Below are 115,343 nucleotides of genomic sequence, written 5' to 3' on the forward strand. Positions count from 1 at the left end.
CCTTACAGCGCCGATGGTACTGCAGGGGGGACCCTGTGGGAGAGTAGGACGCCGCCGAACAATCTTTAGAAGGGTTGGACCCCGAACTTCGGTTCCGGGTCCAACCCTTTTTTGTTGCCCGTTACTTGAAGTTCACGTTGCGCTACGAGCATCGGCCGTATGGGTACCGCAGCAATGCTCAGGGCCGCCGGCGTTGGAGTCGGCGACGAGGTCGTCGTACCTGCCTTCGGGAATGTGGAAGTCGCCGAGGCCGTCGCCCTGGTCGGCGCTCTGCCGGTCTTCGCCGACATAGATCCCGCCACGTACTGCCTGGACGCCTCGGCGGTGGACGCGGCGCTGACCCCCCGTACCGCCGCCGTGGTCGTGGTGCACCGATTCGGACGGCCGGCGGACATGGCGCCGCTGCACGCGGTCGGTCAGCGGCACGGGCTGCTGGTGCTGGAGCAGGGCGAGTCCGAGGCGCCGTACGACGAGATAGCGCAGCGTCGGCAGCGGGCGGCCTATCTGGACGGAAAGTTGAAGGGGGTGCGCACGCCGGACTGGGGGGACGGGCACACCTATCAGCAGTACGTGGTGCGGGTGCCGGGCAACGGACGGCCGGACCGCGACGCTTTCGCCCGTGCCGTGCGGGGGCGCGGAGTCGAGTGCCGAGTGCCGGTGAAGACGCCCGTGCACCGGATGCCCGGCTTCCGTCGGTGCGTGTCGCTGCCGGAGACCGAGCGGGCCGCCGACGAGACGCTCGGCCTGCCGGTCGACGCCGCATTGACCAAGCGGGACATGCAGCGGATCGTGTCCGCCTGCAATGCCTTGGGTGGGCTGCTGCAGCCGGCCTTCTGAAAGGCGTGGTTGGGAGCACCGGTCTGTTCGGGGTATGATCTATTCCGTTGCCGCGAGGGAAACCTCGAAAGCGACAGGCCCCTATAGCTCAGTCGGCAGAGCGTCTCCATGGTAAGGAGAAGGTCAACGGTTCGATTCCGTTTGGGGGCTCCGTAGTTGAAGGCCCCGCCCAATCGGGCGGGGCCTTTTCGCATGCCCGGGGACGGGAGAGTCAGTCCGCGTGCGGCTCGGGGACCCGCATCGCCAGAATCGCCATGTCGTCGGACGGAGCGTCCGACGCGAAGCGTTCCACCGCGCGCATGATGCGGGCAGCCACCGCGCCCGCCGTCAGCCCCGTGCAGGTGGTGAGGACATCGGCGAGACCGTCGTCGCCCAGCATGCGCGTGCCCTCCCGCCGTTCGGTGACACCGTCCGTGACGCAGAGCAGGACGTCGCCCGGGTCGAGGGTGACCGTCTGCTCGTAGAGTTCCAGGTCCTCGATCACGCCGAGGAGCGGCTGGGGCTCGGCGGCGGGCTCCACCGTGCCGTCCTGGCGCAGGCGGAGGGGGAGGGGGTGGCCGGCGCAGACCACCTTCAGCTCGGCGCCGCCGTCCTCCTGCGGGCGCATCTCGCCGTACAGGAGGGTGAGGAACCGGCTGCGGGCGCCCTCGTCGAGGATGGCGGAGTTGAGGCGCTCCAGGACCGCCGGGCCGCTCAGGCCCTCACGGGCGAGCAGGCGCAGCGCGTGCCGGGCCAGGCCCGTGACGGCCGCCGCGTTCGGGCCAGTGCCGCACACGTCGCCGATGGCGAAGCCGTACGCGTCGTCGCTGATGGGGAAGAGGTCGTAGAAGTCGCCGCCGACCTCGTTGCCCTCGCCGGCCGCACGGTAGATGACCTCGACCTCGACGCCGTCGATGACGGGGAGCTCCGGGGGCAGCAGACTGCGCTGGAGGGACTGGCTGATGGCCGTGCGCTCCGAGTACAGGCGGGCGTTGTCCAGGGCCAGGGCCGCCCTGCGGGACAGGTCCTCGGCGAGTTCCAAAATCTCCTGGCGGAAGTGCTCGTCGGTCGGCTTGCCGAGTGTGAGCATGCCGATGACGCGGTTGCGGGCGACGAGGGGGAGGACCACGGTCTCGCCGCCCACCGCGGCCGCCGTGACCAGCGTCGGGCCGATGCCGGTGTTCAGTTGGGGCGTCGTACCGCTGTTCAGGCCCAGGTCGCGCATGGAGGTGCGCAGCGCGGCCTGGTGGGCCAGCTCGCCGGGTGCCAACCAGACACGGGCGCCGGGGGTGGGCACCGGGTCAGGCGGGGCGATCTTGGACAGCAGGGACTTGATGCCGTCGATGAGTTCCTCGTCCTCGTGCAGGACGTAGGACAGGTACGGCTCCGAGGCCTGGTCGGCGATGGTGTAGACGGCGCACCAGGTGGCCAGGGTCGGGACCGTCATCTGAGCCATGAGGGCCAGGGTCTGGTCGCGGTCCAGGGTGCCGGCGAGGAGGTCGGAGGCTTCGACCAGGAAGCTCAGCGAGCCCCGGCGCAGGCGCTCCAGTTCGCCCAGGCGGGCGGACTCGACGGCCAGGGCGATGCGGTCGGCGGCGAACTGGAGGCGCAGCGCCTCCTCGTTGGAGTACCGGTCGGCGGCCTCCGCGGCGACGCCCAGGGAGCCGGTGAGGCGGCCCTCGACCTTCAGCGGGACGGTGACGACCGAGCGCATGCCGGTGCCGTTGAGCAGCGGGACGGCGCCGGGGACCGCGGCCAGGTCGTCGTGGACGGCGGGCATGCGCGCGGAGCCGTAGCGGCCCGGGCCGGCCTCGACGGGGACGCGGGCGAAGCGCTGGCGGGCGGAGGGCAGGCCGGTGGACGCGCGGACCTCCAACTCCGTCTCGTCGTCGGTCGCCAGGAGCAGGAAGGCGGCGTCGGCGTCGAGCATGTCGCGGGCGCGCTCGACCGTGCGCTGGAGGAGGCCGTCGAGGTCGTCCGGGGCGGGGGAGCCGATGAACACCTCGAAGGGATCGGTGCTCTGGCCCTCGGAGGAGGCTCCGGGATCGGAGGCCGGTACGCGCAACGGTGTCTGCAGGACGGCGCGTTCGTGGTCGCGCACGAGCAGGCAGACCGTGGAGGGCTCGCCGCCTGCGTCGCGGACGCGGAGGTGGGAGGCGTAGACCGGGGTGACGCGGCCGTTGGCGCCCCTTATGCCGTAGCTGCCCTCCCAGCGGGACAGCTGGAGTGCCTCGGCGATGCCGGTGCTGGTGCCCGGAGTGTGCGGCCAGGCGGCGAGGTCGGTCAGCGGCTTGCCCACGACCTGCTCGGCGGCGTAGCCGAACAACTCCTCGGCGTCCTCGTTCCAGGACGTGACGGCGCCGGTGCGGTCGATCTGGACGACGGCGACGCGGACGCGGCCGTCGGCGAGCGGGAGCAGGTCGGCGGGGAGGGAGGGCCCGGCGGCGCGGGTGCCGACCGGGCGCTCGGGCAGGTGGAGATGGAACCAGACGTTCTTCAGCGTGGGCGTGTACTCGACGCCCCAGCGGTCGGCCAGGGCCGCGCACAGCTGGAGGCCGCGGCCGCCCTCGCGGTCGAGGCTGCCCATGGTGGCGGGGGAGCCCTGGAGCGGGACCTCGCGCTCGGGGTAGTGGTCGGCCACCTCGATCCGGACGCCGTCGTCGCTGCGCAGGCACACGACGTCGGCGGTGGTGCCGGCGTGCACCACGGCGTTGGTCACCAGCTCGCTGGTGAGCACCACGGCGTCGTCGACGATGTCGGCATGGCCCCAGCCCTGCAGGGTGTCGCGGACGAAGGACCGGGCGCTCGCCACCGATCGTCCCACGGGCTCGAAGCTGGCGGCCGCGCGCGCGGTGATCACAGAATTCCTCGACCCTTTCTCCCCGTGCACGGCCTCATGGCCGACCGGCTCGCGCCGCTGCTGCGGCAGTCCACCCGTCGGCCCGGGATCCGGGGGCTGCTCCCCCGGGATCAGTCCGGTGGTCATTCCGGCCGCCCCTCCGATGCCCGCTCGTATCCGTGCCACCGCCCAGGCCGGACGGACCGGCGTGGCTGGACAGCCGCATGCAAGGTTACTTACCTTCGCCGTCCACGCGGATGCCGGTCTGCAGTGTTTCCGCCCAGAGGGTGTGCGGACGATGTGCGAAGCTGCCGAACTGTTATGGCCTGGTTCAGCCGGGGTGAAACACTGGGCAAGCTTCCAGTGAAGGTCTGGGCAGGTTGAATGCGCACCCGATGCGGCGGGCAGCAGCCTCGGAGCGGTCCGGCGAATCCGTGCGGGCCGTGCCCAGCAGCAAAGGAAGTACGCGGCAGTAACCGGCCCGCCGAGCGGTGGCGGCCGGGCACAGCAGTAACGGTCGACCCCTGCGGGAGGGACACAGTGGAGTCTGGCGCAGCGACGCGGGGCACTAAGGCGCGCGCGAAAGGCGGACAGTCCCTGAGTAACCAGGGCAAATCGCGGGGCGGCAGTACGACGGTGGACACGGCCGCGCTGAACCGGTTGCTGGCGGCCCTGGTGGCGATGCGGGAGGGCAACTTCCGCAAGCGGCTCACGGTGTCCGGCGACGGCGTGATGTCGGAGATCGCGGCGGTCTTCAACGAGGTGGCCGACCGCAATCTGCACCTCACGGGGGAGCTGGCCCGAGTGCGGCGCGTGGTCGGGCGTGAGGGAAAACTCACGGAGCGGCTCGAGACGGGCGCTTGTGAGGGGTCCTGGGCGGCCGCGATCGACAACTCGAACGCCCTGGTCGACGACCTCGTACGACCGGTCTCCGAGGTCAGCCGGGTGCTGTCGGCGGTGGCGGACGGTGATCTGTCGCCGCGGATGGATCTGCGGACGCAGACGGCGGAGGGCACCGGGCAGCCGCTGCGCGGTGAGTTCCTGAAGGTCGGCCGGACCGTGAACAACCTGGTCGACCAGTTGTCGACGTTCACGGACGAGGTCACGCGGGTCGCCAGCGAGGTCGGCACCGAGGGCAAGCTCGGCGGGCAGGCCAGGGTGCGCGGTATGTCCGGTTCCTGGAAGGACCTCACGGACTCCGTCAACACGATGGCGTACCGGCTCACCGCTCAGGTGCGTGACATCGCCCTGGTGACGACGGCGGTGGCCAAGGGTGATCTGTCCCGGAAGGTCACGGTGCACGTGGCCGGCGAGATGCTGGAGCTGAAGAACACCGTCAACACGATGGTGGACCAGCTCTCCGCGTTCTCCTCCGAGGTGACGCGCGTCGCCCGGGAGGTGGGCACCGAGGGCGCCCTGGGCGGTCAGGCGCAGGTGCCGGGCGTGGCCGGGGTGTGGAAGGAGCTGACCGACTCCGTCAACACCATGGCCGGGAACCTGACGGCACAGGTGCGGGAGATCTCCCACGTGACGACGGCGGTCGCCAACGGCGACCTGTCGAAGAAGGTGACTGTTCCGGCGCGCGGTGAGGTCGCGCAGCTCGCCGAGACGATCAACCAGATGACCGAGACGCTGCGGATCTTCGCGGACGAGGTCACGCGGGTGGCCAACGAGACCGGTGGCGAGGGGCAGCTGGGCGGTCAGGCCAATGTGCCGGGTGCGGCGGGTATCTGGAAGGACCTGACTGATTCCGTCAACACGGTTTTCCGGAACCTGACCACCCAGGTGCGCGACATCGCCGCGGTGACGACGGCGGTGGCCAGCGGTGACCTGTCGCAGAAGGTCACCGTGGACGTGGCCGGCGAGATGCTGGAGCTGAAGAACACCGTCAACACGATGGTGGATCAGCTGTCCGCCTTCGGTGCCGAGGTCACGCGGGTGGCCCGTGAGGTGGGTGTCGAGGGTGAGCTGGGCGGTCAGGCGCAGGTGCCTGGGGCGGCGGGGACGTGGAAGGACCTGACGGACTCGGTCAACACGGCGTTCCGTAACCTCACCGGTCAGGTGAGGAACATCGCCCAGGTGACGACGGCGGTGGCCAACGGCGACCTGTCGCAGAAGGTCACCGTGGACGTCTCCGGCGAGATGCTGCAGCTGAAGAACACCGTGAACACGATGGTGGACCAGCTCTCCAGCTTCGCCGACCAGGTCACACGGATGGCCCGGGACGTGGGTACGGAGGGCCGCCTCGGCGGTCAGGCACGGGTCGACGGGGTGTCGGGCACGTGGAAGGAGCTGACGGACTCCGTCAACTCGATGGCGTCCAACCTGACCGGTCAGGTGAGGAACATCGCCCAGGTGACGACGGCGGTGGCGCGCGGTGACCTGTCCCAGAAGATCGACGTCGACGCGCGCGGCGAGATCCTGGAGCTCAAGAACACCATCAACACGATGGTCGACCAGCTGTCGTCCTTCGCCGAGCAGGTCACCAGGGTCGCCCGAGAGGTGGGCACGGAGGGCCGCCTCGGCGGTCAGGCGCAGGTGCCCGGTGTGGCCGGTGTGTGGCGCGACCTGACCGACTCGGTGAACGGCATGGCCGGGAACCTGACCGCGCAGGTGCGCAACATCGCGCAGGTCGCGACGGCGGTGGCCCGTGGTGACCTGTCCCAGAAGATCACCGTGGACGCGCGCGGGGAGATCCTGGAGCTCAAGAACACCTTGAACACGATGGTCGACCAGCTGTCGTCGTTCGCTCAGGAGGTCACGCGCGTCGCGCGCGAGGTGGGCACCGAGGGCATTCTCGGCGGCCAGGCGGAGGTGCAGGGGGTCTCCGGCACCTGGAAGGACCTCACGCAGTCCGTGAACGGCATGGCCAACAACCTGACCATGCAGGTGCGGAACATCGCCGAGGTGACGACGGCCGTCGCCAAGGGCGACCTGTCGAAGAAGATCACCGTCGACGCCAAGGGCGAGATCCTCGAGCTGGTCACGACCGTCAACACCATGGTGGACCAGCTGTCGTCGTTCGCCGAGCAGGTCACGCGGGTGGCCCGCGAGGTGGGTACGGAGGGCATCCTCGGCGGCCAGGCCCACGTGCCCGGCGTGGTGGGCATCTGGAAGGACCTCAGCGACAACGTCAATCTGATGGCGAAGAACCTCACCGTTCAAGTGAGGAACATTTCCCAGGTTGCCGCGGCCGTCGCCAACGGCGACCTGACGCGGACGGTGACGATCGAGGCGCGCGGTGAGGTCGCGCAGCTCGCCGACACCTTCAACACCATGGTCAAGACCCTGAGTTCGTTCGCCGACCAGGTCACCAAGGTGGCCCGCGAGGTGGGCACGGACGGCATCCTGGGCGGTCAGGCGCACGTGCCGGGCGTGGCGGGCACCTGGAAGGACCTCACCGAGTCGGTGAACCAGATGGCGTCCAACCTGACCGGTCAGGTGCGCAACATCGCCATGGTGACGACCGCCATCGCCAAGGGCGATCTCACCAAGAAGATCGACATCGACGCGCGCGGCGAGATCCTGGAGCTGAAGACGACCATCAACACGATGGTGGACCAGCTGTCGTCGTTCGCCGAGGAGGTCACCCGCGTGGCCCGCGAGGTGGGCACCGAGGGGCAGCTCGGCGGTCAGGCACGCGTGCGTGACGTCGACGGCACCTGGCGGGACCTGACGGAGTCCGTGAACGAGATGGCCGGGAATTTGACCCGGCAGGTGCGTGCCATCGCGCGCGTGGCGACCGCGGTGACCCGCGGCGACCTGAACCTGAAGATCGACGTGGACGCGTCCGGGGAGATCCAGGAACTGCAGGACTACATCAACAAGATGATCGCCAACCTGCGCGACACCACGATCGCCAACAAGGAGCAGGACTGGCTCAAGGGCAATCTGGCCCGCATCTCCGGCCTGATGCAGGGCCGCCGGGACCTCCAGGACGTGGCCTCGTTGATCATGAGCGAGCTGACCCCGGTGGTCTCAGCGCAGCACGGCGCGTTCTTCCTCGCCATGCCGCACGCCGAGGGCCAGGAGCACGCCGGCGCCGACGGCGACCAGTACGAACTGCGCATGCTCGGGTCGTACGGCTATTCGATGGGCTCCATGCCCACCTCGTTCCGGCCGGGTGAGGCGCTGGTCGGTACGGCCGCCCAGGAGAAGCGCACGATCCTCGTGGAGAACGCGCCGAGCGGCTACCTGAAGATCTCCTCCGGGCTCGGAGAGGCCCCGCCCGCCCAGGTGATCGTCCTGCCGGTGCTGTTCGAGGGGCAGGTGCTCGGCGTCATCGAGCTGGCCTCCTTCACCCCGTTCACGCAGATCCAGAAGGACTTCCTCAACCAGATCGCCGAGATGATCGCCACCAGCGTCAACACCATCTCCGTCAACACCAAGACGGAGGTGCTGCTGAAGCAGTCGCAGGAGTTGACCGAGCAACTGCGCGAGCGTTCCGAGGAGCTGGAGCAGCGGCAGAAGGCGCTGCAGTCGTCCAACGCCGAACTGGAGGAGAAGGCCGAGCTGCTGGCGCAGCAGAACCGCGACATCGAGGTGAAGAACACCGAGATCGAGGAGGCGCGGCAGGTCCTGGAAGAGCGCGCGGAGCAACTCGCCGTCTCCATGCGCTACAAGAGCGAGTTCCTGGCCAACATGTCGCACGAGCTGCGCACGCCGCTCAACTCGCTGCTGATCCTGGCCAAGCTGCTCGCCGACAACGCGGACGCCAACCTCTCGCCCAAGCAGGTCGAGTTCGCCGAGACGATCCACGGCGCCGGCTCCGACCTGCTCCAGCTCATCAACGACATCCTGGACCTGTCGAAGGTCGAGGCGGGCAAGATGGACGTCTCCCCGACGCGCATCGCGCTCGTCCAGCTCGTCGACTACGTGGAGGCCACCTTCCGGCCGCTGACCGCGGAAAAGGGTCTCGACCTGTCGGTGCGGGTGTCGCCGGAGCTGCCCGCCACGCTGCACACCGACGAGCAGCGGCTGCTCCAGGTGCTGCGCAACCTGCTGTCCAACGCGGTGAAGTTCACCGACTCGGGAGCGGTCGAGCTGGTCATCCGGCCGGCCCGGGACGACGTTCCGCAGGCCATCCGGGAGCAGTTGCTGGAGGCCGGTTCGATGACCGGACCCGACGCGGAGTTGATCGCGTTCTCGGTGAGCGACACCGGCATCGGCATCGCGGCCAGCAAGATGCGGGTGATCTTCGAGGCGTTCAAGCAGGCCGACGGCACCACCAGCCGCAAGTACGGCGGTACGGGCCTCGGGCTGTCCATCTCGCGGGAGATCGCGCAGCTGCTGGGCGGTGAGATCCACGCGCAGAGCGAGCCGGGCCGAGGATCGACGTTCACGCTGTACCTGCCGCTGCACCCGAGCGAGTTGCCCGCGCACGGCTACCAGCAGCCCCTTCCGGCGCTGGAGCCCGGCGGGGTGCTCGCCACGCCGGGCGCCGGCATCGCGCTGCCGGGCGCGCAGACCGAGCGCCCCGCCGAAGTGGAGTCGTACCACGACTCCCGGAGCGGTGCCGCCGCCCTGTTCCGGCGCCGTCGCCGCGCCGCGTCGGAGGCCGAGGGGGGGGCCGGCTCGCAGCCGGAGCAGCAGCCGCCCGCCGAGCGGGACGCGTCGCCGCAGTCGAGCCGCGGCATCCGGTTCGGCGGGCAGAAGGTGCTGATCGTCGACGACGACATCCGGAACGTCTTCGCGCTCACGAGCGTCCTGGAGCAGCACGGCCTGTCCGTGCTGTACGCCGAGAACGGGCGCGAGGGTATCGAGGTGCTGGAGCAGCACGAGGACGTGGCGGTCGTCCTGATGGACATCATGATGCCCGAGATGGACGGGTACGCGACGACCACGGCGATCCGCCGGATGCCCCAGTTCGCCGGTCTGCCGATCATCGCGCTGACCGCGAAGGCGATGAAGGGCGACCGGGAGAAGGCCATCGAGTCGGGCGCGTCCGACTACGTGACGAAGCCGGTCGACCCCGATCACCTGCTGACGGTGATGCAGCAGTGGATGCGGGAGGCGTGAGGGCCGGGTCCCCGCGGGCACGGAGCGGTGCGTTCGGGCACCGTGCCCGCGGTACGTTCGGGCACTGTTCCGGCGTCTGCCGGAGTACTGCCTCTCGGAGGCGTGTCGCAGGACGGTCGGCGGCGTGAACGGGTACCGTCCGCACGGCGCGTTCGGACGGTGTGCGAACGTGGGTGTACGCGTGGCGGGAAGCACCGGTGTTCGCGCCGAGTCGCTGACTCAGTGTGCCCGGAGCCGTGTAGAAGCGCGGGATGCGGGGAACCTTCTGGTCCCCAGCCGCGTTTCTGCTACGTGCACAGTGACATCGCGGTGACAGGGTGTGGCGACAGGCGGGGTGCGGCTACGATGACCGGCACAAGGACGGGCGGCGCAAGGGAGTCGTCCCCTGGGGTGGCCCCCGGCGGCGCTGCCCCAAGTCCTGCGGACAGGGGAGGCCCCACGCCGGGGCGAGGAGGGCGGGCCATGGTGCAGAAGGCCAAGATCCTCCTGGTCGATGACCGGCCGGAGAATCTGCTGGCGCTGGAGGCGATCCTCTCGGCGCTCGATCAGACGCTGGTGCGGGCATCGTCCGGGGAGGAAGCGCTCAAAGCACTGCTCACGGACGACTTCGCGGTCATTCTGCTGGACGTCCAGATGCCGGGCATGGACGGTTTCGAGACCGCCGCCCACATCAAGCGACGGGAGCGGACTCGGGACATCCCGATCATCTTCCTCACCGCGATCAACCACGGTCCGCACCACACCTTCCGCGGGTACGCGGCGGGGGCGGTGGACTACATCTCCAAGCCGTTCGACCCGTGGGTGCTGCGTGCGAAGGTCTCCGTCTTCGTCGAGCTCTACATGAAGAACTGCCAGCTGCGCGAGCAGGCGGCGCTGCTGCGGCTCCAGTTGGAGGGCGGCGGCAAGGAGCCGGCGGGCGAGGCCAAGGAGCCGGCGGGGCTGCTCGCCGAGCTGTCGGCGCGGCTGGCGGCCGTCGAGGAGCAGGCCGAGGCGCTCTCCAAGCAGCTGGGTGACGAGTCGACGGACGCGGCGGCGGTGGCGACGGCGGCTCATCTGGAGCGCAAGCTCACCGGACTGCGGCGGGCGCTGGACGCCCTGGAGCCGGGCTCGTCCGGAGGGCAGGCCGCGGTCAACTGAGCGCGGCCGGTGGCGCCCTCGGCGGAGCACGAGCGATGAGGGCGCGTCAGGGGCAGTACCGGAGGCGTCAGTTCCGTTCTCACGCGGAGGCGACACGAACGGGTGAAGCGGTGGGCACACGTGTCGACCGCCGTCTCCCCCGGTAACCTCACACCTATGGCCTCACGTCCCTCCGCAGCCAAGAAGCAGCCCGCGAAGAAGGCGGCCGCTCCCGCGAAGGGTCCGGTGAAGAAGGCCCCCGCCAAGAAGGCTCCGGCGAAGAGGGCCCCCGCCAAGAAGGCCGCCGCGAAGAAGCCCGCGCCCAAGCCGGCGCCCAGTCCGACGGGAGGCGTCTACCGGGTCGCACGCGCCCTCTGGCTGGGCGTCGCGCACGCCGTCGGTGCCGTCTTCCGCGGCGTAGGGCAGGGCGCGAAGAACCTCGACCCGGCGCATCGCAAGGACGGCGTCGCCCTGCTGCTGCTCGGCGTCTGTCTGATCGTGGCCGCGGGCACCTGGGCCGACCTCAAGGGGCCCGTCGGCGACCTCGTCGAGATCCTCGTCACCGGCGCCTTCGGCCGACTGGACCTGCTGGTCCCGCTCCTGCTCGGCGCCATCGCCGTACGCCTGATCCGGCACCCGGAGAAACCCGAGGCCAACGGCCGGATCGTGATCGGCCTGTCCGCGCTCGTCGTCGGCGTCCTCGGCCAGGTGCACATCGCCTGCGGCTCACCGGCCCGCGGCGACGGCATGCACGCCATAAGGGACGCCGGCGGCCTCATCGGCTGGGGTGCGGCGACGCCGCTGTCGTACACGATGACGGACGTTCTGGCCGTGCCGCTGCTCGTGCTGCTCACCGTCTTCGGGCTGCTGGTCGTCACGGCCACCCCGGTCAACGCCGTTCCGCAGCGGCTGCGGCAGCTCGGCGTGCGGCTCGGCCTCGTACGCGACCCGGAGGCCGACGAGTTCTCGGAGGACGACGAGCGGTACGACGAGCAGTGGCGCGAGGCGCTGCCCGCGCGGTCACGCAAGCGGGGCGGACCGGCCGCCGAGCCGTACGACCCCGTCGGGGAGGAGCAGGAGGCGCTCGCCCGGCGCCGCACCAGGCCCCGGCGGTCCGCCGTGCCGCATCCCGACAACAAGAACCGTCCGATGGACGCCGTGGACGTCGCCGCCGCCGCGGCTGCCGCCCTCGACGGTGCCGTACTGCACGGGATGCCGCCGTCGCCGCTGGTCGCCGACCTCACCCAGGGCGTGAGCACGGGGGAGCGGGAGTCGTCGGCACCGACTCCGACGCCGGTTCCGGCGGCGCGCCCGCAGCCGGGGAAGCTCAAGAAGGACGGCCCCGAAGAGAAGGCGGGCGTCCCGGACCTCACCAAGACGCCGGCCCCGCAGGAGCGGGAGCTTCCGCCGCGCGCCGAGCAGCTCCAGCTCTCCGGCGACATCACCTACTCGCTGCCGGCCCTCGGCCTCCTCACGCGCGGCGGTCCCGGCAAGGCGCGCAGCGCCGCCAACGACGCCATAGTCGCCTCGCTGACCACCGTCTTCACCGAGTTCAAGGTCGACGCCGCCGTCACCGGATTCACCCGCGGCCCGACGGTCACGCGCTACGAGGTCGAGCTCGGGCCCGCCGTGAAGGTCGAGCGGATCACCGCGCTGGCCAAGAACATCGCCTACGCCGTCGCCAGCCCCGACGTGCGGATCATCAGCCCCATCCCCGGCAAGTCCGCGGTCGGCATCGAGATCCCCAACACCGACCGGGAGATGGTCAACCTGGGCGACGTGCTGCGCCTCGCGGAGTCCGCCGAGGACGACGACCCGATGCTGGTCGCCTTCGGGAAGGACGTCGAGGGCGGCTACGTCATGCACTCGCTGGCGAAGATGCCGCACATGCTGGTCGCGGGCGCCACCGGCTCCGGCAAGTCGTCCTGCATCAACTGCCTGATCACCTCGATCATGATGCGGGCGACGCCGGAGGACGTCCGGATGATCCTGGTCGACCCCAAGCGCGTCGAGCTGACCGCCTACGAGGGCATCCCGCACCTGATCACGCCGATCATCACCAACCCGAAGCGGGCCGCCGAGGCGCTCCAGTGGGTCGTACGGGAGATGGACCTCCGCTACGACGACCTCGCGGCCTACGGCTACCGGCACATCGACGACTTCAACCGCGCGGTGCGCGAGGGCAAGGTCAAGCCGCCCGAGGGCAGCGAGCGCGAGCTCCAGCCGTACCCGTACCTGCTGGTGATCGTCGACGAGCTGGCCGACCTGATGATGGTGGCGCCGCGCGACGTCGAGGACGCCATCGTGCGCATCACGCAGCTCGCGCGCGCGGCCGGCATCCACCTGGTGCTCGCCACCCAGCGGCCGTCCGTCGACGTCGTCACCGGCCTGATCAAGGCGAACGTGCCCTCGCGGCTCGCGTTCGCCACGTCCTCGCTCGCCGACTCGCGGGTCATCCTCGACCAGCCCGGCGCCGAGAAGCTGATCGGCAAGGGCGACGGCCTCTTCCTGCCGATGGGCGCCAACAAGCCGACCCGTATGCAGGGCGCGTTCGTGACCGAGGAGGAGGTCCAGGCGGTCGTCCGGCACTGCAAGGAGCAGATGGCGCCCGTCTTCCGGGACGACGTCACCGTCGGCACCAAGCAGAAGAAGGAGATCGACGAGGACATCGGCGACGACCTCGACCTGCTCTGCCAGGCCGCCGAACTGGTCGTCTCCACGCAGTTCGGATCGACCTCCATGCTCCAGCGCAAGCTGCGCGTCGGCTTCGCCAAGGCGGGGCGGCTGATGGACCTGATGGAGTCGCGCAGCATCGTCGGACCGAGCGAAGGATCGAAGGCTCGTGACGTTCTTGTGAAGCCTGATGAGCTGGACGGCGTGCTCGCCGTGATCCGGGGGGAGTCTGAGGGCTAGGGAGCGGTACGCGACGTGTCTCCCCGGCGGAGGGTCACGGTCACCGTCCGATCGTGACTCACCCGTTAGGGATCATTGAGCAACCGTTCCCCCTTGGGGTACGTCAAGTTGAGGGAAGTGACAAACAGATAGTCCACCATCGGATGTCGGGCCATACCGATGGCGTACAAAGTCGTACCGCCCGGTTGCCCCACCCGTTTGTACCCCCCCTAGACTGAACGTCCAGCACAGGCGGCTAAACGCTCGAAAGGCGCCCCCGTGTCCATCGGCAACTCCCCTGAAGACGAGCGTCCGATCGCAGACGTGTCCCCAGACGTTCCTGACGAGGCCTCCGGCGACGCCCCTCGGGAATCCCGCCCCTCCGTCGGCCGCGCCCTGCAGCAGGCGCGGATCGCCGCCGGGCTGACCGTCGACGACATCACCACCGCCACCCGGGTCCGGATCGCCATCGTGCACGCCATCGAGGCGGACGACTTCGCTCCCTGCGGCGGAGACGTCTACGCGCGCGGTCACATCCGGACCCTCGCCAAGGCCGTCGGGCTCGATCCGGCCGATCTGCTCGCGCAGTTCGACGGCGAACACGGCGGGCGTCCGGCACCGACCCCGGCCGCGCCCCTGTTCGAGGCGGAACGCATCCGTCCCGAGCGGCGCGGACCCAACTGGACCGCCGCCATGGTCGCCGCGATCGTCGCCGTGATCGGCTTCGTCGGCTTCACGTTCGTCAAGGGGGGCGACGACGGCGGCAACGAGGCGAGCGTCGCCGAGGGCTCCCAGCCGACGGCCGGTGAGTCGGCCTCGCCGAGCGCCGAGCCGAAGAAGCCCGCGAACCCCGAACCCGACCCGACCGACAGCGCCATCGCCGCCGCGCCCCGGGACAAGGTGACCGTCAAGGTCACCGCCGCCGACGGACGCAGCTGGATCTCCGCCCAGGACCACAACGGCCGACTGCTCTTCGACGACATCCTCGAGCGGGGCGACTCGAAGACCTTCCAGGACGACGAGAAGGTCAAGCTGGTCCTCGGCGACGCCGGCGCCATCGAGCTCTACGTCAACGGCAAGAGGATCGAAGACGACTTCCAGCCGGGCGCCGTGGAGCGCCTGACGTATACGAAGGGCGACCCGCAGGTCGGATAAGGGGACCGAGGGGACGAGTCACCACGGGGTTGGCCGGGATCGGCCAACCCCGTCGACGTGGGCTGTCGGCGGGACGAAGTACTCTAGAGCCCATGCCTGAAAGCCGTACCGTCGCACTCGTCACCCTTGGCTGCGCCCGTAACGAGGTGGACTCGGAGGAGCTCGCAGGCCGTCTGGAGGCGGACGGCTGGAAGCTCGTCGACGACGCCGAGGAAGCGGACGTCGCCGTCGTGAACACGTGCGGCTTCGTCGAGGCCGCCAAGAAGGACTCCGTGGACGCCCTCCTGGAGGCCAACGACCTCAAGGGCCACGGAAGAACGCAGGCCGTCGTGGCGGTGGGCTGCATGGCCGAGCGGTACGGCAAGGAGCTGGCCGAGGCCCTTCCGGAGGCCGACGGCGTCCTCGGCTTCGACGACTACGCCGACATCTCCGACCGCCTGCAGACCATCCTGAACGGCGGCATCCACGCCGCCCACACCCCGCGCGACCGGCGCAAGCTGCTGCCGATCAGCCCCGCCGAGCGCCAGGAGGCCGGCGCCTCCGTCGCCCTGCCGGGGCACGGCCCGACCGACCTCCCCGAAGGCGTCGCCCCGGCCTCCGGGCCCCGCGCGCCCCTGCGCCGCCGCCTGGACGGCTCGCCGGTCGCCTCGGTGAAGCTGGCCTCCGGCTGCGACCGGCGCTGCTCCTTCTGCGCCATCCCGTCCTTCCGCGGCTCCTTCATCTCCCGCCGCCCCAGCGACGTGCTGAACGAGACACGGTGGCTGGCCGAGCAGGGCGTCAAGGAGATCATGCTGGTCTCCGAGAACAACACCTCCTACGGCAAGGACCTCGGCGACATCCGCCTGCTGGAGTCACTGCTGCCCGATCTCGCCGAGGTCGACGGCATCGAGCGGGTGCGCGTCAGCTACCTCCAGCCGGCCGAGATGCGCCCCGGCCTGATCGACGTACTGACCTCCACGCCGAAGGTCGTGCCCTACTTCGACCTCTCCTTCCAGCACTCCGCTCCGAACGTGCTCCGCGCGATGCGCCGCTTCGGCGACACCGACCGGTTCCTGGAGCTGCTGGACACCATCCGGAGCAAGGCACCCGAGGCCGGTGTGCGCTCCAACTTCATCGTGGGCTTCCCCGGCGAGTCCGCCTCCGACCTCGCCGAGCTGGAGCGGTTCCTGAACCACGGGCGGCTCGACGCCATCGGCGTCTTCGGCTACTCAGACGAGGAGGGCACCGAGGCGGCGACGTACGACGACAAGCTGGACGAGGACGTCGTCGCCGAGCGGCTGGCACGTGTGTCCCGCCTTGCCGAGGAACTGGTCTCGCAGCGGGCCGAGGAGCGGGTCGGCGCGACCGTGCGGGTCCTCGTGGAGTCCGCCGACTCCGCCGACGAGGGGGACGGCGTCCGCGGGCGTGCGGAGCACCAGGCGCCCGAGACCGACGGCCAAGTGCTGCTCACGAGCGGCGAAGGCCTGCGGGTCGGAAGTATGGTCGAGGCGAAGGTGGTCGGTACGGAGGGTGTCGACCTGGTGGCCGAGCCGCTGCCTGAGTCGTCCGCGTGGAGTGAGGAGGCCGGCAGATGACGGGAGTCCCGGCGTCCGCGGCGGGCGGATCCTCCGGTGCGCGCAGGACCGGGGGTGCGACCGAGGGCGGTGCCGCCGGGCGCGGCGGCAAGATCGCTGCCGCCGCCGTCAACCAGGCGAGCGTGTGGAACGTCGCCAATCTGCTGACGATGCTCCGGCTGCTCCTCGTGCCGGCCTTCGTCGCCCTGATGCTCGGCAACGGCGGGTACGACCCGGCCTGGCGCTCGTTCGCCTGGGCCGCCTTCGCCATCGCCATGATCACCGATCTGTTCGACGGCCATCTCGCACGCACCTACAACCTCGTCACCGACTTCGGGAAGATCGCCGATCCCATCGCCGACAAGGCGATCATGGGAGCGGCGCTCATCTGTCTGTCCGCCCTGGGTGATCTGCCGTGGTGGGTGACGGCCGTGATCCTCGGTCGGGAACTCGGGATCACCGTCCTGCGTTTCGTGGTCATCCGGTACGGAGTCATCCCCGCGAGCCGGGGCGGCAAGCTCAAGACCCTCACCCAGGGCGTGGCCGTCGGTATGTACGTCCTGGCGCTGACGGGTCCCCTGGCGACGCTGAGGTTCTGGGTGATGGCGGCGGCGGTCGTCCTGACCGTGGCGACCGGACTGGACTACGTGAAACAGGCCATTGTGCTGCGCCGCCGGGGAATCGCCGAGCGCAGAGCGGCGTTGAAGGAGACGGAAGTTTGAGTTCCACAGCCGCCGACGTGGTGCGGCTACTCACGGTCAGGGGCGAGACCCTCGCGGTCGCCGAGTCACTGACCGGCGGACTGGTGGCGGCCGGGATCACTTCGGTCCCAGGGGCCTCCAGGGCCTTCCGGGGGTCGGTCACCGCGTACGCGACGGAGCTCAAGCGGGACCTGCTCGGCGTCGATGGCACCCTGCTCGAGGCCCGCGGAGCGGTTGACCCCCAGGTCGCCGCCCAGATGGCGGCAGGTGTGCGCAGGGCGCTGGGCGCCGACTGGGGTATCGCGACCACGGGCGTGGCGGGCCCGGGCCCGCAGGACGGACAGCCTGTCGGCACGGTATTCGTGGCCGTCGACGGGCCTGCCGTGGGAGACGGTGGTTCCACCCGTGGCGGAAAAGTGGAGGCGCTGCGGTTGAACGGCGATCGCGCGGAAATTCGTATGGAGAGTGTACGGAGCGTACTCGCACTCCTCTTGAGAGGACTTGCGGGCGAACAGACCGGGAATGAGCGGGCACAGGATACGGAACGAAACGGGGGGTTTTGATGTTTGCAGCCCTGAGTGAACACGACATCGCTCCCCGCACGGCCGCGGCGCGAGGCGGTACGGTGGGGCGTGAAGGATGCGGTTACACGGTCCGAGGAGGGAGCCACCGATGATTCTGCTCCGTCGCCTGCTGGGTGACGTGCTGCGTCGGCAGCGCCAACGCCAGGGCCGTACTCTGCGCGAAGTCTCCTCGTCCGCCCGAGTCTCACTCGGCTATCTCTCCGAGGTGGAGCGGGGGCAGAAGGAGGCCTCTTCCGAACTGCTCTCCGCCATCTGCGACGCGCTGGACGTACGGATGTCCGAACTCATGCGGGAAGTGAGCGACGAGCTCGCGCTCGCCGAGCTGGCCCAGTCCGCTGCGGCCACGCCCAGCGAGACCGTTCCCGCCCCGGTTCGCCCGATGCTTGGTTCCGTGTCGGTGACCGGTGTGCCACCGGAACGGGTGACCATCAAGGCGCCCGCGGAGGCGGTGGACGTCGTCGCCGCCTGAGCGCTGCCAACGTGTGCGTGTGAGGCCCCGGCCGGGGCTTCTCCGGGAGGCCGGAGAGGTGCGGTCGGGGTTTTTGCGTGCTCGGACGAGGAGTATCGGCGGTGGCAGGGCGGTGGTGCCCGGTTTGCCGGTCTTCGGTGGTGCGGTCATCGTGGAGGGACTGGCCGTGGCGGGAGCGGCCGGGGGGCCTACCGACGGAGGTGTGGATGTACGTCGTGAAGAGCCCGTTGTCCGACGCGAACCTCAAGACCGTCTCCGAGGCACTGCAGGGCGGCCTCGTCGACCTGGTGGACCTGGCCCTGGTGGCGAAACAGATCCACTGGAACGTCGTCGGCCCGCGGTTCCGCTCCGTCCACCTCCAGCTCGACGAACTCGTCGACACCGCGCGCACGCACTCGGACACCGTGGCCGAGCGTGCCTCGGCGCTGGGGGTCTCCCCCGATGGGCGTGCCGCGACCGTGGCCGTCGGCAGCGGGATCGACGTCACGCCGGAGGGGTGGGTCGACGACACCACCGCGGTGCAGACGATCGTGGACGCGCTGGGCGCGGTGATCGCGCGGATGCGGGAGCGGATAGCGGCGACCGGGGACCCCGACCCCGTGAGCCAGGACATCTTCATCCAGATCACGGCCGATCTCGAGAAGCAGCACTGGATGTTCCAGGCCGGGAACGGCTGACGCGGCCATGGCGCCGGCGCGGACTGCTCGCCGGGCGGTCGCGCTGGGGCTGTGCGCGCTGTGGTGGTGGGCCGTGCTGCGCCTGGCGCTCGAACCCGGGGCGGGGGTGCTCGAGGGGGCGGTCGCGGTGGGTGGCTGGGGGCTGAGCGTGCTACCGGTGCACTGCGTGCCCAGGCGGGAGGCCGTGGGTGCCCTGGGCGTGGGGCGATGGCGGCGGGCCCTGCTCACGGCTGTGGGTGGCGGCCGGAGTACGTCGAGGGCCCGCGTGGACGGGGGCCGGGGCCCGGAAGGGTCGGGTAGCTCGGCGTCATGAACGGGACCTCTCGGTGTCGCGGCTGGCCGAGGCCTACCCGATGAGCTTCGCCGCGGTTCAGAAGCAGGTCGCGGTACTGGAGCGGGCCGGCCTGGTGGTGAAGCAGCGCCGTGGACGGGAGCATCTCGTACGCACCGAACCCGACGCGGTCGACCGGGCCCGCCAGGCCCTGGACGAACTCGAGACGGCCTGGCGCGGCCGAGGGGAGCGGATGTCCCGTCTGCTCGCCGAGCGGTGGACTCCGACGTGCCCAACCCGATGGAAGGACCGGACCGATGAGCGTCACCCATCTGAACAAGGACCTCGAAAACCTGACCCTCACCCTGATCGCCGACTTCGCCGCTCCCGTCGAACGGGTGTGGCAGCTGTGGTCCGATCCCCGGCAGCTGGAACGCTGGTGGGGCCCGCCGACCTACCCGGCGACGGTGGAGCAGCACGACCTGACCCCGGGCGGGGACGTCACGTACTTCATGACGGGACCGGACGGCGGCAAGTACCGGGGCTGGTGGCGGGTCGCCACGGTGGACGCGCCGACGTCCCTGGAGTTCACCGACGGCTTCGCCGACCAGGACGGCGTGCCGAACCCCGACCTGCCGATGACCGCCACCAGGGTCACGCTCACCGACCGCGAAGGCGGCACCCGCATGGATCTGCGTTCGGTCTTCGACACCCGGGAGCAGATGGACCAACTGATGGAGATGGGCCTGGAGGAGGGGCTGCGCGAGGCGGCCGGCCAGATGGACGTCCTGCTCGTCGGCTGAGTCAGCCCTGCCCGCGCCTCGGCCATGCCTCGCGCTTCGGTCCGGTGGCGGCGCGACCGGGTGCGGGGCCGGCCTGGCAGACCGGGCACCAGTACGTGGGCCGCTCTCGCGAGCCGTCGCCCTGGTTCGCCACGCGGACCGACGTACCGCAGCGCAGGCAGGGCCGGGGGGCGCGGCCGTACACGAACAGGTCCTGGCCGCGCAGGCCCGTGGTGCGGCGGACCGGGCGGTCGCGGTTGGCCTCCAGGAGCCGCTTCGCGAGTGCGGGCACCTTCGCGGCGTGTGCGGGGGGCAGGTCTCCTACGGGCAGCCAGGGGGTGACGCCGAGCAGGAAACAGAGCTCGCACTTGTAGACATTGCCGATGCCGGCGAGGTTGCGCTGGTCCAGCAGGGCCTCGCCGAGGGGGCGGGCGGGGTCACCGAGCAGGTTGACCAGAGCCTGGTCGGGGTCCCAGTCCGGACCCAGCAGGTCGGGGCCGAGGTGACCGACGGCGCGGTCCTCGTCGGCCGTGCGCAGGATCTCCAGTACCGGGAGGCGGTATCCGACGGCCGTGCGGTCGGCGGTACCGAGCACGGCACGGATCTGGTGCGCGGGGCCGCCGCTCCAGCGCCGGCCGACGGCGAACACCTTCCAGGAGCCGTCCATCCGCAGGTGCGAGTGCACTGTCAGACCGCCCTCGACGCGGGCCAGCAGGTGCTTGCCGCGTGCGGTGACGTCCAGGACCGCACGGCCGGTGAGGTCGACCGTGGCGTACCGGGGGACGCGAAAGTCGCTGCGGGTCAGCACCTCGCCCGCGAGGGCGTCGTGCAGCCGCCGCGCGGCCTGCCAGACCGTGTCTCCTTCAGGCATGGGTCAAGGGTGACAGGCTCAGGCGCGGATGCGCAGGCCGCGCGGGGTGGCGACGAACCCCGCGTTCTCCAGCAGCGGGCCGAACGGGGAGGTCAGGGCCGTCGCGCCGTTGACTCGCTCCACCGTGACCGTGCCGAGGGAACCGGCACGGGCCGCCTCGGCGAGCGCATCCGCCGCGGCGCGCAGGCGGGGATCGTCGGTGGGCAGGTCGTCGGGGGCGGACGGCCACAGCAGGAGCGTCTTGCCGCCGCGCTCCATGTAGAGCGCGGGCTCGCCCTCGATCAGCACCACCAGGGACCCCGCCTTACGGCCCGGTTTGTGCGTGGCACCGGCCGGGGGCTCGGGCCAGGGAAGCGCCGCGCCGTAGGCGTTCGCCGGGTCCGCGGCGGCCAGCACGACGGCCGGCGGACCGGCGGAGGGGCGGCTGCGGCGGCCGGCCGAGCCGGTCCCGTAGGCACCGCGTGGGCTGCCGAAGCCGCCGTCCGCGCTGCCGCGGGGGCCGCCGAAGCCGCCGTGCGCGCCGCTGCCGCGGGGGCCGCCGGCGCCCGGTTCGGCATAGTCGCGGGGAGAGATGTAGTCACCCCGGGACGGTGACCGGCCCAGTCCGTCCGGGTCTGCGAAGACGTCGTCAGAGCCGTCCGGACTGCGGGAAGCGCCGGGGGACGCGTGGCTGCCGGACGGGAAGTCGGCGAAGGGGGCGTCGGCGGCCGGGCCGGGGAAGCCGCCGGATGCGGCCGGACCCTCGGGGCCGCCGGTGAAGTCCGCACGTCCGGGCGCGCCCTCGCCGCCGCGCTCCCGGGCATTGGCGACCGCACGCAACCGGTCCACGGCGCCCTCCATGGCGAACTGCGCCGCCCCGAGCCCCTCCACGACGTAGCCCCGCCGGGCCTGCCCGCTCTCCTCGAAGGCCGCCAGGATCCGGTACACCGCGGAGAAGCCGCCCTCGACGCCCTCGGCGGCGACGGCGCCCCTGGTCACCACGCCGTGCCGGTCGAGGAACGTGCGGGCCAGCGCGTGCGCACGCACCGTGGTGTCGGCCTCGCGGGCCGGGAGCAGCGACCACCGGCCGGCGACGGTCGGCGGGCCGCCGCGGGAGGCGGGCCGTGCGGCGGCCGTCAGCGAGCCGTACCGTCCGCGGGGTACGGCTCGCTTGGCGCGGTGGGCGGTGGAGCCCGCGGTGCGGCCGGAGCCCAGCAGCGAGCGCAGGGGCGCGAGCGTGTCGTTGGTCAGCCGTCCGGACCAGGCCAGCTCCCAGAGGGCGTCGGCCAGCTGCGGATCGGTGACGTCCGGGTGGGTGGTCGCGCGGACCTGGTCGGCGATCTGCCGGAAGAAGAGGCCGTACCCGCCCGAGAGGGTGTTCAGGACGGACTCGTGCAGCGCGGTCGTCTCCAGGGGGTGCGGAGGAGGCAGGAGGAGCGGGGCCGCGTCCGCGAGGTAGAGGGAGACCCAGCCGTCCTTGCCGGGAAGCGAGCCGGCTCCGGCCCATACCACCTCGCCGGCGGCCGTGAGCTCGTCCAGCATCGCCGGGTTGTAGTGCGCCACCCGTGACGGCAGCACCAGCTTCTCCAGGGCGGAGGCGGGCACGGAGGCGCCCTGCAACTGCTCGACGGCGCGGACCAGCCCGTCGATGCCGCGCAGCGAGTGCCCCTTGCCGATGTGCTGCCACTGGGGGAGGAACTGGCCGAGCGCGGCCGGTGGCACCGGCTCGAGCTCGTGCCGGAGCGCGGCCAGGGAACGGCGCCGCAGTCGTCGCAGGACGGTCGCGTCGCACCACTCCTGGCCGATGCCGGCCGGATGGAACTCGCCCTGTACGACCCGGCCCGCCGCGGCCAGCCGTTGCAGTGCGCCCTCGGTGACCGCGACGCCCAGGCCGAAGCGGGCCGCAGCGGTGACGGAGGTGAACGGGCCGTGGGTGCGGGCGTGACGGGCCAGGAGGTCGCCGAGGGGGTCCTTGACCGGCTCCGTGAAGGCCTCGGGCACGCCGACGGGCAGCGCTGTGCCCAGTGCGTCGCGCAGTCGGCCGGCGTCCTCGACCGCCGCCCAGTGGTCGGCGCCGGCGATCCGTACCTTGATCGCGCGCCGGGCGGCGGCCAGCTCCGGGGCCCACTGCGGCTGGGCACCCCGCTCGGCCAGCTCGGCGTCCGTGAGCGGACCGAGCAGCCGCAGCAGATCCGCGACTCCCTCCGGGTCCTTCACCCGGCGGTCGTCGGTGAGCCATTGCAGCTCGCGCTCCAGTTCGGTCAGCACCTCCGCGTCGAGCAGCTCACGCAGCTCCGCCTGGCCGAGCAGTTCGGCCAGCAGCCGGGAGTCCAGGGACAGGGCGGCGGCCCGGCGCTCGGCGAGGGGCGAGTCGCCCTCGTACAGGAACTGTGCGACGTAGCCGAAGAGCAGCGAGCGGGCGAACGGTGACGGCTCCGGGGTGGTGACCTCGACCAGACGCACCTTGCGCGATTCCAGGTCGCCCATCAGCTCGACCAGTCCGGGCACGTCGAAGACGTCCTGGAGGCACTCGCGGATCGCCTCCAGGACGATCGGGAACGAGCCGTACTCGCTCGCCACCTCCAGCAGCTGCGCGGCGCGCTGGCGCTGCTGCCACAACGGGGTGCGCTTGCCGGGGCTGCGGCGGGGCAGCAGCAGGGCACGGGCGGCACACTCGCGGAACCGGGACGCGAACAGCGCCGAGCCGCCCACCTGGTCGGTGACGACCCGGTCGACCTCGCCCTTGTCGAAGACGACGTCGGCCGCGCCGACGGGCGCCTGCTCGGCGTCGTACTCGAGCCCGGAAGAATCCTGGTCGAGCAGGTCCAGGCCCATCAGATCGGCGTCCGGCAGGCGCAGCACGATGCCGTCGTCGGCGTGCATGACCTGGGCGTCCATGCCGTACCGCTCGGTCAGCTTGGCGCCGAGCGCTAGCGCCCACGGGGCGTGGACCTGCGCACCGAAGGGGGAGTGGACCACGACCCGCCAGTCGCCGAGCTCGTCCCGGAAGCGTTCCACCACGATGGTGCGGTCGTCGGGGACGTGGCCGCAGGCCTCGCGCTGCTCGTCTAGGTAAGACAGCACGTTGTCCGCAGCCCAGGCGTCCAGCCCGGCGGTGACCAGGCGCAGGCGGGCGTCCTCCTTGGTGAGGGAGCCGACCTCGCGCAGGAACGCGCCGAGCGCGCGGCCCAGCTCCAAGGGGCGGCCCAACTGGTCGCCCTTCCAGAACGGCAGCCTCCCCGGCACGCCGGGAGCCGGGGAGACCAGAACCCGGTCGCGGGTGATGTCCTCGATGCGCCAGGAGCTGGTGCCGAGCGTGAACACGTCCCCCACGCGGGACTCGTACACCATCTCCTCGTCGAGCTCGCCGACCCGGCCGCCGCCCTTCTTCGGGTCCGCACCCGCGAGGAAGACCCCGAAGAGCCCGCGGTCGGGAATCGTGCCGCCGGAGGTGACCGCGAGGCGCTGCGCGCCCGGCCGTCCGGTGACCGTGCCGGCGACCCGGTCCCAGACCACGCGCGGGCGCAGTTCGGCGAAGGCGTCCGACGGGTAGCGGCCCGCGAGCATGTCCAGGACGGCGGTGAAGGCCGACTCCGGCAGCGATGCGAAGGGGGCGGCGCGGCGGACGGTGGCTAGCAGGTCGTCGACCTGCCAGGTGTCCAGCGCCGTCATCGCCACGATCTGCTGCGCCAGGACGTCCAGCGGATTGGCCGGGATCCGGAGCGCCTCGATCGCCCCGTCGCGCATCCGCTCGGTGACCACGGCCGCCTGCACGAGGTCCCCGCGGTACTTGGGGAAGACCACGCCCGTGGAGACAGCGCCGACCTGGTGCCCCGCGCGGCCGACGCGCTGGAGACCCGAGGCGACGGAGGGGGGCGACTCGACCTGGACGACCAGGTCGACGGCGCCCATGTCGATGCCCAACTCCAGGCTGGAGGTCGCCACCACTGCGGGCAGGCGGCCTGCCTTGAGGTCCTCCTCGACGAGGGCGCGCTGCTCCTTGGAGACCGAGCCGTGGTGTGCACGGGCGATCACGGGCGGGGCGCCCTGCGCGGCGCCGGAGCCGCCCATGAGTTCGGCGGGGGAGGGGTGCTCGCCCAGCGGCTCGCCGGTGGCCCGCTCGTAGGCGATCTCGTTGAGCCTGTTGCACAGACGTTCGGCCAGGCGGCGGGAGTTGGCGAAGACGATCGTGGAGCGGTGCGACTGGACGAGGTCGGTGATGCGCTCCTCGACGTGCGGCCAGATCGACGGGCGTTCCGCGCCCTCGTTGCCGTCCGCGACCGGGGAGCCGCCCAGCTCGCCCAGGTCCTCGACGGGGACGACCACGGACAGGTCGAACTCCTTGCCGGAGTCCGGCTGGACGATCTCCACCTTGCCGCGCGGGGCCAGGAACCGGGCGACCTCGTCCACCGGGCGGACCGTGGCCGACAGTCCGATACGGCGGGCCGGCTTCGGCAGCAGCTCGTCCAGCCGCTCCAGGGTGAGCGCGAGATGGGCGCCGCGCTTGGTGCCCGCCACCGCGTGCACCTCGTCCAGGATCACCGTCTCCACGCCGGTCAGCGCATCGCGCGTGGCCGACGTCAGCATCAGGAACAGGGACTCCGGGGTGGTGATCAGGATGTCCGGCGGACGGGTGGACAGGGCACGGCGTTCGGCGGCCGGGGTGTCGCCGGAGCGGATACCGACCTTGACCTCGGGCTCGGGCAGTCCGAGCCGGACGGATTCCTGACGGATGCCGGTCAGCGGACTGCGGAGGTTGCGCTCGACGTCGACGGCCAGGGCCTTGAGCGGGGAGACGTACAGGACCCGGCAGCGCTTCTTGGGTTCGGCGGGCGGCGGCGTCGAGGCCAGCTGGTCCAGGGCGGCGAGGAAGGCGGCCAGCGTCTTGCCGGAGCCGGTGGGGGCGACCACCAGCACGTCGGAGCCCTCCGAGATGGCCTGCCACGCCCCCGCCTGCGCGGCGGTGGGCGCGGAGAAGGCCCCCGTGAACCAGCCGCGGGTCGCGGGGGAGAAGCCGTCCAGGGCTCGGTGTGCGGAGCTGACCATGGATCCATCGTGCACCCGGGCACTGACAATCGGCCTGAGCCGGGCGGATGCGCTGCCGGTGCAGCCGCGGTGGCGCGGAGGCAGGTGGGGCGGTGTGTACCCGGGACGGACCGCGAGGGAGGCGAGGACGGAGAGGACGGCCGCCTGCCGTGGCGTCGGCGCGGCGGGTGACCGCAGCCGGTCGCCGAGCGGAACCGCCGGGCGTCCATCGCCCAGGCGGGCCAGCGGGGCTGTCCGGCGATCGAACGCCGGGCCGGACGGCAGCGCACGTACGAACGTGCGGCACGACGGGACAGGCCGGACAGGGACCGCCGAAGCCGGTCGAGGCGGCCGTCGCGACGACGGCGAGGCCAATGCTTGTCCCGGACGCCGGCAGGGGACGGGCGGCGCGCGAGCGGTGAACGAGCGGTGACGGACAATGGGCGCATGGCGGGATCGGGTGAGCGGGCGCGGCACTGGCGGTACGCGGAGCTGCCCGGCGTCGACCTGCTGCGGGCCCAGTACATACGGAAGACCTTCGTCCGCCACACGCACGAGCACTTCGTCATCGCCGCCATCGCCGACGGAGTGGAGGTCTTCCACCACGGCGGAAGCGACCAGTACGCCGGGGCGGGATCCCTCGCTCTGGTCAACCCGGACACCCCGCACACGGGACGGGCCGGAGTACCGGAGGGCTGGCGTTACGGGGCCGTCTACCCGGCGCCCGAGCTCGTGGCCCGCATCGCGGCGGAGACGACCTCGCTGCGCGGGACGCCCGGATTCGTCCGGCCCGTGATCGAGGACCCGTACACCGTCGAACTGGTGCACCACGTGCTGCGGGCGGCCGACGAGGGAAACGCGCTCGCCGCCGACACCCTGCTGCGCGTGGCCGTGACCCGACTCCTGCGGCTCAACGGCGGCGCGCTGCCGCGCCGGGAGGTGCGGACGGCCGGTGCGCGGATCGCGGCCCGCGCGCGCGCCGTGCTGGAGGAGCGGATGGCCGACCCGCCGAGTCTCGAACGGCTCGCCGCTGAGCTCGGCAGCAGTCCGTTCGCGCTGCTGCGCGCCTTCCGGGACGCCTACGGGATGCCGCCCCACACCTGGCTGACGGACGCCCGGGTGCGCCGGGCACGTCGGCTGCTGGACGCCGGGACGACACCGTCCGAGGTCGCGGTCGCGGTGGGCTTCACCGACCAGCCGCATCTGAACCGGCACTTCGCGCGGATCGTGGGCGTGCCGCCCGGCGCCTACCAGCGGGAGCGCAAGAACGTACAAGACGCGCGGCGGCGGCTTCTCCTACCGTCCGATGCGTGACAGAACAGACAGTAGTCCCGGACACGAGCGTGGAAGGCAAGCCGGACGCCGCCGTCGTACGGGACGCCCTGGGGGTCGGAATCGCCGTGGGACTGTCCGGGTTCGCCTTCGGGGTCACCTCGGCGGGCAGCGGACTGACCCTGGCGCAGACCTGCGCGCTCAGCCTCCTGGTGTTCACCGGGGCGTCCCAGTTCGCGCTCGTGGGGGCACTCGCGGCCGGCGGCAATCCGCTCACCGCCGCGGCGGGGGCCTTCTTCCTGGGCGTGCGCAACGCCTTCTACGGGCTGCGGCTGTCGCAGTTGCTGGCCCTCCCGCGCGCGGTGCGGCCGTTCGCCGCGCAGTGGGTGATCGACGAGACGACGGCCGTGGCCCTCGCCCAGCCCACGCGACGCAGCGTCCGGATCGGGTTCACCGTCACCGGACTCACCCTGTACCTGCTGTGGAACCTCACCACCCTGCTCGGCGCGCTCGGTGCGGAGGCCATCGGGGACACGGACGCCTGGGGGCTGGACGCCGCCGGACCCGCGGTCTTCCTGGCGCTGCTCGCGCCGATGCTGAGGACCACCACCGAGCGGGCGACCGCCGCCCTGGCCGTACTCCTGGGACTCGGCCTTCTGCCCGTGCTCCCCGCCGGTGTGCCCGTGCTGGTGGCCGCGCTGGCGGCCCCGGCGGTCCTGTGGGCGCGGGGGCGCCGCGGAAGCGGGGCCGAACAGGACTCCGCGCGGGAGGGGGAGCGGTGAGCGTCTGGATCGCGATCGGCGTGACGGCGGTGGGGTGCTACGCCGTCAAGCTGCTCGGACTGCTGGTGCCCGCGGGCGCCCTGGAGCGGCCCCTGGTCCGGCGCCTCGCCGCACTGCTGCCCGTGGCACTCCTCGCCGCGCTCACCTCGCAGCAGACCTTCGCCGACGGGCAGGCGCTCGTGCTGGACGCGCGGGCCGCGGGTGTCGCGGCTGCCGCCGTGGCGCTGGTTCTGCGCGCGCCGTTCCTGCTCGTCGTCGCGGCGGCCGTGGTGGTGACCGCGGCTGTACGGGCCGTGGGCGGCTGAGGAAGGGGTCAGCCGATCGGGCGGCCGTACGCCCGGAGCGTGCGCAGCGCCTTGACCGTCACCCCACAACGGGCCTCCAGGGCGGGCGCGGGGGCCCACTGACGCCAGCGGACGGGCCAGCCGCCGTCCTCCCTCTGCTCGGACACGAGGAAGTCGAGGGAGCGGGCCATCTCGTCGTCCGTGAACCACGCGCGCGAGAGGGAACGCGGGTGGCCCGCGTAGTCGTGGGGGAAGTGGTGCTCTCCCGGGGCGTAGCCGGGGGAGAGCGGGTACGCGTCGAGGTCGTCCGGGTCCAGTACCGCGAGGCGCTGCCGGCGCACGAGGCGGCCCAGCCGGTCGGCCGCCGCCTCCGCGCGAGGGCGGTCGGGTGCGCTGTCCAGGAAGGCCACGGCGGCCTCGATCTCGTAGGGGTGCGAGGTCTCCAGCGACTCGGCCGCCTGCCAGCAGAAGTCCGTCGCCCTGAACAGCCAGGCGTGCCAGACGTCGTTGCGGTGCAGCAGGCCGGCCACCGGCCCCGTGGCGAGGAGCTCGCCGGGCGGGTCGTCCACGACCGGCACGAAGGGGGCCGCCGGATATCCGCGCTGACCGGGATGGACCGCGGGCAGGGCGCCGTCCCGCGTGGACACGGAGGTCAGGTAGCGGCAGATCCGTTCCACGCGCTGTCCGCCGCAGCGGCCGACGGCGTCCAGGACGCGCAGGGCACGCGCGGTGTGCAGTGGCTGGCTGACCGGGCCGCGCAGATCGGGTTCCAGCGCGTGACCGTAGCCGCCGTCCTCGTTGCGGTAGGCGTCCAGTGCGGTCTCCACCGGACCGGCGTCCCCGTCGCGGAAGTGGTGGGCGAACAGGCGCTGCTCCAGCACCCGCGCGGTGAGCCGGACGAAGTGCTCCGCGCGCGCGAGCGGAGAGCACCCCGCGGGAGGCAGGGGCGTCGTGGGGGGTGCGGAAGCTCCGATCTCGGCCATGGTCAGACCGTAGGACGGAATGGGGTCCCGGTACGTGGTCCCGGCACGGGCCCACCCTCAGGGGCGGGATACTGGAGTCATGCGGTTGACGGTCTTCTGGGAGCGGATGGCGGATCACTTCGGTCCGGGCTACGCCGACACCTTCGCGCGCGATCACGTGATGTCGGAGTTGGGCGGGCGCACGGTGCACGAGGCGCTGGACGGCGGCTGGGACGCCAAAGACGTGTGGCGGGTGGTCTGCACGGTCATGAACGTGCCGCAGGAGCAGCGCTGACCGGGCACGAAGATCACCGAACGGGGCTCCGCCGTTCGCGACGTGGGCGAGACTTGGTCCGTGGCACCCACTGACGAGACCGGACAGGCGACCCGGCACGCATCCACGAGCGGCACGACGCCGCCCGCCCCGCCCCCGCCCGGGGGCGCCGCCGGGCCGGGCGCGCGCATGCCGCGCTGGCTGCCGCGCGCCATGGTGCTCGCTCTCGCGCTCATCGCCGTCTTCCAGCTGGGCAGCTGGGCCTTCCACCAGCTCACCGGCCTGCTGATCAACATCCTCATCGCGTTCTTCCTGGCCCTCGCCATCGAACCCGCGGTGAGCTGGATGGCCGCGCGCGGCCTGCGCCGCGGTCTGGCCACCTTCCTCGTGTTCCTCGTCGTACTGATCGTGGCCGCTGGGTTCGTCACGCTGCTCGGCTCCATGCTCGCGGGACAGATCGTCAAGATGGTCGAGGAGTTCCCGGAGTACCTCGACTCCGTCATCAACTGGGTCAACGGCCACTTCCACACCGAGCTGAGAAGAGTCGACATCCAGGAGGGCCTGCTCCGCTCCGACTGGCTGCGCAACTACGTGCAGAACAGCGCGACCGGCGTCCTGGACGTGTCGACCCAGGTCCTGGGCGGCCTCTTCCAACTGCTGACGATCCTGCTGTTCTCCTTCTACTTCGCCGCCGACGGTCCCCGGCTGCGGCGTGCGCTCTGCTCCGTCCTGCCTCCCGCCCGGCAGGCCGAGGTGCTGCGCGCGTGGGAGATCGCCGTGGACAAGACCGGCGGTTACCTGTACTCGCGCGGTCTGATGGCTCTCGTCTCCGGCGTAGCGCACTACATCCTGCTGGAGTTCCTGGAGGTGCCCTACGCCCCCGCGCTCGCGGTGTGGGTGGGCCTGGTGTCGCAGTTCATCCCCACCATCGGCACCTATCTCGCGGGCGCCCTGCCCATGCTGATCGCCTTCACGATCAACCCGTGGTACGCGCTGTGGGTGCTGGTCTTCGTGGTGATCTACCAGCAGTTCGAGAACTACGTACTGCAGCCCAAGCTGACGTCCAAGACCGTGGACATCCACCCCGCGGTCGCCTTCGGGTCGGTCGTCGCGGGCACCGCCCTGCTCGGTGCCGTCGGCGCGCTGATCGCCATTCCGGCGATCGCGACACTGCAGGCGTTCCTGGGGGCGTACGTCAAACGTTACGACGTGACGGACGATCCGCGCGTCCACGGACGCCGGAGCCGCCGACCGGCGGGGTCCAGGGAGCCCACGCGCCTGCGCAAGTTGTGGGCCAAGCGGCTGGAGCCCGGGGGGCCCGGCGGTTCCGGGACGGGCCGGGAAGGCCGCTCCTAGGGCGACGGCGCGGGGCGGCAGGGATCAGCCCTGCGGCTCCTGGCTTGGCGTCGACTGTGGTCCGTGTGATCGGTGGGGGTCTCCGAGCGGTGGCCGCGGGCGATGTGGTCCCGCAGCACCGCCTCGACGGCGTCTTGGGGTAAGCCGATGCCGGCCAGGACCATCACCTCCACCACCGGTTCGGCGTCAGGACTGATGCTGACCCTGGCCACGGCGTCCCCCTCTGCGCGTCGCGTCCGCGCTCTAGCCACCCGGACGCCGTTCCGGCAGACGTACGCTCGGGAGTGCCGCGTGCTGCGCTTGACACAAAAATCGAACATCCATTCTCATGGAGGCGCCGGCGAGGCTCGTGACGGGCGATTCGGCTGGGTTTGGATGGAGAAGTGCCCGAGTTATCCACAGGCCGGACCCGTATCGGGGCCCATTGTCAGTGGCAGGCATTAGCGTCTTTGACGTGAAGCGATCGAATCAAGCAAACCGGGTGGAACCCATGGCAGGAACCGACCGCGAGAAGGCCCTGGACGCCGCGCTCGCACAGATTGAACGGCAATTCGGCAAGGGCGCGGTCATGCGCATGGGCGAGCGGTCGAAGGAGCCCATCGAGGTCATCTCGACCGGGTCGACCGCGCTCGACGTGGCCCTCGGCGTCGGCGGCATCCCGCGCGGCCGGGTCGTGGAGATCTACGGCCCCGAGTCCTCGGGCAAGACGACCCTGACCCTGCACGCCGTGGCGAACGCGCAGAAGGCCGGCGGCCAGGTCGCGTTCGTGGACGCGGAGCACGCCCTCGACCCCGAGTACGCGCAGAAGCTCGGTGTCGACATCGACAACCTGATCCTGTCCCAGCCGGACAACGGCGAGCAGGCCCTGGAGATCGTGGACATGCTGGTCCGCTCCGGCGCCCTCGACCTGATCGTCATCGACTCCGTCGCCGCGCTCGTGCCGCGCGCGGAGATCGAGGGCGAGATGGGCGACAGTCACGTCGGTCTCCAGGCCCGGCTGATGAGCCAGGCCCTCCGGAAGATCACCAGCGCGCTCAACCAGTCCAAGACCACCGCGATCTTCATCAACCAGCTCCGCGAGAAGATCGGCGTCATGTTCGGCTCCCCGGAGACGACGACCGGTGGCCGGGCGCTGAAGTTCTACGCCTCGGTGCGCATCGACATCCGCCGCATCGAGACGCTGAAGGACGGCACGGAGGCGGTCGGCAACCGCACCCGCTGCAAGGTCGTCAAGAACAAGGTCGCGCCGCCCTTCAAGCAGGCCGAGTTCGACATCCTCTACGGCCAGGGCATCAGCCGCGAGGGCGGTCTGATCGACATGGGCGTGGAGCACGGCTTCGTCCGCAAGGCCGGTGCCTGGTACACGTACGAGGGCGACCAGCTCGGCCAGGGCAAGGAGAACGCGCGCAACTTCCTGAAGGACAACCCCGACCTCGCCAACGAGATCGAGAAGAAGATCAAGGAGAAGCTGGGCGTCGGGGTCCGTCCCGAGGAGCCGGCGGCCACCGAGCCGGGACCGGACGCCGCCGCGACCGACCCCGCACCGGCGGTGCCCGCCCCCGCGACCGCCAAGGCCGCCAAGTCCAAGGCCGCGGCAGCCAAGAGCTGACCCGTGACACGACGAACCGACTGGGCCGAGTACGAGGACGGCTCCGCCGGGACGAGCGACGGCGCGTACGGGGCGGCCGCGGCCCCGTACGAGACGGCTCCGTCCGCCGGCGCTGCCCGTGACGAAGGTGAGGCGTGCCACGGTGACGGCGGTGCGCGCCGCACAGGTGGACGGGGCCGCGGAACGAGTGGTGGCGGACGCGGACGGCGGCGCGGGCGCGCGGAGCCGTCCGTCGAGGACGGAGGTACCACTTCCTCGTCGAGGGCCGAGAAGGGGGAGCCTCCGCGGGACCCGGTCGAGCAGGCACGGGCGGTCTGCCTGCGCCTGCTCACCGGGACCCCGCGCACCCGAGCGCAACTCGCCGACGCGCTGCGCAAACGCGAGATTCCCGACGAGGCCGCCGAGGAGGTGCTGTCCAGGTTCGAGGAGGTCGGACTGATCAACGACAGCGCGTTCGCAGACGCCTGGGTGGAGTCCCGGCACCACGGCCGCGGTCTGGCCCGGCGCGCCCTCGCCAGAGAGCTGAGGACCAAGGGCGTCGACGCCACGCTCATCGACGCGGCGGTCTCCCGGCTGGACTCCGAGCAGGAGGAGGAGACCGCGCGCGAGCTGGTCGCCCGCAAGCTGCGCGCCACCCGGGGCCTCGACCGCGACAAGAGACTGCGCCGCCTCGCGGGCATGCTGGCCCGCAAGGGCTATCCCGAGGGCATGGCCCTGCGGGTGGTCCGCCAGGCGCTGGAGGAGGAGGGCGAGGACACGGACTTCCTCGGTGACGAGGGGCCCTGACCGGGCATGCGGGGCCCTGACCCGGCATCACGTCGGCTGGGTCGCGGCGCCGGGAAGGCCGGGACCGCCTGGACCACGCCCCGGGTCCTCGCCGCCCTGGACACGCCGTCGTGCCGACGAGCAGTCGGCCCGTGCGGCCCGCGAGATCTTCGACGAGGCGGCCTCGTCACCGGGGCCGACGCAAACACCCCACCGCTGTACTGTCCCGCCACTGACGCCGGAACCCCACAGCCCCACCTCCGGTGCGTCCGGCCGGAGACGCCACGGACCGGCCACACGCTCCACCGCCACGCGCTGCCGCCCCACGGCCGGTCAGCGAGAGCCGGCCGCCGCTCCCGCCTCCGCGTCTTCCTCCGTGGCGGTCGCCGCGGCCGTCGCCCCGCCCAGCGCCGCCTCCGCCGCCGCGTACAGGTCGGCCGGACGCACGCCGCTCAGCGCTGTGACCAGGCGGCCGTCGGGCCGCACCAGCAGCACGGTATGGGCGGCGGCACCCGGGTAGGCCTCGGCGACCAGCAGCTCGGCGTGGTGGGGAAGCGCCGTAACCGCGGCCGCCAGCCGGGGCATGATCCCGGCGGTCACCCAGTGCTTCCGTTCCCACACCCCGGTACCCGGCGCGATGAGCACCACCAGCAGTGCCCCACGCCCCAGCCGGTCACGCAGCCGTACGAAGGTGCCGTCCTCGGCCGTGACCCGTACGTCGGTGACGGGCGCCCCCGGGGGCGTGCCGACGGTCGCCTCCCCGGCGAGGGGCCCGGGCGTGAGCGGCGAACCGGCGTACGCTCCCGGCGTGCCCAGAGCTCCGCGCCCCAGGTGGCCGTCGGCGAGCAGCGTGTCGTTGCCGCGGGAAGAGCCGGGTACGTAGGAACGCAGTCCTCCGCCGCCGCGCAGCAGCGGAAGTACCTGGTCGGCGGCGCGCAGCCGTGCGACGATCGCCGATCGCCGCTCGCCCTGGTAACTGTCGAGCAGCGAGTCGCGCGGTCCGTGGTGCCAGGCCAGGGCCAGCTTCCAGGCGAGGTTGTCGGCGTCCCGCAGCCCCTCCTCCAGGCCCTGGGTGCCGAGCGCGCCCAGGAGATGCGCCGCGTCTCCCGCGAGGAACACACGGCCCACCCGCCAACGGCGGGCCAGCCGGTGGTGGACGGTGTGAACCCCGGTGTCGAGAAGTTCGTACGCGGGAGTCACCCCCTCGGCCCAGCCGGTGAGCGTCTCACGGACGCGGTTCACCAGCAGCTCCGGTGTGACCAGATCCTTCCCGGGCGGCAGCAGCCAGTCCAGGCGCCACACGCCGTCCGGCAGGGGGCGGCCGACGATCTCGCCCGCCGACGGGCCGGACGTCCGCCATGGCGGCGTCCGGTGGAGCAGCGCCTCGTCGGCCCACGGGAGTTCCGTGCGCAGGGTGGCGACGGCGTATCGTTCCACCGCCGTACGGCCGGGGAAGCGGATGTCCTGGAGCTTGCGGACGGTCGAACGGGGGCCGTCGCAGCCGACCAGGTAACTGCCGCGCCACCAGGTGCCGCTGGGCCCGCGGGTGTGGGCGGCGACGCCCGAGCTCTCCTGCTCGATGCCGTCCAGACGACTGTCCACCGCGACCTTCACGAGCGATTCGCGGGTCAGTGCCGTGCGCAGCGCGCCGGTCAGTTCGTGCTGGGCGATGTGCAGGGGCGCCGGGTCGGTGTCGCCGAACTCGACCTCGCGAATCACCTGCTTGCGCCGCATCGACCGCCATCCGGCCCAACGGGAGCCAAGGCCGGTCAGCGGTGCGCCGGTCAGCCGTTCCAGGAGGGCGACGGTGTCCTCGCGCAGGACCACGGTGCGGGCGGGTCGGGCTTCGTCCTTGCCCGGCCCTTCGTCGAGGACGACACAGGGCACCTCCTGCCGCGCCAGCGCCAGGGCGAGCGTGAGCCCGACGGGCCCCGCTCCGGTGATGATCACCGGGTCCACGGCGCGGCGCCCCCTGCCCGTGACGGTGTCCCGGGGGACGCAGGTGAACAGGACGTTGGAGCAGGGTGCACGGTCACAGAACGTATGCAACCCACTGGCGCTGCTTGCGTCAAGCGACGGAGGCAGTGGCGATCACGCCACTGCCTCCGTCGGTGTTGTGCGAGGTGACCGAGTGTCAGGGGCCACCGGTGCCGGTCGCGTTCGAGCCGGCGACACCGGCGTCGTCGGCCTTCAGTACCGCGCCGGTCGACTTCTTGGCCCGCCGCAGCCTTCGCTCCAGCCAGCTCGCGAAGCTGGTGAGGATGAAGTTGAGCGCGATGTAGATCACGGCGACCACGGTGAAGCTGGCGATGACGTTGGCGCCGTAGTAGCCGCTCATCGTGTTGGCCGATGCGAGGAGCTCGGGGAAGGTGAGGACGGCACCGCCGAGCGCGGTGTCCTTGAGGATGACGACGAGCTGGCTGACGATGGCCGGCAGCATCGTCGTGACCGCCTGCGGAAGCAGGATGCTCCGCATCACCTGGCCCTTGCGCAGGCCGATTGCCATGGCGGCCTCGGACTGGCCCTTGGGCAGGGCGAGGATGCCCGCACGGACGATCTCCGCGAGGACGGAGGCGTTGTAGAGAACCAGGCCCGTGACGACCGCGTACAACGGACGGTCGTCCGAGCTGACGTTGGTGTACTCGGCGAAGAGCGCGAGGCCGAAGATCATCAGGACCAGCACGGGGATGGACCGGAAGAACTCGACGACGATCGCGGCCGGTACCCGTACCCACACGTGGTCCGACAGCCGTGCGATGCCGAGGACCGCGCCGAGGGGCAGCGCGATGACCATCGCGAGGGCGGCCGCCTTCAGGGTGTTCTCCAGCCCCGGCCAGATGTAGGTGGACCACGCCTCGGAGCCGGAGAAGAACGGCTTCCACAGGGCCCACTCCAGCTGGCCCTTGTCCTTGAGAGTGCCGAACACCCACCACAGCAGGGCCGCGAGGGCCACCAGGAAGACGACCGTGAGGAGGACGTTGCGCCGCTTGGCGCGGGGGCCCGGGGCGTCGTAGAGAACGGAGCTCATCGCTTCACCGCCACCTTCTTGCCCACCCAGCCGAGAATCAGGCCGGTCGGCAGCGTCAGAACCACGAAACCGAAGGCGATGACCGCGGAGATCAGCAGCAACTGTGCCTCGTTCTCGATCATCTCCTTCATCAGGAGCGCCGCCTCGGCGACACCGATGGCCGCGGCCACCGTCGTGTTCTTGATGAGCGCGATCAGTACGTTCGCCAGGGGAACGACGGAGGAGCGGAAAGCCTGGGGCAGGACGACGTTCCCCAGCACCTGACCGAAGCTGAGTCCGATCGCCCGGGCCGCCTCCGCCTGACCGACCGGCACCGTGTTGATGCCGGAGCGCAGCGCCTCGCACACGAAGGACGAGGTGTAGAGGATCAGGCCGAGGACTGCGAGGCGGAAGTTGATCGTCTCGACGTCGTTCGCGCCGAGGGACACTCCCAGCGTCTGGTTCAGGCCCAACGACGTGAACAGGATGATCACGGTCAGCGGGATGTTCCGCACGATGTTCACGTACGCGGTCCCGAAGCCGCGCATCAACGGCACCGGTCCGACCCGCATGGCGGCCAGTACGGTGCCCCAGATCAGGGAGCCGACGGCCGACAGCACAGCGAGCTGCACTGTCGTCCAGAAGGCTCCCAGCAGGTCGTAATCCTGAAGAAAGTCGAACACGATCTCCCGCGCTTCCGCGTGTAGGGATGCCCGCCCCGGTGCGCCGCCCCTTCCGGAGGGCGGCGCACCCTGTCAGGCCCGGCCTCAGCTCTTGATGTCGCCGATCTTCGGCGCCGGCTCGTTCTTGTAGTTGGCCGGGCCGAAGTTGTCCTTGACGGCCTTGTCCCAGGACTTGTCGGCGACCATCTCCTCGAGGGCCTTGTTGATCTTGTCCTTGAGGTCGCTGCCCTTCTTGACGCCGATGCCGTAATTCTCGTTCGTCAGCTTGAAGCCGCCGAGCTTGAACTTGCCCTTGAACTGGTCCTGGGCGGCGTAACCGGCGAGGATCGAGTCGTCGGTGGTGAGCGCGTCGATGGCACCGTTCTGCAGGCCGGGCAGACAGGCCGAGTACGTCGGGTACGGCTGCAGCTGCGCCTTCGGCGCCAGCTTCTCCTTGACGTTCTGCGCCGAGGTCGAGCCGGTGACCGAGCAGAGCTTCGCGTCGTTCAGGTCCTCCGGCGACTTGATCTTGTCGTCGTCGGCACGGATCAGCACGTCCTGGTGGGCCAGCAGGTACGGGCCGGCGAAGTCGACCTTCTCCTGGCGCTGCGGAGTGATCGAGTAGGTCGCGGCGATGAAGTCGACGTCCCCGCGCTGCAACATGGTCTCGCGGTCGGCGCTCTTCGACTCCTTCCACTCGATCTGGTCCTCCGAGTAGCCGAGCTTCTTGGCGACGTACGTGGCGACGTCCACGTCGAAGCCCTCGTAGCCGCCCGGGGTCTTCTGGCCGAGGCCCGGCTGGTCGAACTTGATGCCGATGGTGATCTTCTTGCCGCCGGAGGAGCCGCTGTCGTCCCCGTCGTCGGAGCCGCACGCGGTGGCGGTCAGGGCGAGGGCGAGCACGGCGGCCGAGGCGGCGGAGACCTTGCGGAGCTTCATGGTGAACATCCTTTGGCTGTGATCGAACGGTGATCGGACGATCAGAGGATCAGGCGATCGGATGCGGCCGACGGGAGTGGGCCGCCAGGGCGGGCGACGCGGGGCGTCGGAGCCGCACCGGGTCAGTGATGCAGGATCTTCGACAGGAAGTCCTTGGCACGGTCACTGCGCGGGTTGCTGAAGAACTGGTCCGGCGTGGCCTCTTCGACGATGCGGCCGTCCGCCATGAACACCACGCGGTTGGCCGCCGACCGGGCGAAGCCCATCTCGTGCGTGACCACGATCATGGTCATGCCGTCCTGGGCGAGCTGCTTCATGACCTCCAGGACCTCGTTGATCATCTCTGGGTCGAGAGCCGACGTCGGCTCGTCGAAGAGCATGACCTTCGGGTCCATGGCCAGCGCCCGCGCGATGGCGACACGCTGCTGCTGGCCACCGGAGAGCTGCGCGGGGTACTTGTCCGCCTGGGCGCCCACGCCGACCCGGTCGAGCAGGGCGCGCGCCTTCTCCTCGGCCTTCTTGGCGTCGACCTTGCGGACCTTGACCTGGCCCAGGGTGACGTTCTCGAGCACGGTCTTGTGCGCGAAGAGGTTGAAGGACTGGAAGACCATGCCGACGTCGGCTCGCAGCCTGGCTAGTTCCTTGCCCTCGGCGGGCAGCGGCTTGCCGTCGATCGCGATCGATCCGGAGTCGATGGTCTCCAGGCGGTTGATGGTGCGGCACAGGGTGGACTTGCCGGACCCGGAGGGCCCGATGACCACGACGACCTCGCCGCGGGTGATCGTCAGGTCGATGTCCTGGAGCACGTGCAACGCGCCGAAGTGCTTGTTGACACTCTTCAGGACGACCAGTTCGCCGGTCGAGGCCTTGTCTTCCTTGGCCACCGATACTTCGGTCATCGCTCTCGGGCTCCGTCCTCCTCGGTTTCGGAGGACAGTAGTAACGCCTGGCGACCTGCGTCTCTACATCTGAGGGGAATCTGAGCATCACGATCCGATAGCAATCGGACACGAGTCGTAGCACTTGTGAGCAGGGCGCATATCGGCCGGATAACTTCGAGCGGCCGCAACCGGAACCCTCTTGACGCCGTCCCCTTCCATCGGCGTCACTGCACAAGGCGCACGCGCGCGTGCGCGCCGTTTTCCACCCGTCCTGTTCCTACCCGTCCCGAGCGTACGGCCGATGAACCGAAGGGAGCCCGGATGAGACTGCTGCTCGTCGAGGACGACAACCACGTGGCCGCCGCCCTGTCCGCGATCCTGGCACGGCACGGCTTCGACGTCACCCACGCGCGCAGCGGTGAGGAGGCACTCCAGGCGCTCGTCCCCGACGGCGACTGCTTCGGCGTCGTCCTGCTCGACCTCGGCCTGCCCGACCAGGACGGCTACGAGGTCTGCGGCAAGATCCGCAAGCTCACCGGCACCCCGGTCATCATGGTCACCGCCCGCTCCGACGTCCGCTCCCGCATCCACGGCCTCAACCTCGGCGCCGACGACTACGTGGTCAAGCCGTACGACACCGGAGAGCTGCTCGCCCGCATCCACGCCGTCAGCCGGCGCACCGCCCACGAGGACGCCACGGGGAGCACCGAGACGGTGGTGCGCCTGGGAGCGGTGCGCATCGACCTGCCGACACGACAGGTCAGCGTGGACGGTGCGGCCGTCCAGCTCACCCGCAAGGAGTTCGACCTGCTCGCCCTGCTCGCGCAGCGCCCCGGGGTGGTCTTCCGCCGGGAGCAGATCATCAGTGAGGTGTGGCGCACCAGCTGGGAGGGCACCGGGCGGACCCTGGAGGTGCACGTCGCCTCGCTGCGCGCCAAGCTGCGCATGCCGGCGCTCATCGAGACCGTCCGCGGCGTCGGCTACCGCCTCGTCGCGCCCGGCACGTAGCGGGGTCGGGTGAGCACACGCCTGCTCCCGCTGCTCATCGTCCTGATGGCGGCCGTACTGCTCGCGCTCGGCGTGCCCCTGGGCGTGAGCGTCGCCCGCGCGGAGCAGCAGAAGGTCGTCATCGACCGCATGGACGACACGGCACGCTTCGCCGCGCTCGCCCAGTTCGTCACCGAGGAGGTGCCGAGCGGATCCCGCCGCACCAGCACGGACGAGCGCCTGGAGACCCTGCAGACCGAGCTCACCAGCTACTACGAGGTCTACGGCATCAAGGCGGGCGTCTTCTACCGGACCCACATCCCGATGGCCAACGCTCCGACGACCTGGTTCCTGCCGCAGGGCGGAGAGGTGCGCGACGCCTTCGACGAGGCGCTGCTCAGCCGCCGCAGTCATGATCCCGAGCAGGTGTGGCCGTGGGAGGACGGCACGCTGGTCGTCGCCTCGCCCGTCATCAGGGACGGGGACGTCGTCGCGGTGGTGGTCACCGAGTCGCCCACCGACTCGATGGCGGCGCGCGTCCTGCGCGGCTGGCTGATCATCGGTGCCGGGGAGACCGCCGCCATGCTGCTCGCGGTCGGAGCCGCGCTCCGGCTGACCGGCTGGGTGCTCAAACCGGTGCGCGTGCTGGACGCCACCACGCACGACATCGCCACGGGACGGCTCAAGTCCCGGGTCGCGCCGGCCGGGGGGCCGCCGGAGCTCAGACGTCTCGCCCGGTCGTTCAACGAGATGGCGGACCACGTGGAGGACGTGCTGGAGCAGCAGCGCGCCTTCGTGGCCGACGCCTCGCACCAGCTGCGCAATCCCCTTGCGGCACTGCTGCTGCGGATCGAACTGCTCGCCCTGGAGCTGCCCGAGGACAACGAGGAGATCGCCTCGGTCCAGACGGAGGGGAAGCGCCTGGCCCACGTTCTGGACGACCTGCTCGACCTGGCGCTGGCCGAGCACACCCAGGCCGACCTCGAGGTCACCGACATCGGCGCGCTGGCCGCCGAGCGGGTGGCGGCCTGGGCGGCGGCGGCCGACGCCAAGGGCGTACGGCTGGTGGGGGACTGTCCGCCGACCACGGGATGGGCCGACGCGGTGGCGCTCTCCAGCGCCCTGGACGCGGTCATCGACAACGCGGTGAAGTTCACGCCGGCCGACGGGACCGTACGGGTCACGGTCGCCTCCACCGGGGACACGGCCACCGTCGTCGTCGCCGACAACGGCCCCGGGCTGACCGACGAGGAACTCGCCCGCGTGGGCGACCGTTTCTGGCGCAGCGGCCGGCACCAGAACATCAGCGGCTCAGGTCTCGGCCTGTCCATCTGCCGGGCGTTGCTCGCGGCGGGCGACGGCTCGATCACCTTCGCGCACCACGAACCGCACGGCCTGGAGGTGACGGTCACGGTGCCGCGATCGGGCACGCGCGGGGAACCGGATGCGCCCTACGGCTTGACCGACCGGTAGTAGCGCCTGGCCCCCTCGTGCAGCTCCAGCGGGTCGGTGTAGATCGCCGTACGAAGGTCCACGAGCTGCGCGGAGTGGACGTGTGCCCCGATGCCGTCACGGCTGTCGAGGACCGTCCTGGTCAGCCACTCGGTGAGCCGCGGGTCCAGGTCCGCGCGGGTCACCAGCAGGTTGGACACCGCCATGGTCGGCACCACGGCACCGTTCTGCACGGTCGGGTAGGCCGACTCCGGCATGTTGGTGGTGCGGTAGTAGCGGGTCGCGCCGCCGGACTCGTGGAGCTCGGTGACGAGGTCCTCGTCGATCGGCACGAACCGGAAGGCCGTGGTCTCCGCGATCTCCCTGAGCCCGTCCGTCGGCACGCCACCCGACCAGAAGAACGCGTCCAGTTCCTCGCCGAGCCGGTCGGGGCCGGTGTCGATGCCGTCCGCGCGAGGCGTGATGTCCTCCTCCGGATCGATTCCCACGGCCTTCAGCAGCCGGGTCGCGATGAGCCGCACGCCCGAGTTCGGCAGCCCTATGGCGACGCGCTTGCCGCGCAGGTCGGCGACGGAGTGGATGTCCGAGGCGCTCGGCACCACGAGCTGCACGTAGTCGTCGTAGAGGCGGGTGACCCCGCGCAGTGCCTCGGCTCCGGGCCGGCCGGCGAGCTTGTACGTCTCCACCGCGTCGGCCGCGGCGATCGTGAAGTCGGCTTCCCCGGACGCCACCCGCTCGACGTTCTCCTGGGACCCCGCGCTGGTCATCAGCCGCACGTCCAGGTCCGGCATGTCCTTGCGCAGCTCGGTCCGCAGCAGTTCACCGTACTTCTGGTAGACACCCGCGCGGGTACCCGTGCTGAACGTGATCGTCCCGCCCGGTGGCTCCTCGCTCAGCGGCAGCAGCCACCACAGCAGCAGCCCGAGGGCGACGGCACCGGCGACCGCCCCCTGGACGGCCCGGCGCCCGCCGATGCGGGAGAGCAGCGAGGACATGTGCGCGATCCTGCCAGCCCGCGCACCGGCTGACCAGGGCCGAGCTCACACGGCGGTGGTGCCGAGCCGCCCGGGGCGAGTGTCGGTGGTGATCGTTACAGTCGGTGGCATGAGCTCTTCGCCCGCCGATCTGGTCCGCACCTTCCACCTCGCTTCCGGGCTGGACGCCCGCAGCGTCCCGACCGAGGTCTCGCCCGAGCTGGCCGCGCACAGAGGCGAGCTGCTCGCCGAGGAGGCCGCCGAGGTCGCCGAGGTGTCGGTGACGGGCCCGCTGGACCACCTCGCGCACGAACTGGCCGACGTGGTCTACGTGGCCTACGGCACGGCCCTCGTCCACGGTATCGACCTGGACGCGGTGATCGCCGAGATCCACCGTTCCAACATGACCAAGGTGGGCCCCGACGGCCACATCAGCCGCAGAGCCGACGGCAAGGTGCTCAAGGGCGACCACTACGTGGCACCCGACGTGTCGGGCGTCCTGCGCAGGCAGGGATGGGCGCCACGGACGCCGGGGGCCGGGGAGACGCCGGGGGGCTGAAGCGGCCGTCGTACACGGCGCGTCCCCGGCGCCTTCGAACCGAGGTCGGGCCGTCGTACACCGCGCGACCCCGGCACCTTCGTACCGGGGTCGCGCCGAGTCGGGTCCGGCCGCGGCGGGCACCGATGGGTCTGCCCGTGCGTCAGTCGCCCACCGACGCCTCCGCCTCCTTCGCGCTCGCGCGCGGCGTCCCGCCGGGCAGGCCGCCGGGATCACCGGGACGGTCGGGGTTGTCGCGTCGGCGGAACAGGCGCATCGCCAGCGGTTCGGTGAAGCGGGCGGTGAGCGGGCCGAGGACGACCAGGATGAGCACGTACGCAGTGGCCAGCGGTCCCAGGGAGGGTTCGATGCCGGCCGAGACCGCGAGCCCCGCGATGACGATCGAGAACTCGCCGCGCGCCACCAGCGCCCCGCCCGTACGCCAGCGACCCCTCACGGAGATTCCCGCGCGCCGTGCCGCCCAGTAGCCGGTGGCGATCTTGGTCACCGCGGTGAGCAGTGCCAGCGCCAGGGCGGGCAGCAGAACCGGCGGGATGCTCGCCGGGTCGGTGTGCAGCCCGAAGAAGACGAAGAAGACCGCGGCGAACAGGTCCCGCAGCGGGCTCAGCAGCGTGTGCGCCCCCTCCGCCACCTCCCCGGACAGCGCGATGCCCACCAGGAACGCGCCCACCGCGGCCGACACCTGGAGCTGCTGGGCGACGCCCGCGACCAGGATCGTCAGGCCCAGCACCACGAGGAGCAGCTTCTCCGGGTCGTCGCTCGAGACGAACCGCGAGATCAGACGGCCGTACCGCACCGCCACGAACAGCACCAGACCGGCCGCGGCCAGCGCGACCGCCAGGGTGATGCTCCCGGTCATCAGACCGGCACCGGCCACCAGAGCCGTGACGATCGGCAGGTACACCGCCATCGCCAGGTCCTCCAGGACCAGCACGCTCAGGATCACCGGCGTCTCACGGTTGCCGACCCGGCCCAGATCACCGAGCACCTTGGCGATGACACCGGACGACGAGATCCAGGTGACGCCGGCCAGGACGACGGCGGCCACCGGGCCCCAGCCCAGCAGCAGTGCGGCCACCGCACCCGGCACCGCGTTGAAGGCGCAGTCCACGAGACCGGCCGGATAGTGGGACTTGAGGTTGGTGACCAGGTCGCCGGCCGTGTACTCGAGTCCGAGCATCAGCAGCAGCAGGATGACGCCGATCTCGGCGCCGATGGCCACGAACTCCTCGCTCGCACCCAGCGGCAGCAGTCCGCCCTCGCCGAACGCCAGGCCGGCCAGCAGGTACAGCGGGATGGGGGAGAGACGGTACCGGCCGGCGAACCGGCCCAGCAGCCCGAGCCCCAGAATGATGGAACCGAACTCGATCAGCAGAACCGCGGAGTGCACCGGCTCACTCCCGCCCGAGTATCGCCGCGGCGGCGTCGACGCCCTCGCGGGTGCCGATGACGATCAATGTGTCACCACCCACCAGCCGGAAGTCCGGCGCCGGCGACGGAATCGCTTCGGCCCGGCGCAGCACGGCGACGATGGAGGCACCGGTTTCGGTGCGCATGCAGGTCTCGCCCAGCAGCCGGCCGTTCCAGCGGGATGTCGCGGTCACCTCGATCCGCTCGGCGACCAGCCCGAGGTCCGTGGTGTAGAGCAGGTTCGCGCTGTGGTGGGAGGGCTTGAGCGCGTCGATCAGCGCGCCCGCCTCCGCGGCGGCCAGCCGCAGCGAGTGGGCGCAGGAATCGGGGTCGTCGGCCCGGTACACGTTCACCGTGCGGGCACCGTCGCGGTGTGCCACCACCGACAGGTGGCGGTGTTCGCGGGTCACCAAGTCGTACTGGACCCCGATACCCGGCAGCGGCGTCGCCCTCAGGCGTGGAGCTGACACGAGCTTTCCCCTCATTCGCTTGCTTTTCCTTGCCGCACTTCACGCACGTGGGTGACGTGCTCACGGCTCCGCCATGCTGTCATCCGCACGTACGGTGACGATATGGGTGTCGTGACGGATATACGCAGCCGCACACGGTCGGAGAGGCTGGCGGAGGCGGTGGCGTGCGCGAAGGCCGGGAGGAGCGGGAAGAGAACCGTGTCGCTTTTCTGGCGGATCTTTTCGCTCAACGCCGCCGGTCTGGTCGTCGCCACCGCACTGCTGCTCGGCCCGGTCACCGTCTCGACCCCCGTCCTGCGGCACGAGGCTTCGATCCTGCTCGCCGGCCTCGTGGCGCTGCTGGCAGGGAACGCGGTCGTCCTGCGAATAGGACTCACCCCGCTGCGACGGCTGGGCCGCGCGATGACCACCGCCGACCTGCTGGTACCCGGCGCCCGTCCGACCGTCGCCGGACCGGCCGAGGCGGCGGAGCTGATCGCGACGTACAACACGATGCTCGACCGGCTCCAGGCCGAACGGGCCGCGGGCGCCGGCCGAGCACTGCACGCCCAGGAACGCGAACGCCACCGCATCGCCCGCGAGCTCCACGACGAGGTCGGCCAGACCCTCACCGCCGTACTCCTCCAGCTGAAACGCGTCGCCGACCGGGTGCCCGGAGAGCTGCGCGAAGAGGTGTCCCTGGCGCAGGAGGCGACCCGGTCCGGCCTGGACGAGATCCGCCGCATCGCCCGCCGCCTGCGCCCCGGTGTCCTGGAGGAACTGGGTCTCGCCAGCGCCCTGCGTTCGCTCGCCGCCGAGTTCACGCACCACGGGCTGACCGTCCACCACCACGTCCCCGGTGAGCTTCCTCCGCTCGCCCCGGAGGCGGAACTCGTGATCTACCGGGTCGCCCAGGAGAGCCTGACCAACACCGCCCGTCACGCCGCCGCCGATTGTGCGGAACTCCGCCTCCGCCCGTTTCCCGGCGGTGTCGAACTGCTCGTCCGCGACAACGGCGCCGGTCTCGGGGCGGCACCCGAGGGGGCGGGGATCCGGGGGATGCGTGAGCGGGCCCTGTTGATCGGAGCAGGGATCCACCTGGAACCCGCCCCCGGAGGGGGCACCGACGTCCGCCTGCGCGTCCCGGCCCCGCGCGGTGGGGGGACCGGAGACCGGCCTGGAAACAGCCTCGAAGACCGGTCCGGTGACCCGGCCCAGGACACGGTCGGGAGCGACCCCGCTGACCAGCAGACGGATCCCCGACCGGCCCGACCGGCAGCCCGGCAGACGAGCCGGTCGGCGAACCAGCGGACGAGCCCGTCGACGAACCGGCGCACGGACCGGTCGGCAGGCCCGCGAACGGACCGACCAGCAGCCCGACATACAGACCGCCCCGGAGACCGCCCTTGACGTACGCACGGCCCCCGATCCGCGTCCTGCTCGCCGACGACCACACGCTCGTACGCCGGGGAGTCCGGCTCATCCTGGACAGCGAACCGGACCTGACGGTCGTCGCCGAGGCCGGGGACGGGGCGGAGGCGGTCGCGGCCGCGCGCACCACCGACGTCGACCTCGCCGTCCTGGACGTCGCCATGCCCCGCATGACCGGCCTGCAGGCGGCGCGCGAGCTCTCCCGCCGCCTGCCGGAGCTGCGCATCCTCATCCTGACCATGTACGACAACGAGCAGTACTTCTTCGAGGCGCTCAAGGCCGGCGCCTGCGGTTACGTGCTCAAGTCCGTCGCCGACCGCGACCTGGTGGAAGCCTGCCGGGCGGCCGTACGCGACGAGCCGTTCATCTACCCGGGCGCCGAGAGGGCCCTGGTCCGCTCCTACCTGGACCGCCTGCACGGCGGTGGCGGCCTGCCCGACCGGCCCATCACCGAGCGCGAGGAGGAGATCCTCAAGCTGGTCGCCGAGGGCCACACCTCCAAGGAGATCGGCGAGCTGCTGTTCATCAGCGCCAAGACCGTGGAGCGCCACCGCGCGAACCTCCTCCAGAAGCTGGGCGTGCGCGATCGCCTGGAGCTCACCCGGTACGCGATCCGGGCCGGCCTCATCGAGCCCTGACGGCCCCGGCCGGTCTCAGCCGGCGCCGACCGGCTCGGGCAGCCTGCGACCGGCCCCGCTCCGGGTTGTCCACAGGCGGCCCGGGACATCACCGCGGACCGCCTACCCTTATTGCCATGAGCAGCATCGACCGGAGCCAGTCAGTGGGCGGCACGCGCACCTATGAAGTACGCACCTACGGGTGCCAGATGAACGTCCACGACTCCGAGCGATTGTCCGGTCTGCTGGAAGACGCGGGCTACGTCCGCGCTCCCGAGGGCGCCGACGGCGACGCGGACGTCGTGGTCTTCAACACCTGCGCCGTACGGGAGAACGCCGACAACAAGCTGTACGGCAACCTCGGCCACCTCGCCCCGAAGAAGGCGAGCCGGCCCGGGATGCAGATCGCGGTCGGCGGCTGCCTGGCGCAGAAGGACCGGGACACCATCGTGAAGCGGGCGCCCTGGGTGGACGTCGTCTTCGGCACGCACAACATCGGCAAGCTGCCGGTGCTGCTGGAACGCGCCCGTGTCCAGGAGGAGGCACAGGTCGAGATCGCCGAGTCCCTGGAGGCGTTCCCGTCCACGCTGCCCACCCGGCGCGAGAGCGCCTACGCGGCCTGGGTCTCCATCTCCGTCGGCTGCAACAACACGTGCACCTTCTGCATCGTCCCGGCACTGCGCGGCAAGGAGAAGGACCGCCGCCCCGGCGACATCCTCGCTGAGGTCGAGGCCCTGGTCGCGGAGGGCGTCTCCGAGATCACCCTGCTCGGGCAGAACGTCAACGCCTACGGTTCCGACATCGGCGACCGCGAGGCGTTCAGCAAGCTGCTGCGGGCCTGCGGGAAGATCGACGGCCTGGAGCGCGTGCGTTTCACCTCCCCTCACCCGCGCGACTTCACCGACGACGTCATCGCGGCCATGGCCGAGACGCCGAACGCCATGCCGCAGCTCCACATGCCGCTCCAGTCCGGCTCGGACCAGGTGCTGAAGGCGATGCGCCGCTCCTACCGGCAGGAGCGTTACCTGGGCATCATCGAGAAGGTGCGGGCGGCCATCCCGCACGCGGCGATCACCACCGACATCATCGTGGGCTTCCCGGGCGAGACCGAGGAGGACTTCGAGCAGACCCTCCACGTGGTGCGCGAGGCCCGGTTCGCCCAGGCCTTCACCTTCCAGTACTCCAAGCGTCCCGGCACCCCCGCCGCCGAGATGGACGACCAGATCCCGAAGGCGGTCGTCCAGGAGCGGTACGAGCGGCTCGTCGCCCTCCAGGAGGAGATCTCCTGGGAGGAGAACAAGAAGCAGGTCGGCCGTACCCTGGAGCTGATGGTCGCCGAGGGCGAGGGCCGCAAGGACGGCACCACCCACCGCCTCTCCGGCCGCGCCCCCGACAACCGCCTGGTGCACTTCACCAAGCCCGACCAGGAGGTCCGCCCCGGCGACGTGGTGACCGTCGAGGTCACCTACGCCGCCCCGCACCACCTCCTCGCCGAGGGCGCGGTGCTCGACGTGCGCCGCACCCGCGCGGGTGACGCCTGGGAGAAGCGCAACGCGGCCGAGCAGGCCAAGCCCGCGGGCGTGATGCTGGGTCTGCCGAAGATCGGCGTCCCCGAACCCCAGCCGGCCGTGGCGAGCGGTTGCGGCTGTGACTGACGGCGGTCGGGCGGCCGAGCCCGACCGCGGAACGGAGTGTGGCGGCTTACGGCGGTCGGGTGGCCGCGTTCGACCGTGAGGCGGCGTGCGGCTGGGGCTGACGGCAAGGCGGCGTGCGGTTGCGCTCGACCGCAGGGCGTGCGGCCGGGGGCGACGGTCCGGGGATACGCTGCCGATCATGCTTGTCGCAGCCGCCGTCTGTCCCTGCCCGCCGCTCCTTGTGCCGGAGGTCGCCGCGGGTGCCGCACCCGAACTGGATGCCGCGCGTGCCGCGTGCACGGACGCCCTGGGCGTGCTCGCCGCCGCACGGCCCGACCGGCTGGTGGTCGTCGGGCCCGCCGACACCACCGGGCCGGACATCTACCCCCAGGGCACCCCGGGCACCTTCCGGGGCTTCGGGGTGGATCTGGACGTTCGCCTGGGCACCAGCCGCGGCCTCGAGACGGAGGGAACCGGACGCGAGCTGCCGTACGGGCTCGCCGTGGGGGCCTGGCTGCTCGGGCGCACCGGATGGGCCGACACCCCCGTCGAGGGCATCGGCGTGGGGGAGGCACTACCCGCCGAGCGCTGCGCCGCCGTCGGAGGGGACGTCGCCGCCCGGCCCGGGCGGATCGCGCTGCTGGTGCTGGGCGACGCCAGCGCCTGCCGCACGCTCAAGGCCCCCGGATACCTCGACGAGCGGGCGGCGCCCTTCGACGCGGAGGTCGCGCGGGCGCTGGGAGCGGCGGACCCGGCCGCCCTGGCGGCCCTGGACGTCACGCTCGCGCGCGAGCTGAAGGCATCCGGCCGGGCACCCTGGCAGGTCCTCGCGGGCGCGGCAGCGGACGTGGCACTCGCCGGAGCACTGCTGTACGAGGACGCACCGTACGGGGTGGGATACGTCGCGGCCACCTGGTCGTAGGGGCCGCCGCCCCGGTCGTACCGCCGCCGGCCGGTCGTGCGGGCGAACCGGTTTCGTACGTGCCGCCGTCCGGTCGCACAAGCCGTACGGCCGCCCGCCCGGTCGTACCGAGCGGCACACGGACGCGGCCCATGCCGGCGGGTGCGGTCGTACGCGCGCGCGTCGGCGGACGGTCCCGAGCCGAGCGGCTTGCCGTGACCGTCCGCCGATGTGCCGGTGACCCGTCCGCGCCGAGGACGGGCGCGGATCAGGAAGCCGGCGGCGGCCCGGCGGGCGGGGGACCGCCCGGTGCCGTGCCCGGCGTGCCCTCTCCGGGCGTGCCGTCGTCGTCCTTGTGGGCGAGGCGGTCCATGGCACCCTTGGCCTTGCCGGTGCCCGTCTGGATCCGGTCGCTGTACTTGCCCTTGGTCCTCTCGTCGACGGTCCTCGCCACCTTGTCGAGACTGCGATCGATCTTGTCCCCGTGCTGCTGCGCGAGGTCGGAGACCTTGCCCTTCGCCGGTCCCAGTTTGGCCTTCAAGTTGTCCAGCAGACCCATGGTTCCTCTTCCCTCACGGGGCGGTCAGGTGCGGGCGCCCTTGTCGGCCTCGTTGTCGACGGCCTCCCCGGCGGACTGCTGCTTGGGGATACCGACGCCCTCCGCATCGGCGGCCTCGGTGGACTCGTCGGCCTCCGCGGACCCGGATGTGTCCCGGGGGCCGGAATCGGCCGTTTCCACGGCCTCCGCCGTCTTCTCCTCCACCGCACGCCCGGTGTCCGGGGTGTCGGTCCGTGTCCCTTCGACCGACGCCTCCTCGGTGGTCTTCGACCTCCGAAGAAGTCGCGCAAAAACGCCCATATCAACTCCATACGTTACTCGTGCGGGCGAAATCCCGCGGCATCCGGTGCGTCCGTCTGCGCTACCGGGGCCCTGGCCCCGGTGGTCCGGGGAGCGGGAACTACGCAACGGGCAACGACCCCGGGTCCCCGCCGTCACGTAACTCGTTCGAGGGCGGGCTGAGAGGTTTGGGAGACTGGTGCGGTGAGCAGCGCACCCCCCGCCCCCCGCGTCATCGCCGTAGTCGGACCCACCGCGGCCGGAAAGTCCGATCTGGGCGTATTCCTGGCCCAGCGGCTCGGCGGTGAGGTCGTCAACGCCGACTCCATGCAGCTCTACCGAGGGATGGATATCGGCACCGCCAAGCTGACGCCCGAGGAACGCGGCGGGATCCCGCATCACCTGCTCGACATCTGGGACGTGACGGTCACGGCGTCCGTCGCCGAGTACCAGCGGCTGGCCCGGGAGCGGATCGACGCGCTGCTCGCCGAGGGGCGCTGGCCGATCCTCGTCGGCGGCTCCGGCCTCTACGTCCGCGGGGCCGTCGACAACCTGGAGTTCCCCGGCACTGACCCCGACGTCAGGGCCCGGCTGGAGGAGGAACTCGAGCTGCACGGTTCCGGGGTGCTGCACGCCCGGCTGACCGCCGCCGACCCCGAGGCGGGCCGGGCCATCCTGTCCAGCAACGGGCGCCGCATCGTGCGCGCCCTCGAGGTGATCGAGATCACCGGCAGGCCCTTCACCGCCAACCTCCCCGGCCACGACTCCGTCTACGACACGGTGCAGATCGGCGTGGACGTGGCGCGTCCCGAGCTGGACGAGCGCATCGCCCGCCGCGTCGACCGGATGTGGGAGGACGGTCTGGTGGACGAGGTGCGCTCCCTGGAGGCGCAGGGGCTGCGCGAGGGGCGTACGGCGTCGCGCGCCCTCGGCTACCAGCAGGTGCTCGCGGCGCTCGCCGGCGAGTGCACGATGGACGAGGCGCGGACGGGGACCGTCCGTGCCACCAAACGCTTCGCGCGCCGTCAGGATTCATGGTTCAGGCGCGATCCGCGGGTGCACTGGTTGAGTGGGGCTGTGGCGGATCGCACGGAACTTCCGCGGCTCGCGCTGTCGTTGGTCGAACGACCGGTTACAGCCTGATCACGTGATGGCATCGGGACGCCCCGGCCGTCATCGGGGCCTTCGACGGCGTGCCATCATCGAGCTTCGATCGACCGAGTGAGTCCTAGTTGGGAGGGCGCGTGGCGATGGAGGCCGGCCCTCGTGACACCGCACCGAGCACCGAGCACGATGCTGCCGACCACGGCGGCCCGGAGCCGGACGGAGCCGCCCTGAGCCCCGACGGCCCCGACGAGACGCCGGAGGGCGTGGCGACCGACGGTCCCGAGCCCGACGAGATGTACGGCGACGAGGTCGAGGTCGAACTGCGCCCGCAGCGGCGGCTGCGCATCTGGCAGCTCGCCCCCATCGTGGGCCTGGGCGCGGTCGGCTCCCTGATGTTCGCCTTCCCGCTCGCCTTCGACTTCGGCGACAGTGGCGCCGTGATCGCGATGCTGGGGCTGCTGATCTGCTCCTGCGCGGCCGGCTGGGGCATGATGGCCGCCCGTCGGGTCGGCTACACCCTGCCGGGTCTGCCGCAGTCCGGCTCGGGACGTCGGGCCGACTGGCGGATGATCCTCGTGTACGCCGTGGCGGTCGTCGCCGTCGTCGTCCTGGCGGTGTGGCGGGTGGCCCGTCTGCGCGGCTGACACGGGCCTCGGCGGACTGGTCCGGGGCCCGTCGGCGCCCACGGACGCCTAAAGGCACCGCCCACCTACGCCTCCGGGTGCCGACCCACCGCCGCCCCGGACACAGCGTCCACCGGAGTCACCGCGTGCAGGCCCGCTGACCCGCCGGGTACGGGTTCACGGCGAGAATCGACGCGGGCCCACGGTACGAGCACGAGCCACCCGTACCCGCACGAGCCACCGGCACCAGCACGAATCCCGGTACGACCCGGCACGCGTCCACAGACGCCGCTCACCGATGCCCGTCAGCCCGCGCCGGCCAGCTCGCCCGCGCCCGCCCCACGACGTTCCGGCGTACGAACCCCGTACGATCGAGAGATGAGCACGCGGATCGCCTTCCTCAAGGGTCACGGCACCGAGAACGACTTCGTGATCGTCCCGGACCCGGAGAACGCCATCGACCTGCCCCCCGCTGCCGCCGCCGCCCTGTGCGACCGCCGCGCGGGCATCGGCGGTGACGGACTGCTGCACGTCGTGCGGTCCGCGGCACATCCCGAGGCCAAGGAGATGGCGGCCGAGGCGGAGTGGTTCATGGACTACCGCAACGGCGACGGCTCGGTCGCCGAGATGTGCGGCAACGGCGTGCGCGTCTTCGCCCGCTACCTCCAGCGCGCCGGGTACGCCACCGAGGGCGACCTCGCCGTCGCCACGCGCGGTGGCGTGAAGACCGTGCACCTCGCCAAGAACGGGGACGTCACCGTCGGCATGGGCCGCGCGCTGCTCCCCGAGGGCGACGTCGAGGTGAGCGTCGGCGAGCGCAGCTGGCCCGCGCGCAACGTGAACATGGGCAACCCGCACGCAGTGGCCTTCGTCGCCGACCTCGACCACGCGGGCGACCTGTACTCACCGCCGCCGTTCCGGCCGGCCACCGCCTACCCGGACGGGGTGAACGTCGAGTTCGTCGTCGACCGCGGCCCGCGCCACGTCGCGATGCGCGTGCACGAGCGCGGCTCCGGGGAGACCCGGTCCTGCGGCACCGGTGCCTGCGCCGTGGCCGTAGCCACCGCCCGCCGGGACGGCGCCGACCCGGCCGTCACGGGCACCCCGGTGACGTACACCGTCGACGTGCCCGGCGGCACTCTGGTGATCACCGAGCACCCCGACGGTGAGATCGAGATGACCGGACCCGCGGTGATCGTCGCCGAGGGCGAGTTCGACACGGAATGGCTCGGGGGGGTGCTCGTCTGAACCACAGCCCGGTCCATGACTCAGTGCGAAAACGTAAACCCTCGGTCCATCGCTCGAATGGGTGATCCGTTTCACGCTCCGCGAGAGGCGGTCGGCCGCACATGATGGGCTCGATAGCATCAAGCACCGGCCCGGACGGGGGAACGACACCATCCCTTGAGCCGTGTCCGCCCCGGGATGCCCCGTCCACCGGTCCACGCAGCCGGAGGTGCCCATGAACGCGGAGGCCGTGAATCCAGCGAGCCCAGGCCCGGTGCCACCCGCGACCACCGGCGCCGTCGCGCCGTCCGCGCCCCGCAGGAAGGCCCGCCCCCGGATCGACCTGCGCCGCCTGGGCCGCGCCGCACTGCTCGGCTCCGCCGCCCGCGGCCGGCTGCCCGACGCCATCGGCCACGTCGTCGAGGCCCACCGCGCCCACCACCCCGACGCCAACCTCGACCCGCTGCGCCGCGCCTACGTCCTGGCCGAGTCCTCGCACCGCGGCCAGATGCGCAAGAGCGGCGAGCCGTACATCACCCACCCCCTCGCCGTCACCCTGATCCTCGCCGAACTCGGTGCGGAGACCACCACGTTGACCGCGTCCCTCCTGCACGACACCGTCGAGGACACGGACGTCACCCTGGACCAGGTCGGCGAGCAGTTCGGCGCCGAGGTCCGCTACCTCGTCGACGGCGTCACCAAGCTGGAGAAGGTCGACTACGGCGCCGCCGCCGAGCCCGAGACCTTCCGCAAGATGCTCCTCGCCACCGGCAACGACGTCCGGGTGATGTCGATCAAACTCGCCGACCGGCTGCACAACATGCGCACCCTCGGCGTCATGCGCCGGGAGAAGCAGGAGCGCATCGCGAAGGTGACCCGGGACGTCCTCATCCCGCTCGCCGAACGGCTCGGCGTCCAGGCGCTCAAGTCCGAGTTGGAGGACCTTGTCTTCGCGGTACTGCACCCTGAGGAGTACGCGCACACCCAGGAGCTGGTCGCCGAGAACGCCGCCCGCGCGGACGACCCCCTGGCCGAGGTCGCCCAGGACGTGCGCAAGGTGCTGCGCGAGGCCGACATCACCGCCGAAGTCCTCATCCGGCCACGCCACTTCGTCTCCCTGCACCGCGTCTCCCGCAAACGCGACCCGCTGCGCGGTGCCGACTTCGGCCGCCTCCTGGTGCTCGTGCAGGAGGACGCCGACTGCTACGCCGTCCTCGGCGAACTGCACACCTGTATGACGCCGGTCGTCTCGGAGTTCAAGGATTTCATCGCCGTACCGAAGTTCAACCTGTACCAGTCGCTGCACACCGCGGTCGCCCGCCCGCAGGACGGCCAGGTCGTCGAGGTCCTCGTCCGCACCCACCAGATGCACAAGGTCGCCGAGGCCGGAGTCGTCGCCCTCGGCAATCCCTACGCACAGCCGTCGGAGGACCAGGGCGTGGGCGACGGTGAGCGCGTCGACCCGACCCGACCCGGCTGGCTGTCCCGGCTGCTCGACTGGCAGCGCGGCGCCCCCGACCCGGACACCTTCTGGTCCACCCTCCGCGAAGACCTCGCCCAGGACCGTGAGATCACCGTCTTCCGCCCCGACGGCGGCACCCTCGGCCTGCCCGAGGGAGCGACCTGCGTGGACGCCGCCTACGCCCAGTACGGCGAGGACGCGCACGCGACCATGGGCGCGCGGGTCAACGGCCGCCTGGCGACCATGAGCACGGTGCTGCGGGACGGTGACACCGTGCAGCTCCTCATGGGGCAGGACCCCGCCTCCGAGCCCTCCAGGGAGTGGTTGGAGCACGCCCGCACGCCGGCCGCGCGGATCGCCATCCAGCGCAGGCTCGCGGCCCGACCGGCGCAGGCGCCCGCCGAGCCGGAGGACGCGCCTCGTGGCTCCGTGACCGGTGACGCACCCGCCGCCCGCCCGGCGTCCGACGGACCGGCCCCCCGCCCCGCCTCCGCCGACGTCCTCGCCGACCGGCCGGGGGCGTCCGTACGGCTGGCCGGTTGCTGCACCCCCGTACCGCCTGACGAGATCACCGGTTTCGCCGTGCGCGGGGGAGTGGTGACCGTGCACCGCGCGGAGTGCGCCGTGGTGGACCGCATGAGGGGCGCGGGGCGCGCGGAGGTCGGCGTGCGCTGGGGGGAGAGCACCCAGTGCCGGGTCACCCTGCTCGCCGAATCGTTCGGCCGGCCGCACCTGCTGGCCGACCTCACCGAGGCCATGGCCGTCGAAGGCGCCGAGATCGTCTCCGCGACCGTCGAACCGCCCGACCGGCAACGGGTCCGCCACACCTACACCGTCCTGCTGAACGACGCGGCACGGCTGCCCGGTCTCATGCGCGCGATGCGCGAGGTGCCCGGGGTGTACGACGTGAGCCGGGCGCAGCCCCATACCACGGGCGTCTGAGCCGCACCGGACGAGTCGTCGGCGAGCCAAGGCGTCTGCCCCGGCCGCCGGCCCCCGGACCGCTCGCCGGGACGGCACCCGTTCGGGTGTCCCGGGCGCGCGTCGGCGCCGCGGCGTACGTGCGCGCTGATAGCCGTGGGGCATGCCGCACACCCCTCACCCCCCGGCTTCCCGCCCCCGAGTGCGAGCCCGCCGCCGGCTCAGGGCCGCCGCGCTGCTCGCCTCGGCAGTCTCCGTATGCCTGGTCGCCGCGAGCGCCCCGCCGACCCCCCTGGGCGTGGGCGACCGCCTTTTCCCACACCTGGGCAACCCCGGGTACGACGTGGCGGCGTACGACCTCTCCTTCACGTACTCGGGCAGCAACAGCGAGCCGCTGCGGGCCGTCACCACCATCGACGCCCGGACGACGGCCGACCTGGAACGGATCAACCTCGACTTCGCCCACGGGAAGGTCGACTCCGTGGAGGTCGACGGTGAGCCCGCGGGCTTCGCCGCCGCCGACGAGGACCTCGTCGTCACCCCCGGCAGCCCGCTCGGCGAGGGCGAGTGGACGCGGATCACGGTCCGGCACACCAGCGACCCGGTGTCCTCCAATGGCCGCGAGGGCGGCTGGGTGCGCACCGCCGACGGTCTGGCCATGGCCAACCAGGCCGACGTCGCCCACTTGGTGTTCCCCTGCAACGACCACCCCTCCGACAAGGCGAGCTTCACCTTTCGGGTCACCGCACCGGAGGGGCTCACCGCCGTCGCGAACGGACTGCCGACGGGCGTGGACCGGACCGGCGGCTCGACCACCTGGACGTACCGGACCGCACACCCCATGGCCACCGAGCTGGCGCAGGTGTCCATCGGCCGCTCAACGGTGCTGCACCGCACCGGCCCGCACGGGCTGCCGGTTCGGGACGTCGTGCCGACCGAGCACCGCGCGGCGCTCGAACCGTGGCTGGCGAAGACGCCCGGTCAGATCGCCTGGATGGAGGAGAAGGTCGGGCGCTACCCCTTCGACACGTACGGCCTGCTCATGGCCGACGCCACCACCGGCTTCCAGCTGGAGACGCAGACGCTCTCCCTGTTCGAACGGGAGCTGTTCACCGACCACGTCTACCCGAAGTGGTACGTCGAGTCGATCATGGTGCACGAGCTGGCCCACCAGTGGTTCGGGAACAGCGTCGGCCCGGCCACCTGGTCCGACCTGTGGCTCAACGAGGGGCACGCCACCTGGTACGAGGCGCTGTACGCGGAGGAGACCGCGGACGAGCCCGTGGAAGCGCGGATGAAGGCCGCCTACGGCGCCTCCGACGGCTGGCGCGCGAAGGGCGGACCGCCGGCCGCCCCGAAGCCGCCCACCTCCGGCAGCAAGACCGGCATCTTCCGCGAGAACGTCTACGACGGCGCGGCCCTCGTCCTGTACGCCCTGCGCCAGGAGATCGGCCGTCCCGCCTTCGAGCGCCTCGAACGCACCTGGGTCGCCCGCCACCGGGACGGCACGGCGACGACCGCCGACTTCGTCCGCCTCGCCTCCGAGACCGCCGGCCGCGACCTGGGCGACTTCCTCCACGGCTGGCTGTACGGCGAGGAGACCCCGCCGATGCCCGGACACCCGGACTGGAAGCCGATCACGGCCGAGCGGGCACCGAAGGCGGCCGCCGGGAAGCCGCAATGAGCCCGGTAGCGGCAGGGGAACCAGCCGGGAAGGGCCGGAGGGACGAGCGGGGAACCGGCACGGGAAATAAGCCGGTGACGAGACGGCCCGTGCCGTGCGACCATCTTCGGGACGGCGCGGTACGGGCCGCGGGAATCTCCCCGGCGGTCGGTGCGTTGTGAAGAGTGTCGCAGCAGTATTGCCGCGCGATTCGTTTCCCAGCTACGTAAGGATCCAATGACCTCCTCTTCTTCCCCTTCCCAGGACACCAAGCGTCTCGCGCAGACCTACCCCGAGGGTTTTCGGGCCGATGCCCTGATGGAAGAGGACGTCGCCTGGAGCCACGAGATCGACTCGGAATGGGACGGCGAGCAGTTCGACCGCTCCGACCGCGCGGCTCTGCGCCGGGTGGCGGGCCTCTCCACCGAACTCGAGGACGTCACCGAGGTCGAGTACCGCCAGCTCCGCCTGGAGCGGGTCGTCCTCGTCGGCGTATGGACCTCGGGCACCGCGCAGGACGCGGAGAACTCGCTGGCCGAGCTTGCAGCCCTCGCGGAGACCGCGGGCGCGCTCGTGCTCGACGGCGTCGTCCAGCGCCGCGACAAGCCCGACGCCGCCACCTACATCGGCTCCGGCAAGGCCGAGGAGCTTCGGGACGTCGTCCTCGAGACGGGCGCGGACACCGTCATCTGCGACGGTGAGCTCAGCCCGGGCCAGCTGATCCACCTCGAGGACGTCGTCAAGGTCAAGGTCATCGACCGCACGGCCTTGATCCTGGACATCTTCGCCCAGCACGCCAAGTCCCGAGAGGGCAAGGCGCAGGTCGCGCTCGCGCAGATGCAGTACATGCTGCCGAGGCTCCGCGGCTGGGGTCAGTCGCTGTCCCGGCAGATGGGTGGCGGCAAGGGCGGCGGCCTCGCCACCCGTGGTCCCGGTGAGACCAAGATCGAGACCGACCGGCGCCGGATCCGCGAGAAGATGGCGAAGATGCGCCGGGAGATCGCGGAGATGAAGACCGGCCGTGAGATCAAGCGCCAGGAGCGCCGGCGTCACAAGGTGCCGTCCGTGGCCATCGCGGGCTACACCAACGCGGGCAAGTCCTCGCTGCTCAACCGCCTCACCGGCGCGGGCGTGCTGGTGGAGAACGCGCTGTTCGCCACCCTCGACCCGACCGTGCGCCGAGCCGAGACCCCGAGCGGCCGCCTGTACACACTGGCGGACACCGTCGGTTTTGTCCGGCACCTGCCCCACCACCTGGTCGAGGCGTTCCGCTCCACGATGGAGGAGGTCGGCGACTCCGACCTGATCCTGCACGTGGTGGACGGCTCGCACCCGGCCCCGGAGGAGCAGCTGGCCGCCGTGCGCGAGGTGATCAGGGACGTCGGCGCGACCGACGTGCCGGAGATCGTCGTGGTCAACAAGGCCGACATGGCCGACCCGCTGGTGCTCCAGCGGCTGCTGCGGGTCGAGAAGCGGTCCATCGCCGTCTCGGCACGCACCGGCCAGGGCATCGACGAGCTGCTCGCCCTGATCGACAACGATCTGCCGCGCCCGGCGGTCGAGATCGAGGCGCTCGTGCCGTACACCCACGGCAAGCTGGTCGCCCACGCCCATGACGAGGGTGAGGTGATCTCCGAGGAGCACACCCCGGAGGGCACCCTCATCAAGGTGCGGGTGCACGAGGAACTGGCGGCGGAACTCGCGGCGTACGTTCCGGCGCCGCTCGCCTGAGGTACGCGGCGTACGACGACCGAGGGCCCGCTCCCTGCCCGGCAGGGAGCGGGCCCTCGTCATGTGCGGGTCACTGCCCGCCGTACGTCCGGCTCATGTTCTGGTACATCGCCTCGGCCTCCCGGCCGAGCTGCGGGCCCGCCAGCCAGGTGTTGTCGAGGGGGCCGATCGACGTGTTCGAGACCAGTTTGGTCTCGCCGTCCACCACCCGGAACCAGCCGCCGCCGGAGGACCCGCCGGTCATGGTGCAGCCGATGCGGTACATCGTCGGCAGCGACGGGCTCAGCGACAGCCGACCGGGACGGTCGACGCACTTGAACATCTTCAGGCCGTTGTACGGCGCGGCGGCCGGGTAACCCCAGGCACCCATACTGCCGACCTCGGTCGCCGAGGCGGCGGAGAAGTCCACCTCCAGCGCCGCGCCGACCGTCTCCTCCAGGGACTTGCTGCCCTGCTCCGGCTTCACGTGCAGCACGGAGTAGTCGTACGCGGCACCGTCGCCGCCCTCCTCCGAACCGCCCTGGATCCACTGGTTCGACGTCGAGGCCCAGTCGGCCCACCAGGTGCCGTACGGCGCCATCTCGGTGGTCGTCGCTCCCGCCAGCTCCGCCTCGGACTTGTCGAGGTCGTTGTACGACGGCACGAACGCGATGTTCCGGTACCAGCCACCGCTGACGCCCGCGTGCACGCAGTGGCCCGCCGTCCACACCAGGTTGGACTTGCCCGGGTGATTCACGTCCTTGATGACCGTGCCGGAACAGACCATCGAACCCTCGGGGGAGTCGAAGAAGACCTTGCCGACCGGCGCGGCGTTCTCGTGGTAGGGCGTCTTCTCGGCCACGGCCTCCACGGGCGCCGGCTCGGGGTCGCTGACGCCTTGGTCGGCGGCGGTGTCCTTGGTGGTGACGGTCTTGTCGGCCTCCTTCGCGGACTGCATCCGGTCCGGCTTCCACAAGCCCTCGATCACCGGATTGACGAAGTCCTTGGCCTCACTGAGCCACTTGTCCTTGTCCCAGTCCTTCCAGCCGCCGTCCTTCCACCGGTCTACGTCGATGCCGTGCTCCTTGAGCCGGTCCGCGAGGTCGGCCGGGAGTTTGACCTTGCCGTCACCGGTGTCACCGGCCTCGGCCGCCTGGGAAGTGCCGCCGCTCGGCTTCGCGTCGGCCTCGTCCTCCTGCGAACCGCCGCAGGCGGTCGCGGTGAGCGCCAGCGCGGCGACCAGACCGGTCGCGGCGAGCACGGTGCGCCGCCCACGACGTGGCGCGGCAGGTGCGGGTGCAAAACGCATGGTGAAACTACCCCCGTTGGAACGTATGAGTGTCGAACCTGCAGATGTGGTGGAGCGCGGGGCGCGCGGGCGCAGGTCCGGCCCGGCGCCCCCGCCCTCCTACCAGCCGAGCGCTGCGCTCAGCGCGCGCTCACTGGCCGGCGAACTTGCCGCTCACCGCGTCGAACACGCCCTTGGCCTCCTCGCCCAGCCGCGGACCGGCCAGCCAGCCGGCCGTCACCGGGCCGATCGAGGTGTTGGACACCAGCGCCGGCTTGCCGTCGGAACCGTTCGCGACCCAGCCGCCGCCGGAGGAACCGCCGGTCATGGTGCAGCCGATGCGGTACATCGTCGGGTCCGAGGCGCTGATCGACAGCCGGCCCGGCTTGTCTGCGCACTGGAACAGCTTCTGACCGTCGTACGGCGGGGCGGCCGGGTAGCCGATCGCCTTCATGCTCTCGACCTCGGGCACGGCGGGAGCGTCGAAGTCCACCGGAAGCGCCGCGCCGACCGTCTCCTCCAGTGACCTGCCGTCACTGCCCTTCTCCGGCGTCACATGGATGACGGCGAAGTCGTACGAGGCGCCGTCACCGCCGGTCGCTCCGCCCTGCTCGATCCACTGGTCCGAGGTCTGCGCCCAGTCGCCCCACCAGACGCCGTAGGGAGCGAGGTCCTCCTTGGTGGCGTTCTGCAGTTCCTCGGTCGACATGCCCGTGTCGTTGTACGACGGCACGAAGGCGATGTTGCGGTACCAGCCGCCGTTCTTTCCGGCGTGCACGCAGTGACCCGCGGTCCACACCAGATTGGACTTGCCCGGGTTGGCGGGATCCTTCACGACGGTCGCCGAGCAGACCATCGAGCCCTTCGGGGAGTCGAAGAGCAGCTTGCCGGCCGTGGCGGCGCTGTCGTGGTACTTGGGCGGGACGGCCTGGGCCTCGACGGGCGCCGGCTCCGGGTCGGTGACGCCCTGGTCACCCGCGAGGTCGCTGTCGTCGACCTGCTGGTCCGGCTCCTCGGCGTCCCGCATCCGGTCCGGGTCCCACAGGCCCTCGATGATCGGGTTGACGAAGTCCTGCGCCTCACGCAGCCAGTCGTCCTTGTTCCAGTCCTTCCAGGCGCCGTTCTTCCACTTGTCGACGTCGATCCCGTGTTCCTTGAGCTTGTCCTTGATGTGGTCCGGGATCCGGATCTCGCCGTTGCCCGCGTCCGCGGCGGACGCGGAGGCCGAGGCGTCGCCACCCGCCACCGCGTCGCCGGACTCACACGCGGTGGCCGTCAGCGCGAGCGCCGAGACAAGGGCCACGGTGACCGGCACGGGGGAGGTCCTGCGCCGCCCGCGCTGGTGTCCGCGCGTGGTGAACGACGGCCGTATGGATCGCATGGTGGTAACTCCCCCTGGTGTGAACTGCACTGGAACGGCACCACACACTATTCGTTCGCTGTGGGGGAGTTCCGACGGTACGGCAACGGTTCGGATACAAGCCGCCTGACCTGGCACGCCCGTTGAGGCGACGATCCGGACAACCACCCGTAACCCGGCGGACCGCCCGGGGTTGGTAGCGGTGGGGTGCGCGCGGTCCGGGTGCGGCCTCGTGCCGACAGGCACCGGCGAGCCGGACGCGTACGGACAGCGGGAGGTCGGAGCCGTGGCGACAGGCGCAGTGCGCGGGGCAACCGCGCGGGAGCGCGCTCCGAAGCGCGGGCCGGTGGGCGACGCGGCGGCCGGCCTCGGTGCGCGCGTTCTTCCGGTCGTTCCGGTCCGGGCCCGGGGGCTCACCGTCGAGGGCGCCGACGGACGCCGCTACCTCGACTGTGTGTCCGGGGCAGGGGCACTGGTCCTGGGGCACAACCACCCGGTCGCCCTTCAGGCGATCCGCGAGGTCCTCGACACAGGCGCACCCTTGCAGGTCACGGGCCTCTCCACCCCGGTCGAGGAAGCTTTCGTCACCGAACTGACGCGTACGTTGCCGCCCGGACTCGCCGAGCGTGCGCGCGTGCGGTTCTGCGAACCGGCCGGGAAGGCCCCTGTTGCCACCGCCGCCGAACTGGTCCGTGCCGCCACCGGCCGAACCCGGGTGATCCCCTCCACGCAAGCGGACCACGGGGCCTGGCCCGAGTTCGCCGACCGGGGGCCGCAAGAAGCGCTGCCCGCCGGAATGATCGTGGAACCGATCCGGTGCCGGAGCGGTGTGCTTCCCACTGCGGACGCCTGGTTGCGCCGAGTGCGCGGCAGCACGGCCGAACGGTGCGTGCCGCTGATCGCCGACGAGACCGAGACGGGCGTCGGGCGGACCGGTGCCTTCTGGGCGGTCGAACACAGCGGGGTCGTCCCCGACGTCCTGGTCCTTTCCAAGGCGATCGGCGGCGGACTGCCCCTGGCCGCCGTGGTGTACCGCGACGACCTGCACACGGGCGAGGGGGGCGCGTTCCGCGGCAATCAACTCGCCGTGGCCGCGGGCGCGGCCACTCTCGCTCACGTCCGCGAACACCGTCTCGCCGAACACGCGGCAGCCCTGGGGGGTCGGACGCTGGCCCGACTGCACGGCCTGGCCGAGAAGTTCTCGTGCGTCGGCACCGTGCGGGGGCGCGGACTGATGATCGGCGTCGAGATGACGGCACCGGACTGCACGGCCGACGCCGGCCCGCAGGGCGTTCGCCTAGGTGCCGCTGTCGCTGTCGCTGTCCGGCGGGAGTGTCTGCGCCGCGGGTTGATCGTGGACGTCGCGGGTCCGTCCGGGAGCGTCGTACGGCTGCTGCCGCCGCTGATCGTCACCGAGGAGCAGATGTCGGCGGTTCTGGACCGCTTCGCGGACGCGGTGCAGGCGGTGGAGCGAAGCCCGAGCGATCACGCCCCACCGCGCGGCATGCGCGCCGCGCGCCAGCCGTAGTGAAACACCCCAGCCCAGGCCCCAGCACGTCACGAGGAGCCGCCTTGCACACCACGCCCGCACAGGAACCGGCGGCCACCGCGGACGCCGGACCGTCCAGGGCCGCTTCCGCCGCCCGCGCCGCCCACCCGCCGGCCTTCGGAGCCGTTCCCGACTCCGGGGCGGTGTCCGGCGCCGATCCGGTGTCCGGGCCCGCCCCCGGCGCCGTTCCCGCGCCCGCGTCCCCCGTCGACGCGTCGGCCGGGTCCGGTCCGTACGCCGAGGCGCAGGCCACGGCCGTGGAGAACCTGCTCCGCTGCTGGGCGCGCGAGACCGACGCCCGTGCTCCCTTCGACGGCACCCTCGCGGTACCACTCCCGGCGAGCGGTACCGCCCTGGCCGTTCCCGTCCTCTACTGGTCACCGACGGGACGGCACCGCTTCGGCGTCCCGCGCCTGGCCGACGCGCCCGCCTCGGCTCCGCCCGTCGACGCCGTCACCCTCGCCGCCCTGCTCGCGCGGGAAACGGCCGACGGACGCGGGCCCGACGGGACCGACCTCGTGGCCCGCGTCGCCGACTCCGTCCGCCGTACCGCCGTGATCCTCCGTGAACGGCCGAGAAGCCCGGCGCACCACCCTTCCGCCTGCGACGGACCCGCACCCTACGTCCACTGCACCACTTCCCCCGAGCCGGACCTCTTCCTCGCCGCCGAGCAGGCGCTCGTCCTCGGGCATCCACTGCATCCCACCCCCAAGAGCCGGGAGGGCCTCACCGAGGCGGAGGCGCGGCTGTACGCACCCGAACTGCGCGGGTCCTTCCCCCTGCACTGGCTGGCCGTCGCCCCCTCAGCCCTGGCCACCGACTCCGCGTGGACCGAAGGAGGCCGCCCGGTCACCGCGCCCCGGCTCATCGCGCGCCTCGCGGGAGACGGGCCGGCGTCGCCGGAGGGACACGCGCTTCTGCCCCTGCACCCCTGGCAGTTCCGCGCCGTACGGCACCGCCCGGAGATCGCGGCCCTGCTGGAAGCCGGGCTGGTCGGGGATCTCGGCGTCCAGGGCACCCACTGGTACCCCACCTCTTCCCTGCGGACCGTCCACCGCACCGGCGCCTGCGCCATGCTCAAGCTCTCCCTGGCCCTGCACATCACCAACTCACGCCGGGAGAACCTCCGCAAGGAACTGTTTCGCGGCGTCGAGGTGCACCGTCTGCTGCGCAGGGGCCTGTCCCGCCAGTGGCAAGCCGCCCACCCGGACTTCGACATCGTCCGCGACCCGGCCTGGCTGGCCGTCGACGACCCGGACGGCAGGCCCGTCCGGGGGCTCGACGTCGTCATCCGGCACAACCCGTTCCGGCCCTCGGACGACGTCTCCTGCGTGGCAGGTCTCGTCGCCCCGTGGCCCGACGCGTTGGCGGACGGGTGGCCGGACACGCAGGCGGTGGGCCGGGCGGACGACCGTGACCGGCCCACCACGCGGCTCCCGCGCTCACGACTGGCGAGGATCGTCACAGGGCTCGCCGGGCGGACCGGCCGACCCCGCGCGGCGGTGGCCGCCGAGTGGTTCCTGCGGTATCTCCACCACGTCGTACGGCCCGTTCTGTGGCTGGACGCCCACGCCGGGATCGCCCTCGAGGCGCACCAGCAGAACACGCTGCTCCTGCTGGACGCCGACGGCTGGCCCGCAGGCGGCCGCTACCGCGACAACCAGGGCTACTACTTCCGCGAGTCGCGGCGCGCGGAACTCGACGCCCGGCTGCCCGGCATCGGCGAGCACAGCGACACGTTCGTCGCCGACCACGTCACCGACGAGCGCTTCGCGTACTACCTCGCCATCAACAACGTGTTCGGCCTCATCGGCGCCTTCGGCTCCCAGCGCCTCGCCGACGAACGGCTGCTGCTCGCGGCCTTCCGCCGTTTCCTCGGCAACGTCGCCTCGGGTCCGGCCCCGCTGAGCAGCCCGCTGCCCGCGCTGCTCCTCGACTCACCCGTCCTCCGCTGCAAGGCCAATCTGCTGACCCGGCTGCAGGGGCTCGACGAACTCGTCGGGCCGGTGGACACCCAGTCCGTCTACGTCACCGTCACCAACCCGCTGCACGCCTGAGCAAGCCGGTGCGCCCTCCTCCTCTCCCATCCACATCCCCCGAAAGAGCGACACCGTGACTTCCACCGACGCGAGCGCCGACGACACCCTGGACCTGCACCTGCCCGCGGGGTTCGTCGCCCTCTTTCGGGAGGGCGGGAACGAGGGGTCCGCGCCCGACCGGGCGCGGACCCGGCGGTCCGGCGGCGACCTGCTCGACGGCGTCGCCGACTGGGGTCCGGTCCCCACCGCGGCGGGCGAGTTCCGATTGCTGCCGGTCCACGCCGAACGCGACGTACCACTCATCGCCGGCTGGATGAACGACCCCGCCGTCGGAGAGTTCTGGGGGCTGACCGGGCAGCAGGGGGTGACCGGGGACCACGTGCGGGCCCAGCTCGCCGGGGACGGGCGCAGCGTCCCGTGCGTCGGCGCGCTGGACGGGGTGCCGATGAGCTACTGGGAGCTCTACCGCGCCGACCTCGACCCGCTGGCCCGGTACTGTTCCGTACGGCCGCACGACACCGGCCTCCACCTGCTGATCGGCGACGCCGCCGACCGCGGCAGGGGGATCGGGACGGCTCTGATCAGGGCCGTCGCCGACCTCGTCCTCGCCAGGCGGCCCGCCTGCACCCGCCTGCTCGCGGAACCCGACGTCCGCAACCGGCCGTCCGTCGCCGCGTTCCTCGGCTCCGGATTCCGGTTGTCCGGCGAGATCGACCTGCCCGGCAAGCGGGCCGCCCTCATGATCCGCGAACGGTCCCCGCGCGAGCTGCCGTAGCGCCCGAGCCGCCGTAGCGCCGCGCCCCGATCGCCGACCAGCCCGCCCTGGAGCCACTCGTGCCGCCGTCCCCACAGGCCCGCCCGTCCCTCACAGCCGCCTTCCGCGCCCCTTTGTCAGTACCGGGCCGTAGGGTGGTCGCGCTATGACGAAGCCCTCACTCCCCGAACTCCTGCACGCCGCCGTCACCGCCGTCGGCGGTACGGAGCGTCCCGGCCAGGTGGCCATGGCCGAAGCCGTCGAGGAAGCCATCGACGGCGGCTCCCATCTGCTGGTCCAGGCCGGCACCGGCACCGGCAAGTCGCTGGGGTACCTGGTGCCCGCGCTGGCCCACGGGGAGCGTGTTGTCGTGGCCACGGCAACACTGGCCCTGCAGCGCCAGCTGGTCGAGCGCGACCTGCCCCGCACGGTCGACGCGCTCCACCCCCAGCTGCGCCGCCGCCCGGAGTTCGCGATGCTCAAGGGCCGGTCGAACTACCTGTGCCTGCACCGGCTCCACGAGGGAGTGCCGCAGGACGAGGAAGAGGGCCTCTTCGACCAGTTCGAGGCCGCCGCGCCCACCAGCAAGCTGGGCCAGGACCTGTTGCGGATGCGGGACTGGGCGGACGAGACCGAGACCGGCGACCGCGACGACCTGACGCCGGGCGTCTCCGACCGGGCCTGGTCCCAGGTGTCCGTGTCCTCCCGGGAGTGCCTGGGCGCCTCGAAGTGCGCGTACGGTGCGGAGTGCTTCGCCGAGATGGCCCGGGAGCGCGCCAAGCTGTCGCAGGTGGTCGTCACCAACCACGCCCTCCTCGCCATCGACGCCATCGAGGGCGCCCCGGTCCTGCCGCAGCACGAGGTGCTGATCGTCGACGAGGCGCACGAGCTGGTCTCCCGGGTCACCGGCGTCGCCACCGGCGAGCTGACCCCCGGCCAGGTCAACCGGGCCGTGCGACGCGCCGCGAAGCTGGTCAACGAGAAGGCCGCCGATCAGCTCCAGACCGCCGCCGAGGGCTTCGAGCGGCTGATGGAGCTGGCGCTGCCGGGCCGCCTGGAGGAGATTCCGGAGGACCTCGGCTACGCGCTGATGGCACTGCGCGACGCGTGCCGCACGGTCATCTCGGCGATCGGTGCGACCCGCGACAAGTCCGTGCAGGACGAGGACGCCGTACGCAAGCAGGCGCTCGCCTCCGTGGAGTCCGTGCACGACGTGGCGGAGCGCATCACCAACGGCTCCGAGTGGGACGTCGTCTGGTACGAGCGGCACGACCGCTTCGGTGCCTCCCTGCGGGTCGCTCCCATGTCCGTCTCGGGACTGCTGCGCGAGAAGCTGTTCACGGACCGCTCGGTGATCCTCACCTCCGCCACCCTGAAGCTGGGCGGCGACTTCAACGGCGTAGGGGCTTCCCTGGGCCTCGCCCCCGAGGGCGCCGAGGGCGAGGACGTGCCCCAGTGGAAGGGTGTCGACGTCGGCTCGCCCTTCGACTACCGCAAGCAGGGCATCCTGTACGTCGCCAAGCACCTGGCGCGTCCCGCCCGGGACGGTGACCGCGGGGACATGCTCGACGAGCTCACGGAGCTGATCCAGGCGGCGGGCGGACGCACGCTCGGGTTGTTCTCCTCGATGCGGGCGGCTCAGCTGGCGGCGGAGGAGCTGCGCTCGCGCGTCCCGGAGTGCCCGATCCTGCTCCAGGGTGAGGAGACGCTCGGCGAGCTGATCAAGAACTTCGCCGCCGACCCGAAGACCTGCCTCTTCGGCACGCTGTCGCTCTGGCAGGGCGTGGATGTCCCTGGGCCCAGCTGCCAGTTGGTGGTCATGGACAAGATCCCCTTCCCACGCCCGGACGACCCCTTGATGAGCGCCCGCCAGAAGGCGGTGGAGGAGGCCGGCGGCAACGGTTTCATGGCGGTGGCCGCCACGCACGCCGCGCTGCTGATGGCTCAGGGCGCGGGACGTCTCGTGCGGGCGTCGGGTGACCGCGGTGTGGTCGCAGTCCTGGACCAGCGACTGGCCACGGCGCGGTACGGGAGCTATCTGAAGGCGTCACTGCCCGACTTCTGGTTCACCACGGACCGCAACCAGGTCCGCAAGTCGCTCGCCGCGATCGACGTGGCGGCCCGGCAGACTGAGGCGCAGGGCGACTGAGCTACCGGGTCACACGCGGGGCGACGGAAGCGCAGCGCGACCGAGCGACCGGGCCACACGCGGGGCCGTCGAGCCGGGACCGACACCGCGCACGGCCCGGCCACGACGGCGGAGCTCGCGCCCGCGAGGTGGTCCCCCCGCCACGAGCGCGGTGCGGTGAGGAGGTCACCACGCGGGGGTGGGTCGTGCGCGTGAGGTGGCCGCTACGCGAGTCAGCTCGTGCCCGTTAGGCGGTCACCGCGGCGGGTTCGGCACGCGGGCTCGCCGCGGGGCCGGCACGCCCGCACGGCCGCTGGTCGGCACGCCCGCACGCGAATCCGTCACCGGCCAGCACGTCCGCACGCGGGCCCGCCGCCGGACAGCGCGTCCGCAAGAGGGGCGAGAGGCCGGGCTAGCCCGCACAGCGCGGGGCCCCGGAACCGGCGCAGAGGTTCCGGGGCCCGGTCGGGTCGGCGGGGTGCTGACGTCGCGCACCCGCCTGCCGTGGCGCTCAGACGCGGCGCAGCACGGCCACCACCTTGCCGAGGATGGTCGCGTCGTCACCGGGGATCGGCTCGTACGCCGCGTTGTGCGGGAGGAGCCAGACGTGGCCGTCCTCGCGCTTGAAGCGCTTGACGGTGGCTTCGCCGTCGAGCATCGCGGCCACGATGTCGCCGTTCTCGGCGACCGGCTGGCGGCGCACCGTGACCCAGTCGCCGTCGCAGATGGCGGCCTCGATCATCGAGTCACCGACGACCTTGAGGACAAACAGCTCGCCGTCACCGACCAGCTGCCGGGGCAGGGGAAAGACGTCCTCGACGGACTCCTCGGCGAGGATCGGGCCACCGGCGGCGATACGCCCGACGAGCGGGACGTACGACGCGGCGGGCTTGCCGGCGGTGTCCGTGGGCTGCACGGAGGCGGCCTGGTCGGAGCCGCGCACCTCGTAGGCGCGCGGGCGGTGCGGGTCGCGGCGCAGGAAGCCCTTGCGTTCGAGTGCCATCAGCTGGTGTGCGACGGAGGAGGTGCTGGAAAGACCGACGGCCTGACCGATCTCCCGCATCGACGGCGGGTAGCCGCGCCGCTGCACGGAGTCCCGGATGACTTCGATCACCCGGCGCTGGCGGTCGGTCAGTCCCGAGCTGTCCGCCCGGATGCCGGGAGGTCGGCCCGGCAGGGAGCGCTTGTGCCCCTCTGGAGTCGCGGCGTCGCTCATCGCGTGCATCGGCTCAGGTCGGCCCTGGGGGCGGTCCTGGGCAGTGATGGTGGCACTGTCGGCGGTGGTGGTCACGTCGGCCCCTCTCGATGGTCTCCCTGCTGCCCAACGGTAGTAGCTTTCGAAAGGTTGCGCCAAACACACGTTCGAGTGAAAAAACGCGAATCGCTCGCCCGAATCGCTTGTCTGGGTGTATGGCTACCGTGGCGCCCGGCGGACAAAAGTGCTCATTGCTGTACTCTTCACCGCCGTGGTGACAACCTCGGGGATGTCGCTCCAGTCTGCCATCCGGCATCCCGTTCGACGGGGTGGGTTCCTCCATCTGTGCGGTAGTCCCACGTCCCCTCCCCGTGGCGGCCACGCTATCTCCGCATGCCCCGGGCGATACGGCCGTGCGTGTGCCGGGTGGGACTGTGCGTGTGCGCGCGACCGTCGAGGATCCCGCGGTCCGTACGGAGACGGTACAGACCGTCGCGACACGCGTGCAGGACGTGGATGTATGAGCCAATCCCCACATCTAGTGGTTGGATTGCCGTAGCAGCCCACAAGTTGTGGTCCCCCGGGTCTTCGGGCCCGCTGCGATCGCCTATGCTGGTGACTGCTTCGAGGGGCCTGAAGGGCCTCTTGTGGCTATTGAGTCTGCTGTGAGGAGGGTTCGGAGTACATGCACTGCCCCTTCTGCAGGCACCCCGACAGCCGTGTCGTCGACAGCCGTACGACCGACGACGGCATGTCGATCCGCAGGCGCCGCCAGTGTCCCGACTGCTCCCGTCGTTTCACGACCGTGGAGACGTGCTCGCTCATGGTGGTGAAGCGGTCCGGAGTCACCGAACCGTTCAGCCGCACCAAGGTCATCAACGGTGTGCGCAAGGCATGTCAGGGGCGACCCGTCACCGAGGACGCGCTCGCGCAGCTCGGCCAGTGGGTCGAGGAGGCGGTGCGGGCCACCGGGAGCGCCGAGCTGACCACCCACGACGTGGGGCTGGCCATCCTCGGCCCGTTGCAGGAACTCGATCTGGTCGCCTATCTGCGATTCGCCTCCGTCTACCGGGCGTTCGACTCGCTCGAGGACTTCGAGGCCGCGATCGCGGAGCTCAGGGAGGCGACGGGGCGTCCCGGTGCGGACGGCGACGGCGCCGGCGCGGGGAGCCAGGAGAACGACCGCGGGTCCACCGGGACGGCACAGGTCCCCGAGCCCGCAGGCGCCGCCGACTGACCGGCGGGCCGGACCCGGACTTCGGCGCCCGGGCCCGGCCGGTCGGCGGCGAGAGAAAGAAAGACCTGTTGCGGGCGCGATGAGCAGCGATGCCCGCAACACCAGACAGAACACCGTGCCACGGGAACAAACGGGGCACTTCAGGGCGTTTTCGCCCGTACATGGGAGGCGGCATGACAGAGACGGCGAGCGGTCCGGCACGGAGTTCCCGCGCCAAGGGCACCAAGGCGGGCAAGGGACTCCGCATCGAGCGCGTCCACACCACTCCCGGCGTCCACCCCTACGACGAGGTGGCCTGGGAGCGTCGTGACGTCGTCATGACCAACTGGCGGGACGGCTCGGTCAACTTCGAGCAGCGTGGCGTCGAGTTCCCCGAATTCTGGTCGGTGAACGCGGTCAACATCGTCACCAGCAAGTACTTCCGGGGCGCCGTCGGCACCCCGCAGCGCGAGGTGAGCCTGAAGCAGCTCATCGACCGCATCGTGAAGACGTACCGGAAGGCCGGTGAGGACCACAAGTACTTCGCCTCGCCCGCCGACGCCGAGATCTTCGAGCACGAGCTGGCGTATGCCCTCCTGCACCAGATCTTCAGCTTCAACAGCCCCGTCTGGTTCAACGTCGGCACGCCCCAGCCGCAGCAGGTGTCCGCCTGCTTCATCCTGTCCGTCGACGACTCCATGGAGTCGATCCTCGACTGGTACAAGGAAGAGGGCATGATCTTCAAGGGCGGTTCGGGCGCCGGCCTGAACCTCTCCCGCATCCGCTCCTCCAAGGAGCTGCTCTCCTCCGGCGGCAACGCCTCCGGCCCGGTCTCCTTCATGCGCGGCGCCGACGCCTCCGCCGGCACCATCAAGTCGGGCGGCGCCACCCGCCGCGCCGCCAAGATGGTCATCCTCGACGTCGACCACCCCGACATCGAGGACTTCATCCAGACCAAGGTCAAGGAAGAGGAGAAGATCCGCGCCCTGCGCGACGCGGGCTTCGACATGGACCTGGGCGGCGACGACATCACGTCCGTCCAGTACCAGAATGCCAACAACTCGGTCCGCGTGAACGACACGTTCATGAAGGCCGTGCAGGACGGCGGCAAGTTCGGCCTGACCTCCCGTATGACCGGTGAGGTCATCGAGGAGGTCGACGCCAAGTCCCTCTTCCGCAAGATGGCCGAGGCCGCCTGGGCCTGCGCCGACCCGGGCATCCAGTACGACGACACGATCAACCACTGGCACACCTGCCCGGAGTCCGGCCGCATCAACGGCTCGAACCCTTGCAGCGAGTACATGCACCTGGACAACACGTCCTGCAACCTCGCCTCGCTGAACCTGATGAAGTTCCTCAAGGACGACGGCAAGGGCAACCAGTCCTTCGACGTCGAGCGCTTCTCGAAGGTCGTCGAGCTGGTCATCACCGCGATGGACATCTCCATCTGCTTCGCGGACTTCCCGACCCAGAAGATCGGTGAGAACACCCGCGCCTTCCGCCAGCTCGGCATCGGCTACGCCAACCTCGGCGCCCTGCTGATGGCGACCGGCCACGCGTACGACTCCGACGGCGGCCGCGCCCTGGCCGGTGCTATCACCTCCCTAATGACCGGTACGTCCTACCGGCGCTCCGCCGAGCTCGCCGCGATCGTCGGCCCGTACGACGGCTACGCCCGCAACGCCCAGCCGCACCTGCGGGTCATGAAGCAGCACTCGGACGCCAACGCCGAGGCCGTCCGCATGGACGACCTGGACACGCCGATCTGGGCCGCCGCCACCGAGGCCTGGCAGGACGTGCTGCGCCTCGGCGAGAAGAACGGCTTCCGCAACTCCCAGGCGTCCGTCATCGCCCCGACCGGCACCATCGGTCTGGCGATGTCCTGCGACACCACCGGCCTCGAGCCCGACCTCGCCCTGGTCAAGTTCAAGAAGCTGGTCGGCGGCGGTTCGATGCAGATCGTCAACGGCACCGTCCCGCAGGCCCTGCGTCGCCTGGGCTACCAGGAGGAGCAGATCGAGGCGATCGTCGCCCACATCGCCGAGCACGGCAATGTGATCGACGCCCCCGGCCTCAAGCAGGAGCACTACGAGGTCTTCGACTGCGCCATGGGCGAGCGTTCCATCTCCGCGATGGGCCACGTCCGCATGATGGCCGCCATCCAGCCGTGGATCTCCGGCGCCCTCTCCAAGACGGTCAACCTGCCGGAGTCGGCGACCGTGGAGGACGTCGAAGAGGTCTACTTCGAGGCATGGAAGATGGGCGTCAAGGCGCTCGCCATCTACCGCGACAACTGCAAGGTCGGCCAGCCCCTCTCCGCGAAGACCAAGGAGAAGGAGAAGGCGGAGATCACCGAGAAGACCGAGGCGACGATCCGCGAGACGGTCGAGAAGGTCGTCGAGTACCGCCCGGTCCGCAAGCGCCTCCCGAAGGGCCGTCCCGGCATCACCACCTCCTTCACCGTCGGCGGCGCCGAGGGCTACATGACCGCCAACTCCTACCCGGACGACGGTCTCGGCGAGGTCTTCCTGAAGATGTCCAAGCAGGGCTCGACACTCGCGGGCATGATGGACGCCTTCTCCATCGCGGTCTCCGTCGGCCTCCAGTACGGCGTGCCGCTGGAAACGTACGTCTCGAAGTTCACCAACATGCGCTTCGAGCCGGCCGGCATGACCGACGACCCGGACGTGCGGATGGCGCAGTCGATCGTCGACTACATCTTCCGCCGCCTGGCGCTGGACTTCCTGCCCTTCGAGACGCGCTCCGCGCTCGGCATCCACTCCGCCGAGGAGCGCCAGCGTCACCTGGAGACCGGTTCGTACGAGCCCTCCGACGACGAGCTCGACGTCGAGGGCCTGGCCCAGTCGGCGCCGCGCGCCCAGGAACTGAAGGCCGTCGCCACGCCGAAGGCCGAGGTCGAGGCGGCCAAGCCCGCTCCGCAGCAGGCGCACACCAGCGCCGAGCTGGTGGAGATGCAGCTGGGCATCCAGGCCGACGCCCCGCTGTGCTTCTCCTGCGGCACGAAGATGCAGCGCGCCGGTTCCTGCTACATCTGCGAGGGCTGCGGCTCGACGAGTGGCTGCAGCTGACCTGTAGAGCTCGATGAGCAAGGGGCGGCCACCCAGGTGTCCGCCCCTTACTCATGCACAGTGCCGTCAGGACCGGCGCACCGCGCCCATGGTGGCGGCGAAGGCTGCGGGGTCGCCCTCGAAGCCGTGCACGCCGGCCCGGAACTCCCACGCCCCCGTCTCGTCCCGCACGAACTCCGCGACCGTCGCGGCGGTCGCCGACAGGACTCCGCCGAAGTCGTCCGTGGCCAGGTCGGTGTATCCCTCCCGGATGCGCAGGCCCGGGTTGGTCACGTCACCGAAAGTCCGGTCCTCGGTGCGCTGCTGGATCGCGACCCCGACCACCACGCGCGCGTACCGCGCGTCGAGCCGCTCCAGCTCCAGGGTCATGACCTCGTCGAAGCCGAAGCCCTTGCCGTCCTGGCTGTCCCGGTCGAGATAGATCGTGCCGTCGGGAGAGCGGCTGTCGTGGTGCACCACGTAGGCGGGAGCACCGTACGGGTCCTCGGCCGAGTAGGTCCCGGCGACGACGTCCAGGTCGGCGGGTGGCTGCCCTGCCGGGTTCGGATCCCACCGCAGCGCGACCTCGACCTTGTCCATGCCTTTGCTGAGGCCGTTCACAGACTTCCCCTTCCCTGATCCCCCGCCCCTGCCCGGCCACCTCAACTGCCGAGCGATGACGGCCGGTTGTCCATCCTGCCACGCACAGCGAGGCCGGGGCGGGCGAGCGGTGCGCCGGAGAGTGACCGGTGCCGCGTTCCTGGCCTTACGATGGCGCGGTGCTGGTCAAGTGGATTCGCTGCACCGTGGTGGACCGCCGGGGGTTCGAGCGGGGGCAGCGAAAGTGGGCGGGGCTTCCGGGGGAGCCGGGTTTTCGGGGGCAGGGAGGTGGCTGGAGCCGGGGGCGGCCGGACGTGGCGCACGTCTTCGCCTTCTGGGAGAGCCGTGCCTTCTACGACTCCTTCATGGCCCGCTCCCACGACCGGCTCGCCTCGGCCCAGGCGGGCACCTTCAAGGACGCGCAGGTCAGGCTCTTCGACTACCGCTTCGACGTGAAAACCGGCTTCGAACCCCGCTTCACGGACGCCGACCTGCTGCGGGTGGCGCTGTGCCGCGTGCACGAGGAGCGGGCCGAGCACTACGTCCTCATGCAGGAGAAGGTCTGGAACCCGGCGATGGCCGGCTCGCCCGGCATGGTCCGCGGGCTGTTCGGCGAGGCGCCGGGGAACGAGTACCTGGTGCTGTCGATGTGGCGGTCGGCCGCCGAGCACGGCAAGTACCGCACCGAGCGGGTGGAGCGGCTTGCCCTGCGTGCCCAGACGGAAGCCGACATCGCGGCGCTGACGGGGGACGTCGTGCAGTTGGAGCCCTCCTGGACCGTCTGAGGCCCCGACCGGCCGCATGTGGCGACGTCGCGACCCGCGTGACGGCAGCGGTGTGGAAACTGTGTGAGGTACGCCGTAATGGGCCACTTCGAGTGCTTGGTTCCGCCCGTCTCGATCTAGGGTTCTGGCATGGCACGACCACGGCGCATCGTTCTAGTCCGGCACGGCGAGTCGACCGGAAACGTCGATGACACCGTGTACGAGCGAGAACCCGACCACGCCCTCGCGCTCACCGAGCAGGGCCGGGCGCAGGCGGAGGAGACCGGAAAGGCGCTGCGCGAGGTGTTCGGCAGTGAGCCTGTCAGCGTGTACGTCTCCCCGTACCGCCGTACGCACGAGACGCTGCAGGCCTTCAACCTCGACCCCGGGCTGATACGGATCAGGGAGGAGCCCCGGCTGCGTGAGCAGGACTGGGGCAACTGGCAGGACCGCGACGACGTGCGGCTGCAGAAGGCCTACCGGGACGCCTACGGCCACTTCTTCTACCGTTTCGCCCAGGGCGAGTCCGGTGCCGACGTGTACGACCGGGTCGGTGGCTTCCTGGAGAGTCTGTTCCGCAGTTTCGAGGACCCCGACCATCCGCCGAACGTGCTCCTGGTCACCCACGGTCTGGCCATGCGGCTGTTCTGCATGCGGTGGTTCCACTGGACGGTAGCGGAGTTCGAGTCGCTGTCGAACCCCGGGAACGGCGAGATGCGGATGCTCGTTCTCGGCGAGGACGGCAAGTACCGCCTTGACCGGCCTTTCGAACGCTGGCGAGAACCGGAACCGTACGGGATCACCGGATAGGGTGGCCGGACGATGACCGATCTTTCATCTCCTGACGGGCGCCTGGGCCGGGCCCTTTCCAGTCTGCGCGGACTGTCGGTCGGGGACGCGCTGGGCTCACAGTTCTTCGTGCCCGCGAACTACCCGCTGCTCAAGAGCTGCGGACTGCCGCCCGGCACCTGGCAGTGGACGGACGACACGGAGATGGCCTGTTCCGTGGTCTCCGTCCTCGCCACCCACCACCGCATCGACCAGGATGCGCTGGCGCTCTCCTTCGCCCACCACCACGACTTCGACCGCGGTTACGGTCCCGCGGTCAACCGGCTGCTGCGACTGGTCCGGGAAGGCGGCGACTGGCGCGAGCTCGCCGCCGCGCTGTTCAACGGCCAGGGGTCCTGGGGCAACGGCGCGGCGATGCGCATCGCGCCGTTGGGCGCCTGGTACGCGGACGACCCGGAGCAGGCCACCCACCAGGCGGAGATCTCCGCCTATCCCACGCATCAGCACCGCGAGGCGGTGGTCGGCGCCATGGCGGTCGCCGCTGCCGCCGCGCTGGCCGCGGACCCTGGCGGACCGCCCACCGCGCACGCGCTCCTGGACGGCGTGATCACGCTGGTACCGAAGAGCGCGGTCGGCGCCGGGCTGCGACGTGCCCGGGACATGCTCGACTACGACGACGCCGCGACCGTAGCCGCCGTGCTCGGCTGCGGCAGGCGTACCACCGCCCACGACACCGTTCCCTTCGCCCTCTGGTCGGCCGCGCGGGCCCTCGGGGACTACGAGCGCGCCTTCTGGACGACCGCCCAGGTCGGTGGGGACGTGGACACCACCTGCGCCATCGTGGGCGGGGTGGTCGCCGGGAGCGAAGCGGGCGCGCCGCCGGCGGACTGGGCGGAGCGGGTCGAGGCGCTGCCAGGGTGGATGGCGACGTCGGTTTAGCACACGTTGCGTGTGTGACAGGAACCCTCCGTGACTGTCACCCGCTGTCACGGCATCCGCTGTGCGGGGGCGGGAGCCTCGGCCGGGGGCGGGGATGCCGTGAGGGGGGCGGGGACATGGAAGCGCTGTGGATGCTGCTCGTCGCGCTGCCGTCGTTGGTGCTGCTCACCCGGTCGAGCACGCGGGTGACGGGGTGTCGATCGGGGCGGCACCGGTCGGTCGGGCACCGGCGGGCATGCGTGGTACCCGCCGACGGGACCCGCCCGGCCGCCGGTAACGGACCGTCAGCCGACCCCCGGACCGGCCGAGCCGGACAGGGCCTCCAGGTCGCTCTTGCGTACCCGGATCACCAGCCACGCCGTGGCCAATGCCAGCACCGCCATGGCCGCGGCCGGGATGAAAGGCCGCCGAGATACCCTGTGCCAGCACGTCGTGCCCCCAAGGCGCCGGCAGCTGGTGCGTCTGGGTGAACTCCGCCTTCTGCTCCGCCGAGCCGTTTGCGAGGAAGTCCGGCACCTGGTTCTCCGCCTCGTTCTTGCCGGCCGTGCCGAACACCGTCGTCAGGATGGCGAGGCCGATCGATCCGCCCACCTGCTGCATCGCGTTGAGCAGACCGGACGCCGCGCCCGCCTCGTGCTGTGCGACCCCCGAGACCGCGGTCAGTGTCAGCGTCACGAAGTTCAGACCCATGCCGAATCCGAAGATCAGCATCGGCCCCAGGATCCCGCCGACGTAGGAGCTGTCGGAGCTGATGAGGGCCTGCCAGCCGAGGCCGATCGCGGCGAGCGCCGAGCCCACGATCATGAACGGCTTGGGTCCGAAGACCGGAAGGAACCGCTGCGACAGGCCCGCGCCCAGCGCGATCACCACCGTGACCGGCAGGAAGGCCAGACCGGCTTCGATGGGGGTGTAGCCCAGCACGTTCTGGACGAACAGCACGATGTAGAAGAACATGCCGAACATCGCCGCGGCCAGGCTCAGCATGATCACGTACGTGCCGGAGCGGTTGCGGTCGGCGAACATCTTCAGCGGAGTGATCGGCTCCTTGGCCCGCCTCTCGATGAACACGAAGGCCAGCAGCAGCACCACTGCGGCAGCGAAGGACCCGATGGTCACGCTGTCCCGCCATCCCTCGTCCGCGGCGCGGATGAAGCCGTAGACGAGGGACGCCATACCCGCCGTCGAGGTCACCGCCCCCGCGATGTCGAAGCGGCCGGAGTGCCGTTCGGACTCACTGATGTACAGCGGGGTGAGCGCGGCGATCAGCACGCCGATCGGCACATTGACGAAGAGCACCCAGCGCCAGTCGAGCCACTCGGTGAGCATGCCGCCCGCCAGCAGGCCGATGGCGCCACCGCCCGCGGACACGGCCGCGAAGACGCCGAAGGCCCGGTAGTGTCGTGCGGTCCGTCCCCCCTGTGGCCGCCCGGCGCGCCTTTCGTCCCCGCTAACTCGCTGTTCACGCTCATTGGAGACCCTCGACATGGTTGCTTCGCACTGGGTGGCCGCCTCCGCCCGGACCTCCTCTCGTCGGCGTGGCGCGGTCCTCGAACGCGCGATCCTCGACGCCGCACTGGAGCAGCTCAGTACCGTCGGCTGGAACGGTCTGACGATGGAGGGTGTGGCCGCCGGTGCCCAGACCGGCAAGGCGGCGGTCTACCGCCGCTGGCCGTCCAAGGAGGACCTCGTCGCGGACGCGCTGCGGTCGGGGCTGCCGCGCTTCGACGCGGTGCCCGACCTGGGGAGCGTTCGCGACGACCTGCTGGCACTCTGCCGCAGGGCGCGCGACGCGATGTACTCGCGCCCCGGATTCGCGTTGCGTTCAGTCATTCACGAATGCGACAGCGTGCAGGCGGAGCGCTTCCATGCGGTGATCTTCAAGGGCGTGATCGAGCCGACCCTCGCGATGCTTCGCGAGGTCATCACCCGTGGAATAGAGCGGGGCGAAGTGCGACGCGACGCGGCGAACGCTTACGTCTTTGATGCCATCCCGGCGATGATGATGTACCGCTCGAAGGTTTGTGGAAGCGAATGGGCGGACCAGGAGATCGAGGAGATGATCGACCAGATGATGGTGCCGCTGCTGAAGCCCGACGGCGTCTGAGTCCTGGGTGGACGGGTCCCCTCCCGTTCGGGGAACCGGGGTGTCGCCCGGACTGCTGGGCGGCGTAGGCTAAGGGCGTCATGCCCTACGAACCACCTACCCACACCGTCGAGCGCTCTCTCCGCGCCACGACCGGAGCGAAGATCATTGCCGGTGTCGACGAGGTGGGGCGCGGCGCATGGGCCGGGCCAGTCACGGTCTGTGCCGCGATCACCGGCTTGCGACGCCCCCCGGTGGGCCTCACCGACTCCAAGCTGCTCACCGTCAAGCGACGCACCGAACTCGCCGAAGAGCTACGGACTTGGGTGATGTCTCACGCCCTGGGGCACGCCTCGCCGGAGGAGATCGACGCCCTGGGGATGACCGCGGCGCTTCGGCTGGCAGCGGTGCGTGCGCTGGAAGACCTGCCGGTCCGCCCCGACGCCGTCATCCTCGACGGCAAGCACGACTATCTCGGGGCGCCTTGGAAGGTCCGTACGGTGATCAAGGGCGACCAGTCCTGCGTCGCTGTCGCGGCGGCCTCGGTGCTCGCCAAGGTCCAGCGCGACAAAATGATGGCCGAACTGGGTATCGACCATGCAGACTTCGGTTTTGCGGACAACGTCGGATACCCGTCTCCGGTGCACAAGGCCGCACTGGAGGTGCGGGGGCCCACCCCGCACCACCGTTTGTCGTGGGCGTATCTTGATGCGCTGCCCCAGTGGCGGCACCTCAAGAAGGTCCGCAGTTGGGTGGACGGAAGGGTTCCGGAAATCGAGGGCCAGCTCGGCTTCGATTTCTGACGCTTCCGCTCGCAGGCATGTGCCACCCGCCGACGCGAGCCGCACCAACGTTTGATAAATATCAGCCCATGCCTCTCATTCCCGAGGAGCCTCAGATTCACGAGAAGGCCCAGGGTCCCCGCGCCACTCCGGCCAGCGGCCGCACCGCGCCGACCCCTCGCCCCGTTCCCGGCCCCCGACCCGCCGCGCCGCCGCGCCCCGGTCGTCCCGGTCCCGCGCGGCCGGCTCCGCCGGCGCAGCGCGCGCCGCGTGACTCGTCCGCGGTCAAACCCGGCCCTTCGGGTCCGGCCGCTCCGGCCGCCCCGCAGATCCAGCTGATCCCGGCTTCCCCCGAAGGCGCGCTCGACGCGGCCGAGGAGGCCGTGGACCTGTTGTTGGACTCGGGCCGTACCCCCGGCGACGTGTTGGTGATCACCACCGGTGAACCGCACCCGTGGGCCGCCCACGAACTCTCCTTCGGCGATGCGGCCTACTGGGCGCAGCACGACGCCGGCGACGACGTCTTCTACGCGGACGCCGGCGTCGCGGACCGTGCCGCGTCGCGGCCGGTAGTCGTGGTGGCGTTCAATGGTGGTCCCGAGGACGCTGCCGCGACCGCGCTGTCCGCGGCGCACGCCCGGGCCGGTGCCCTGTTGATCGTCTGCGGTGACCCGCAGCGGATCAACTCGGTGCTGGGTGCGGGCGTCTGAGCCGTTCGGCCGAGCGCGGCGGACGCCGATGCGCCAGGGGGCCGCTCCACCGGCCCCCGCACGGTGCGGGTCCCGGCATGCCCTGGCGGCCGCGACTCTTCGGGCCGCGCTGGGCCGTGTCGGGTTCTCCCGCCAACCTGAAGCCGCACCGGACTTCATGCGCGATGCTCGAACGCACTCTGCCCGTGAGGCTCAGCGGGCCGCCGCGCGGCGCAGCACGTCCGAGGCGACGCCGCCGGTTCGCGGCGGCGGGAGCGGTGCCCTAGACGTGGCGAACGGCTCGGGGGCCGACGCCGCGTTGGGCCGGCGCCCGCCGCGGCCCTCGCCCAGCACCTGCCAGCCGTCCCGGGTCAGCGTGATGTAGGCACCGCAGCGCAGCCCGTGCAGCGTGCATGCGTCCCGCAAGCCCCACATCCACGCACCGTCCTCCTCCGTCCAACGCGCGTCGCCCTCACGGCAGTAGAGCAGCACGGCGGTGCGCACCGGAGTGCGGCGCCGCAGATCGTGCGGGATGACGCGGCGCAGTTGGGCGAGCAGCGCGTTGCGGAACATCCAGCCGTCGGCTGCTGCTCGACGACTGGTGAACGACGCGCTGGCACGCAGTCGTTCGTCAGAATCGAGCACGGCCACGATCGCGGTCGCCGGCCCCGGGCGGTGCCGCGAATGGAGTCCGCTGACGACCTCTCGCGGATCGCGCAGCAACGGGATTCCGGCGGCGGCCCACTCCGCCGGTTCGAGCATGCGAGTGGCGGTTGCGGCGGACGACGACAAGGATGCCGCCGAGGACGGAGCGAATCCGAAGGTCACGTTCCTCCCTTCGGCTACGCGCCCACATTGCGGGCGGGGTCGGATTCGGGGGAGCGCGCACCGCAGTGAAGCCCTGCCGGATCACGGACGAGCCGTGCGGGGAGCGGACTTCGATTCTTACTGTCGAACTTGAATGCGGCAACGAGCAATTGGGACCGGGGACCGTTATCGGGTGATGCGCGTCCTATATCCCTACCCAGAGCGCAGCCGGGTGACGCACGGGACACCCCACGGGCAACCGCGCGAGGCTTCGGTCCCGAGAAGCGCGCCCGGGGCCGGGTGTCACCCCTGCACGGCCAGGACCAGTGGCAACACCTCCTGAGCGCCCGCGCGGCGCAGCAGTCGCGCCGCCACCGCGAGGGTCCAGCCGGTTTCGGTGCAGTCGTCCACGAGCAGGACCGGGCCGTTCAGCTCGGCGAGAGTGGCGGCGAGCGCCGGCGGAACCGTCAGCGCGCCGTCGAGTGCCTTGAGCCGCTGCGCGCTGTTACTGCGGGGCGCCGTGGGCGCCTCGCCCGTGTACTCGACCGAGCCGAGCAACGGCAGCCGGCCGACCTGGGCGATGCGCGCTCCCAGGGAGTGGATCAACTGAGGGCGGGAGCGCGAGGCGATCGTCACCACCCCCGCGGGACGGGGCCGGCCCTCGGGGGCGCCCGGAGCCCAGCCGCCCGGCCCCTTGGCCCAGTCGGCCAGTACCGTCACGACGGCCTGTGCGACATCGTCCGGCACCGGGCCGTCCGGAGCCTGCGCCGACAGCATCGGTCGCAACCGGTTGCCCCAGCCGATGTCGGACAGCCGGCCCAACGCCCGGCCCGTCGCCGCCTGTTCACCGGCCGGGATGCGCCCCTTCAGGTCGACCCCGATCGCGGGCAGACCGGTCGGCCACATGCGTCGCGGCTCCACCTCCACGCCCGCCCGGCCGAGATCGACCCGCGCGGCGTCGAGGCTGTCGGTGGAGGTGTCCGCGGTGAAGCGCGGCCCTGCGCAGTTGTCGCAGTGGCCGCAGGGCTTGGCCCCATCATCGTCCAACTGGCGCTGCAGGAACTCCATCCGGCACTCGCTCGTCGAGGCGTAGTCGCGCATCGCCTGCTGCTCGGCCTTCCGCTGCCGCGCCACCCAGTCGTACCGCTCGGAGTCGTACGTCCACGGCTGCCCGGTCGCGATCCAGCCGCCCTTGACCCGCTTGACCGCGCCGTCCACGTCGAGGACCTTGAGCATGGTCTCCAGGCGGGAGCGGCGCAGCTCGACCAGTGGCTCCAGGGCCGGCAGCGAGAGCGGCCGCTCCGCCCGCGCGAGGATGTCGAGGGTGCGGCGCACCAGGTCCTCCGACGGGAAGGCCAGCGAGGCGAAGTACTCCCAGATCGCCTCGTCCTCCTTACCCGGCAGGAGGAGCACCTCGGCATGCTCGACACCGCGCCCGGCGCGGCCGACCTGCTGGTAGTACGCGATGGGCGAGGACGGCGAGCCCAGGTGCACCACGAAACCCAGGTCGGGCTTGTCGAAGCCCATGCCCAGTGCCGACGTGGCGACCAGCGCCTTGACCCGGTTGGCCAGCAGGTCGTTCTCGGCCTGCTGCCGGTCCGCGTTCTCGGTCTTGCCGGTGTAGGAGGCGACGGTGTGGCCGCGGTGCCGAAGGAAGGCGGTGACCTCCTCTGCGGCGGCCACGGTGAGCGTGTAGATGATCCCGGAGCCGGGGAGCCGGTGGAGGTGGTCGGCGAGCCAGGCCATCCGGTGCGCGGCGTCGGACAGCCGCAGCACACCGAGGCTCAGGCTCTCCCGGTCCAGCGGGCCGCGCAGCACCAGGGCGTCCGAGGCGCCTCCGGTGCCGAGCTGCTCCGCCACGTCGGCGGTCACCCGGGCGTTGGCCGTGGCCGTGGTGGCCAGCACCGGCACGCCGGGCGGGAGGTCGGTGAGCATCGTGCGCAGCCGCCGGTAGTCCGGGCGGAAGTCGTGGCCCCAGTCGGAGATGCAGTGGGCCTCGTCGACCACGAGCAGTCCGGTCGCGGCGGAGAGCTTGGGCAGTACCTGGTCACGGAAGTCCGGGTTGTTGAGCCGCTCGGGACTCACCAGCAGCACGTCGACCTCGCCGGCGGCGATCTCGTCCTGGATCACCTCCCACTCCTCGGTGTTGGAGGAGTTGATGGTCCGGGCGCGGATACCGGCCCGCGCCGCGGCCTCGACCTGGTTGCGCATCAGCGCGAGCAGTGGGGAGACGATCACGGTGGGGCCGGCGCCGCGCTCGCGCAGCAGGGCGGTGGCCACGAAGTAGACCGCGGACTTGCCCCATCCCGTTCGCTGAACGACCAAGGCCCTGCGCCGTTCGGCGACCAGCGCCTCGATCGCCCGCCACTGGTCGTCCCGCAGCCGGGCGCCGCCGGGCACCTCCCCGACGAGGCGGGCGAGGACCGCATCGGCGGCTGCCCGGAGATCCGCGTTGCTCGTGTGCTCCATGCGTTCCATACAACAGGACGGGACTGACAGCCGGGCGTGCGGGAGGAGGGAGGCGAGGTCGCCGGGCACCTGGGTGACGCGTCCCTGATCAGAGTTATCCACAGGCCAAAGCGGAACATCCCGATCCGCGAGATCGTCGGGCCATGACGAACCACAGCGAAACGACCGGTCCCGCCGAGAACGGTGACATCGAAGGATTCGAGCAGCCGGGCCGGGCAGCCCGCCTCCCGGACGACCATCCCTGCGACGAACCACAGGTCACCCTGCGCACCCCTGCCGAACTGGCCGACGCCCTGCCGTATCTGCTCGGGTACCGCCCCGAGGACAGCATCGTCCTGGTCGCCCTGCGCAACCGCGACGGGCGGGGCCGTTTCGGTGGCCGGGCCCGGCTCGGCATTCCAGCGAACCCGGACGACTGGGACTGCGCCGCCGGACAGCTGGTCCACGGCCTGGTGACCGGCAGCGAACGCCGCGGAGCCCGCCCCGAGCAGATGGTGGCCTACCTCTGCCAGGAACCGGCAGCGGGCGAAAGCGGCCGTGACGTGATGGAGCGACTGAGGCCGCTGGCCCAGAAGCTGCGCGTCGAGTGCGGCGCCCTCGACGTCCCGGTGGTCGAGGCGCTCTGCGTCTCGGCGGGGCGCTTCTGGTCGTACTGCTGCGACGACCAGGCCTGCTGCCCGGCCGAAGGCACTCCCATGGGGCTGCCGGGCACGTCCGTGCTGGCCGCGGCGGCCACGTATGCAGGCATCCAGGTGCGTGGGACGCTCGGCGAACTGCGCGCACGGCTCCTCCCCTGTGAGAACGACGTGGCCCTCGAGCAGGAGGCCGCCCTGGACGCGGTCGCCATGCCGCTGGTCTCACGGATCCTCGACGACACCGGCCGCTCGGCTGTGGCCGATGAGACGCTGGATCTGGCACAGCGGGTGATGCGACGCCTCGCGGAGGCCCGGCCCGTGTCCGGAATGGCCGCCGAGGACCTGCGGGACGACCGACTGCTCGGACACGACGAGGCGGCGACGATGATCCTCGGCCTCCAGGACCGTACGACCCGTGACCGCGCCGCGGCGTGGATGGAGGGGGACGAGGCGGCACCCGCGCTACGACTCTGGCGGGCCCTCGCCCGTCGCTGCGTCGGATCGTACGGCGAACACGCGGCCGCACCTCTGACTCTCGCCGGATGGGTCGCCTGGTCCACCGGTGACGAACTGGAGGCCCGTGAGGCCCTTGCCATGGCACTCGGCGCAGACCCCGACTACCTCTTCGCCAGGCTTCTGCACCAGGCGTGCAACGAGGGCCTCGACCCTGAGTCGGTCCGCCGCTGTCTGCGTACGCAGCGCGAGGGCCGTGAAGGTGTGGAGGGAGGCGCGCCCGACGGTGAGGAACAAGCCGGCGGGTCAGCGGAACGCGAGCCGGCCGACCCTTCCCCGGCACCGCAGGCGTCCCTCGCCCGACGGCGTCGCACGCGCTCGGGGGTGACGGCCGACGGAATGCCTCGTCGTGCGAGGGCGGCGCGGGGCCGTGAGCCCGGCACGAAGATCGGGTGCCCTCGCACTCCGGTGGCGGGTGATCGTCCGGGTTCCGCGAGGACGGGCCGGACGCGTTCGCGGGCCTCGGAGGAGACGGGCGCGGGTCGGACGGGAACCCGCGCGGGAAGCGCGCGCACGGGGGACCGCAGGGCCGAAGGGGGTGGCGAGCGACTCTGAGGGCGCCAAGGCGGTGGAACGTCACCAGGCCAACAGTGGTCGCCGGGGGCGACGGTGGTCTCCGGGCCGACGGTGGTTGCGGGAGCGAGGTGGTCTTCGGGCGAGTGGAGGTCTCCAGGGCGACGGCGGTCGCCGAGGCGCACCGGACGTCGCCCAGGGCGACATCGGCCGACGGGTGGCGTCGGCCGTCGCGGCGGACCTGCTTCACGCCGCCGCTCCGACGGGCTCCAGTCGGCAGGTCGTCAGCGCCGTGCGGTCGTCGCGGTGCCGTCGTCCCTCGCCGTGGGTCTTCGGCTGTGGTTTCGGTCCCTGGCCGACCGTCGAGGACCGGCCGCCGTGGCCTTTGAGGGCTGGCCGTCGTGATTTTCGGGGACGGGCCGCCGTGACGGTCGAGGCGATCCGGTGCATCGCCCGCCTCCGTGCCTCCTCGGCGCCCGCTCCCGGCCGTGACCCGGAGGTGACCCCTCCCGTTCACCTGAGTGGCGGAATGCCCCGACCCGGCCGAGGCATCGCACCGCCCGGTCGGAACCACCACACGGCGACGCACCGCTCGAGCGGACGTCGAGCACAGAAGGAGCCCTCCCATGCACCAGCCGATCCCGTCCTCATCCGCCGTCACGGACCCCGGTGCGGGCGGCCGGAGGAGCGCCCCCGTGCCGTCCCTCATGGGGCCTGCGGTGCCGGTCAGAAAGAACGGCCCGGGGCCGGGGCGGAATCCCGGCCCACCTGCGGGACGACTCGGACAGCTGTCGGCTGTCTCGACCTCGCGGACGCGTGCGGAGCGAACGGACACCGGTCCTGCGGCTTCTCCCGTGCACCGCACCACTGCTCGGCGTACGTCGCCGGGGAAGCCGCACAGGCCCGGGGAGCTGCCGCCCACCCACAGCACCATGATCGGCGTGGCCCTTCCCGGCCTCGTGATCTCCACGGAGCAGGGGCAGCTGAACGGCTTGGGCCTGGAGGGGTTCTACCGCGCGGGCCGGCGCCTGCTGTCCCGGTGCCGCCTCCGCGTGGCCGGACGCGAACCGCTGCCGAACCAGGCCCGGATGACCGGCGCCGACGGCTCCCGCTTCGTCGGCACCCTTCGGACGGCGTCCGCGCCGGGACCGGATCCGGACGTGATGATCGAGCGGATCCGTCATGCCGACGGTACGGAGCGGATCACGCTGCGCAGTTGGGCAGCCGGCCCGCTGCGTCTGCCCGTCGAGGTGGCGCTCGGTACCGACCTGGCCGACCTCGGGGCGATCGCCGCGGGCGGAGCGGGGCCGGACCTGCCGGCCACCGTTCATGACTCCGGACTGCGGTGGTCCCGCGCCACCGGCAGCGCGACGGTCACGGCACACCCGCCGCCCGCCGAGGCACTGGCCTCCGCGGGACTGCTGCGATGGGAGTTCGTCCTGCCCCCCGGCGGCAGCACGAGCGTCGAACTGCGGGTACGGCCGGACGGCGCGGGACCGGTCCGGGCGGTGGGCCGCACGGCGGCCGATCCGCTGGCCTCCGCACACGCCACCGGCGACGACCCCGCGGTCTCTGCTCTCCTACGGACCAGCATCGAGGATCTCAGAGCCCTTCTGGTGCGCGATCCAGCACATCCCACCGACGTCCATCCAGCTGCCGGTGTCCCCTGGCGCTGCGGTCCCGCCCCTGCCGAGGCTCTCGCCGCCGCCAGGATGACGCTTCCCCTCGGCACCCGGCTCGCCGCAGGCACGCTGAGAGCGCTCGCCCGCACCCAGCGGCCCGGCCCGGGGCCGAGGGCCGGCATGATCCCCGGACCGGGGCGCGACACAGGCCCGCACCTGCCGCCTGGCTGTACCGGCACAGAGGCGACCCTGCTTTTCCCCGTTCTCCTGGCGGAAGCCCGCCGCTGGGGGCTCGGCGCACACGAGGCGCGGGAGCTGCTGCCGGCCGCCGAGCGGTGCCTGGCCTGGCTGCGGACCACCGTCGGCAACGGCACGTATGTACCCGACCCCCACCCGCTAGGGCCCGTCCGCTGCGAGACCCAGGCGCACGCCCATCGTGCCGCCCTGCTCGGCGCCGAACTGCTCGACGACTTCGGCAGACCGGGCGGCGACTGGCTGCGACGGTGGGCCCAGCGGCTGCGCACCGCGTTCCGGCGCGACTTCTGGATCGACGACCCAGCGGGCGGGAGACCCGCGGCGGCCCGATCCCCGGACGGACGCCTCGTGCCGCGTCTGAGCGCGGCCGCCGTCCACCTCCTCGACACCGGGCTGCTCGGCGGGGGCACCGTGGCACCGGGCCTGCTCGACCCGGTCCGGACCGGCCGACTCGCCCGGTTGCTGGGCAACCCGGTTATGGACTCGGGCTGGGGGCTGCGTGGCCTGGCGGCCGCGGAGGCGGGATACAACCCCTTCGGGCACCGCGCCGGGGCGGTCCACGTCCACGAGACGGCGATCGCGGTGGCGGGTCTGGCCGCTACCGGTCACGACAAGGAGGCAGGCTCACTGCTGCGCGGCGTACTGGCCGCGGCCGACGCGTTCGGCCACCGCTTGCCGGAGATGTTCGCAGGGGAGCAGCGCGCGGACACGAACGCTCCGCTGCCGCACCCGGCGGCCTGCCGCCCCGCCGCCACCGCGGCTGCCGCCGGCGTACTGATGCTGACCGCACTCGCGGGCATCCGCCCCGACGCCCCGGCCGGGACCGTCACCCTGCGCCCCGTACGCAGTGCACCCCTGGGGGAGCTCGGCCTGACCGGTCTGAGGGTCGCGCGGAAGCCCTTTTCCGTGAGGGTCAGCCGACGCGGCCTGGCCATGGTCGAAGAGGCCGCCGACGGGCTGCAACTAGGAGCATGACCAGGCAAGGCGCTCCCTCGCGCGGGGGCCGGGAGCAGCCGGTGCCGAGGAGATCGGACCGCGGCGGGCCGGCCGTCGATGCGGTCGGTGAACAGCGTGTTTATCGTCAGGCAGACGACTATGATCGCCGCATGCCCTACGACCCGTCAGCCTTTCCGCCCTTCGCCGTCACCGTGGACCTGGTCGTGCTGACCGTACGTCGTCACTCCCTGTGCGCGCTGGCGGTACGCAGGGGCGAGCCGCCGTTCCAGGGCCGTTGGGCGCTGCCCGGCGGCTTCGTGCGGGCCGACGAGGACCTGGCGCAGGCGGCGGCGCGGGAACTGGCCGAGGAGACGGGGCTGTGCGTCCACGACCCCGCCGCGCCCACCCAGGACAACGGTGCACACCTGGAGCAGCTCGCGACGTACGGTGACCACGAGCGGGACCCCCGGATGCGGGTGGTGAGCGTCGCCCACCTCGCGCTCGCTCCGGACCTGCCCGCGCCCCGGGCGGGCGGCGACGCCAGCAACGCACGTTGGGCGCCGGTCGAGGAGCTGCTCGAGCAGGCCGGTTACGGACGTGACGGCGAAGGGCCGGCGCCGCTCGCCTTCGACCACACCCACATCCTGGCGGACGGCGTGGAACGAGCCCGCTCCAAGATCGAGTACTCGTCGCTGGCCACCGCCTTCTGTCCGCCGGAGTTCACCGTCGGCGAGCTGCGCCGCGTCTACGAGGCGGTCTGGGGCGTGGCGCTCGACCCGCGCAACTTCCACCGCAAGGTGACGGGCACCCCTGGCTTCCTCGTCCCCACCGGCGGTACGACCACCCGCCAGGGAGGCCGCCCCGCTCAGCTCTTCCGGGCCGGCGGCGCCACTCTCCTCAACCCCCCGATGCTGCGTCCCGAGGTGTGACGCCGCTGCGGGACGGGACCCCGGAGCGAACGGCGAACAAGGGAACGACGAGGTCCGTCCTCCCAGGGCCCGGCAAGCCGTAGGATGCCCGAAAAATCGGATATGACGCGCTATCTTGCTGCGGGTGATCGAGGCCTTCGGACTGACCAGCAACCCCCACAAGGAGCTCCCGCCCGCCGTCGACGACGTCTCCTTCGAGGCACGTGCGGGCCGCGTCACCGCACTGCTCGGAGCATCGGGCGCCGGCAAGTCGACGGTGCTCAGACTCATGCTCGAACTCCAGCGCGGCCGCGGCCTCACCCACTTCAGAGGCCGCCCCCTGCACCGCATCGCCCACCCCGCGCGAGAGGTCGGCGTACTGCTGGGGGACGTGCCGGGGCACCCTGCCCGCACGGTTCGCGGCCATCTGCGCATGCTCTGCGCCGCGGCCGGGGCTCCGGTCCGGCGCGCCGACGAAGTCCTCGAGTCGGTCGGCCTCGTGAGCCTGCGCGACGAACGCCTGGGCACCCTCTCCCGCGGTATGGACCGACGTCTCGGACTGGCCTGCGCACTGCTTCCCGACCCGCACACCCTGGTGCTCGACGACCCCGCCGGAACCCTCGCCGCCCGGGAGGCCGACTGGGTGTACGCGACACTGCGCGCCCATGCTTCCCAAGGAGGGACCGTCCTGTTCAGCACGGCGGATCCCAAGGAGGCCGCACGGACCGCCGATCACGTCGTGACGCTGGAGCGGGGCAGAGTCGTCGCCGACCAGGAAGCGGCGGACTTCTCGCGCACCCGGCTGCGCCCTCGAGTCGCCGTCCGCACCCCGCACGCCGCCCGTCTCGCCGCCGTGCTGACCAAGGAGGCCCGCGCGGCCCGTCGTTCCGTCGAGGTCGTGCGCGAGGGAGGCAACCGCCTCGCGGTGTACGGCAGTACGTGCGCCGACATCGGTGACACCGCGTTCCGGCACAGCATCCTGGTGCACCAACTGGCCGACGAGGTCGGCGACATGGGACCAGGAGCCGGTACGGAGCCCGCCGTCCGGCGGCAGGAGGCCGGGAGGCACGGGGAAGCGGACGCCGGGAGCACGCCCGCTCCACCCCACGGCGACGTTTCCCGGCCGTCGGGTGACCCCGGGCCGTCGGCCGACCCCGGGGCCCGGCTCGTCCTCGGGAAGGCGCTGCCCCGCGCCGATGCCCCGCAGCCGCCCCCCGAGGGGACCACGCCCGGGACTGCTGCCGAAGCACCCCCCTCGGCCGGCGGGGCGTCGCCGGCAGTCGCCGACGCCGGGGCGCAGTCGGCGGGCGCCGACACCGCGTCCTCTCCGGCCGCTGCCGAGCCCCGGCCGGACATCCCCCGGCCGACCCGAGACGGTTTCCGGCCCGGGCCCGAGACCACCCCGTATCCGGCCGGCGCCCGCGAATCCGCCGGAAACAACGGCCAGGCGTGCCCCGCCCCGCACCGAGCCGACGACGCCCCTGTGCCCCACGCCCCCCATGCGCCGGCAGCGCGCTCCACCCGGACCGCCCCCGTTGGCCCCCGGGCAACCCCGCGTCGCCACGCCTCCCTCACCCCCACCCCAGCCCTCACCGGGCGGGCCCGATCCCCACTGCCGCCCCCCGTCTCCGTCCGAGCCGCCCGAAGCCCACTGCGACCCCTCCGCTACGAACTCCGCCGTGCGGCCGGTATCAGGACCGGTTACGTCACCGGCGCCGTCGTCCTCCTGCTCTCCGCGGTCATCGCCGTGGTCCTGGCCCGCGTCGGGCACACACCGCAGCCGCGCCTGCTGGCCGCGTGGCCGCAGGAGCTCCCGTTGCCGCCCGCGGCACTCGGCGCGGGCCTGCTCGGGGCGCTCGCCTCCGGCGACGAGTTCCGCCACCCCGCCCTGGCGGCGGACCGCGGCGCCGTGCCCCGCCGCCTGGGGCTGCTGACCGCGAAGCTGCTCGTCTCAGCGGCCACCGCGCTGGTGCTGGCCGCTCTCACCGTGGGCTGCAACGCCGAAGTGCTCCACCTCCTCTATGGACGGGAGCTCGTCGGCGTCCCCGCGGACTGGCCCGCGCTGGGCGCCGGTTGGCTCGGCCTCGTCGTCGGGTGCGGTTGGGCGGGTGTGCTCGCCGCCGGGGTCTTCCGGTCCACCACGGCCGGGCTCGCCGCGGTGCTGGCGGTCCCCGTGCTCGTCGTACCGCTCGTACAGAGGATCTGGGACGGCCCGTCCGTGCGGACCGCCGCCGGACTCTCCATGCGCACGCGCGAGCTCCTTCTGACGACGTGGCCCTTCGGGGGCGAGCGCTACGTGGCCGAGGTGCTGCGCGTGATCGTCCAACCCGTCGGCAGTGCACTGACGTTGTCGGTGACCGCCCTGCTCTGCGCATACCTGCTCGTGACCGTGCGCAGCAGGCCTCAATGACATCCGCCGTACCCTTCGGGTCCGACCGTGCGCGCAACTCCCCGGGGAAAGCCCGTTTCTTTCCGATAAGGCGTCAATTGCGACGGGGTGAGCGATCACCCTTTCGTGTGCTTTTCACCAAAGACCTCAAGGGAGTTGGGAACGGCGCCGACAAAGGATGCGTGACTACCCTTGCGCACTCCATGATGACCGCCGCCCGCTCCGCCGACTCCGGCCTCACGAACCCGGGCGAACTCGACCGCTACCCCTACGCCGAGACACCCGCCGTCGACCGCCTCGGGGCACCCGCCTGGGAAGGGGCGGAGCCCGAGCTGGGCCGCGTGGGCCGGCGCGCCACGGGCAGCCGTGGTCGCGGACTGCACGGACAACTCGTCCAGCAGCTGGGACAGATGATCGTTTCGGGTGACCTGGGTGCCGACCGCCCGCTGGTGCCCGAGGAGATCGGCCAGCGTTTCGAGGTGTCCCGCACCGTCGTGCGCGAGTCCCTCCGCGTCCTGGAGGCCAAGGGCCTGGTCAGCGCCCGCCCGAACGTCGGCACGCGCGTGCGCCCCGTCAGTGACTGGAACCTGCTCGACCCGGACATCATCGAATGGCGTGCCTTCGGGCCGCAGCGCGACGACCAGCGCCGTGAGCTCAGTGAGCTGCGCTCGACGATCGAGCCACTCGCCGCGCGCCTCGCCGCCGGGCACGGGCGCGAGGAGGTGCAGCAGCGCCTGTCCGACATGGTCGGGATCATGGGCCACGCCATGCAGCAGGGCGACGCGCTCACGTTCTCACGTGCCGATGCGGAGTTCCATGCGCTCCTCATCCAGATCGCGGGCAACCGCATGCTGGACCACCTCTCCGGGATCGTCTCCGCGGCCCTCCACGTCTCCGGCGGTCCGGTCACGGGCTGTGACCGGCCGAACGACGTGTCCCTCGCGCAGCACGGCCGGATCGTCGACGCCCTCGCCGCCGGGGACGGAGCGGCGGCCGAGGCGGCCATGCGGCAACTTCTGACCACGCACCCCGAGGTGGAGCGTGTGGTGCCCGCCCCGCGCGAGCACTGACCGCGACCCGCCGGACCGGCGCGGGCCGGGCACGCCAGACCCCTCCTATGGCAGTGGCCGGCCGGCTCGCCGCCATCGTCGGACCCCGTGGAATCCGTCGTGATCCCACGGGGTCCGACGGTGCGATGAGAGGCTGAACCTCCCGGCGTGGTCGGGTGGTGTCCATCGGTGACTCTTTTTACTCACGTCTGACCAGTTTTGGGTGCTTACGGGGTGTGACTCGGGCCACGCGTATTGGGCGTAACGCTCGTGGGAACAAAGCGATGACCTAAGAGGTGACAGCCGCGGAGGGAATACGGACGCCGTTGACGGCGCTGTGCAACTCCCCGGCCCCCGCCCGCGCCGTCGGCCCATTCAAGCCGGCGGTCGGCCCCTGTCCGCCATGGACGGGGCCGGAAGCCGTTTTCCAACGTTCCGAGAGGTTGTTCGTGTCGGCCAGCACATCCCGTACGCTCCCGCCGGAGATCGCCGAGTCCGTCTCTGTCATGGCGCTCATTGAGCGGGGAAAGGCTGAGGGGCAGATCGCCGGCGACGACGTGCGTCGGGCCTTCGAAGCTGACCAGATTCCGGCCACTCAGTGGAAGAACGTACTGCGCAGCCTCAACCAGATCCTCGAGGAAGAGGGTGTGACGCTGATGGTCAGTGCCGCGGAGCCCAAGCGCACCCGAAAGAGCGTCGCAGCGAAGAGTCCCGCCAAGCGGACCGCCACCAAGACGGTCGCGGCGAAGACGGTGACCAGCAGGAAGGCCACCGCGCCCGCTGCCCCGGCGGCGCCTGCCGTCGGCGCCGGTGCCGTCGCCGAGGACGAGGTGGAGGCGCCCGCCAAGAAGGCGGCGGCCAAGAAGACGACCACCAAGAAGGCGGCGGCCAAGAAGACCACCGCCAAGAAGGCGGTGGCCAAGAAGACCACCGCCAAGAAGGACGACGTCGAACTCCTCGAGGACGAGGCGATCGAGGAGCCCAAGGCCGCGACGGAGGAGCCCGAGGGCACCGAGAACGCGGGCTTCGTGCTGTCCGACGAGGACGAGGACGACGCTCCCGCCCAGCAGGTCGCCGCGGCCGGCGCCACCGCCGACCCGGTCAAGGACTACCTCAAGCAGATCGGCAAGGTTCCCCTGCTCAACGCCGAGCAGGAAGTCGAACTCGCCAAGCGCATCGAGGCGGGTCTGTTCGCCGAGGACAAGCTGGCGAACTCCGACAAGCTCGCCCCCAAGCTCAAGCGCGAGCTTGAGATCATCGCCGAGGACGGCCGCCGCGCCAAGAACCACCTCCTGGAGGCCAATCTCCGCCTGGTGGTCTCCCTGGCCAAGCGCTACACCGGCCGCGGCATGCTCTTCCTGGACCTCATCCAGGAGGGCAACCTCGGTCTGATCCGCGCGGTCGAGAAGTTCGACTACACCAAGGGCTACAAGTTCTCCACGTACGCCACCTGGTGGATCCGTCAGGCGATCACCCGCGCGATGGCCGACCAGGCCCGCACCATCCGCATCCCGGTGCACATGGTCGAGGTCATCAACAAGCTTGCGCGTGTGCAGCGCCAGATGCTCCAGGACCTGGGCCGCGAGCCCACCCCGGAGGAGCTGGCCAAGGAGCTCGACATGACCCCGGAGAAGGTCATCGAGGTCCAGAAGTACGGCCGCGAGCCCATTTCGCTGCACACCCCGCTGGGCGAGGACGGCGACAGCGAGTTCGGTGACCTCATCGAGGACTCCGAGGCGGTCGTCCCGGCGGACGCGGTCAGCTTCACACTCCTGCAGGAGCAGCTGCACTCCGTTCTCGACACCCTGTCCGAGCGCGAGGCGGGCGTCGTCTCCATGCGCTTCGGTCTCACCGACGGTCAGCCGAAGACCCTCGATGAGATCGGCAAGGTGTACGGCGTCACGCGTGAGCGGATCCGCCAGATCGAGTCGAAGACGATGTCGAAGCTGCGTCACCCGTCGCGTTCCCAGGTGCTGCGCGACTACCTCGACTAGATCGCGGTCGTACGAGCGACAAGGCCCGGTTCCACCAGGTGGGGAACCGGGCCTTCGCGTTGACCAGCGGGTGCACGGTCCGCCGCGCTGGATCACTCTGGGTGTTCCATGACCACCCAGGAGTGAGGAGTCTGCATGCGTCGCCTCGTTGCCCGTGCGCTGGCCCGGCCGCTGGTCCTGGCGGCCGCGGCGACCGCGATACCGCTCGCGTCCGCTGCGCCCGCGTCCGCCGACAGCATCGTCGTCGGGGGCTTTCCGGTCGAAGTGTCCGACAGTCCCTGGACCGTCGCCCTGTCCAGTCGTGACCGGTTCGGAGGTACGCGAGCGGGACAGTTCTGCGGGGGAGTGGCCGTCGGACGGACCACCGTCCTCACGGCGGCCCACTGTCTCGGCGAGGACGTTCTCGGCTCACCGCCCGAGCGGGTGCGGGACCTGAGCGTCATCGCCGGCCGCACGGACCTGGTCTCCGATCAGGGCCGCGAGATCCCCGTCCGCGACGTCTGGGTGAACCCGGCGCACGACGACGTCAGCAACGCCGGCGACTTCGCGGTGCTCACCCTGTCCGAGGCCCTGCCCGCCGGCTCGGCCATAGGGATGGCGGCCGAAGGCGACCCCGCCTACCGGCCGGACACGAGAGCGCTCGTCTACGGATGGGGGGACGCCTCGGGAGCGGGGGACTACGCAAACAGCCTGCGGGCGGCACGCGTGCGAGTACTGACCGACGCGTCGTGCGAGCGGGCGTACCCGGGCAGCGACGACGGACGCTATCTCGCGGGCAGCATGCTCTGCGCCGGTGAGGAAGCCGGTGGCCGCGACTCCTGCCAGGGGGACAGCGGTGGGCCGCTGGTCGCCCAGGGCAGACTCATCGGACTCGTGTCCTGGGGGAGCGGCTGCGGGCGCCCGGGCAGTCCCGGGGTGTACACACGCGTCTCCGCCGTACTGCGGACGCTGGGATGGGACCACCAGGCCGCGCGGCAGTCCGGGGGCGCCTGACGGGCTATGTGGGCTCGCCGGGCACGCGCACGGGCGGCCGCCCCTCGGTCGGAGGGGCGGCCGCCCGTTCATCGGCTTGTGCCGGGTCGGCTCGTCGTCGGGCGCGTCGTGTCAGCGCTCTTCCTCGGGGGAGGCTCCCGGAACGGCGGTCAGCCGCTCCGTCTCGTCCTGTATCTCAGCGGCGATCTTCTTGAGTTCCGGCTCGAACTTGCGCCCGTGGTGGGCGCAGAAGAGCAGTTCTCCGCCGCTCAGCAGGACGACGCGCAGGTACGCCTGGGCGCCGCAGCGGTCGCAGCGATCAGCGGCCGTCAGCGGGCTTGCGGAAGTCAGAACAGTAGTCACGTCGCCTCTTCTCTAGCTCGACGAGCTGTCGTACCAGGGTCAACATCCAACCAGCCCCAAAACGTTCCCGCTCGTGGCTTTTCCTCGAAAAAAATTTCCGAGAGGCCGGCTGTTGCCGGTTGGCGGCGAATGTGCCGTATTGCGTGTCTGTGTGTCGTACGGGTTCGCGCAGTCGGTCAGTGTCGGTCCCGCCGGCTGGGTTGCCGGTTTGTTCATGAGGACGTGCCCGGAGCCTAAATGGTTCATGCCTCGAAGGGAACGTGATGTGTGCTTCACCCCATCGAGGGATCGAACAGGCATGCGACCCTGGACTAGGGTGAGCCTTCGGCGAGGGTGGCGTTACAACGGCTCTACCAGGCCTCGGTACCCTCTGACCGGTGAACAGAGCCGCGCCTTTACCCAGCGGGGCCCCATCTGAAATTCAGCGAGGAGCGAACCGCGTGACCGCCGAGACATCCGTGCCGTCCACTGCGCTGCTGGCAGGAGCAGACCGGGACGGATCCAACTACACCGCGCGGCACCTGCTCGTCCTCGAGGGTCTCGAGGCCGTGCGCAAGCGTCCGGGCATGTACATCGGATCTACCGACAGCCGTGGCCTGATGCACTGCCTGTGGGAGATCATCGACAACTCCGTCGACGAGGCTCTCGGCGGCTACTGCGACCACATCGAGGTGATCCTCCACGACGACGGGTCGGTGGAGGTCCGGGACAACGGCCGGGGCATCCCGGTGGACGTGGAGCCGAAGACCGGCCTGTCCGGCGTCGAGGTCGTCATGACCAAGCTGCACGCCGGCGGCAAGTTCGGCGGCGGCTCCTACGCCGCCTCCGGCGGTCTGCACGGCGTCGGTGCCTCCGTGGTGAACGCCCTGTCCAGTCGGCTCGACATCGAGGTGGACCGGGGCGGGCACACGCACGCCATCAGCTTCCGGCGCGGTGTTCCCGGCGCCTTCACGGGGGCGGGCCCGGGCGCCGAGTTCGAGGCCAAGAGCGGCCTGCGCAAGGCCAAGAAGATCCCCAAGAGCCGCGAGGGCACGCGCGTGCGCTACTGGGCCGACCGGCAGATCTTCCTCAAGGACGCCAAGCTCTCCCTGGACAACCTGCACCAGCGGGCCCGCCAGACCGCCTTCCTGGTCCCCGGGCTGACCATCGTCGTCCGTGACGAATTCGGCCTGGGGGACGGCGGCAGCAAGGGCGAGGAGTCGTTCCGCTTCGACGGCGGCATCAGCGAGTTCTGCGAGTTCCTGGCCGGCGACCGGCCCGTCTGCGATGTCCTCCGCTTCAGCGGACAGGGCAGCTTCAAGGAAACGGTCCCCGTGCTCGACGAGCACGGCCAGATGACGCCCACCGAGGTCACCCGTGAGCTCGGCGTCGACGTCGCCATGCGCTGGGGCACCGGCTACGACACCACAGTCAAGTCGTTCGTCAACATCATCGCCACGCCGAAGGGCGGCACCCACGTCGCGGGCTTCGAGCAGGCGGTGGCGAAGACGATGAACGAGGCGCTGCGGGCCAAGAAGATGCTGCGCGTCGCCGAGGACGACATCGTCAAGGACGACGCCCTGGAGGGCCTCACGGCGGTCGTGACGGTCCGGCTCGCCGAGCCGCAGTTCGAGGGCCAGACCAAGGAGGTCCTCGGCACCTCGGCGGCCCGCCGCATCGTGAACAACGTCATCAGCAAGGAACTCAAGGCGTTCCTGACCTCCACCAAGCGTGACGCCGCCCAGCAGGCCCGCGTGGTCATGGAGAAGGCCGTCGCCGCGGCCCGCACCCGCATCGCCGCCCGTCAGCACAAGGACGCCCAGCGCCGCAAGACGGCCCTGGAATCCTCCTCGCTGCCCGCGAAGCTCGCCGACTGCCGCAGCGACGACGTCGACCGCAGCGAGCTCTTCATCGTCGAGGGAGATTCCGCGCTGGGCACGGCGAAGCTCGCCCGGAACTCCGAGTTCCAGGCGCTGCTGCCGATCCGGGGCAAGATCCTCAACGTCCAGAAGTCGTCCGTGACCGACATGCTGAAGAACGCCGAGTGCGGCGCGATCATCCAGGTCATAGGAGCCGGTTCGGGTCGTACCTTCGACATCGACGCGGCCCGCTACGGCAAGATCATCATGATGACCGACGCGGATGTGGACGGCTCCCACATCCGCACCCTCCTGCTGACCCTGTTCCACCGCTACATGCGGCCCATGGTGGAGGCGGGCCGGGTCTTCGCCGCGGTGCCCCCGCTGCACCGCGTCGAGCTGGTCCAGCCCAAGAAGGGCCAGGACAAGTACGTCTACACGTACTCGGACCGTGAGCTGCGCGACAAGCTCATGGAGTTCCAGAGCAAGGGCGTCCGGTACAAGGACTCCATCCAGCGTTACAAGGGCCTGGGCGAGATGGACGCCGACCAGCTCGCGGAGACGACCATGGACCCGCGACGCCGTACCCTGCGCCGGATCAACCTCACCGACCTGGAGTCCGCGGAGCAGGTCTTCGACCTGCTGATGGGCAACGACGTGGCACCCCGCAAGGAGTTCATCTCCAGCTCGGCGGCGACGCTGGACCGGTCACGCATCGACGCGTGACCATGTGTGACCGTACGTGAGCCACGTACGGCCTGAGCCGGGCCCGGGACCGAGCACCGGGCCCGGCTCCTTTCGTCAGGGCCCGGACCGCCAGGAGGCTCAGTCACCTGATGGAGTGAAGCGCGCGGGGATAAAGAGTCGGGGATCTTCCCGTTCTGTCCATCCTTGGGCATGCAGCCAAGTAACGATCGCCTCAGCGGTGCCGGGGGCGATTCCGAGAACGCGGTCGACCACCGCGGCGCCGCGGACCTGCGCTGTGCCGAGACGCCTGCGAGTCCGGGCTACGACGACCCGTGGTACGACGCCCTCGCCTCCGGCTGGGGCGAGCCGGCCGGCGCGGGGGTTCCTGAGCCGGCGGCGCTGCCGTCGATGCGCCCGGAACCGGCCCAGGCGCCCCGGGCCGCGGCCGACGTCTACCTGGAGGTTCAGCACAGCGCGGCCTTCCAGGAGGTCCGCAGCCGTTACCGGCGGTTCGTGGTGCCGGCGGTCGCCGCGTTCCTCGTGTGGTACCTCGCCTACGTGGTGACCGCCACGACGGCTCCCGCGCTGATGGCCCGGCCGGTGGTCGGGTCGGCCAACGTGGCGATGCTCGCCGGGCTCGGCCAGTTCCTCACCACGTTCCTGCTCACCTGGGCGTACGCCCGGCACGCGAGGCTGCGCAGAGACCGGGCCGCGCTCGAACTGCGCTGGGACACACAGGAACTGACGCGCGGTGTGCGGGGCGGTGCGTCGTCGTGACCGGTGACCACCAGACACTGGCGCTGCTGCTGTTCAGCACGTTCGTCGCAGTCACGCTGGGGATCACGACGTGGGTGAGCCGCCATCGTCACGGGTCGGCGGAGGAGTTCTACGCGGGCGGCCGCTTGTTCTCCCCGATGGAGAATGGTTTTGCCATCGCCGGCGACTACATGTCGGCGGCGTCCTTCCTCGGCATCTCCGGGGTCATCGCCCTTTACGGCTACGACGGCATGCTCTACTCGGTGGGCTTCCTGGTCGCCTGGCTCGTCGTGCTGTTCCTCGTCGCCGAACTGGTACGCAATTGCGGGAGGTTCACCCTCGCGGACGTCGTGGCGGCACGGATGCGCGAGCGGCCGGTCCGGATCGCCGCCGGAACCTCCTCGGTCACCGTTTCCGTCATGTACCTGGTGGCACAGATGGTCGGCGCGGGCAGCCTGGTCGCCCTGCTGCTCGGCGGCACGAGCGAGGCGGCGCGGACCTGGACCGTCATCGGCGTCGGCGCCCTCATGGTGATCTACGTGTCGCTGGGCGGGATGCGGGCCACCACCTGGATCCAGATCGTGAAGGCGGTCCTGCTGCTCGGCGGCACCGTGGCTCTGACCACTCTGGTGCTTGTGCGCTTCCACGGGGACCTCGACCGGCTGCTGCGCACGGCGGCCGAGCGCAGCGGTCACGGCGAGGCGTTCCTGGCCCCCGGGCTGGCGTACGGCGGGGACTGGACCTCGCGCTTCGACTTCATAAGCCTCGGGCTCGCCCTGGTGCTGGGCACGGCCGGACTGCCGCACATCCTGTCCCGCTTCTACACCGTGCCCACCGCCCGGGCCGCCAGGCGATCGGTCGTCTGGTCGATCGGCCTCATCGGAGGTTTCTACCTGATGGCGATCGTGCTCGGCTTCGGCGCTGCGGCCCTGGTCGGCACGGACGCGGTACGAGCCTCGAACGCCGCCGGGAACACGGCGGTCCCGCTGCTCGCCCTCGACCTGGGCGGTGGCGCGGGGTCCACGGGCGGCACGGTCCTGTTCGCGGTCGTGGCCGCCGTCGCGTTCGCCACCATCCTCGCGGTGGTCGCGGGCGTCACCCTGGCCTCCTCGGCATCCGTGGCCCACGACCTGTACGCGTCCCTGCGGCGCCGGGACGCCGAGCCGCGGGGCGAGGTCGCCGTGGCGCGCCTCGCCGCCGTCGGGATCGGTGCGGTGGCGATCGGTCTCGGTCTGCTCGCCCGCGACCTCAACGTCGCGTTCCTGGTGGGCCTCGCCTTCGCCGTCGCCGCGTCCGCCAACCTGCCGGTGCTGCTCTACTCGCTGTTCTGGCGCGGCTTCACCACGCGCGGCGCCGTGTGGGCCGTCTACGGGGGCCTGGTCCCCGCCGTGGTGCTCGTCCTGCTGTCGCCCGTGGTGTCGGGCGGTGAGCAGTCGCTGTTCCCGGGCGTCGACTTCCAGTACTTCCCGCTGCAGAATCCCGGTCTGGTGTCGATTCCGCTGGGTTTCCTGGCCGGGTGGATCGGCACGGTCACCTCACCCGAGGTTCCGGACGAGGCCAAGCACGCGGAGACGGAGGTGCGGTCCCTGACCGGGGCCGGGGCCGTGTAGGAGGCGGTGCCACCGCCCTTCCGCCACGGCGCTACGACCCTCCCCGTCGGATCCTCCCCGCCCGTTCTCAGGCGCGGGTCGCCCACACGTAACGGTGCTCCGGACGGCCCGCGTCTCCGTACTTGAGGGTCAGTCTGGCCCGGCCCGTGCGCTCCAGGAGCTTCAGATAGCGCTGTGCCGTCTGGCGGCTCACCCCGGTCCGTTCGGCGATCTCCTGCGCGGAGAGCGCGCCGTCGGCCTTCATCAGGCACTGGCGAACCAGCTCGGCGGTGGTGGGGGAGTGCCCCTTGGGCAGTCCAGGCTCCGTGGGCGCCGACAGGGCACCGAATATCCGGTCCACCTCGGACTGCTCCGCCTCACCCCCGCCGTCGAGGGTGCGCCGCAGCTCCGCGTACGCCTCCAGCTTCGCGCGCAGCCCCGCGAAGGCGAACGGTTTCACCAGGTACTGCAGGGCCCCCTGGCGCATCGCCGCCTGGACGGTCGACACGTCCCGCGCCGCCGTCACCATGATCACGTCGGTCTGGTCGCCGCGGCGCCTCATCTCCCGGACGACCTCCAGGCCGGTACGGTCGGGAAGGTAGTGATCCAGCAGGATCAGGTCCAGGCGAGGCAGCGTGGCCACGCTCCGCAGGGCCTCCAGTGCGCTGTGCGCCTGGCCGGCGACGTGGAACCCCGGCACCTTCTCGACGTAGGCGGCGTTGACCCGCGCGACCCGCGTGTCGTCGTCCACGACCAGGACCTCGATCATCGGGACTCCTCCTCGGCAGCGGTGTTCACGTGGGCGGCGGCGACAGGGGCGGCGAGGGCGGGACTCGCGTCCGGTCCGGCCGGGCGCGGTTCGGCCAGGTCTCGTTCCGCCAGGGCCTCGGGCAGTACGACGACGAACTCCGCGCCACCGCCGGACGCCTCGCCGACGATGGCGCTGCCGCCTTGCCGCTCGGCCAGCCTGCGCACCAGCGACAGCCCGATGCCCCGCTGCCGGTGCGCCGGCGGCTCCTTCGTGGACCAGCCCGCCGTGAACACGAGTTCGCGGTGTTCCGCGGGGATGCCGGGCCCGGTGTCGCGCACCCGGAGCGTGGCCGTGCGCCCCCGCGCACGCAGTTCGACCTCCACGCGCGCGTGCGGCGTTCCCGCGACGGCGTCGAGCGCGTTGTCGACCAGGTTGCCGACGATGGTGACGAGCCCCCGGGAGTCGACCAGACGATCCGGCAGCCGCGTCCTCTCCGACACCCACAGGGCGACTCCGCGTTCGGTCGCGACCGTCGCCTTGCCGACCAGCAGCGCCGCGAGGAGGGGGTCCTGGATCCGTTCCGTGATCTGCTCCGCGGTGACCCGGTGGTCGCCCACCACTTCGCCGACGAACTCCACGGCGTCGTCGTACATCTCCAGCTCCAGCAGCCCCAGCAGGGTGTGCATGCGGTTGGCGTGTTCGTGGTCCTGAGCGCGCAGGGCGTCGATCAGGCCGCGCGTCGAGTCCAGCTCCCGTCCGAGCTGTTCCAGCTCGGTACGGTCGCGCAGAGTGGCGACGGCGCCCCCGTCGTCGGTCGGCATCCGGTTGGCGACGAGAACCCGCTGGCCGCGCACGGTCAGCAGGTCGGTCCCGGTCACCCGGCCGGCCAGGACATCGGCCGTCCGTCCCGCGCCCAGCGCCTCGCCGGGGGAGAGGCCGACGGCCTCCCCGCCGATGCCCAGCAGGCGCTGCGCCTCGTCGTTGAGCAGGCGCACCCGGCCGCCCCGGTCCAGGGCGACGACGCCCTCCCGGATGCCGTGCAGCATCGCCTCGCGCTCCGCCAGCAGCCCCGCGATGTCCGAGAAGGCCAGGTCCCGTGTCTGCCGCTGCACCCGGCGCGAGATGAGCCAGGCGGCCAGCGCGCCGACGGCCAGGGCGCCGCCGGCGTACGCGAACAGCCCGGGGATGGCGTGGATCAGCCGGGCCCGGACACTGTCGTACGCGATGCCGACCGACACCGCGCCGACGATGGCGCCCCCACCGTCGCGCAGCGGCACCTTGCCGCGCGCGGAGCGGCCCAGTGTGCCGTAGTCGATCTCCATGACCTCGCGGCCGGCCAGGGCCTGCCCGGGGTCGGTCGAGACGGTCTCACCGACCCGCTCCGGGTCGGTGTGCGACCAGCGCACGCCCCGCCGGTCCATCACGACGACGTACTCGGCCTCGGTGGCCGCACGGATCCGCTCCGACTCCCGCTGCACCGGGCCGTCCGCGGTCGGCGGGGTGTCACGCAGGTCCCGGATGATCTGCCGCTGCTGGGCCGTGGTCTGCGCGATGGCGAGGGCTCGCCGCATCGCCTGGTCGTCCAGCTGGTCGCCGAGCGGCGCCAGGAAGAGCCCGGTCGCGAGCACGGCGACCCCCGCGGCGATCGCCAGCTGCATCAGCAGGATCTGCGAGAACACCCGCCGCGGCAGGCCGAGGCGCAGGCGGCGGGCGGGGGGAGTGGAGCTCATACCCATGAAGGTACGTGGCAGGTGAGGGCAGGCCGTAGAGGGGTGTGGCGCGGATTTCCTGATCGTCGCGGAGGGGCAGGTGCAGGTGCGGGTGCAGACGGAGGTGGTGGCGGAGAGGGCGACGGTGCCGGGGCTGAGCATCGCCTCCGGAGCCGCAGGGGTGCCGGACCGGACCCCGCGCGGCCGTAGCTCCGGTGCGACGGTCAGCTTGCGAGCGCCGCCGTCACCGAGAGTTCGCGCACCGCGGTGACCTCCATGCGGGCCGGCGAGGCGAGCACCGACGCCCCGCAGCTGTCCGGACGGGGCGGAGCCGACGCGCCCTGTGCGACGCGGACCCGCCAGTGCCGGCCGTCGGCGTGGGTCACCGTCAGCTCCCAGCGCGGAGCGGCGCCGTCCGTCCGTACGACGGTCAGCGCCTGGGCCGCGTCCTCGCCCACGGCCGAGCGCACGGCCAGCTCGGCGGCCTGGCCGGGGCGCTCCCACGCGGTGTTCCCGCGGCACCCCTCGACGACGATGCGGCCCTCGCGCGCACCGTGCATGATCTCCTTGACGGAGTGGGCCTGGACCCGGCCGTACGCGTACCCGTGAGGCAGCACGAGCACCGTGGGTGAGAAGCGGTGACCACCCAGATGGGTGACCTCCCAGACGCCCTCGGCTCCGGACGCGGCGAGCTCTGCGGCCAGCGGCCGGCCGAGGAGCGCACAGCACCGGTCCCGCTTGCCGTTGGTGCAGACGAGGACGAGCGGATCACCCTCGTGCGGTCCACCGCCGAGCACCGAGTCGAAGGTACGGCGATCACCCCTGCCCAGCGCGGCGAAATCGAGGCCGAGCAGCCGGCGCGGGTCGGTGAGTACGGCGGTGCCCAGCCACACGTTCCCTGGGGTGGTGTGGGCCGCGTACACCCGGCGCTCCGCGGCGGTGCCCCGGTCCGCGTGGCGGCCGGGGCGGCGGATGAGGGCGACGCGTACGTCGGTCCCCTTCATCGCGGCCTTCAGAGCGCGCCCGATCTCCGGATCCAGATGGCTCGACGTGAGCGCCTCGGCGCCCCACGGGCCGGGCTGCTCGAGCAGCAACCAGGTCCTCGCGACCGGTGCGGTGCCCGCAACGGGCTCGTCGAGGTCCCGGGAGACGGTTGAGCACGTACTCACAGAGGTGAGCCTAACCTGACTTGTGCCGTGGCGACTTCCAACCGCGCTCGGGCACTACTCCGGTAGTGGCTGCGGCGGTCTGGGGCCGGAGTAGAGTCCGCTCGGGCGCATGCGCAGCGGACGCTCCCCGTATTCCTCCAGCGCGTGCGCGATCCAGCCCGCCGTACGGGCGACGGCGAAGATCGTCTCGGCCGCGCTGGAGGCCATGCCGGAGGACGCGGTGAGCACTCCGAGCGCCAGATCGACGTTGGCGTGCAGCGGGGTGTGGCGGGCGGCGGTCGTCTGGACGTCGCGGGCCGCCGCGAGGGCGGGGGCCGCCCGGGGGATGTCCTCCAGGAGGGCGAAGAGCGCACGCGCGCGCGGGTCCTCGCCGGCATAGAGGCGATGACCGAGTCCGGGAACGCGGCGACCCGCTCGCAGCTCCTCCGCGATCACCGGCGCCGCGCTCCCCTGGTCGAGTACCTCCAGCAGCATCCGGTGGGCGAGCCCACCCGCCGCGCCGTGCAGCGGTCCCTCGATCACGCCGAGGCCGGCCGACACGGCGGCATAGGCGTGCGCCCGGGCCGACGCGGCCACGCGCACGGCGAGCGTGGAGGCGGCCAGGTCGTGGTCGACGAGCAGCGAGAGCGCCGTGTCGAGAGCGTGCAGCGACGCCTCGTCCGCGGGGTGTCCGCTGAGCCGTGTCCACAGACGATGGGCGAGCGGCCCCCGATCGTGGCCGACCCGCCGTACCGGGGGAAGGGCGGCGACGAGGGTGGGGATGAGGGTGCGGGCGGTGCCCAGCACGGCTTCCTCGGACAGGTCGAAGCGGAGCGGGTCCGCGGCCGCGGCGGCGATGGCGGCGACGCGCAGGCGGTCGGCGGGCCCCGCGTGCTCGGGCAGGGCGTCGACGGCTCGCCGGGCGGCCGCCACGGAGGCCTCTGGCGCGGTGAACGAGATGCCGGGCCGCATCCGGCCCGTCCACAGCCACTCGGCGACCTCCTCGTAGCTGTGGCGCGCGGCGAGTTCCACCGCGTCGACGCCCCGGAGGTAGAACCGGTCCTTCTCGATGAGCGTGATGCGCGTGCGGACGGCCGGCTCGTGGCCGGAGGGCGGGACCGTGCCGCTGTCGCGCCGGTTGCGGCGGGCGAGCGCACGCACCTCCTCCGCGTCGAAGGTGCTGCCCCGGCCGCCGGGCGTGCGCCGGCTGCCGAGCAGGCCGCGACTGACGTAGGCGTAGACGGTCTCGGGCTTCACGCCGAGCTGTTCGGCCGCCTCCCTGGTGGTCAGGCGGCGCTCGCCGTCGGTGGGGCGGACGGGTTCTTGATCGCGCATGGGGGTCACCGTATCGACTCCGGGGCCTGGACTTGATCGTAATATTGATTCAATCAATATTGACAAGGAATGCATCAACTATGGACAGTACACTCAAGTCCCAGGGAGGTAATCGTGACCGTGAACAGAACCGCGCCCGCCACCGAGACGGTGGAGGTGCCGCGAGGGCTCGCGGGTGCCGTGGTGGCCGACACCGAGGTCGGTGACGTACGAGGGCTGGAGGGCTTCTATCACTACCGCCAGTACTCGGCCGTCGAGCTCGCGCAGCGCCGGAGCTTCGAGGACGTCTGGCATCTCCTGGTCCACGGCGAGCTGCCGGACGCGCGGCGTGGTGCCGCGTTCGCCGCCGAGACCGCGGCGCTGCGGCGGCTCCCCGGGACGGTGCGCTCGGCACTTCCCGCCATCGCGGCCTCCGGCGGGCCCTCCGGCCCCCTCGCCGGCATGCGCACCGCCCTGTCGCTGCTGGGCGCCGCCCAGGGCTTCGAACCCGTCTACGACTTGTCCGACGAGCAGCGCCGCCAGGACACGCTGGTGGCCGCCGCAGCCGTGCCGACGCTGCTCACCGCGCTGTACCGGCTGGGACGCGGGCTCGAACCGGTGGAGCCCCGCGAGGACCTTTCGTACGCCGCCAACTACCTCTACATGCTGACCGGTTCGGAGCCGGACCGGGAGCGGGCCCGGGCGGTCGAGCAGTACTTGATCTCCACCATCGACCACGGGTTCAACGCGTCGACGTTCACCGCTCGGGTCATCGCTTCGACGGGGGCGGACGTCGCGGCCTGCCTGACCGGGGCGGTGGCGGCCCTGTCCGGCCCGCTGCACGGAGGGGCGCCCAGCCGGGCGCTGGACACCCTGGACGCGATCGGCACCCCCGACCGCATCGACTCCTGGATCCGCGAGTGGGTGCTCGCCGGTGACCGCATCATGGGCTTCGGCCACGCCGTCTACCGCACGGAGGATCCACGCTCGCGGATGCTCCGTGAGGTGGCGCGGCGGTTCGGCGGGGCGCGCGTGGAGTTCGCCGTCGAGGTGGAGCGACAGGTGGAGGCGATCCTCGCGGAGTTGAAACCGGGGCGCGACCTGCACACGAACGTCGAGTTCTACGCGGGCGTGGTCATGGAACTGTGCGGCCTGCCGCGCGAGATGTTCACGCCGACGTTCGCGGCGGCGCGGGTGGTGGGCTGGAGCGCGAACATCCTGGAGCAGGCGCGGGACTCGAAGATCATTCGCCCTGCGGCGCGGTACGTGGGGCCTCAGGCACCGGTCGGGGTGCCCGCGGCAGTCTGAGCATGCGAGCGGCCTGGTGCGTTCGGGCGCCAGGCCTCATCGGTGGGGCGTCGAGCGGGGACGGGGCGCCGGGCTGCTCGGCGGTGGGGGCTTCCGGCGCGGCGACGGTGGACGCGGCCGGAGACGTGGGCGGTGCCCTCAGGCGTCGGGTATGTCGGCCTTGGCGCGAAGCAGGGTTCCCCGGCTGACGGCGACGATGCGTTCGTAGCCGGCGCGGGCGGCGTCGGCGGGCAGTTCCCCCTCCAGCGCCTCGGTGGCCTCGGTGCCGATCACGGCGAAGTTGCCGTCGCTCGGTTCGAACACGTCGGGGCACGTGGATCCCAGTGCCGACGGCGTCGGCTCGTATCCTGAGCAGGCAATGCCGTACGTGGGTGTACGCCTTGCCACGGGCCGGCGTACGCGTGGTGGAGAGAGAGGTCGCACGGTGGGGCAGCGCCCGACTCCGCAGCAGATGCCGGTCGTCGTACTCGCCGGATTCCTCGGCTCCGGAAAGACCACACTCCTCAACCACCTGCTGCACCGCAGCGGAGGCAGCCGGATCGGCGCCATCGTCAACGACTTCGGGTCGATCGAGATCGACGCGATGGCCGTGGCCGGCGCACTCGGCGACTCCACCGTGTCGCTCGGCAACGGGTGCCTGTGCTGCGCCGTCGACGCGAGTGAACTCGACGGATACCTGGAGCGGCTCGCCCGGCCCGAGGCCGGCATCGACGTCATCGTCATCGAGGCCAGCGGTCTCGCCGAGCCGCAGGAGCTGGTGCGCATGCTGCTGGCCAGCGAGCAGCCGCGGGTCGTCTACGGCGGGCTGGTCGAGGTCGTCGACGCCGCCGAGTTCGACGCCACGCGCGCGAAGCATCCCGAGATCGACCGGCACCTGGCGCTCGCCGACCTGGTCGTCGTCAACAAGACCGACCGGGCCCCGGACGCCGAGCGCGTGCTCGCGCTCGTCCGCTCGCTCACCGACCGCGCGGCCGTAGTGCCCGCGACCTACGGCCGCATCGATCCGGAGTTCCTCTACGACTGCCGCCCGAGCGAGGAACGCGTGGGGCAGCTGTCCTTCGACGACCTGCACGACCACTCCGCGCACGGTGCGTACGCCGAACACCTGCACGCGGCCTACGACACGCTGTCCTTCGTGTCCGACCTCCCGCTGGACCCGCGTGGGCTCATGCGTTTCCTCGACAGCCGGCCCGAGGGCCTGTACCGGATCAAGGGCTACGTCGACTTCGGGCCGTACGACTCGCGCAACCGGTACGCCGTCCACGCCGTCGGACGTTTCCTGCGCTTCTACCCCGAGCCCTGGCCCCCGGGCGAGGCCCGCCGCACCCAGCTCGTCCTCATCGGCTCCGGCATCGACGCCGCCGCCCTCGGCGAGCAACTCGACGCGTGTCGCAGGGGCGCCGACGCCCCACCCGCCGACGAGCACGGCATGTGGGGCGTCCTGCGCTACGTACCGGACCCCGAGGGAGCGGAGCGGAGCGGCGGCGAGGAGCCGCCGCTCATGCCCTGACGCCGGGCCTCCGTCAGGCCGGTCCCGCCACCACCGACACCGTCTTCGGCAGCGACACGCCCGAGCCGTCGCGGCGCGGGTCGATCTCCGGGAGCTGGGCCGGTGAGCCGTTCTTCTGTGCGGCGAGCGCCGGGGTGGCGCCGGCCCAGGCGAAGGCCAGGCAGTCCTCGCCCTTCAGGAACCGCTGGCAGCGCACGCCGCCCGTGGCGCGGCCCTTGCGCGGGTACTGGTCGAAGGGGGTGAGCTTGGCCGTGGTCTGGACGGAGTCGTCCAGCGTGCCGCGCGAACCGGCCACCGTGAGGACCACCGCGTCCGCGGCCGGGTCCACCGCGGTGAAGGAGATGACCTTGACCCCCTCGGCGAGCTTGATGCCCGCCACGCCGCCCGCTGGCCGGCCCTGCGGACGGACCTGAGAAGCCTGGTAGCGCAGCAGTTGCGCGTCGTCGGTGACGAAGACCAGGTCCTCCTCGCCGGTGCGCAGCTCGGCGCCGCCGACGATCCGGTCGCCCTCCTTGAGGGTGATGACCTCCAGCTCGTCCTTGTTGGACGGGTAGTCGGGCACCACCCGCTTGACCACGCCCTGCTCCGTGCCGAGCGCCAGTCCCGGCGAGGACTCGTCCAGCGTGGTCAGACAGATGACCGTCTCGTCGTCCTCCAGGGACACGAACTCCGCCAGCGGCGCGCCGCCCGAGAGGTTCGGCGTCGGCATGGACTCGGGGAGCTGGGGCAGGTCCACCACGTTCACCCGCAGCAGCCGCCCGCCGGAGGTCACCACACCCACCTCGCCACGGGCCGTTGCCGGCACCGCCGAGACGATCAGGTCGTGCTTGACCCGCTTGGCCTTGGCGTCCGTGACCAGGGGCTCGTCGTTCACGGTGCGTGCGAGCAGGCCGGTGGAGGACAGCAGGACCCGGCAGGGGTCGTCCGCCACCTGGAGCGGAACGGCGGCCACCGGGGCTCCGGACGACTCCAGCAGGACCGTACGGCGGTCGGTGCCGAACTTCTTGGCGATCGCGGCCAGTTCGGCCGAGACCAGCTTGCGCAGCTCCGCGTCCGAGTCGAGGATCCGGGTCAGCTCCTCGATCTCCGCGTTGAGGCGCTCCTTCTCGGCATCCAGCTCGATGCGGTCGTACTTGGTGAGCCGGCGCAGCGGGGTGTCCAGGATGTACTGGGTCTGGACCTCGCTCAGCGAGAAGCGCTCCATCAGGCGCTGCTTGGCCTGCGCGGAGTTCTCGCTGGAGCGGATGAGACGGATGACCTCGTCGATGTCCACCAGCGCGGTGAGCAGGCCCTCGACCAGGTGCAGGCGGTCCCGGCGCTTGCCGCGGCGGAATTCGCTGCGGCGGCGCACGACATTGAAGCGGTGGTCGAGGTAGACCTCCAGCAGCTCCTTGAGACCCAGGGTGAGGGGCTGACCGTCCACCAGGGCGACGTTGTTGATGCCGAAGGACTCCTCCATCGGCGTCAGCTTGTACAGCTGTTCCAGGACCGCTTCGGGCACGAAGCCGTTCTTGATCTCGATGACCAGGCGCAGACCGTGCTCGCGGTCGGTGAGGTCCTTGACGTCCGCGATGCCCTGGAGCTTCTTCGAACCGACCAGGTCCTTGATCTTCGCGATGACCTTCTCGGGGCCGACCGCGAAGGGCAGCTCGGTGACGACGAGGCCCTTGCGGCGGGCCGTCACGGTCTCCACGGACACCGTCGCACGGATCTTGAACGTGCCACGGCCCGTCTCGTAGGCGTCCCGGATGCCGGGCAGGCCGACGATCCGGCCACCGGTGGGCAGGTCGGGGCCGGGAACGTGCTTCATCAGCGCGTCGAGGTCGGCGTTCGGATGCCGGATCAGGTGCCGGGCGGCCGCGATGACCTCGCGCAGGTTGTGCGGCGGCATGTTCGTGGCCATGCCGACCGCGATGCCGGAGGCGCCGTTGACCAACAGGTTGGGGAAGGCGGCGGGCAGCGCCACCGGCTCCCGCTCCTGGCCGTCGTAGTTCGGGCCGAAGTCGACGGTGTCCTCGTCGATGGACTCCGTCATCAGGCCGGCGGCCTCGGCCATCCGGCACTCGGTGTACCGCATGGCGGCCGGCGGGTCGTCGTTGCCCAGCGAGCCGAAGTTGCCGTGGCCGTCCACCAGGGGCACGCGCATCGAGAAGGACTGGGCCATGCGCACCAGGGCGTCGTAGATCGACGCGTCGCCGTGCGGGTGCAGCTTGCCCATGACCTCGCCGACGACGCGGGCGCACTTCACGTAGCCGCGCTCGGGCCGCAGGCCCATCTCGTTCATCTGGTAGACGATGCGGCGGTGCACCGGCTTGAGGCCGTCGCGGGCGTCCGGCAGTGCACGGGAGTAGATGACCGAGTACGCGTACTCGAGGAAGGAGCCCTGCATCTCGTCGACGACGTCGACGTCGAGGATCTTCTCCTCGTACGGGTCGTCGGGCGGCGGGGTCTTCGTACTACGGCGGGCCATCGCTGCCGGCTCCTTGCTGAAGCGTGAACGGTGATCTGACGCGGTCCATTCTGGACCGCGGCACTGACAGCGACCGACCAGGACCCGTCACGGGCTGCCCGGCCCGGCGCTGCCCGCAGGGTACGCCCTCGTCCCACGCTCTCGTTCCCGGGCCGCCAACCCGTTCTCGCTCTCGGCGTACGGGGTCCGGGAACTCCACCGGTGTCCCGCACGCTTGCATACAGTGGCAGGACCGGCGGAATTCCGCAGTTCCGCCCGACGATTCCACCCGGCTGAACACTCAGCATTCCGCGATCGAAGGGACGTACATGCCCATGGGTCACACGGCCACAGCCCAGGCAGACTCCGGCGGCCTGACAGCGACCGAGCACCGCCTGGCCAACGGCCTGCGCGTGGTGCTCTCCGAGGACCACCTGACCCCGGTCGCGGCGGTCTGCCTCTGGTACGACGTGGGTTCGCGCCACGAAGTCAAGGGGCGTACCGGCCTGGCTCACCTTTTCGAGCACCTCATGTTCCAGGGCTCCGCCCAGGTCAAGGGCAACGGCCACTTCGAACTGGTGCAGGGCGCCGGCGGCTCGCTCAACGGGACCACCAGCTTCGAGCGCACCAACTACTTCGAGACCATGCCCGCCCACCAGCTGGAGCTCGCCCTCTGGCTGGAGGCCGACCGCATGGGCTCCCTGCTGTCCGCACTGGACGACGAGTCCATGGAGAACCAGCGGGACGTCGTCAAGAACGAGCGCCGCCAGCGCTACGACAACGTGCCCTACGGCACCGCGTTCGAGAAGCTCACCGCCCTCGCCTACCCGGAGGGCCACCCCTACCACCACACACCGATCGGTTCGATGGCCGACCTGGACGCCGCGACCCTGGAGGACGCGCGGGCGTTCTTCCGAACCTACTACGCGCCGAACAACGCGGTGCTGTCGGTCGTCGGCGACATCGACCCCGAGCAGACGCTCGCCTGGATCGAGAGGTACTTCGGCTCCATCCCCTCGCACGACGGCAAGCAGCCCCCGCGGGACGGTTCGCTGCCGGACATCATGGGCGAGCAGCTGCGTGAGGTCGTCGAGGAGGAGGTCCCGGCCCGCGCCCTGATGGCGGCCTACCGCCTGCCGGAGGACGGCACGCGCGCGTGCGACGCGGCCGACCTGGCCCTCACCGTCCTCGGCGGCGGCGAGTCCTCCCGCCTGTACAACCGGCTGGTACGGCGCGACCGCACGGCCGTCGCCGCCGGGTTCGGGCTGCTGCGGCTCGCCGGGGCGCCCTCACTGGGGTGGCTGGACGTGAAGACGTCCGGTGACGTCGAGGTGCCGGCCATCGAGACCGCCATCGACGAGGAGCTCGCCCGGTTCGCCGAGGAGGGCCCCACGGCCGAGGAGATGGAGCGCGCCCAGGCCCAGCTGGAGCGCGAGTGGCTGGACCGCCTGGGCACGGTCGCGGGCCGCGCCGACGAACTGTGCCGGTACGCCGTCCTGTTCGGCGACCCGCAACTGGCCCTCACCGCCGTGCAGCGGGTGCTGGAAGTGACCGCCGAGGAGGTCCAGGAGGTCGCCAAGACCCGCCTGCGCCCCGACAACCGCGCGGTGCTCGTCTACGAGCCCACGGCCCCCGCTGACGAGAACGACGCCACCGACGAGAACGAGGAGGCGGCCAAGTGACCGAGTTCGCCACCATGGACTTCCACCCCCAGCCGCAGGCCGGCGAGCCCAAGCCGTGGGCGTTCCCCGCCCCCGAGCGCAGCAGCCTCGACAACGGCCTCACCGTGCTGCGCTGCCACCGCCCCGGTCAGCAGGTCGTCGCCGTCGAGGTGCTTCTGGACGCGCCCCTGGACGCCGAGCCGGCCGGACTCGACGGCGTCGCCACCATCATGGCGCGCGCCTTCTCCGAGGGCACCGACAAGCACTCCGCCGAGGAGTTCGCCGCCGAACTGGAGCGCTGCGGCGCCACCCTCGACGCGCTCGCCGACCACCCCGGTGTCCGGCTGAGCCTGGAGGTGCCCGCCTCGCGCCTGGCCAAGGCCCTCGGCCTGCTCGCCGACGCCCTCAGGGCGCCCGCCTTCGCGGACGGCGAGGTCGAACGCCTGGTCCGCAACCGGCTCGACGAGATCCCGCACGAGCTGGCCAACCCGGCCCGCCGCGCGGCAAAGGAGCTGTCCAAGGAGCTGTTCCCGGCCGGCACGCGCATGTCGCGCCCGCGCCAGGGCACCGAGGAGACGGTGGCGGACATCGACTCCGCCGCCGTACGGACCTTCTACGAGAAGCACGTCCGCCCCGCCACGGCCACCGCCGTGGTCGTCGGCGACCTCACCGGCGTCGACCTCGACGCGCTGCTCGGCGACACCCTGGGCGCGTGGACCGGCTCCGCCGCCGAGCCTCGCCCGGTGCCCCCGGTGACCGCCGACGACCGGGGCCGCGTCGTCATCGTGGACCGCCCCGGAGCCGTCCAGACGCAGCTGCTGATCGGCCGCACCGGCTCCGACCGGCACGACCGGGTCTGGCCCGCTCAGGTCCTCGGCACCTACTGCCTCGGCGGTACCCTCACCTCCCGCCTGGACCGCGTCCTGCGCGAGGAGAAGGGCTACACCTACGGAGTCCGGGCGTTCGGGCAGGTCCTGCGCTCCGCTCCCGACGGCACGGGCGCCGCGATGCTCGCCATCAGCGGTTCCGTCGACACCCCCAACACCGGCCCGGCCTTGCAGGACCTGTGGACGGTGCTGCGCACGCTCGCGGAGGGCGGACTCACCGACGCCGAGCGCGACGTCGCCGTGCAGAACCTGGTGGGTGTGGCACCGCTGAAGTACGAGACGGCGGCGGCCGTGGCGAGCACGCTCGCCGACCAGGTCGAGCAGCACCTGCCCGACGACTACCAGGCCACGCTCTACCGCCAACTCGCCGCCACGGGCACCGTGGAGGCCACGGCGGCGGTCGTGAACGCCTTCCCGGTGGACCGTCTGGTGACGGTCCTCGTCGGTGACGCAGCGCAGATCAAGGCACCTGTCGAGGCCCTCGGCATCGGTGAAGTCACCGTGGTGGCGGCCGAGTAGCGGCACCCGCGCGTGGTGGCCCTGGTGACCCGAGTGTCACCAGGGCCACCGTTTGTCCGATTTGAAGTGGAGGCTGCCTGTCTGTCCTGTGGCATGCGCTACAAAAGCCTTGTCGGGTTTGAGGATTGGAGACAGCCGCGTTTAGCGTCTTCCGGGCTGTTCGTCAGGCAGTACGCCGCACCCGCGGCACCGGACAGTCATCGCCGAGTCCCCGTACGGCGCGAGCCAGGGGAGCCGGGGACCCATTGCAGTCCCTGGGGTGAATCGGACGCCCGCGCGTGCAGCGAGGGGGTCCGTAGGAGACCTTCCTGCTCCGAACCCGTCAGCTAACCCGGTAGGCGAGAGGGAAGGAAAGGACCAGCCTCTACATGGCGTTCACGCGCGCCACCGGGAAGCACCGCCGTCCCAGCCGGATGCACCGCACCACCGCCCGCGCGGCGGGCGTCGCGGCCCTCGCCACCACCGGCGTCGTCGGCACCCTCGCGGCACCGGCGCTCGCCGCCGAGCCCGAGGCGGAGCAGACCGGGATCACGCCGGTCGTCAGCATCGGCGATTCCGTGGCCGACGAGATCGACGCCCAGGCCGCCGCCCAGAAGCAGGCAGCCCTGGACGCCGCTGCCCGTGAGGCGGCCCAGGAGGCCGCGCGCGAGCGGGCCGCCGAGGCGGCCGAGGAGGCGCGCGAGGCCAAGGAGCGCGCCGCACGCGAGGCGGAGCGCAAGCGCCTCAACACCTTCGTGACCCCGATCACCGCCTCATACGTCTCCACCGCCTACCGGGCCGGCAGCTCCCTGTGGTCCTCCGGCAGCCACACCGGCATCGACTTCCACGCCTCCAGCGGTACGTCCGTGCACGCGGTCGGCGTCGGCACCGTCGTCGAGGCCGGCTGGGGCGGGGCGTACGGCAACCAGGTCGTGATCAAGATGCACGACGGCACCTACACGCAGTACGGCCACCTGTCGTCCATCGGGGTCTCGGTGGGCCAGTCCGTCTCCGCCGGCCAGCAGATCGGCCTCTCCGGTGCCACCGGCAACGTCACCGGACCGCACCTGCACTTCGAGGCCCGTACGAGCCCCGAGTACGGCTCGGACATCGACCCCGTGGCCTACCTCCGCTCCCACGGCGTGAACGTCTGACGGCGACCGGGCCTCGGAACGCGCGATGACGACCGGGCATCCGAACGTCTGACGACGGCAAGGCATCGAAAGCCCCGGCTCCTCGAGCCGGGGCTTTCGTATTTCCACGTGCGGTCCGGATTGCCGCGTGCGGTCCGGGCCCACGGCCGCTGTCCAAAAAGCGTCCATGGAATCCGACCCGCCGCCGCGAAATCGGCTTGACTGGCCTAGAGTCACTGAACAGGCGTCAATCATCGACGTTTCACGGGGATTATGGCGGAGGTCGGGCATGCGCATTCCGGCGAACTCGCTGTGCACGGCGATCCGGGACGACATCGTCGCCGGCGTCCACGGCCGCGGCGGCCGCCTCACCGAGGAAATCCTCGCCCGCCGCTACGGGGTCTCCCGCGTCCCCGTCCGCGAGGCCCTGCGTACGCTGGAGGCCGAGGGCTTCGTGGTGACCCGGCGGCACGCGGGCGCGTGCGTCGCGGAACCCACCGAAGAGGAGGCCGCCGACCTGCTGGAGACCCGTACGCTTCTGGAACCCCTCGGCGCCGCACGGGCCGCCCGGCGCCGCACCGAAGCCCACCTCAAGGTGCTGCGCGGGCTGGTAAGGCTGGGGCAGGACCGCGCCAGGCAGGGGCGCATCGACGACCTGCGCGCACTGGACGGGTGGTTCCACGAGACCCTCGCCCAGGCCGCCGGCAGCCCTTCTTTGACGGCGCTGCTGACCCAACTGCGGCACAAGATCGCCTGGCTGTACGTCGTGGCCGCGCCGGCCGATCCGGCGGAGTGCTGGGTGGAGCACGGCGCGATCACCGACGCGGTGGCCCGGGGTGACGGTGAGCGGGCGCGGGCCCTCACGGCGCTGCACACCGAGCGGTCCGCCGCGGTGCACCGGCTCCGGTTCGCCTCCGGGGCCGAACGGACG

The 115,343-nt window shown here is 71.5% G+C and carries 86 protein-coding genes, 1 tRNA gene, 4 pseudogenes and 1 riboswitch (1 of these 92 running past the window's edge); of the genes and pseudogenes, 62 read left to right on the forward strand and 29 right to left on the reverse strand.

The annotated features are described in order from the left end of the window. The first annotated feature begins 174 nt into the window (after positions 1–174). Positions 175–837, forward strand: coding sequence for a DegT/DnrJ/EryC1/StrS family aminotransferase (locus IE142_RS24150; RefSeq protein WP_229830868.1), 663 nt, complete (start codon positions 175–177; stop codon positions 835–837). 77 nt (positions 838–914) lie between these two features. Next, positions 915–987, forward strand: a tRNA-Thr gene (locus tag IE142_RS24155). A 61-nt stretch (positions 988–1,048) separates the two neighbouring features. On the opposite strand, the gene IE142_RS24160 is transcribed toward IE142_RS24155, so the two are convergent. Further along, entirely contained in the window at positions 1,049–3,802 is a 2,754-nt protein-coding gene (locus tag IE142_RS24160) for a SpoIIE family protein phosphatase (RefSeq protein WP_191887710.1), read from the reverse strand. Positions 3,803–4,195: 393 nt separating this feature from the next. Here IE142_RS24160 and IE142_RS24165 point away from each other — a divergent pair, with 393 nt between their 5' ends. The 12 genes and pseudogenes from IE142_RS24165 to IE142_RS24210 all read left to right on the forward strand — a co-directional run bounded on the left by IE142_RS24165 (position 4,196) and on the right by IE142_RS24210 (position 19,894). Next, complete coding sequence (locus IE142_RS24165; protein ID WP_191887711.1) at positions 4,196–9,673, forward strand: HAMP domain-containing hybrid sensor histidine kinase/response regulator; 5,478 nt, start codon at positions 4,196–4,198, stop codon at positions 9,671–9,673. 462 nt (positions 9,674–10,135) lie between these two features. Next, positions 10,136–10,810, forward strand: a complete 675-nt coding sequence (locus IE142_RS24170; protein ID WP_043379189.1) for a response regulator — start codon at positions 10,136–10,138, stop codon at positions 10,808–10,810. A gap of 156 nt (positions 10,811–10,966) precedes the next feature. Continuing rightward, on the forward strand, positions 10,967–13,702 hold the full coding sequence (locus IE142_RS24175) for a DNA translocase FtsK (RefSeq protein WP_191887712.1): 2,736 nt from the start codon (positions 10,967–10,969) through the stop codon (positions 13,700–13,702). Between the two features lie 258 nt (positions 13,703–13,960). Next, on the forward strand, positions 13,961–14,836 hold the full coding sequence (locus tag IE142_RS24180) for a helix-turn-helix domain-containing protein (RefSeq protein ID WP_191887713.1): 876 nt from the start codon (positions 13,961–13,963) through the stop codon (positions 14,834–14,836). A gap of 92 nt (positions 14,837–14,928) precedes the next feature. Next, entirely contained in the window at positions 14,929–16,410 is a 1,482-nt protein-coding gene (gene rimO, locus IE142_RS24185; RefSeq protein WP_191887714.1) for a 30S ribosomal protein S12 methylthiotransferase RimO, read from the forward strand. Further along, complete coding sequence (pgsA, locus tag IE142_RS24190) at positions 16,407–17,111, forward strand: CDP-diacylglycerol--glycerol-3-phosphate 3-phosphatidyltransferase (protein ID WP_191887715.1); 705 nt, start codon at positions 16,407–16,409, stop codon at positions 17,109–17,111. The genes rimO and pgsA overlap by 4 nt, the downstream gene beginning before the upstream one ends. After that, positions 17,108–17,653: a CinA family protein gene (locus IE142_RS24195; RefSeq protein ID WP_191887716.1), complete on the forward strand. Its 546-nt coding sequence runs from the start codon at positions 17,108–17,110 to the stop codon at positions 17,651–17,653. Before pgsA ends, IE142_RS24195 begins: the two co-directional genes overlap by 4 nt. Before the next feature lie 109 nt (positions 17,654–17,762). Beyond that, positions 17,763–18,143, forward strand: a complete 381-nt coding sequence (locus tag IE142_RS24200) for a helix-turn-helix domain-containing protein (RefSeq protein ID WP_007387871.1) — start codon at positions 17,763–17,765, stop codon at positions 18,141–18,143. Between the two features lie 206 nt (positions 18,144–18,349). After that, a complete protein-coding gene (locus tag IE142_RS24205) occupies positions 18,350–18,820 on the forward strand; it encodes a Dps family protein (protein WP_191887717.1) in 471 nt (156 codons plus the stop codon). A 7-nt stretch (positions 18,821–18,827) separates the two neighbouring features. Beyond that, on the forward strand, positions 18,828–19,133 hold the full coding sequence (locus IE142_RS36920; RefSeq protein WP_229830839.1) for a hypothetical protein: 306 nt from the start codon (positions 18,828–18,830) through the stop codon (positions 19,131–19,133). Then, positions 19,057–19,365 (forward strand): annotated as a pseudogene (locus IE142_RS36925) (helix-turn-helix domain-containing protein); the annotation flags it as partial. The gene IE142_RS36920 and the pseudogene IE142_RS36925, both read left to right, overlap by 77 nt. Positions 19,366–19,408: 43 nt before the next feature. Then, positions 19,409–19,894 carry an SRPBCC family protein gene (locus IE142_RS24210; protein WP_191887718.1) on the forward strand — a complete coding sequence of 162 codons (486 nt, stop codon included), beginning with the start codon at positions 19,409–19,411 and terminating at the stop codon, positions 19,892–19,894. A gap of 1 nt (position 19,895) precedes the next feature. Here IE142_RS24210 and IE142_RS24215 read toward each other — a convergent pair whose 3' ends face one another. Further along, the gene (locus IE142_RS24215; RefSeq protein ID WP_191887719.1) at positions 19,896–20,744 is read right to left on the reverse strand and encodes an Fpg/Nei family DNA glycosylase; all 849 of its coding nucleotides are present in this window, start codon (positions 20,742–20,744) and stop codon (positions 19,896–19,898) included. 18 nt (positions 20,745–20,762) lie between these two features. Beyond that, positions 20,763–25,769 (reverse strand): ATP-dependent helicase, encoded by a 5,007-nt coding sequence (locus IE142_RS24220; RefSeq protein WP_191887720.1) that lies wholly within the window; start codon positions 25,767–25,769, stop codon positions 20,763–20,765. Between the two features lie 426 nt (positions 25,770–26,195). Here IE142_RS24220 and IE142_RS24225 point away from each other — a divergent pair, with 426 nt between their 5' ends. The 3 genes from IE142_RS24225 to IE142_RS24235 are packed head-to-tail and all read left to right on the forward strand — an operon-like array spanning position 26,196 to position 28,107. Then, the gene (locus IE142_RS24225; protein WP_191887721.1) at positions 26,196–27,062 is read left to right on the forward strand and encodes an AraC family transcriptional regulator; all 867 of its coding nucleotides are present in this window, start codon (positions 26,196–26,198) and stop codon (positions 27,060–27,062) included. After that, positions 27,059–27,802 carry an AzlC family ABC transporter permease gene (locus IE142_RS24230; RefSeq protein ID WP_191887722.1) on the forward strand — a complete coding sequence of 248 codons (744 nt, stop codon included), beginning with the start codon at positions 27,059–27,061 and terminating at the stop codon, positions 27,800–27,802. Before IE142_RS24225 ends, IE142_RS24230 begins: the two co-directional genes overlap by 4 nt. After that, a complete protein-coding gene (locus tag IE142_RS24235; RefSeq protein ID WP_191887723.1) occupies positions 27,799–28,107 on the forward strand; it encodes an AzlD domain-containing protein in 309 nt (102 codons plus the stop codon). Before IE142_RS24230 ends, IE142_RS24235 begins: the two co-directional genes overlap by 4 nt. Before the next feature lie 8 nt (positions 28,108–28,115). On the opposite strand, the gene IE142_RS24240 is transcribed toward IE142_RS24235, so the two are convergent. After that, positions 28,116–29,069 (reverse strand): prenyltransferase/squalene oxidase repeat-containing protein, encoded by a 954-nt coding sequence (locus tag IE142_RS24240; RefSeq protein ID WP_191887724.1) that lies wholly within the window; start codon positions 29,067–29,069, stop codon positions 28,116–28,118. Between the two features lie 79 nt (positions 29,070–29,148). Between IE142_RS24240 and IE142_RS24245 the strand changes: the two genes are divergently transcribed. Both IE142_RS24245 and IE142_RS24250 read left to right on the forward strand, forming a co-directional pair. Continuing rightward, entirely contained in the window at positions 29,149–29,343 is a 195-nt protein-coding gene (locus IE142_RS24245) for a DUF3046 domain-containing protein (protein WP_043379160.1), read from the forward strand. A 60-nt stretch (positions 29,344–29,403) separates the two neighbouring features. After that, the gene (locus IE142_RS24250; protein WP_191887725.1) at positions 29,404–30,678 is read left to right on the forward strand and encodes an AI-2E family transporter; all 1,275 of its coding nucleotides are present in this window, start codon (positions 29,404–29,406) and stop codon (positions 30,676–30,678) included. Here the strand turns inward: IE142_RS24250 and IE142_RS36930 are convergent. Further along, positions 30,675–30,890, reverse strand: coding sequence for a DUF2191 domain-containing protein (locus IE142_RS36930; RefSeq protein ID WP_229830843.1), 216 nt, complete (start codon positions 30,888–30,890; stop codon positions 30,675–30,677). The two genes, IE142_RS24250 and IE142_RS36930, sit on opposite strands and share 4 nt — an antisense overlap. 278 nt (positions 30,891–31,168) lie before the next feature. Between IE142_RS36930 and recA the strand changes: the two genes are divergently transcribed. Beyond that, positions 31,169–32,287, forward strand: coding sequence for a recombinase RecA (recA, locus tag IE142_RS24255; RefSeq protein ID WP_043379156.1), 1,119 nt, complete (start codon positions 31,169–31,171; stop codon positions 32,285–32,287). 3 nt (positions 32,288–32,290) lie between these two features. Beyond that, entirely contained in the window at positions 32,291–33,073 is a 783-nt protein-coding gene (gene recX / locus IE142_RS24260) for a recombination regulator RecX (protein ID WP_191887726.1), read from the forward strand. A gap of 312 nt (positions 33,074–33,385) precedes the next feature. On the opposite strand, the gene IE142_RS24265 is transcribed toward recX, so the two are convergent. From IE142_RS24265 to IE142_RS24285, 5 genes are all read right to left on the reverse strand, one after another. Next, positions 33,386–35,011 (reverse strand): FAD-dependent monooxygenase, encoded by a 1,626-nt coding sequence (locus tag IE142_RS24265; RefSeq protein WP_191887727.1) that lies wholly within the window; start codon positions 35,009–35,011, stop codon positions 33,386–33,388. A 175-nt stretch (positions 35,012–35,186) separates the two neighbouring features. After that, complete coding sequence (locus IE142_RS24270; protein ID WP_191887728.1) at positions 35,187–36,080, reverse strand: amino acid ABC transporter permease; 894 nt, start codon at positions 36,078–36,080, stop codon at positions 35,187–35,189. Further along, positions 36,077–36,742, reverse strand: a complete 666-nt coding sequence (locus tag IE142_RS24275) for an amino acid ABC transporter permease (RefSeq protein WP_043379147.1) — start codon at positions 36,740–36,742, stop codon at positions 36,077–36,079. Before IE142_RS24275 ends, IE142_RS24270 begins: the two co-directional genes overlap by 4 nt. An 84-nt stretch (positions 36,743–36,826) precedes the next feature. Beyond that, positions 36,827–37,660 carry a glutamate ABC transporter substrate-binding protein gene (locus IE142_RS24280; protein ID WP_191887729.1) on the reverse strand — a complete coding sequence of 278 codons (834 nt, stop codon included), beginning with the start codon at positions 37,658–37,660 and terminating at the stop codon, positions 36,827–36,829. Positions 37,661–37,782: 122 nt separating this feature from the next. Continuing rightward, complete coding sequence (locus IE142_RS24285) at positions 37,783–38,559, reverse strand: amino acid ABC transporter ATP-binding protein (protein WP_191887730.1); 777 nt, start codon at positions 38,557–38,559, stop codon at positions 37,783–37,785. 303 nt (positions 38,560–38,862) lie between these two features. Here IE142_RS24285 and IE142_RS24290 point away from each other — a divergent pair, with 303 nt between their 5' ends. Next, positions 38,863–39,549 carry a response regulator transcription factor gene (locus tag IE142_RS24290; protein ID WP_191887731.1) on the forward strand — a complete coding sequence of 229 codons (687 nt, stop codon included), beginning with the start codon at positions 38,863–38,865 and terminating at the stop codon, positions 39,547–39,549. Between the two features lie 9 nt (positions 39,550–39,558). Next, positions 39,559–41,001: a sensor histidine kinase gene (locus IE142_RS24295; protein WP_191887732.1), complete on the forward strand. Its 1,443-nt coding sequence runs from the start codon at positions 39,559–39,561 to the stop codon at positions 40,999–41,001. Here the strand turns inward: IE142_RS24295 and IE142_RS24300 are convergent. After that, positions 40,980–41,975 (reverse strand): TAXI family TRAP transporter solute-binding subunit, encoded by a 996-nt coding sequence (locus tag IE142_RS24300; RefSeq protein WP_191887733.1) that lies wholly within the window; start codon positions 41,973–41,975, stop codon positions 40,980–40,982. The two genes, IE142_RS24295 and IE142_RS24300, sit on opposite strands and share 22 nt — an antisense overlap. Positions 41,976–42,084: 109 nt before the next feature. On the opposite strand from IE142_RS24300, the gene IE142_RS24305 reads away from it, so the two are divergent. Next, positions 42,085–42,513, forward strand: a complete 429-nt coding sequence (locus IE142_RS24305; RefSeq protein WP_191887734.1) for a pyrophosphohydrolase domain-containing protein — start codon at positions 42,085–42,087, stop codon at positions 42,511–42,513. A gap of 142 nt (positions 42,514–42,655) precedes the next feature. Here the strand turns inward: IE142_RS24305 and IE142_RS24310 are convergent, their stop codons facing one another. Both IE142_RS24310 and IE142_RS24315 read right to left on the reverse strand, forming a co-directional pair. Beyond that, on the reverse strand, positions 42,656–43,903 hold the full coding sequence (locus IE142_RS24310) for a cation:proton antiporter (protein ID WP_191887735.1): 1,248 nt from the start codon (positions 43,901–43,903) through the stop codon (positions 42,656–42,658). 4 nt (positions 43,904–43,907) lie between these two features. Then, entirely contained in the window at positions 43,908–44,393 is a 486-nt protein-coding gene (locus tag IE142_RS24315; protein ID WP_043383118.1) for a cation:proton antiporter regulatory subunit, read from the reverse strand. A gap of 102 nt (positions 44,394–44,495) precedes the next feature. Here IE142_RS24315 and IE142_RS24320 point away from each other — a divergent pair. The 4 genes and pseudogenes from IE142_RS24320 to IE142_RS24335 all read left to right on the forward strand — a co-directional run. Next, positions 44,496–45,533 (forward strand): annotated as a pseudogene (locus tag IE142_RS24320) (HAMP domain-containing sensor histidine kinase); the annotation flags it as partial. 245 nt (positions 45,534–45,778) lie between these two features. Next, positions 45,779–46,441, forward strand: coding sequence for a response regulator (locus tag IE142_RS24325; RefSeq protein ID WP_191887737.1), 663 nt, complete (start codon positions 45,779–45,781; stop codon positions 46,439–46,441). A gap of 116 nt (positions 46,442–46,557) precedes the next feature. After that, on the forward strand, positions 46,558–48,075 hold the full coding sequence (miaB, locus tag IE142_RS24330) for a tRNA (N6-isopentenyl adenosine(37)-C2)-methylthiotransferase MiaB (RefSeq protein WP_043379126.1): 1,518 nt from the start codon (positions 46,558–46,560) through the stop codon (positions 48,073–48,075). 178 nt (positions 48,076–48,253) lie between these two features. After that, positions 48,254–48,976: a class III extradiol dioxygenase subunit B-like domain-containing protein gene (locus IE142_RS24335; protein WP_191887738.1), complete on the forward strand. Its 723-nt coding sequence runs from the start codon at positions 48,254–48,256 to the stop codon at positions 48,974–48,976. 247 nt (positions 48,977–49,223) lie between these two features. Here the strand turns inward: IE142_RS24335 and IE142_RS24340 are convergent, their stop codons facing one another. Then, the gene (locus IE142_RS24340) at positions 49,224–49,514 is read right to left on the reverse strand and encodes an antitoxin (protein ID WP_191887739.1); all 291 of its coding nucleotides are present in this window, start codon (positions 49,512–49,514) and stop codon (positions 49,224–49,226) included. A gap of 24 nt (positions 49,515–49,538) precedes the next feature. Then, positions 49,539–49,814 carry a hypothetical protein gene (locus IE142_RS24345; RefSeq protein ID WP_191887740.1) on the reverse strand — a complete coding sequence of 92 codons (276 nt, stop codon included), beginning with the start codon at positions 49,812–49,814 and terminating at the stop codon, positions 49,539–49,541. A gap of 183 nt (positions 49,815–49,997) precedes the next feature. Between IE142_RS24345 and miaA the strand changes: the two genes are divergently transcribed. The 6 genes from miaA (at position 49,998) to hflX (ending at position 58,527) form a co-directional block, all read left to right on the forward strand. Continuing rightward, the gene (gene miaA, locus IE142_RS24350) at positions 49,998–50,936 is read left to right on the forward strand and encodes a tRNA (adenosine(37)-N6)-dimethylallyltransferase MiaA (protein ID WP_191887741.1); all 939 of its coding nucleotides are present in this window, start codon (positions 49,998–50,000) and stop codon (positions 50,934–50,936) included. A gap of 107 nt (positions 50,937–51,043) precedes the next feature. Beyond that, the gene (locus tag IE142_RS24355) at positions 51,044–51,544 is read left to right on the forward strand and encodes a hypothetical protein (RefSeq protein ID WP_191887862.1); all 501 of its coding nucleotides are present in this window, start codon (positions 51,044–51,046) and stop codon (positions 51,542–51,544) included. 357 nt (positions 51,545–51,901) lie between these two features. Further along, complete coding sequence (gene dapF / locus IE142_RS24360; protein WP_191887742.1) at positions 51,902–52,771, forward strand: diaminopimelate epimerase; 870 nt, start codon at positions 51,902–51,904, stop codon at positions 52,769–52,771. 214 nt (positions 52,772–52,985) lie between these two features. Further along, positions 52,986–55,154, forward strand: a complete 2,169-nt coding sequence (locus IE142_RS24365; protein ID WP_191887743.1) for a RelA/SpoT family protein — start codon at positions 52,986–52,988, stop codon at positions 55,152–55,154. Between the two features lie 142 nt (positions 55,155–55,296). Further along, positions 55,297–56,817, forward strand: a complete 1,521-nt coding sequence (locus tag IE142_RS24370) for a M1 family metallopeptidase (RefSeq protein WP_191887744.1) — start codon at positions 55,297–55,299, stop codon at positions 56,815–56,817. A 216-nt stretch (positions 56,818–57,033) separates the two neighbouring features. Beyond that, a complete protein-coding gene (gene hflX, locus IE142_RS24375) occupies positions 57,034–58,527 on the forward strand; it encodes a GTPase HflX (RefSeq protein ID WP_191887745.1) in 1,494 nt (497 codons plus the stop codon). A gap of 70 nt (positions 58,528–58,597) precedes the next feature. Here hflX and IE142_RS24380 read toward each other — a convergent pair whose 3' ends face one another. After that, positions 58,598–59,815: a trypsin-like serine peptidase gene (locus IE142_RS24380; protein ID WP_191887746.1), complete on the reverse strand. Its 1,218-nt coding sequence runs from the start codon at positions 59,813–59,815 to the stop codon at positions 58,598–58,600. A 130-nt stretch (positions 59,816–59,945) separates the two neighbouring features. After that, positions 59,946–61,175 carry a trypsin-like serine peptidase gene (locus tag IE142_RS24385; RefSeq protein WP_191887747.1) on the reverse strand — a complete coding sequence of 410 codons (1,230 nt, stop codon included), beginning with the start codon at positions 61,173–61,175 and terminating at the stop codon, positions 59,946–59,948. Between the two features lie 211 nt (positions 61,176–61,386). Here IE142_RS24385 and IE142_RS24390 point away from each other — a divergent pair, with 211 nt between their 5' ends. The 4 genes from IE142_RS24390 to IE142_RS24405 all read left to right on the forward strand — a co-directional run bounded on the left by IE142_RS24390 (position 61,387) and on the right by IE142_RS24405 (position 67,645). Further along, positions 61,387–62,682 carry an aminotransferase class III-fold pyridoxal phosphate-dependent enzyme gene (locus tag IE142_RS24390; RefSeq protein WP_370466417.1) on the forward strand — a complete coding sequence of 432 codons (1,296 nt, stop codon included), beginning with the start codon at positions 61,387–61,389 and terminating at the stop codon, positions 62,680–62,682. 182 nt (positions 62,683–62,864) lie between these two features. Continuing rightward, positions 62,865–64,760, forward strand: a complete 1,896-nt coding sequence (locus tag IE142_RS24395) for an IucA/IucC family protein (protein ID WP_370466419.1) — start codon at positions 62,865–62,867, stop codon at positions 64,758–64,760. Between the two features lie 55 nt (positions 64,761–64,815). Next, positions 64,816–65,517, forward strand: coding sequence for a GNAT family N-acetyltransferase (locus IE142_RS24400; RefSeq protein WP_191887748.1), 702 nt, complete (start codon positions 64,816–64,818; stop codon positions 65,515–65,517). Positions 65,518–65,662: 145 nt separating this feature from the next. Further along, positions 65,663–67,645 (forward strand): ATP-dependent DNA helicase, encoded by a 1,983-nt coding sequence (locus tag IE142_RS24405; protein ID WP_191887749.1) that lies wholly within the window; start codon positions 65,663–65,665, stop codon positions 67,643–67,645. 490 nt (positions 67,646–68,135) lie between these two features. Here IE142_RS24405 and lexA read toward each other — a convergent pair whose 3' ends face one another. Next, positions 68,136–68,915, reverse strand: a complete 780-nt coding sequence (gene lexA, locus IE142_RS24410) for a transcriptional repressor LexA (RefSeq protein WP_191887750.1) — start codon at positions 68,913–68,915, stop codon at positions 68,136–68,138. A gap of 589 nt (positions 68,916–69,504) precedes the next feature. Between lexA and nrdR the strand changes: the two genes are divergently transcribed. Beyond that, positions 69,505–70,056: a transcriptional regulator NrdR gene (nrdR, locus tag IE142_RS24415; RefSeq protein WP_191887751.1), complete on the forward strand. Its 552-nt coding sequence runs from the start codon at positions 69,505–69,507 to the stop codon at positions 70,054–70,056. Positions 70,057–70,229: 173 nt separating this feature from the next. Next, positions 70,230–73,124: a vitamin B12-dependent ribonucleotide reductase gene (locus IE142_RS24420; RefSeq protein WP_043383109.1), complete on the forward strand. Its 2,895-nt coding sequence runs from the start codon at positions 70,230–70,232 to the stop codon at positions 73,122–73,124. A 66-nt stretch (positions 73,125–73,190) separates the two neighbouring features. Here IE142_RS24420 and IE142_RS24425 read toward each other — a convergent pair whose 3' ends face one another. Further along, the gene (locus tag IE142_RS24425; RefSeq protein WP_191887752.1) at positions 73,191–73,724 is read right to left on the reverse strand and encodes a TerD family protein; all 534 of its coding nucleotides are present in this window, start codon (positions 73,722–73,724) and stop codon (positions 73,191–73,193) included. 158 nt (positions 73,725–73,882) lie between these two features. On the opposite strand from IE142_RS24425, the gene IE142_RS24430 reads away from it, so the two are divergent. From IE142_RS24430 to IE142_RS24440, 3 genes are all read left to right on the forward strand, one after another. After that, on the forward strand, positions 73,883–74,488 hold the full coding sequence (locus tag IE142_RS24430) for a YdbC family protein (protein ID WP_043379078.1): 606 nt from the start codon (positions 73,883–73,885) through the stop codon (positions 74,486–74,488). 129 nt (positions 74,489–74,617) lie between these two features. Further along, positions 74,618–75,277: a histidine phosphatase family protein gene (locus IE142_RS24435; protein WP_191887753.1), complete on the forward strand. Its 660-nt coding sequence runs from the start codon at positions 74,618–74,620 to the stop codon at positions 75,275–75,277. A gap of 12 nt (positions 75,278–75,289) precedes the next feature. Further along, the gene (locus IE142_RS24440; RefSeq protein WP_191887754.1) at positions 75,290–76,195 is read left to right on the forward strand and encodes an ADP-ribosylglycohydrolase family protein; all 906 of its coding nucleotides are present in this window, start codon (positions 75,290–75,292) and stop codon (positions 76,193–76,195) included. A gap of 284 nt (positions 76,196–76,479) precedes the next feature. Here the strand turns inward: IE142_RS24440 and IE142_RS24445 are convergent. Continuing rightward, positions 76,480–77,587: pseudogene (locus tag IE142_RS24445) on the reverse strand (MFS transporter); the annotation flags it as partial. Positions 77,588–77,678: 91 nt separating this feature from the next. Here IE142_RS24445 and IE142_RS24450 point away from each other — a divergent pair. The 3 genes from IE142_RS24450 (at position 77,679) to IE142_RS24460 (ending at position 79,770) form a co-directional block, all read left to right on the forward strand. Continuing rightward, the gene (locus IE142_RS24450) at positions 77,679–78,299 is read left to right on the forward strand and encodes a TetR/AcrR family transcriptional regulator (RefSeq protein WP_191887755.1); all 621 of its coding nucleotides are present in this window, start codon (positions 77,679–77,681) and stop codon (positions 78,297–78,299) included. An 80-nt stretch (positions 78,300–78,379) separates the two neighbouring features. Then, positions 78,380–79,081, forward strand: a complete 702-nt coding sequence (rnhB, locus tag IE142_RS24455) for a ribonuclease HII (protein ID WP_191887756.1) — start codon at positions 78,380–78,382, stop codon at positions 79,079–79,081. Positions 79,082–79,149: 68 nt separating this feature from the next. Further along, positions 79,150–79,770 carry a hypothetical protein gene (locus IE142_RS24460; RefSeq protein WP_043379059.1) on the forward strand — a complete coding sequence of 207 codons (621 nt, stop codon included), beginning with the start codon at positions 79,150–79,152 and terminating at the stop codon, positions 79,768–79,770. Between the two features lie 192 nt (positions 79,771–79,962). Here the strand turns inward: IE142_RS24460 and IE142_RS24465 are convergent, their stop codons facing one another. Both IE142_RS24465 and IE142_RS24470 read right to left on the reverse strand, forming a co-directional pair. After that, complete coding sequence (locus IE142_RS24465) at positions 79,963–80,577, reverse strand: hypothetical protein (RefSeq protein WP_191887757.1); 615 nt, start codon at positions 80,575–80,577, stop codon at positions 79,963–79,965. A 282-nt stretch (positions 80,578–80,859) separates the two neighbouring features. Further along, positions 80,860–83,025 carry a RecQ family ATP-dependent DNA helicase gene (locus tag IE142_RS24470; RefSeq protein ID WP_191887758.1) on the reverse strand — a complete coding sequence of 722 codons (2,166 nt, stop codon included), beginning with the start codon at positions 83,023–83,025 and terminating at the stop codon, positions 80,860–80,862. 143 nt (positions 83,026–83,168) lie between these two features. On the opposite strand from IE142_RS24470, the gene IE142_RS24475 reads away from it, so the two are divergent. The 7 genes from IE142_RS24475 to IE142_RS24505 all read left to right on the forward strand — a co-directional run bounded on the left by IE142_RS24475 (position 83,169) and on the right by IE142_RS24505 (position 94,832). Then, the gene (locus IE142_RS24475; RefSeq protein ID WP_191887759.1) at positions 83,169–84,728 is read left to right on the forward strand and encodes a DUF4192 domain-containing protein; all 1,560 of its coding nucleotides are present in this window, start codon (positions 83,169–83,171) and stop codon (positions 84,726–84,728) included. 890 nt (positions 84,729–85,618) lie between these two features. Beyond that, complete coding sequence (locus IE142_RS24480; RefSeq protein WP_191887760.1) at positions 85,619–87,538, forward strand: glycogen debranching N-terminal domain-containing protein; 1,920 nt, start codon at positions 85,619–85,621, stop codon at positions 87,536–87,538. Between the two features lie 131 nt (positions 87,539–87,669). Then, on the forward strand, positions 87,670–88,428 hold the full coding sequence (locus IE142_RS24485) for an NUDIX hydrolase (RefSeq protein WP_191887761.1): 759 nt from the start codon (positions 87,670–87,672) through the stop codon (positions 88,426–88,428). 124 nt (positions 88,429–88,552) lie between these two features. Continuing rightward, complete coding sequence (locus IE142_RS24490; protein ID WP_191887762.1) at positions 88,553–90,817, forward strand: ABC transporter ATP-binding protein; 2,265 nt, start codon at positions 88,553–88,555, stop codon at positions 90,815–90,817. 161 nt (positions 90,818–90,978) lie between these two features. Further along, positions 90,979–91,866, forward strand: a complete 888-nt coding sequence (gene whiH / locus IE142_RS24495; RefSeq protein WP_191887763.1) for a sporulation transcriptional regulator WhiH — start codon at positions 90,979–90,981, stop codon at positions 91,864–91,866. A gap of 428 nt (positions 91,867–92,294) precedes the next feature. Then, on the forward strand, positions 92,295–93,839 hold the full coding sequence (locus IE142_RS24500) for an RNA polymerase sigma factor (RefSeq protein ID WP_191887764.1): 1,545 nt from the start codon (positions 92,295–92,297) through the stop codon (positions 93,837–93,839). Positions 93,840–93,974: 135 nt separating this feature from the next. Then, positions 93,975–94,832: a S1 family peptidase gene (locus IE142_RS24505; protein ID WP_191887765.1), complete on the forward strand. Its 858-nt coding sequence runs from the start codon at positions 93,975–93,977 to the stop codon at positions 94,830–94,832. Positions 94,833–94,943: 111 nt separating this feature from the next. Here the strand turns inward: IE142_RS24505 and IE142_RS24510 are convergent, their stop codons facing one another. After that, complete coding sequence (locus IE142_RS24510; protein ID WP_043379046.1) at positions 94,944–95,174, reverse strand: DUF7455 domain-containing protein; 231 nt, start codon at positions 95,172–95,174, stop codon at positions 94,944–94,946. 440 nt (positions 95,175–95,614) lie between these two features. On the opposite strand from IE142_RS24510, the gene IE142_RS24515 reads away from it, so the two are divergent. The 3 genes from IE142_RS24515 (at position 95,615) to IE142_RS24525 (ending at position 100,065) form a co-directional block, all read left to right on the forward strand. After that, positions 95,615–97,738: a DNA gyrase/topoisomerase IV subunit B gene (locus IE142_RS24515; protein ID WP_191887766.1), complete on the forward strand. Its 2,124-nt coding sequence runs from the start codon at positions 95,615–95,617 to the stop codon at positions 97,736–97,738. Between the two features lie 171 nt (positions 97,739–97,909). Beyond that, positions 97,910–98,476 (forward strand): DUF485 domain-containing protein, encoded by a 567-nt coding sequence (locus tag IE142_RS24520; protein ID WP_191887767.1) that lies wholly within the window; start codon positions 97,910–97,912, stop codon positions 98,474–98,476. Further along, positions 98,473–100,065 (forward strand): monocarboxylic acid transporter, encoded by a 1,593-nt coding sequence (locus tag IE142_RS24525; protein WP_191887768.1) that lies wholly within the window; start codon positions 98,473–98,475, stop codon positions 100,063–100,065. The genes IE142_RS24520 and IE142_RS24525 overlap by 4 nt, the downstream gene beginning before the upstream one ends. Positions 100,066–100,132: 67 nt before the next feature. Here IE142_RS24525 and IE142_RS24530 read toward each other — a convergent pair whose 3' ends face one another. From IE142_RS24530 to IE142_RS24545, 4 genes are all read right to left on the reverse strand, one after another. Further along, positions 100,133–100,813, reverse strand: coding sequence for a response regulator (locus IE142_RS24530; protein ID WP_191887769.1), 681 nt, complete (start codon positions 100,811–100,813; stop codon positions 100,133–100,135). Further along, positions 100,810–102,525: a sensor histidine kinase gene (locus IE142_RS24535; protein WP_191887770.1), complete on the reverse strand. Its 1,716-nt coding sequence runs from the start codon at positions 102,523–102,525 to the stop codon at positions 100,810–100,812. The genes IE142_RS24530 and IE142_RS24535 overlap by 4 nt, the downstream gene beginning before the upstream one ends. Before the next feature lie 203 nt (positions 102,526–102,728). Continuing rightward, positions 102,729–103,673, reverse strand: a complete 945-nt coding sequence (locus IE142_RS24540) for a ferredoxin family protein (protein WP_191887771.1) — start codon at positions 103,671–103,673, stop codon at positions 102,729–102,731. A gap of 54 nt (positions 103,674–103,727) precedes the next feature. Beyond that, positions 103,728–104,987, reverse strand: coding sequence for a citrate synthase (locus IE142_RS24545; RefSeq protein ID WP_191887772.1), 1,260 nt, complete (start codon positions 104,985–104,987; stop codon positions 103,728–103,730). Between the two features lie 114 nt (positions 104,988–105,101). Here IE142_RS24545 and IE142_RS24550 point away from each other — a divergent pair, with 114 nt between their 5' ends. Then, complete coding sequence (locus tag IE142_RS24550; RefSeq protein ID WP_191887773.1) at positions 105,102–106,274, forward strand: citrate synthase/methylcitrate synthase; 1,173 nt, start codon at positions 105,102–105,104, stop codon at positions 106,272–106,274. 138 nt (positions 106,275–106,412) lie between these two features. Here IE142_RS24550 and IE142_RS24555 read toward each other — a convergent pair whose 3' ends face one another. Continuing rightward, positions 106,413–106,634, reverse strand: a complete 222-nt coding sequence (locus tag IE142_RS24555; RefSeq protein WP_191887865.1) for a hypothetical protein — start codon at positions 106,632–106,634, stop codon at positions 106,413–106,415. 64 nt (positions 106,635–106,698) lie between these two features. On the opposite strand from IE142_RS24555, the gene IE142_RS24560 reads away from it, so the two are divergent. Further along, positions 106,699–107,784, forward strand: a complete 1,086-nt coding sequence (locus tag IE142_RS24560) for a CobW family GTP-binding protein (protein ID WP_191887774.1) — start codon at positions 106,699–106,701, stop codon at positions 107,782–107,784. Positions 107,785–107,797: 13 nt separating this feature from the next. Here the strand turns inward: IE142_RS24560 and IE142_RS24565 are convergent, their stop codons facing one another. Continuing rightward, positions 107,798–110,254 (reverse strand): DNA gyrase/topoisomerase IV subunit A, encoded by a 2,457-nt coding sequence (locus IE142_RS24565; protein WP_191887775.1) that lies wholly within the window; start codon positions 110,252–110,254, stop codon positions 107,798–107,800. Between the two features lie 308 nt (positions 110,255–110,562). Between IE142_RS24565 and IE142_RS24570 the strand changes: the two genes are divergently transcribed. From IE142_RS24570 to IE142_RS24585, 4 genes and pseudogenes are all read left to right on the forward strand, one after another. Beyond that, positions 110,563–111,915 (forward strand): M16 family metallopeptidase, encoded by a 1,353-nt coding sequence (locus tag IE142_RS24570; RefSeq protein WP_191887776.1) that lies wholly within the window; start codon positions 110,563–110,565, stop codon positions 111,913–111,915. After that, positions 111,912–113,300 carry a M16 family metallopeptidase gene (locus tag IE142_RS24575; protein WP_191887777.1) on the forward strand — a complete coding sequence of 463 codons (1,389 nt, stop codon included), beginning with the start codon at positions 111,912–111,914 and terminating at the stop codon, positions 113,298–113,300. The genes IE142_RS24570 and IE142_RS24575 overlap by 4 nt, the downstream gene beginning before the upstream one ends. 191 nt (positions 113,301–113,491) lie before the next feature. Beyond that, a riboswitch (cyclic di-AMP (ydaO/yuaA leader) is annotated at positions 113,492–113,656 on the forward strand. A 12-nt stretch (positions 113,657–113,668) separates the two neighbouring features. Then, positions 113,669–114,433, forward strand: a complete 765-nt coding sequence (locus IE142_RS24580; protein WP_191887778.1) for a M23 family metallopeptidase — start codon at positions 113,669–113,671, stop codon at positions 114,431–114,433. A 268-nt stretch (positions 114,434–114,701) separates the two neighbouring features. Continuing rightward, positions 114,702–115,343 (forward strand): annotated as a pseudogene (locus IE142_RS24585) (GntR family transcriptional regulator) (it continues 53 nt past the right edge of the window).

The sequence above is a fragment of the Streptomyces mutabilis genome, from assembly GCF_014649815.1.
In the GTDB taxonomy this organism is placed as follows: Bacteria; Actinomycetota; Actinomycetes; order Streptomycetales; family Streptomycetaceae; genus Streptomyces; species Streptomyces mutabilis.

What these genes read in the sequence shown, in the direction of transcription:
- IE142_RS24150 (WP_229830868.1), top strand. Translation starts at nt 175, where the DNA reads ATGCTCAGGGCCGCCGGCGTTGGAGTCGGCGACGAGGTCGTCGTACCT.
- IE142_RS24160 (WP_191887710.1), bottom strand. Translation starts at nt 3,802, where the DNA reads ATGACCACCGGACTGATCCCGGGGGAGCAGCCCCCGGATCCCGGGCCG.
- IE142_RS24170 (WP_043379189.1), top strand. Translation starts at nt 10,136, where the DNA reads ATGGTGCAGAAGGCCAAGATCCTCCTGGTCGATGACCGGCCGGAGAAT.
- IE142_RS24175 (WP_191887712.1), top strand. Translation starts at nt 10,967, where the DNA reads ATGGCCTCACGTCCCTCCGCAGCCAAGAAGCAGCCCGCGAAGAAGGCG.
- rimO (WP_191887714.1), top strand. Translation starts at nt 14,929, where the DNA reads ATGCCTGAAAGCCGTACCGTCGCACTCGTCACCCTTGGCTGCGCCCGT.
- pgsA (WP_191887715.1), top strand. Translation starts at nt 16,407, where the DNA reads ATGACGGGAGTCCCGGCGTCCGCGGCGGGCGGATCCTCCGGTGCGCGC.
- IE142_RS24200 (WP_007387871.1), top strand. Translation starts at nt 17,763, where the DNA reads ATGATTCTGCTCCGTCGCCTGCTGGGTGACGTGCTGCGTCGGCAGCGC.
- IE142_RS24205 (WP_191887717.1), top strand. Translation starts at nt 18,350, where the DNA reads ATGTACGTCGTGAAGAGCCCGTTGTCCGACGCGAACCTCAAGACCGTC.
- IE142_RS36920 (WP_229830839.1), top strand. Translation starts at nt 18,828, where the DNA reads ATGGCGCCGGCGCGGACTGCTCGCCGGGCGGTCGCGCTGGGGCTGTGC.
- IE142_RS24210 (WP_191887718.1), top strand. Translation starts at nt 19,409, where the DNA reads ATGAGCGTCACCCATCTGAACAAGGACCTCGAAAACCTGACCCTCACC.
- IE142_RS24215 (WP_191887719.1), bottom strand. Translation starts at nt 20,744, where the DNA reads ATGCCTGAAGGAGACACGGTCTGGCAGGCCGCGCGGCGGCTGCACGAC.
- IE142_RS24220 (WP_191887720.1), bottom strand. Translation starts at nt 25,769, where the DNA reads ATGGTCAGCTCCGCACACCGAGCCCTGGACGGCTTCTCCCCCGCGACC.
- IE142_RS24225 (WP_191887721.1), top strand. Translation starts at nt 26,196, where the DNA reads ATGGCGGGATCGGGTGAGCGGGCGCGGCACTGGCGGTACGCGGAGCTG.
- IE142_RS24240 (WP_191887724.1), bottom strand. Translation starts at nt 29,069, where the DNA reads ATGGCCGAGATCGGAGCTTCCGCACCCCCCACGACGCCCCTGCCTCCC.
- IE142_RS24245 (WP_043379160.1), top strand. Translation starts at nt 29,149, where the DNA reads ATGCGGTTGACGGTCTTCTGGGAGCGGATGGCGGATCACTTCGGTCCG.
- recA (WP_043379156.1), top strand. Translation starts at nt 31,169, where the DNA reads ATGGCAGGAACCGACCGCGAGAAGGCCCTGGACGCCGCGCTCGCACAG.
- IE142_RS24270 (WP_191887728.1), bottom strand. Translation starts at nt 36,080, where the DNA reads ATGAGCTCCGTTCTCTACGACGCCCCGGGCCCCCGCGCCAAGCGGCGC.
- IE142_RS24280 (WP_191887729.1), bottom strand. Translation starts at nt 37,660, where the DNA reads ATGAAGCTCCGCAAGGTCTCCGCCGCCTCGGCCGCCGTGCTCGCCCTC.
- IE142_RS24285 (WP_191887730.1), bottom strand. Translation starts at nt 38,559, where the DNA reads ATGACCGAAGTATCGGTGGCCAAGGAAGACAAGGCCTCGACCGGCGAA.
- IE142_RS24290 (WP_191887731.1), top strand. Translation starts at nt 38,863, where the DNA reads ATGAGACTGCTGCTCGTCGAGGACGACAACCACGTGGCCGCCGCCCTG.
- IE142_RS24300 (WP_191887733.1), bottom strand. Translation starts at nt 41,975, where the DNA reads ATGTCCTCGCTGCTCTCCCGCATCGGCGGGCGCCGGGCCGTCCAGGGG.
- IE142_RS24305 (WP_191887734.1), top strand. Translation starts at nt 42,085, where the DNA reads ATGAGCTCTTCGCCCGCCGATCTGGTCCGCACCTTCCACCTCGCTTCC.
- miaB (WP_043379126.1), top strand. Translation starts at nt 46,558, where the DNA reads ATGAGCAGCATCGACCGGAGCCAGTCAGTGGGCGGCACGCGCACCTAT.
- IE142_RS24335 (WP_191887738.1), top strand. Translation starts at nt 48,254, where the DNA reads ATGCTTGTCGCAGCCGCCGTCTGTCCCTGCCCGCCGCTCCTTGTGCCG.
- IE142_RS24340 (WP_191887739.1), bottom strand. Translation starts at nt 49,514, where the DNA reads ATGGGTCTGCTGGACAACTTGAAGGCCAAACTGGGACCGGCGAAGGGC.
- IE142_RS24345 (WP_191887740.1), bottom strand. Translation starts at nt 49,814, where the DNA reads ATGGGCGTTTTTGCGCGACTTCTTCGGAGGTCGAAGACCACCGAGGAG.
- IE142_RS24355 (WP_191887862.1), top strand. Translation starts at nt 51,044, where the DNA reads ATGGAGGCCGGCCCTCGTGACACCGCACCGAGCACCGAGCACGATGCT.
- dapF (WP_191887742.1), top strand. Translation starts at nt 51,902, where the DNA reads ATGAGCACGCGGATCGCCTTCCTCAAGGGTCACGGCACCGAGAACGAC.
- IE142_RS24365 (WP_191887743.1), top strand. Translation starts at nt 52,986, where the DNA reads ATGAACGCGGAGGCCGTGAATCCAGCGAGCCCAGGCCCGGTGCCACCC.
- IE142_RS24370 (WP_191887744.1), top strand. Translation starts at nt 55,297, where the DNA reads ATGCCGCACACCCCTCACCCCCCGGCTTCCCGCCCCCGAGTGCGAGCC.
- hflX (WP_191887745.1), top strand. Translation starts at nt 57,034, where the DNA reads ATGACCTCCTCTTCTTCCCCTTCCCAGGACACCAAGCGTCTCGCGCAG.
- IE142_RS24380 (WP_191887746.1), bottom strand. Translation starts at nt 59,815, where the DNA reads ATGCGTTTTGCACCCGCACCTGCCGCGCCACGTCGTGGGCGGCGCACC.
- IE142_RS24385 (WP_191887747.1), bottom strand. Translation starts at nt 61,175, where the DNA reads ATGCGATCCATACGGCCGTCGTTCACCACGCGCGGACACCAGCGCGGG.
- IE142_RS24405 (WP_191887749.1), top strand. Translation starts at nt 65,663, where the DNA reads ATGACGAAGCCCTCACTCCCCGAACTCCTGCACGCCGCCGTCACCGCC.
- nrdR (WP_191887751.1), top strand. Translation starts at nt 69,505, where the DNA reads ATGCACTGCCCCTTCTGCAGGCACCCCGACAGCCGTGTCGTCGACAGC.
- IE142_RS24420 (WP_043383109.1), top strand. Translation starts at nt 70,230, where the DNA reads ATGACAGAGACGGCGAGCGGTCCGGCACGGAGTTCCCGCGCCAAGGGC.
- IE142_RS24435 (WP_191887753.1), top strand. Translation starts at nt 74,618, where the DNA reads ATGGCACGACCACGGCGCATCGTTCTAGTCCGGCACGGCGAGTCGACC.
- IE142_RS24440 (WP_191887754.1), top strand. Translation starts at nt 75,290, where the DNA reads ATGACCGATCTTTCATCTCCTGACGGGCGCCTGGGCCGGGCCCTTTCC.
- IE142_RS24450 (WP_191887755.1), top strand. Translation starts at nt 77,679, where the DNA reads ATGGTTGCTTCGCACTGGGTGGCCGCCTCCGCCCGGACCTCCTCTCGT.
- rnhB (WP_191887756.1), top strand. Translation starts at nt 78,380, where the DNA reads ATGCCCTACGAACCACCTACCCACACCGTCGAGCGCTCTCTCCGCGCC.
- IE142_RS24460 (WP_043379059.1), top strand. Translation starts at nt 79,150, where the DNA reads ATGCCTCTCATTCCCGAGGAGCCTCAGATTCACGAGAAGGCCCAGGGT.
- IE142_RS24470 (WP_191887758.1), bottom strand. Translation starts at nt 83,025, where the DNA reads ATGGAGCACACGAGCAACGCGGATCTCCGGGCAGCCGCCGATGCGGTC.
- IE142_RS24475 (WP_191887759.1), top strand. Translation starts at nt 83,169, where the DNA reads ATGACGAACCACAGCGAAACGACCGGTCCCGCCGAGAACGGTGACATC.
- IE142_RS24480 (WP_191887760.1), top strand. Translation starts at nt 85,619, where the DNA reads ATGATCGGCGTGGCCCTTCCCGGCCTCGTGATCTCCACGGAGCAGGGG.
- IE142_RS24485 (WP_191887761.1), top strand. Translation starts at nt 87,670, where the DNA reads ATGCCCTACGACCCGTCAGCCTTTCCGCCCTTCGCCGTCACCGTGGAC.
- IE142_RS24505 (WP_191887765.1), top strand. Translation starts at nt 93,975, where the DNA reads ATGCGTCGCCTCGTTGCCCGTGCGCTGGCCCGGCCGCTGGTCCTGGCG.
- IE142_RS24520 (WP_191887767.1), top strand. Translation starts at nt 97,910, where the DNA reads ATGCAGCCAAGTAACGATCGCCTCAGCGGTGCCGGGGGCGATTCCGAG.
- IE142_RS24530 (WP_191887769.1), bottom strand. Translation starts at nt 100,813, where the DNA reads ATGATCGAGGTCCTGGTCGTGGACGACGACACGCGGGTCGCGCGGGTC.
- IE142_RS24535 (WP_191887770.1), bottom strand. Translation starts at nt 102,525, where the DNA reads ATGAGCTCCACTCCCCCCGCCCGCCGCCTGCGCCTCGGCCTGCCGCGG.
- IE142_RS24545 (WP_191887772.1), bottom strand. Translation starts at nt 104,987, where the DNA reads ATGCGCGATCAAGAACCCGTCCGCCCCACCGACGGCGAGCGCCGCCTG.
- IE142_RS24565 (WP_191887775.1), bottom strand. Translation starts at nt 110,254, where the DNA reads ATGGCCCGCCGTAGTACGAAGACCCCGCCGCCCGACGACCCGTACGAG.
- IE142_RS24570 (WP_191887776.1), top strand. Translation starts at nt 110,563, where the DNA reads ATGCCCATGGGTCACACGGCCACAGCCCAGGCAGACTCCGGCGGCCTG.
- IE142_RS24580 (WP_191887778.1), top strand. Translation starts at nt 113,669, where the DNA reads ATGGCGTTCACGCGCGCCACCGGGAAGCACCGCCGTCCCAGCCGGATG.